Annotated in this window: 67 protein-coding genes, 1 tRNA gene, 1 rRNA gene and 1 pseudogene (2 of these 70 running past the window's edge); 46 read left to right on the top strand and 24 right to left on the bottom strand. The window is 64.6% G+C overall.

The annotated features are described in order from the left end of the window. A protein-coding gene (locus IPL79_05620; GenBank protein MBK9070465.1) for an ISL3 family transposase crosses the window boundary here: on the bottom strand, positions 1 to 359 show its 5' end (the start). Its footprint begins 373 nt before the window's first position; only the first 359 of its 732 coding nucleotides appear in the window; the start codon lies at positions 357 to 359; its stop codon lies off the left edge, out of view. A 556-nt stretch (positions 360 to 915) separates the two neighbouring features. Here IPL79_05620 and IPL79_05615 point away from each other — a divergent pair. After that, positions 916 to 1,527 carry a glutaredoxin gene (locus IPL79_05615; protein MBK9070464.1) on the top strand — a complete coding sequence of 204 codons (612 nt, stop codon included), beginning with the start codon at positions 916 to 918 and terminating at the stop codon, positions 1,525 to 1,527. Between the two features lie 366 nt (positions 1,528 to 1,893). Here IPL79_05615 and IPL79_05610 read toward each other — a convergent pair whose 3' ends face one another. The 3 genes from IPL79_05610 to IPL79_05600 are packed head-to-tail and all read right to left on the bottom strand — an operon-like array spanning position 1,894 to position 5,291. Next, on the bottom strand, positions 1,894 to 2,865 hold the full coding sequence (locus IPL79_05610; GenBank protein ID MBK9070463.1) for a tetratricopeptide repeat protein: 972 nt from the start codon (positions 2,863 to 2,865) through the stop codon (positions 1,894 to 1,896). A gap of 6 nt (positions 2,866 to 2,871) precedes the next feature. Beyond that, positions 2,872 to 4,191, bottom strand: coding sequence for a hypothetical protein (locus tag IPL79_05605; GenBank protein ID MBK9070462.1), 1,320 nt, complete (start codon positions 4,189 to 4,191; stop codon positions 2,872 to 2,874). Next, positions 4,188 to 5,291 carry a hypothetical protein gene (locus IPL79_05600; protein ID MBK9070461.1) on the bottom strand — a complete coding sequence of 368 codons (1,104 nt, stop codon included), beginning with the start codon at positions 5,289 to 5,291 and terminating at the stop codon, positions 4,188 to 4,190. The genes IPL79_05605 and IPL79_05600 overlap by 4 nt, the downstream gene beginning before the upstream one ends. Positions 5,292 to 5,437: 146 nt before the next feature. Here IPL79_05600 and IPL79_05595 point away from each other — a divergent pair, with 146 nt between their 5' ends. Next, positions 5,438 to 6,364 (top strand): FHA domain-containing protein, encoded by a 927-nt coding sequence (locus tag IPL79_05595; GenBank protein ID MBK9070460.1) that lies wholly within the window; start codon positions 5,438 to 5,440, stop codon positions 6,362 to 6,364. 316 nt (positions 6,365 to 6,680) lie between these two features. Continuing rightward, entirely contained in the window at positions 6,681 to 7,805 is a 1,125-nt protein-coding gene (locus IPL79_05590; protein ID MBK9070459.1) for a serine/threonine protein kinase, read from the top strand. Positions 7,806 to 7,839: 34 nt separating this feature from the next. Here the strand turns inward: IPL79_05590 and IPL79_05585 are convergent, their stop codons facing one another. Then, entirely contained in the window at positions 7,840 to 9,519 is a 1,680-nt protein-coding gene (locus IPL79_05585) for a hypothetical protein (protein ID MBK9070458.1), read from the bottom strand. Between the two features lie 139 nt (positions 9,520 to 9,658). Between IPL79_05585 and IPL79_05580 the strand changes: the two genes are divergently transcribed. Next, a complete protein-coding gene (locus IPL79_05580) occupies positions 9,659 to 10,282 on the top strand; it encodes a hypothetical protein (GenBank protein ID MBK9070457.1) in 624 nt (207 codons plus the stop codon). Here IPL79_05580 and IPL79_05575 read toward each other — a convergent pair. After that, complete coding sequence (locus tag IPL79_05575) at positions 10,269 to 11,633, bottom strand: thioredoxin family protein (protein ID MBK9070456.1); 1,365 nt, start codon at positions 11,631 to 11,633, stop codon at positions 10,269 to 10,271. The two genes, IPL79_05580 and IPL79_05575, sit on opposite strands and share 14 nt — an antisense overlap. 111 nt (positions 11,634 to 11,744) lie before the next feature. Between IPL79_05575 and IPL79_05570 the strand changes: the two genes are divergently transcribed. The 6 genes from IPL79_05570 (at position 11,745) to IPL79_05545 (ending at position 16,152) form a co-directional block, all read left to right on the top strand. After that, the gene (locus IPL79_05570) at positions 11,745 to 12,212 is read left to right on the top strand and encodes a hypothetical protein (GenBank protein ID MBK9070455.1); all 468 of its coding nucleotides are present in this window, start codon (positions 11,745 to 11,747) and stop codon (positions 12,210 to 12,212) included. Continuing rightward, on the top strand, positions 12,134 to 12,874 hold the full coding sequence (locus IPL79_05565; GenBank protein ID MBK9070454.1) for an aminotransferase class I/II-fold pyridoxal phosphate-dependent enzyme: 741 nt from the start codon (positions 12,134 to 12,136) through the stop codon (positions 12,872 to 12,874). The genes IPL79_05570 and IPL79_05565 overlap by 79 nt, the downstream gene beginning before the upstream one ends. Positions 12,875 to 12,905: 31 nt before the next feature. After that, complete coding sequence (locus tag IPL79_05560; protein MBK9070453.1) at positions 12,906 to 13,904, top strand: hypothetical protein; 999 nt, start codon at positions 12,906 to 12,908, stop codon at positions 13,902 to 13,904. Between the two features lie 18 nt (positions 13,905 to 13,922). Next, the gene (gene aroA / locus IPL79_05555) at positions 13,923 to 15,317 is read left to right on the top strand and encodes a 3-phosphoshikimate 1-carboxyvinyltransferase (protein MBK9070452.1); all 1,395 of its coding nucleotides are present in this window, start codon (positions 13,923 to 13,925) and stop codon (positions 15,315 to 15,317) included. A gap of 4 nt (positions 15,318 to 15,321) precedes the next feature. Further along, positions 15,322 to 16,014, top strand: coding sequence for a 4'-phosphopantetheinyl transferase superfamily protein (locus tag IPL79_05550; protein ID MBK9070451.1), 693 nt, complete (start codon positions 15,322 to 15,324; stop codon positions 16,012 to 16,014). Between the two features lie 65 nt (positions 16,015 to 16,079). Beyond that, a tRNA-Cys gene (locus tag IPL79_05545) sits at positions 16,080 to 16,152 on the top strand. Between the two features lie 17 nt (positions 16,153 to 16,169). Here IPL79_05545 and IPL79_05540 read toward each other — a convergent pair. Then, complete coding sequence (locus IPL79_05540) at positions 16,170 to 16,562, bottom strand: hypothetical protein (protein MBK9070450.1); 393 nt, start codon at positions 16,560 to 16,562, stop codon at positions 16,170 to 16,172. Positions 16,563 to 16,634: 72 nt separating this feature from the next. On the opposite strand from IPL79_05540, the gene IPL79_05535 reads away from it, so the two are divergent. The 3 genes from IPL79_05535 to IPL79_05525 are packed head-to-tail and all read left to right on the top strand — an operon-like array spanning position 16,635 to position 19,277. Next, complete coding sequence (locus tag IPL79_05535; GenBank protein ID MBK9070449.1) at positions 16,635 to 17,813, top strand: aspartate kinase; 1,179 nt, start codon at positions 16,635 to 16,637, stop codon at positions 17,811 to 17,813. Between the two features lie 7 nt (positions 17,814 to 17,820). After that, positions 17,821 to 18,597, top strand: coding sequence for a hypothetical protein (locus IPL79_05530; GenBank protein ID MBK9070448.1), 777 nt, complete (start codon positions 17,821 to 17,823; stop codon positions 18,595 to 18,597). Positions 18,598 to 18,644: 47 nt separating this feature from the next. Further along, the gene (locus tag IPL79_05525) at positions 18,645 to 19,277 is read left to right on the top strand and encodes a hypothetical protein (protein MBK9070447.1); all 633 of its coding nucleotides are present in this window, start codon (positions 18,645 to 18,647) and stop codon (positions 19,275 to 19,277) included. Here the strand turns inward: IPL79_05525 and tmk are convergent. Both tmk and IPL79_05515 read right to left on the bottom strand, forming a co-directional pair. After that, positions 19,222 to 20,160, bottom strand: a complete 939-nt coding sequence (gene tmk, locus IPL79_05520; protein MBK9070446.1) for a dTMP kinase — start codon at positions 20,158 to 20,160, stop codon at positions 19,222 to 19,224. The two genes, IPL79_05525 and tmk, sit on opposite strands and share 56 nt — an antisense overlap. Positions 20,161 to 21,312: 1,152 nt before the next feature. Beyond that, complete coding sequence (locus IPL79_05515; GenBank protein ID MBK9070445.1) at positions 21,313 to 21,702, bottom strand: PilZ domain-containing protein; 390 nt, start codon at positions 21,700 to 21,702, stop codon at positions 21,313 to 21,315. 118 nt (positions 21,703 to 21,820) lie between these two features. Here IPL79_05515 and IPL79_05510 point away from each other — a divergent pair, with 118 nt between their 5' ends. The 6 genes from IPL79_05510 to IPL79_05485 all read left to right on the top strand — a co-directional run bounded on the left by IPL79_05510 (position 21,821) and on the right by IPL79_05485 (position 27,176). Further along, positions 21,821 to 22,333 carry a gamma carbonic anhydrase family protein gene (locus IPL79_05510; GenBank protein ID MBK9070444.1) on the top strand — a complete coding sequence of 171 codons (513 nt, stop codon included), beginning with the start codon at positions 21,821 to 21,823 and terminating at the stop codon, positions 22,331 to 22,333. A gap of 143 nt (positions 22,334 to 22,476) precedes the next feature. Beyond that, positions 22,477 to 23,247, top strand: coding sequence for a HEAT repeat domain-containing protein (locus IPL79_05505; protein MBK9070443.1), 771 nt, complete (start codon positions 22,477 to 22,479; stop codon positions 23,245 to 23,247). Beyond that, the gene (locus tag IPL79_05500) at positions 23,247 to 24,071 is read left to right on the top strand and encodes a hypothetical protein (protein MBK9070442.1); all 825 of its coding nucleotides are present in this window, start codon (positions 23,247 to 23,249) and stop codon (positions 24,069 to 24,071) included. Before IPL79_05505 ends, IPL79_05500 begins: the two co-directional genes overlap by 1 nt. After that, positions 24,064 to 24,702, top strand: a complete 639-nt coding sequence (locus IPL79_05495) for a hypothetical protein (GenBank protein ID MBK9070441.1) — start codon at positions 24,064 to 24,066, stop codon at positions 24,700 to 24,702. Before IPL79_05500 ends, IPL79_05495 begins: the two co-directional genes overlap by 8 nt. A 109-nt stretch (positions 24,703 to 24,811) precedes the next feature. Further along, on the top strand, positions 24,812 to 26,020 hold the full coding sequence (locus IPL79_05490; GenBank protein ID MBK9070440.1) for a hypothetical protein: 1,209 nt from the start codon (positions 24,812 to 24,814) through the stop codon (positions 26,018 to 26,020). Positions 26,021 to 26,108: 88 nt separating this feature from the next. Next, positions 26,109 to 27,176, top strand: a complete 1,068-nt coding sequence (locus tag IPL79_05485; protein MBK9070439.1) for a MaoC family dehydratase — start codon at positions 26,109 to 26,111, stop codon at positions 27,174 to 27,176. Here IPL79_05485 and IPL79_05480 read toward each other — a convergent pair. Then, positions 27,151 to 27,654: a hypothetical protein gene (locus IPL79_05480; protein MBK9070438.1), complete on the bottom strand. Its 504-nt coding sequence runs from the start codon at positions 27,652 to 27,654 to the stop codon at positions 27,151 to 27,153. The two genes, IPL79_05485 and IPL79_05480, sit on opposite strands and share 26 nt — an antisense overlap. Before the next feature lie 58 nt (positions 27,655 to 27,712). Here IPL79_05480 and IPL79_05475 point away from each other — a divergent pair, with 58 nt between their 5' ends. The 5 genes and pseudogenes from IPL79_05475 (at position 27,713) to IPL79_05455 (ending at position 35,363) form a co-directional block, all read left to right on the top strand. After that, positions 27,713 to 28,666, top strand: coding sequence for a hypothetical protein (locus IPL79_05475; GenBank protein MBK9070437.1), 954 nt, complete (start codon positions 27,713 to 27,715; stop codon positions 28,664 to 28,666). Between the two features lie 5 nt (positions 28,667 to 28,671). After that, positions 28,672 to 29,811 (top strand): hypothetical protein, encoded by a 1,140-nt coding sequence (locus IPL79_05470; GenBank protein ID MBK9070436.1) that lies wholly within the window; start codon positions 28,672 to 28,674, stop codon positions 29,809 to 29,811. A gap of 155 nt (positions 29,812 to 29,966) precedes the next feature. After that, positions 29,967 to 31,532 (top strand): hypothetical protein, encoded by a 1,566-nt coding sequence (locus tag IPL79_05465; protein MBK9070435.1) that lies wholly within the window; start codon positions 29,967 to 29,969, stop codon positions 31,530 to 31,532. Between the two features lie 46 nt (positions 31,533 to 31,578). Continuing rightward, positions 31,579 to 34,433, top strand: a pseudogene (gcvP, locus tag IPL79_05460) (aminomethyl-transferring glycine dehydrogenase). Positions 34,434 to 34,475: 42 nt separating this feature from the next. Next, the gene (locus IPL79_05455; GenBank protein ID MBK9070434.1) at positions 34,476 to 35,363 is read left to right on the top strand and encodes a cyclic nucleotide-binding domain-containing protein; all 888 of its coding nucleotides are present in this window, start codon (positions 34,476 to 34,478) and stop codon (positions 35,361 to 35,363) included. Between the two features lie 394 nt (positions 35,364 to 35,757). Here the strand turns inward: IPL79_05455 and IPL79_05450 are convergent, their stop codons facing one another. Then, positions 35,758 to 36,927 (bottom strand): TraB/GumN family protein, encoded by a 1,170-nt coding sequence (locus IPL79_05450; protein MBK9070433.1) that lies wholly within the window; start codon positions 36,925 to 36,927, stop codon positions 35,758 to 35,760. A gap of 69 nt (positions 36,928 to 36,996) precedes the next feature. Between IPL79_05450 and IPL79_05445 the strand changes: the two genes are divergently transcribed. Next, positions 36,997 to 37,977 (top strand): GNAT family N-acetyltransferase, encoded by a 981-nt coding sequence (locus IPL79_05445; protein MBK9070432.1) that lies wholly within the window; start codon positions 36,997 to 36,999, stop codon positions 37,975 to 37,977. On the opposite strand, the gene IPL79_05440 is transcribed toward IPL79_05445, so the two are convergent. Beyond that, on the bottom strand, positions 37,951 to 38,934 hold the full coding sequence (locus tag IPL79_05440; GenBank protein ID MBK9070431.1) for a TerC/Alx family metal homeostasis membrane protein: 984 nt from the start codon (positions 38,932 to 38,934) through the stop codon (positions 37,951 to 37,953). The genes IPL79_05445 and IPL79_05440 overlap by 27 nt on opposite strands. Positions 38,935 to 39,030: 96 nt before the next feature. Beyond that, positions 39,031 to 39,762 carry a hypothetical protein gene (locus IPL79_05435; protein MBK9070430.1) on the bottom strand — a complete coding sequence of 244 codons (732 nt, stop codon included), beginning with the start codon at positions 39,760 to 39,762 and terminating at the stop codon, positions 39,031 to 39,033. A gap of 130 nt (positions 39,763 to 39,892) precedes the next feature. Between IPL79_05435 and lepA the strand changes: the two genes are divergently transcribed. The 3 genes from lepA (at position 39,893) to tadA (ending at position 45,055) form a co-directional block, all read left to right on the top strand. Beyond that, the gene (gene lepA / locus IPL79_05430; GenBank protein MBK9070429.1) at positions 39,893 to 41,695 is read left to right on the top strand and encodes an elongation factor 4; all 1,803 of its coding nucleotides are present in this window, start codon (positions 39,893 to 39,895) and stop codon (positions 41,693 to 41,695) included. Positions 41,696 to 42,225: 530 nt separating this feature from the next. Further along, complete coding sequence (gene lepB / locus IPL79_05425) at positions 42,226 to 42,813, top strand: signal peptidase I (protein ID MBK9070428.1); 588 nt, start codon at positions 42,226 to 42,228, stop codon at positions 42,811 to 42,813. A 178-nt stretch (positions 42,814 to 42,991) separates the two neighbouring features. Next, positions 42,992 to 45,055, top strand: coding sequence for a Flp pilus assembly complex ATPase component TadA (gene tadA, locus IPL79_05420; GenBank protein ID MBK9070427.1), 2,064 nt, complete (start codon positions 42,992 to 42,994; stop codon positions 45,053 to 45,055). 78 nt (positions 45,056 to 45,133) lie between these two features. Here tadA and IPL79_05415 read toward each other — a convergent pair whose 3' ends face one another. From IPL79_05415 to IPL79_05405, 3 genes are read right to left on the bottom strand one after another with little or no spacing between them, the layout of a single operon-like run. Beyond that, positions 45,134 to 46,444, bottom strand: coding sequence for an insulinase family protein (locus tag IPL79_05415; protein ID MBK9070426.1), 1,311 nt, complete (start codon positions 46,442 to 46,444; stop codon positions 45,134 to 45,136). Beyond that, positions 46,441 to 47,781 (bottom strand): insulinase family protein, encoded by a 1,341-nt coding sequence (locus IPL79_05410; protein ID MBK9070425.1) that lies wholly within the window; start codon positions 47,779 to 47,781, stop codon positions 46,441 to 46,443. Before IPL79_05410 ends, IPL79_05415 begins: the two co-directional genes overlap by 4 nt. Before the next feature lie 17 nt (positions 47,782 to 47,798). Then, positions 47,799 to 49,235, bottom strand: coding sequence for a hypothetical protein (locus IPL79_05405; GenBank protein ID MBK9070424.1), 1,437 nt, complete (start codon positions 49,233 to 49,235; stop codon positions 47,799 to 47,801). A gap of 69 nt (positions 49,236 to 49,304) precedes the next feature. On the opposite strand from IPL79_05405, the gene IPL79_05400 reads away from it, so the two are divergent. The 5 genes from IPL79_05400 (at position 49,305) to IPL79_05380 (ending at position 53,511) form a co-directional block, all read left to right on the top strand. Next, positions 49,305 to 49,634 carry a hypothetical protein gene (locus IPL79_05400; GenBank protein MBK9070423.1) on the top strand — a complete coding sequence of 110 codons (330 nt, stop codon included), beginning with the start codon at positions 49,305 to 49,307 and terminating at the stop codon, positions 49,632 to 49,634. Continuing rightward, on the top strand, positions 49,576 to 50,568 hold the full coding sequence (locus IPL79_05395; protein MBK9070422.1) for a hypothetical protein: 993 nt from the start codon (positions 49,576 to 49,578) through the stop codon (positions 50,566 to 50,568). Before IPL79_05400 ends, IPL79_05395 begins: the two co-directional genes overlap by 59 nt. Before the next feature lie 136 nt (positions 50,569 to 50,704). Next, entirely contained in the window at positions 50,705 to 51,331 is a 627-nt protein-coding gene (locus IPL79_05390) for an FHA domain-containing protein (GenBank protein MBK9070421.1), read from the top strand. Between the two features lie 42 nt (positions 51,332 to 51,373). Beyond that, entirely contained in the window at positions 51,374 to 52,825 is a 1,452-nt protein-coding gene (locus tag IPL79_05385) for a DEAD/DEAH box helicase (GenBank protein ID MBK9070420.1), read from the top strand. Further along, positions 52,816 to 53,511 (top strand): hypothetical protein, encoded by a 696-nt coding sequence (locus tag IPL79_05380; protein MBK9070419.1) that lies wholly within the window; start codon positions 52,816 to 52,818, stop codon positions 53,509 to 53,511. Before IPL79_05385 ends, IPL79_05380 begins: the two co-directional genes overlap by 10 nt. Here IPL79_05380 and IPL79_05375 read toward each other — a convergent pair. The 5 genes from IPL79_05375 to IPL79_05355 all read right to left on the bottom strand — a co-directional run bounded on the left by IPL79_05375 (position 53,508) and on the right by IPL79_05355 (position 61,328). Beyond that, complete coding sequence (locus tag IPL79_05375) at positions 53,508 to 55,112, bottom strand: acyl--CoA ligase (protein ID MBK9070418.1); 1,605 nt, start codon at positions 55,110 to 55,112, stop codon at positions 53,508 to 53,510. The genes IPL79_05380 and IPL79_05375 overlap by 4 nt on opposite strands. Positions 55,113 to 56,380: 1,268 nt before the next feature. Next, on the bottom strand, positions 56,381 to 58,786 hold the full coding sequence (locus tag IPL79_05370; protein MBK9070417.1) for a HEAT repeat domain-containing protein: 2,406 nt from the start codon (positions 58,784 to 58,786) through the stop codon (positions 56,381 to 56,383). 64 nt (positions 58,787 to 58,850) lie between these two features. Beyond that, positions 58,851 to 59,708 (bottom strand): zinc metalloprotease HtpX, encoded by an 858-nt coding sequence (locus tag IPL79_05365; GenBank protein ID MBK9070416.1) that lies wholly within the window; start codon positions 59,706 to 59,708, stop codon positions 58,851 to 58,853. A gap of 78 nt (positions 59,709 to 59,786) precedes the next feature. Further along, positions 59,787 to 60,770, bottom strand: coding sequence for a CoA ester lyase (locus IPL79_05360; GenBank protein ID MBK9070415.1), 984 nt, complete (start codon positions 60,768 to 60,770; stop codon positions 59,787 to 59,789). 42 nt (positions 60,771 to 60,812) lie between these two features. Continuing rightward, complete coding sequence (locus tag IPL79_05355) at positions 60,813 to 61,328, bottom strand: DUF507 family protein (GenBank protein ID MBK9070414.1); 516 nt, start codon at positions 61,326 to 61,328, stop codon at positions 60,813 to 60,815. A gap of 158 nt (positions 61,329 to 61,486) precedes the next feature. On the opposite strand from IPL79_05355, the gene IPL79_05350 reads away from it, so the two are divergent. The 6 genes from IPL79_05350 to IPL79_05325 are packed head-to-tail and all read left to right on the top strand — an operon-like array spanning position 61,487 to position 68,102. After that, complete coding sequence (locus IPL79_05350) at positions 61,487 to 61,948, top strand: (deoxy)nucleoside triphosphate pyrophosphohydrolase (GenBank protein MBK9070413.1); 462 nt, start codon at positions 61,487 to 61,489, stop codon at positions 61,946 to 61,948. Positions 61,949 to 61,980: 32 nt separating this feature from the next. Beyond that, a complete protein-coding gene (locus IPL79_05345; protein ID MBK9070412.1) occupies positions 61,981 to 63,327 on the top strand; it encodes a serine/threonine protein kinase in 1,347 nt (448 codons plus the stop codon). A gap of 20 nt (positions 63,328 to 63,347) precedes the next feature. Continuing rightward, the gene (locus IPL79_05340) at positions 63,348 to 64,853 is read left to right on the top strand and encodes a DUF4011 domain-containing protein (protein ID MBK9070411.1); all 1,506 of its coding nucleotides are present in this window, start codon (positions 63,348 to 63,350) and stop codon (positions 64,851 to 64,853) included. Beyond that, positions 64,805 to 65,476 carry a hypothetical protein gene (locus IPL79_05335; protein ID MBK9070410.1) on the top strand — a complete coding sequence of 224 codons (672 nt, stop codon included), beginning with the start codon at positions 64,805 to 64,807 and terminating at the stop codon, positions 65,474 to 65,476. The genes IPL79_05340 and IPL79_05335 overlap by 49 nt, the downstream gene beginning before the upstream one ends. Continuing rightward, the gene (locus IPL79_05330) at positions 65,476 to 66,462 is read left to right on the top strand and encodes a hypothetical protein (GenBank protein ID MBK9070409.1); all 987 of its coding nucleotides are present in this window, start codon (positions 65,476 to 65,478) and stop codon (positions 66,460 to 66,462) included. Before IPL79_05335 ends, IPL79_05330 begins: the two co-directional genes overlap by 1 nt. 35 nt (positions 66,463 to 66,497) lie before the next feature. After that, a complete protein-coding gene (locus IPL79_05325) occupies positions 66,498 to 68,102 on the top strand; it encodes a DUF3320 domain-containing protein (protein MBK9070408.1) in 1,605 nt (534 codons plus the stop codon). Positions 68,103 to 68,112: 10 nt separating this feature from the next. On the opposite strand, the gene IPL79_05320 is transcribed toward IPL79_05325, so the two are convergent. Next, positions 68,113 to 68,727, bottom strand: coding sequence for a response regulator (locus tag IPL79_05320; protein MBK9070407.1), 615 nt, complete (start codon positions 68,725 to 68,727; stop codon positions 68,113 to 68,115). A 92-nt stretch (positions 68,728 to 68,819) separates the two neighbouring features. Then, complete coding sequence (locus IPL79_05315) at positions 68,820 to 69,302, bottom strand: hypothetical protein (GenBank protein MBK9070406.1); 483 nt, start codon at positions 69,300 to 69,302, stop codon at positions 68,820 to 68,822. A gap of 100 nt (positions 69,303 to 69,402) precedes the next feature. Between IPL79_05315 and IPL79_05310 the strand changes: the two genes are divergently transcribed. The 6 genes from IPL79_05310 (at position 69,403) to IPL79_05285 (ending at position 78,991) form a co-directional block, all read left to right on the top strand. Continuing rightward, positions 69,403 to 71,544 (top strand): 4Fe-4S dicluster domain-containing protein, encoded by a 2,142-nt coding sequence (locus tag IPL79_05310; GenBank protein ID MBK9070405.1) that lies wholly within the window; start codon positions 69,403 to 69,405, stop codon positions 71,542 to 71,544. A 56-nt stretch (positions 71,545 to 71,600) separates the two neighbouring features. Further along, complete coding sequence (locus IPL79_05305) at positions 71,601 to 73,904, top strand: hypothetical protein (protein MBK9070404.1); 2,304 nt, start codon at positions 71,601 to 71,603, stop codon at positions 73,902 to 73,904. Between the two features lie 35 nt (positions 73,905 to 73,939). Then, positions 73,940 to 75,520 (top strand): hypothetical protein, encoded by a 1,581-nt coding sequence (locus IPL79_05300; protein MBK9070403.1) that lies wholly within the window; start codon positions 73,940 to 73,942, stop codon positions 75,518 to 75,520. Positions 75,521 to 75,660: 140 nt separating this feature from the next. Beyond that, positions 75,661 to 76,359, top strand: coding sequence for a hypothetical protein (locus tag IPL79_05295; GenBank protein MBK9070402.1), 699 nt, complete (start codon positions 75,661 to 75,663; stop codon positions 76,357 to 76,359). A gap of 65 nt (positions 76,360 to 76,424) precedes the next feature. Then, entirely contained in the window at positions 76,425 to 78,236 is a 1,812-nt protein-coding gene (locus tag IPL79_05290; protein ID MBK9070401.1) for a peptide MFS transporter, read from the top strand. 56 nt (positions 78,237 to 78,292) lie between these two features. After that, positions 78,293 to 78,991, top strand: a complete 699-nt coding sequence (locus IPL79_05285) for an extensin family protein (GenBank protein MBK9070400.1) — start codon at positions 78,293 to 78,295, stop codon at positions 78,989 to 78,991. A gap of 10 nt (positions 78,992 to 79,001) precedes the next feature. On the opposite strand, the gene IPL79_05280 is transcribed toward IPL79_05285, so the two are convergent. Then, positions 79,002 to 80,588 carry a hypothetical protein gene (locus IPL79_05280; protein ID MBK9070399.1) on the bottom strand — a complete coding sequence of 529 codons (1,587 nt, stop codon included), beginning with the start codon at positions 80,586 to 80,588 and terminating at the stop codon, positions 79,002 to 79,004. Positions 80,589 to 81,365: 777 nt separating this feature from the next. Between IPL79_05280 and IPL79_05275 the strand changes: the two genes are divergently transcribed. Then, a 23S ribosomal RNA gene (locus tag IPL79_05275) occupies positions 81,366 to 82,500 on the top strand (it continues 1,847 nt past the right edge of the window).

Here is an 82,500-nt window from a genome sequence, read left to right as displayed (position 1 = left end):
CGCAGGTTTTCGGGATGACGGCGCAAGAGCGACACCAGGCCGCGATGGCGACGCCCGACCGGATCGAGCTGGCGCCAGCTGTCGAGCATAGCGTGATTCACCAGGCGGATGACATGGAAGCGGTCCGCGACAATGAGCGCGCGAGGGAAGTGCTGGCGCACCAGCGAGCGATACGATTCGGCCAAATCCATTAGCACCACCGCCGTGCGCTCTTTGCCCGCCAACCGCGTCAAATACGGCCGTAGCGCTGCTTCTGAGCGACCCTGCACCACGTCGAAGACCCGGTGGGTCTGCAGGTCCACCAGGGTCGTGGCAAACCCATGCTTGCGCGAGAAGAAATGCTCGTCGATGCCCAGCACCGCGGCCGGTCGGCCCTGCTGGTGAGACCTTCTTGGCCAGCACGCGATGCACCCAGCGCTCCATCGTCGACCAGCTCCGCCGATAGCGCTCGCGCAGGTGCGACAGCGAGATGCCATGTTCGTGCTTATCGGTCACCTCGGTGCGAAACGCTTCCGTGATGCGCTGGTGCGGCAAGATGCCAGGCAGCCGCGTATGAAAATAGCGGCCGCACGCGCAGCGCCACTTATGTACCGTCACCACCAGCCACATGTGGCGATGCCCCGTCGACGTGCTGGCAACCGGCGCTGTCGGCGTTCTTTCTGCGGTGCGCGCCGCATTGCCCGCACGCCGGGCACCGCGGCGGCGCGGTACACCGCACATACAGCACCAGCGGCGTACCGCCTTCCGCGCGCTCAATTTCCAAATCAGGCACATCTAAGATAACGTCGCTCTTGGGCACGGGCGCCCCCTTTCTTTCACACCACCAGGGAGAATTCTCTCCCGGGAGGCGCCCGTGCCCCTACTTATGGGGAAGAGCCCTTGTGTCTGGCGGCGGCCGCCACTAGTTTGGCGCGCATGAGACCAAGGCTTGAGGCACTAAAACAGCGCGCCATCGCCGCCTTTGAGCTGGCCGATGAGAAGGGCGGCGATCTGCGAGATGAGTTGCTGCGGCGGGGCGGACGTGTGGCCGAGGCCTTGGCGAAGTGGCGGGCGCAGCGCAGGCGCTCTGAGGCGGCAGCGCCCGTCGAGGCGGCCTTCGTTGAACCACAGCGGTCCGCCGTCGCCACCAACGCGCTGCCACCGCTAGGTGAGCCGCAGCAGGCCGCCCAAGTCTTTGGCCGCACGACGTGCCCGTGGACGCAGCGCGCGCTCGATTTGCTTAAGAATCAGCAAGTCGACACAGCGTATGTCGATCTAACCGACGATGCCCAGGCGCTGCTTAAGGCGAGGCTCGAGGCCGACACCAAGCAATACACAGTGCCATACGTGTACCTGCGGGGGCAGTTTATCGGCGGCTACAACGCGCTGGCCGAGATCGAGCGCCTGGGCCAATTGCAGTGGCGCATCATGACCGAGGCGGAGCAGGCCGCGGCCCCGGCGCACTACAAGCGGGTCGAGGTCGTCGCGCGCCAAGGCGTGGACGAAATCGCGCCGGCCGAAAATGCCGAGCCCGCGATCCTCGAGTAAGTCTCATCGGGGCGGTGGTCAGCGGCGCGCGACCACATGCTTCGTCTCAGAGCTACAGCTGTTCGCTCTGCTCACGACGCCTTGCGCTCAGGAGGAACCGCGTGTCTACGTTTGGCGCCCGTGTGCCTTCGCGAAACGCTCTGATCCGAACATGTGTCGCGCACCGCTTCTGCGCTGTACTTCCCCGGCGCAAAGACCTACCGGCAGGTGGCGCACGTTTCTTCCGCGAGCATAGATTGCAGGGTGGTGGTCGTGCCGCGGAGGGGGGTGGATACCACAGCCGTCTCGCTGCGCCCCGGAGGGTCGCTATCTGCGAGCAGGAAGACACGTGCGCCCACCTGCCGGTCAGCGCAGACACGCCACCCACTAGTTTTCGGATGCCACGGCGCTTGCGACGGCACGCGCAAACGCGACTACCTCGGGCGCATCTGGCGCCACGGCGAGGGCCATCTCAAGTTGGTACTGCGCCGTTGGGATTTCGGCCGCGGTCAGGGCGTGGTGGCCGGTGTCGATGATTTCGGCGAGCGTGCTTCCCCCTTGCGGAGTCAGTGCGAACCGCTCTGCTGCGGTCTGATGATCGGCGTCGCGGCCGGCGGCAAGCGCAAGCCGTGCGGCGACGGCCCACGCGTGGGCGCATTGCGGCGAGTTCGGCGACACGGTGGCCGCGGTGACGGCCTCCTCATAGGCGCCCGCGACGTCGCCAAGCAGTTCGCTGGTGTGCGCGAGATCGAGCCACGCATCGATGTTTTCGGGCAACGCGGCCAGCACGTCTTCAAATTCATCGCGAGCCTTTTCGGCGTCGCCGGCCGCAAGCAAGGCGCGCGCGAGCCGCAGCCGCGGGCCCGGCGCCTTGGGGTCGCGCTTTAGTTGGGCGCGCGCCATCGGGGCATCGGGCGCCTGGTCGAGCCAGTCGACGTACTCGCCCTTGACGTCAAAGAGCAGCGCAAGCGCGTCGATGATGCCGTGGAGCCAGCGGTCGAGGCGTGTGCCGTCGAGCATCGGGGTGCCGCCGCCGTCGTCGCTTGCCTCGCCGCGCAAGATGGTGTTCTTGCCCGTTACCCATATGGTGTCGTCGCCGATGCTGGCAAAGCGCCAGCCCGGCGCATCGCGCGTAACCGCGCTCGGCGGTAAGATGATGAGTTCGGCCAAAAAGAGCTCGCCGCCGCCAAACACCAGGTAGAGTTCGACGAGGCTGCTCGGCCAGTCAAGCGGCACGTCGACGGTTGGCTCGGCAAGCTGATGCAGGCCACCGGGAGCTCGGTCTAGCTTGTCGGCGATGTTATCCCAGGCGCTGGCGCGCGCCTCGGCAAGCGGATGGCTGCCAGATGATTTGGCCATGCAACTCTATGGCGCCGCGACCGCGCCCGTGGCCGTTACGGGTTGGCCGTTTGCGTCGACGCCGACAAAGATCGCCGCATACGCCGTGCCGCTGGCAGCTAGCGGCATCTCAAGTTCGGCCTCGGCGTCCAGGGCCTTGATCGTAACGCTGCCCATGCGTGCACGCACGCCCGCGCTCGATTGGCTATAGACCTCGATCGTGCCCGCACCGAGGGCGACGCCCTGATTGCCGATGAGCGCGCCGTTGCTCATGGCCGTCACGTGGAGGCGGCCGCGAAATAGAAATTGTAGCGCACCGCGCGCGTAGGTTGAAACCAGCGGCAGGATGGCGCGCACCTGTTCAAGCCTGCATGCATCGTCGAGCCAGAAGGTGACGCGACCGACGGCGAGGCGATAATGTGCGAGGCAGACGCCATCGCTGTTGCGCAGGGTCGTGCCGGTTTCTTGGCTCGCGGCCATGAGTGACAACTGCGAAGGCAACCGTGGCGTGGCCAACGTGTCGTGCTGGTTGCGTGGCAGCGTATTTTCGGAATACCAAGTGCGGGCGGTGATCGCCGCGATCCCCGTCCCGGTGCTTTGTTGCTCAATCAGGCGGCGTAGCGAAAAGACTTCGACGCTCCCCGCGGGCGAGGGCACGCCCAAACGGCCAAACGCAAGCGTCGCGACGCGTTCGAGCCGGTTGGTGCGATCGCCAGGAGCCGCGAGCGCCTCGGTATGGGACTCGGCATCGCCCTTGGCGTGCGATGGCGAACCCATGTCAGCGATCAGATGAGTGATTGCTCCGGCAGCCAGTAACGCCGCCGCGAGATGCTGGCCTCGTTGCGCCGGACTGCTGGCGGTGACCGACGCGCCGAGCTGCGCATAAAAGGCCTGCTCCCCAAGCACGCTATCTTGTGAGATCCAGTCAATCGCGCTGATGCCATGCGAAGGCATGCCCGAGAGGCGCGCAGCGAAGCGGCTTAGCGACCAACCTGGGCCATGGAAATGATGCTGGGCGCTGCCGATGTCGGCGATAATAGCTCCCGCGACGAGCCAGCTGAGGGCAGGGGCTGCGCCTTTAGCGTCGAGAAAAACGCCAAGCGACGGCGAGATGCGGCGAATCATCGCGATCAGCGCGGGCTGAGCCGAATCGGCAATGGCGAGCGTCGTGTAGAGGCCCGCGTCCCACCCGGTGGCGACGAGCTGGCTGTGCAGCTCGCTATGCAGCGCGGCCTCTTCGGCAATGCCCGCGTGCGTCGCAGCTTCCCAGGCCGAGGCCTTGTCGGCAAGCGACATGGCGAGGCCCAGGGCCGCGAGGCCTGCGATCGAGCGTGCGGTGCGTTTCATGGCAGAACTCCCTGGCCCGATGCCGCGATTGGCAAGGCCTTGACGATGCGTTGGTGAGCGAGTTCCGCCAGCGCTGCGACCGCCGAGCCGTCGACACAAAGTGCATTGCCGCAGGTGAGCAGCACGACCAGGCCGCGGCTTGCGTCGAGAAAGCCCGCGCCTGCGATATCGCCTTCAGTGGCAGAGAAGGCTTGCGACGCTAGCCCGGTCAATTCCGTGCCCTTGAGGCGAGTCTTGAGTTCGAGGTAAAAAGCGGCGGCTTCAGGTCCGGCAAAGCGCCATTGGCGGATCGCAAGGTCGTAGCGATCGGGCCTGCCGACGGCTTGGAAATGCTGCGAGGAATAAATCTCGGTGTCAGGCTCGTCTTCAAGCGGGCCGGTTTCGAAGGTGCCGTCAAAGCCGGTTGCCGTCTTGATGTCGGCTTCTGCGATCAGCTGCGCGGCGATGACCAGCGTGCCGGCGAACGCGCGTGCACCCGCGGCGAGCGCCGTGCCATCGACGACGCGCTTCCCCGAAAGTTCCATCGCGGCGGCCTCAAATTCCCAGCGCGACAACGCCGTGAGCGCCTCGCCGCCGCCGAGGTAGCGAACATGGCGCGCATGCGAGTACCGATCGTTCCATCGCGTCAACGCGACCGCTAAGCCCGTCTGCACAAAATCGCGGCGAGATCCAAAATCTTCAAAGCGGCGGTCGCTGCGATAGGCGACATAGCCACGCTTATAAACGACCAACACGGCGTCAACTAGGCGCTTGCCGCGAGGTACGTTGATCGCGGCGATTTGATAGTCACCCGCCGCATCGCTCGAAACGACGCTGGTTTGACTCCCCGCCGGTTCGCTAAACCCGCCGGAGGCAAATTCCCACGTTACCTGGACGAGCGCTCCAGAAATGGGTTCGTCGGTGCTGGCATCCAGGACCTTGCCGGTAAAGGGGCCCGCCAGGCTGCCTGCGACGGTCTGCCCCGGCGAAAGCCGAAACGGTGCTGGCAGGCTCACACCGCGGTGCTGGCAGCCGCCAAGGGTGCCTATTACGAGGGCGAGCCCTGCGGCCATCCAAGGGCGCGGCACGCCGCGGGTGAACCAAGCAAGAAAGGGAGCCATACGCGTGCAGGGTCTTAACATGTAGGGGTCGCGCGTTGGATGGTGCGTGCGGTATATTTGGGCGGATGGATTGTCAGGCGTGCGGCGCGGCGGCCGTGGTAGGTGCGGTCAATTGCTGGCGTTGTGGGCGTGCGATAGGCGTGGCCGTGGGGCCCATAAATCACGAGACGCCAAACGCCGAAAAAGGGTTGCCTTGCGCAGGCTGCAACGCGCTAAACCCACGTGGCGCCCGATTTTGCAGCACGTGCGGCTATGCGTTGACCGCGCGGCTGGCCGAGCCTCCGCCGGCGATTGCATCGGCTTGCCCGAAGTGCCATGCGCTTGCCTTGGCGACGACCATGTTTTGTCAGCAATGTGGCTTCAAGATCCCGCGGGCTGCCGCCGCCCAACGCGTGCAGGAGCCGCTGGGTGCGCGTGCGGGTGCCGCCGCGTGGGGACGCATTGTGCTCGTTCACCGCGATGGCAGCGATGGCGACGTGACGATGCTTGCGGCTGACGTCGTGACGATCGGTCGCGTGGACGCCGATCTCCGCTTTGCAGACGACAAGTTTTTGGCGCCGCAGCACGCGCGTCTTGAACGCCGAAGGGAGGGCGTCTTTTTGCTGCCGCTGGATGCCGTCAATGGGGTGTATCGCCGCGTGCAAGGCGTTGAACGCTTGCTTCCCGGCGCGATGCTGCTGCTCGGTCGCGAGGTCATGCGCTTTGAAGAGGTCGATGGTGACCTCTTGCAAGCGCCCGCGCTCGTGCAGCAGGTGCTGCTGTTTGGGTCGCCGCCTCGCAGGCCATGGGGCCGCCTGCAGCAGGTGACGATGGCGGGGCCGGTAGGAGATGTGAGGTATCTCCATGGCGCGGAGGTGGTCATCGGCCGCGAGGAAGGCGCCATCGTCTTCCCTGACGATCCCTTTATGTCGCGTCGCCACGCGATGTTGCGGCCATGGGAGCGCGGCGGTGAGCTCGTCGATCTCGGGAGCTCAAACGGCAGCTACGTGCGCATTCAATCGCCGTGGCTTATTCCAGCCGTCGCACACTTGCGCTTGGGCGATCAGCTTTTGCGTGTGGAACTGCTCGCATAAGCACCTATATTGACGCAAAAAAGCCTGCGGCCGTGCTGCACACGGGCCCCGCATCAGTAACAATGTTGGCATGGCGTGTTGGAAATGCCGGCTTGTGCTGGAGCCGGGAGCAAGGTTTTGCCCCAATTGCGGCACAGACCAACGCCCCGAGGTTGGCCCGCCAGTGGCGGCCGCTTCACCCATGGGCGCCGCGAGATCGGCGCCTAGCCCAGCCGCGCCGGCGCGGTCGCCCATTCCGCTTGCGCACGCTCAGCCCGCCCGCCCGCCGAGCCTAAGCGGTCCACCCGCTGGGTCGCTGCCACCGCAGCTTCGGCAGATGAGCGGACGCTCAGCGCCGCCCGCGGATCCATTTTTGGGTGTGACGCTTAACGGTCGGTTTCGTATTGACGCCAAGCTCGGCGAAGGCGGTTTTGGCGCGGTGTATCGCGGCGTTCAATTGGCCAGTGGCCGCCAGGTCGCGATCAAGGTGCTGCAACCGGGCCTCTCGCACGACGAAAATCTGGTGGCTCGCTTCGAACGCGAAGGCCAGGTGCTTTGCAACTTGCGCGACGCGCACACGATCACCACGTACGATTTTGACCGCACCAGCGACGGCACGATGTACATCGCCATGGAGCTGCTTAGCGGCCGCAATCTGCAAGATGTGTTCGAGAAAGATGCGCCCGTGCCGTGGCGCCGCATGCTGACAATTTTGCGCCAGATCTGCAGCTCGCTGAGCGAGGCGCACGCGCTAGGCGTCGTGCACCGCGACCTCAAGCCTGAAAATATTCAACTTGAACAACGGCCGGGCCAGCCCGAATTCGTCAAGGTGCTCGACTTTGGCATCGCCAAGGTGCTGCGCGGCGAAAACAATCAGATCGGCTCGCCGCAATTGACCGCGACCGGGCAGACGCTGGGGACGCTCGAATACATGTCACCCGAACAGCTCATGGGCAAGCAACTGGACGGGCGCAGCGACGTTTACGCGCTGGGCGTCGTCTCCTTTGAGCTGATGACAGGCCGCTTGCCGTTTCCCAACGCCAAAGGGCCAGCGCAACTGATTACGGCGCAGCTTAAAGAAACGCCGGTCGCGCCGTCGGTGGCCAATCCAAGCGCCGGCATCCCCGCCGCAGTCGATCGCCTGGTGCTGACGATGATCGCCAAGGATCGCGACGGACGCTTTGCCGACGTCGATGCGCTCGCGGCGGCGATCGATGCCTTGCTCGCGCAGGCCCATGCCCCAGCGCCCGTAGCGCCCCCGGTTGCGGCGGCGCCAACTGCCGCGGCGTTTGGTTCGGCGCCTGCCCCAGCGCCAAGGGCAGCCGCGCCCAACATCGCGCCGCGCGCGTATCTCCCACCAACTGAGGCCATTGTGCTGGCGCCCAAGCGATCGTGGGGGCTGGCGGTATTTTTGCTCGTGCTGGTCTCGGCCGCCATAGCCGCCGCCGTCCTATTTAAATAACAAGTAGGCCGCGTCTGAGCGTTTCCTGCGGCCGCTACGGGTGTGCCACTAGCGCGCGCGTTTGTTCCAGCGCTTCCAGATTGTCAGGACGCGACAACTCCCAGCGCAGCAGCAACGCGTCGGCGACGTCGCGTTGGGCGCGATCCGCGACGGCGAGGCAGGTCTCGAGCACGGCCGGCACCTTGGGTGCCAAGCGCAACGCTTGATCGGCCACGAGCCGCGCCGCCGCTGGGTGCCGGGGATACATCGCGCGCGCGCGCCTAACCGCGGCCAACGCGACGCGCACCAGCCGTGCCTCCGCAACCGGTGGTAACTCAAAGCCGTGCGCGGCCGCGGGCATCGCGGCTGCCGCGACCACCGCGTCGCGCATCGTCGGCACCTCAATGCCATGCCATCGCCCGCGCGATGCGTCCTCGGCAACCCACAGCATCATGCTGCCCGGGTCGAAAACCACGCTAAGCCAGGCCTCGGGGTCATAGACCGCGGCGCGGTGACCCGCGGGCAGGGGTTGCTTGTCGACGCCCGCGCGGTCTGACAGCCGCTGCGCGAATGCTTTGGCATCTTCAAAATTGTCGGCAAGCAGCGCGGCCATGCGTTGCTGGCGCGCGGCAACGGGAAACACGCGAAAGCCGCGGTCATTGTCGCTATCATCGCGCAGCGAGCCAATCAGGCCATCGCCGTAGACGGGGCCTTCGGCGCGCTTGACCCATTCGCTGCGGCCGCGGGCGCGTTCAAATAGTCCAATGCGGGCACTGCGCGTATCGTAGACCACGAGCGCCAAGGCCGTTGTGCCCTCGGCCCCCGAGACGATGCGCCAGGCATCATCGATGGAACCCGCCGTTTGCAAGACCTGGCGAAGCAAGGTCGTCGAGGGCCGGCCCACCTCGCGGCCGCGAGCGCGGATACGCGCGACGTGCAGCACGACAAAGAGGCCCTCGCGATTAGCGCCGGCGACGCCGCCCACGAGCCCAGGCGTGGCAAGCTCGACATAGGGATACCCGATCGAGGGCCTCACCAAGCGGACCAGCGGACGCCACGCGTGGCCACCATCCGGCAGGCCGGGATATGCCAATTGCGTAGCCAGCAGCGTAGATGAACTCGTCTTCTTGATCGCGGTGAGCGAACGCGCGATCCATTTGCTAGGCGCCTGGAGGCTTTCAGCGGTCACCGTCCCGTGGTCAAGCGCGAACTGGCTGCGCACTAGATCGCCATAGATATCATCGCGATCGTCGTTCGTCCGCTGTGCGATCGCTGTTGCGATCGACGCCAGGAAGAGCCGTTCGTTGCCGGCGAGCTGCTCGTCGAGATTGCGCATCGCCCAAGGGATCGACCGCCGCGCGCTAAGCCATGCCAACCACGAACGCGCGAGCTCGCTGCGCGCCGCCACGTCGGCGAGCCCGCGCGCGCGCGTGGCGAGCATGTCGTCGACGATGTAGCCTTCGAGGCTGCCGCTGGCCACGGGCTCGCCGTCACCGTCAATAATCGGCAGCGTACCCGCATAATAGAGGCGACTGTTGCCGAGCACGGTCTCGAGGCCACCGGTGCCATCGATGTGGGTGCGTGGCGCCGGCGTGCGCACGGCGGGTACCTTGTAACGCGTCGCCTCGGTGAACAAGACGGCGATGAGCGCGCCGATCGCTACCACGACGGCCAGCGGCGCAATCGCACGCGCCACCACCGAGCGAGTTCGGCTACCAATGGTGATCGCTGCCACCTGCCGCTTATACGGGTGCGAGTTATTTAAGGTCAAGGTGCCTGGCAAGGGTGGGTGTAAGTGGGCCCAAATTATTCGCGAACGCGTGCTCGCAGCGGGTCTTTGCGGTCTGCTAGCCTAGTGAGTGGGGGACTAGGATATGAGGCAGGTTAGTCGCAAGATTTTAATGTTCGCGTGCGGCCTGGTTGCGGTGCTGGCCACGTTGCCTGCGCGCGAGGCCTGGGCCGATCTGGTGAGCGTGCGGCTCGAGTTGCACGGTGGGGTTGCGCGAGGCAAAGGGCTCTCAGGCGAACGCAAGACCGAGGCGTTTGCCGAGAACGCGCCGCGCAACACCGCCGGCGTCGTCGTCGGCGCTGAGGTCGCGTTTCTCGATGTCTGGATCTCGCACGATCAATTTCGCGGCGACAATCGCACGGCGACATGGACCGCGGCGGGACTTGGGTTTGATATTGAGCTGCCGCTCGGTGACAAGTTGTACGCGTCGGCGGGGATTGCCGGTGGCCTTGGCCTGGGCACCGGACAGCAAGTCAATCCGCCGCTCGATGCCGCCCAGGTCAGTGACAAGGGGGCCTTTGGCGAGGCCAAGGCCGAGCTCGGCATTAAGCTGGGCGCAGGGTTTCGCCTTGGCATCGCGGTGCCATTTACCTATGGCTATTATCTCAAGACGGGCGATGGCGACGTCGCCAACGACATGACGACGCATTACACGGCGTCGCAGCTGCAGGGGCTGGTTACGCTAGGCTGGAAGTTTAAGGCGATTTAGCCGCGCCCGCGGTTGGCGGCGCGATGTGCGCGGCGCGCTGCACGATGGGCAAGATGTTTGCCGGCGACATCGCGGCGGAAATACGCGCGAGTTCAACACCATTCGTGCTGACGAATACCACCGCCGGCAGCTCCTTAGCGCCATAGCGCGTCTGGCGCTCTTGGTCGGCTTCGGTGTCGTTGGTCACGTCGAACTTGAGCGTAATAAAATTGTCGGTGATCGCGGCGTAGACCTCTGGCGCCGCAAACGCCAATTCGAGCTCGGTGCAGGGTAGGCACCACGTCGCAGAGAAGTCGACCATCACGCCCTTGCCCTGCGCGCGCGCCGCCGCGAACGCAGCCGCCTCGTCGTATTGCCAGGGCAGCTTTTGCTTGGGCGTCAAGGTCCATTGCATGGCGATGGTGGCGCCAAGCGTTACAAGCAAGATGCCGGCCGCCTTGCGCAGCCGGATCAGCGGCGCTTCGGCAAAGCTTTTGTGGACGGCGCCGAGCAGCAGGCCAAGCGCGATCATGATGGCGGCGGCGATCAACCATGACATATCCGCGTTGATCCACTGATCCAGCGGCACCAGCGTGCGCGCAAAATAGATCGCCGCAACCAGCAACATGATGCCGCCCAGCGACTTCACGTATTCCATCCAGCGGCCGCTCTTGGGCAGCGCGATCGAAAACACGGCGATGAACCAAAACAGGACGCCCATGCCCAGCGCATAGACAAATAGCAAGGAACCGCCGGCAAACACGTTCTTGGTCGTCGAGACAAAGCCCAAGATGCCCGCCAAAAAAGGGCCCGTGCACGGCGCGGCGGTGAGGCCGCCCACCAGGCCCATGAGGAACGCGCCCAGCGGGCCAGCGCCCCCCACGTTATTGAGCTTTGCTTGCAACCCCGCGGGGAGATTGAGCTCAAAGGCGCCAAACAGCGAGAGCGCAAGCGCGACGTAGAGCAGGGCGATGGGTATGACGACCCAGGGGCTAGCAAGGAGGCTACCCTGGCTGATGCTGATCAGCGCGACGACGATGCCGAGCACGCTGTAGGTGGCACAAATGCCAAGGACATAACATGTGGCAACGAACATGGCGCGGCGGCGGCTGACGTTGGCGCCGCGCGCGCCAAAAATGCCTACGATGATTGGGATCATCGGATAGACGCAAGGCGTAAGCGAGGTCAGCACGCCGAACACGAAGGCCATCAGGTACGCCCAGTGCCAGCCTTGCGCGAGGTAGGTGCCAAAGGCATCCGCGTGTGCCGCCTGCGGGATCCATGAGGCGATCACTAAGGCGAGGGCGAGCGTGCGCAAAAAGTGCGCGCCGGGGGGGCGGGTGCGTTGCGGTGAAGGTAAGCCCTGTGCCATCTCGTCGCCTCTTCTCGTTATGGTCGAGCCCTCTCGGGTTGGCAAGGCGCGGCACGGATTTTGCGCGACCGCGGCACTGCCCGGACGCTGGCGCAATGCTACGGTGGCCGGATGACGACGTCAGCATGGTCTGGGGCCCACGGCATCGTGGCGCCCGTGCATGTGCGGCATTTGGAGGCCTACCAGCCTGGCAAGCCCATTGAAGAGCTGGAGCGCGAACTCGGCATTTCGGGGGTGCTCAAGGTCGCGTCGAATGAAAATCCCCTCGGCCCCTCGCCGCGCGCCACGGCGGCACTGCTCGACCATGTTAGCCGCTTGCATTTGTATCCAGACGCGGGTGGGTGGGAATTGCGCCGCGGCCTAGCGCGCATGCTCGGGGTGGATTTGACGTGGCTGGCGCTGGGCAACGGTTCAAATGATTTGCTCTATCAGCTGGTGCTCGCGACGTGCGAGCCCGACCATGAAGTGCTGTCGCATGCCGCGGCATTTTGTCATATCGCTTGTCGGCGCAGGTTGCCGGGAGAAAGTTTGTCGCCGCAAAAACGACCGTTGATCTCGCGCTCGACACCGATGCGCTGATCGCCGCGATCACGCCGCGCACGCGGCTCATCTTGCTCGGCTCGCCGAACAATCCCACCGGCTCGGTGGTGAGCGATGCGGAGGCCCGGCGCGTGCTCGCCGCCATGCCAGCCGATTGCCTGCTCGTGCTCGACGAGGCGTATTTTGAATACGCCCAGGCGTGGCCGGAATTCTCACGCGCGGATGGCCTTGCCCTCCTGCGCAGCGATCCCCGCGTCGTCGTGTTGCGTACGTTCTCTAAGATCTATGGGCTGGCGGGACTTCGGGTCGGTTATGCCATCGCCGCGCCTGGCGTGATCGAACTGCTCGGCCGCGTCACGCGCACGTTCCACGTCGGCACGTTGGCGCAGGCCGCGGCCTTGGCGGCGCTGGGCGACACAGAATTCGTCGCGCGCTCACAAGCCGTCGCGCGGCAGGCGGTCGAGGCCTACCGCGATCAGCTGCAGCTCGCAGGCAGCACGGTCTATCGTTCGGCCGCAAATTTCGTGTTGGTGAATCTCGGCAGGCCCGCCGAGCCGATCTATCAGGCGTTGCTTAAAAAAGGCGTGATTGTTAGGCCGATGGCGGCGTGGGGGCTCCCAACGTGCATTCGAATTTCTGCCGCGCTTCCCTCAGACGTTTTACGAGTCATCGCGGCGGTGCATGATGTGGTCGGGTCGTAAGGTGCTTTGGCCGTGGGCGATACGGGTGGGGATGGCCGCGCTATGCGGCGTCGTCGCCCTCGCGTCGGCGTGCCACGCACGCAAGTCACCGGCCGCGGCGCGGCGCGAGGCGGCCGCAGCGCCGCTGACGGCTGATGAACGCGTGGTTGCGCTCTTGCCGGCCGGCGCGCAACTTGTGATTGAGTTCGACATGAAGCGGCTGCGCGCGCATCCGTTGCTTGGCGATTTGTGGGGCACGGTCGCCGAGGTGCTCAAAAGCGTGGGCACCTCGAAGGCCTTGACGGCGCCAGGGCTTGGCGCGGCCTTTGACCCCGTGCTTGACGCCGATCTGCTCGTGGTGGGCGCCTACGACATTGGCTCGCCTGCCGCACGCACGGTGACGTTGTCGCGAGGCTCGGTGGCGCCACCAGGCGGCATCTTGGTCGCAGAAGGCATCTATGCGGTCGGGCCCGACGGCATGGTCGGCGAGATGATCGCGCGCGCCACGGCGCCAGGCACCTTGCCCGCGGCGTTTCGCGCGTTGCGACAAGCGCCGATGCCCGCCGGCGCGACCGGCGCGATCATGCGCGCCACGGGCCGTTGGCCCAAGACGTCGGCGATCGACTTGCAAGGATTTCTCGGCACCTCGGTCGTGCCAACCGACGTCGCGCTTTGGTTTGACGCCGTCGACGATGCGGCCTTGGTGGTGCATGCGCATATCGACGATGAACTCGCGCGGTCGACGTTCGTCAGCTCGTTGCAAGCCGCCGCGGCTGCCATGGCCACCGCGCCATGGGCGCGCGGCCTGATGTTGTCTAAGGCCCTGGCCTCGGCAAAAGTGGGGCAACGCGATGCGGACGTGATCATGGTGATCCTGGTGGGCCCGAGGCGGCTCACCCAGGTCGCGATCGCGATGCGCAAGCAATTGGCGCTATGGCAGCTCGCCGTAAAAACAAGTGCCCAGGCGCCAACGACCGCGCCCGCGGCGATGCCAACGCCACCGGCGGCGCCAAGTGTTCCCGCCGCCACGCCGGTACCGAGCACGCCATAACTTTGCTACAGTCTGCCGATGCAAACGTATGTCGTGACGCCGCTGACGGCGCGCCCTGGCCCCGCGTTGGCTGGCAACGTGCTGGTGCCGGGTGATAAGTCGATTGGGCACCGCGCCCTGATGTTTGCGGCCTTGTGTGAAGCGCCGGTTACCGTGACCGGGCTTGGCCAAGGCGCCGACAATGGCCGCACCGCCAAAGCCATGATTCAACTCGGCGCCACCATCGAGCGCGTCGGCGAAGATATGGTGGTGTCGCCGGTTGGCCTGGCGCGCTTGACGGCTCCTGGCACGATCGACTGTGGCAATTCGGGCACGACGATGCGCCTGCTCGCAGGCTTGCTCGGCGGCTTGCCATTTGCGACGACGCTCATCGGCGATGCGTCGCTGAGCAATCGCCCCATGGCACGTGTGGCGACGCCGGTGCGCGCGCTGGGTGGTGTGGTGAATGGCGAGGTTCGCAACGGCGACCTCTTTGCACCACTGGTCGTGGGCGGCCCCGAGGCGGCTCCGCGCGCGGCGCAGCTTGACCTTACGGTCGCCTCAGCACAGGTCAAGAGCGCGGCGGTGCTGGCGGCCTTGTTCGCCGAGGGCGTCACAACGATCGTGGAGCACGCGCCCACGCGCGATCACACCGAGCGCATGCTTGCCGCCATGGGGGCCCCGATTGCCGTCCGCGACGGCGTAATTACCGTGGACACACGCGGTTGGTCGCGTGCGCTGACGCAGGCGCGCATCGACGTCCCGCGCGATCCTTCCGCGTCGGCATTTTTTGTCGTCGCCGCGCTAATCGCTCGGGCCGCGGACGTGACGTGTGCCGATATTTGCGTCAATCCGACGCGCATCGGCTTTCTCGACGCGATCGCCGCGATGGGCGGCCAGGTGGAACGTCACGGCCTGCGCCATGTCAGCGGCGAACCCGTGGCGGATCTGCGCGTCGGGCACGGCGAATCGGCAAGCCTTCATGGCGCGACGCTGCGCGGGGAGCTCGTCGTGCGCGCGATCGACGAAATTCCGGTGTTGGCGGTGCTCGCGGCGCGTGCGGCCGGCACCACCGTGATCGCTGACGCCGAAGAGTTGCGCGTCAAGGAATCTGATCGCATCGCCACCACCTGCGCCATGCTGCGCGCGTTTGGCGTGCACGTTGAAGAGCGGCCTGACGGCATGGTGATCACGGGCCAGCCAGACACGCCGCTGCGCGCCGCACAAATCCATGCCCACGGCGATCATCGCATCGCGATGGCGGCAGCGATTGGCGCGCTGGTCGCCGATGGCCCAACGACAATCGACGATTGCGATAACGTGGCGACGTCGTTTCCCTCCTTTGTGGCGGTACTTCGCCAGCTAGGCGCGGCCTTGGAGGTTCGGCATTCAGACGCGGTGGCCACGGCGCCATCGCGCGCGCAGGACGACTAGCGTCATGCTGGCGCCGCCGGAGGAAATTGGCGGCGTCATAGCGATCGCTTGCGGGCCAAGCGCTGATGACCTCATGGCCGCGCTGACGCCCGCCGAGCTCGCGGTGGCCGCGGCGATGTCACCGCGGCGCGCGCGCGAATGGGCGCTAGGGCGCAGTTGCCTGCGCCAGGCCGTCCGTGGTCTGGATGCGAGCTTCACCGGCGACCTGTTGATAAATAAGCGCGGGGCGCCACATGTTGCGGACGAGCTTCGGGTCTCGCTCTCACACAAGCACGACGTTGCGGTTGCGTGGGCTCAACGCGCCAACCTTGGGCCAGTCCCGCGTTGGCACCTCGGCATCGATATCGAATTGCTCGCGCCGCCGCGGCAACCAATTGAGGCGCGCGTGCTAACCCCGCGCGAGCGCGCGGCGTTGCCGGTAGAGCCTTGCCAGCGCCTAGTCGCGCTGAAAACGATTTTTGCGCTAAAAGAGGCCGCCTATAAGGCGATCGATCCCTTTGTCGGACGGTATGTCGGCTTCGCAGAGGCCGAGGCGGAGATGATGCCCGATGGCCTATGGCGCGTCACCGTGGCGGCGCACGCGGAGATCAATATTGCCGGCCGGGTGCAGCATCTGCCTGATCACGTCGTCGCGACGGCGTGGGCGTTTATGTCGCTTAGGGTCCAAGCTCCTCAGGCCATCCGGGGCACTTCTTGATTTGGCGCGCTTTCGCAGAGCGCGACATTGCAATTGAGCCGTGCGCGGGTTAAAAAAACGCCTTCGGTGGCATAGCCAAGCTGGTAAGGCAGAAGTCTGCAAAACTTCCACTCCCCGGTTCAAATCCGGGTGCCACCTCTAATTTTGCGCTTACGTTACGTCGGCAGCGGCCACAGGTTCCACCAGAAGTAGGAACCTGCGAGCGCCACCGAGGTAAGGGCCCAGGCGCCCCACAGGCGCTGCGCGGCCGGCGAGGGCGCACCGCGCCGCGCCGAGAACCACACCCACGTTGCGGCAAGGCCCGCGATAAATCCGAGCGTCGCCCACAGCATCATGCCGACGTACAACATCGGCGCAGCGTTGGGCGCTTGGCGGCGCCACGCCCACTGATTTTCATAGGGGAAATAGGTTAGGCGTGGCCATTTGTAGGCGTCACACAGCACATAGCACAACGAAGCGAGGGTTAGCCCAACGCACAGCGCGACGAAGAGGCGCGCGCTCGCGTGCGGTCGCGATGCGTCGGCGGACGGGAGCAGCGAGCCGGACACGCCGTGCAATCTAGCGCATCGGCGACGTCCACGGTAGCGGTGCTACGCGAATGCCGATAAGATTGCGCCGCTATGTTGCCAACCGGAATCGTCGTTCAAAAGTATGGGGGTTCGTCGGTGGCGGACGCCGAGAAAATCAAGCAGGTGGCGCGGCGCATCGCGGCGACCAAGGCCGAGGGCAAGAAAGTCGTGGTCGTGGTGTCGGCGATGGGCAAGACGACCAACCAGCTCATCGAGAAGGCCCGGCAAATCAGCGCCTCGCCGTCGCGTCGCGAGCTCGACATGCTGCTGACGTGCGGCGAACGCGAATCGATGGCGCTGCTCTCGATGGCGGTGGCGGAGCTCGGCCTCGAATGCATCTCGTTTACAGGGTCACAGGCCGGCATCATGACCAACGATCGCCATTCGGGCGCGCGCATCGTTGAGGTGCGGCCGTTTCGCATCGAGGATGAGCTCGATCGCGGCAAGGTGGTGATCGTCGCCGGTTTTCAAGGGGTATCGTACAAGCGCGAGATCACCACGCTGGGACGCGGCGGCTCGGACACGAGCGCGGTCGCATTGGCGGGCGCCTTGCGCGCCGATTATTGCGAAATTTGCTCGGACGTTGACGGCGTCTATTCGGCCGATCCGCGCGTGGTCGACGCCGCAACCTTGCTTGCGGCCATCAGCCATGACGAGATGCTCGAGCTCGCGGCGCAAGGCGCCAAGGTGTTGCATGCCGAAAGCGTCGAGTTTGCGCGGCAATCGGGCATCGCGCTCTACGCGCGCGCCACCAATAAAGTGGGCGGTGGCACGCGCATCGATTTTGCGCCTGACCGCGAGCGCCAGGTTGCGGGCGTGACGGGTCAACGCGCCTTGTTGTCCGTGCGCGCCTCGGGCGGTGCCGCCGTCGAGCACTGTCTACAAATCCTTGAGGCCTCATCCATTCCCTTAACTCACCTCGATCTCGAGGGCAGCGAGCTGCGCTGCTGGTTTACCATCGACGACGTGCCGGATTGGGCGATGGTGCAGACGCGGTTGGCCAACGTGCTCGGCGACAGCGTCGCCTTTGGCGAAGAAGGCGCCGTGACCATGGTTGGTCAGGGCATAGGCAACAGCCCCGCGATCATCAACAAGGCGCGGCAGACGGCGGTCGGGGGCGGCGTGCCGCTCAATGCCGTGAGCGTGTCGCCGTTGCGCATCACGCTGTGGTGCGATCGCGCGCATGTCGATGATCTGGTGCGCGCGCTGCACGCCGCCTTTTGCGAATAAGTGGCACATGGCCGGGACGACTAAGCAAATCACGTGGCGCTCGCCCTCGCGCGTCGCCATCTGGGCCCATCGCGGCGCTTCGAACGCGGCCACCGAAAATACCATCGCCGCCTTTGACCTCGCCCTTGCCGAGGGCGCAGATGGCGTCGAGCTCGACGTTCGCCTCGCGAAGAGCGGCGAGGTTATGGTCTTTCACGACGCGTCCTTGCAGCGCCTAGCGCTTCGCACCGGCGCGATCGAGCACATGCCGTATCGAGAGATCGCGCGGGTCTCGCTGGTGGGCGATCATCGAATTCCTACGCTGGACCAGGCGCTTGAGGCTTGTCGTCATATCGCCGTCAACGTGGAACTCAAGCCGGCGCACAATGTTGCGGCGCTCGCGGCCGCGGTCGTCGGCATCATCGCGCGGCACCCGCGGCTGCGGATCATCGTGTCGAGTTTTTCGTCCCCTGCCTTAGCAGCCGTCGCTAAGCGTGCGCCTCAACTCGCGCTAGCCGTGCTCACCGATCGCGCGGTTTCCTCGGTCACGCTGGCGACGGCGCGTCGGCTCGGCGCGGTGGCAATTCATCCCAACATCGCGACGCTCAGCGAGGGGGCTATCAAGGCGATCCAGCGCGCTGGCCTGGCGGCCAACGTATTTACAGTTGATCATGCCGCAGCGCTGCACCGGCTGGGCGCCTGGCGGCCTGACGGCGTATTTACAAATTGCCCAGGCTCGGCGAGGGCTGTCCTAGGCGGCAGGGCCTCAGCTACGTCCGCCGTGGTCCGAACTGCCCGTGCGTAAAAGCCGGCAAAACTTGCCAGGGCGCCAGGATTTTGTACGCTAGCGCGATGCTGCCACAATCTGGTCAGGTGCTTGCCCCTTGCGCGATGTTGCTGGCAATGGCGGCGGTGGGGGCCTGTGCTGCGCGGCCCACGTCCCCACAGGGACCAGCGATCGACGTGGCGCCGGCTAGGGAACGCGTCTTGCCCACCGAACTTGGCTCGGGGCGAGTTTCATTGCGCGGTGGATCCGTGCCGCGCGAGGCGGTCGTGCGCGTGCTGAGCGCAGGGCCCGCGCTGTTTTTGCGGGCGCATGATGTGTCACCCGTGGCAGACGGCCCGACGCTTGTCGGCTGGCGCTTGATGCGCTTTTTCCCAAGTCGCGAGGCGTCGCCGCTTAGCGATCTCGACATCTTGCCAGGCGACGTCTTGCTGTCGGTCAATGGCACGTTTGTCGAGCGGCCTGAGCACCTCATGGCGATCTGGCAGTCGCTCTATACGGCGCCCGAAATTCGCGCCGTGCTCGCGCGCAATCTCGAGCGCATCGAACTGCACTACCAAATCGTAGACGCGGCGGCTCCCGTGATTTCTCCGGCGCCTGTCGCCCCGTTGGTGCCTACAACGACAACCACCACTACAACGACAACTACTTCCGCGGCGCCGGGAGCAGCGGCGCAACCGCCTGCCAAACCGCGGCCGTAACCTCGTCAAGCGGACGCTCACCATCGAGCATGGCTACGCTTACGCCAGCGTCTTGCGCCCGCGCCATGACCGTTTCGTAATGCCGCTCGACCTCGCGTTGCATGGCGAGGTCATCAAAGAGCTCGTGGCTGCGGCCGGCGGCCAGCCGCCTCGCCGCGGCGACGTCGGCACCGACGCGAACAAAAATCACCAAGTCTGGCGTGGCAGCATGGACGTTGGCCTGCGCAATCCAAGGCTCGTCGACCGTGGTGGCCTGATAGGCGAGCGACGAATAGGTCCATCGATCTGAGACCACGATGGCGCCTTGCGCCAGGGCCGGTGCCACGGTACGCGACCAATGGTCGAGCCTGTCAGCGGCAAACAGCAAGGTAAAGCAGCGCTGATCAATGTCGCCGTGTGGCTGCGCGTGTTCGCCGGCGAGCATGGCGCGCAGCAACGTGCCAATGGGGCCGCGACTGGGCTGGCAGGTAAAGACGCCGTGATGCCCTGCGGCGGTCAGGGCTTCGACGAGGCGATGGGCCTGCGTCGTGGTACCAGCGCCATCAAGGCCTTCGAGCACGATGAGGCGCCCCGTCGCCACCGTGCTCACTTGCGCACTCGCCAACCGAGGACAAAAATGACAAGGCCGACGCCCAGCACGCCGATGCCCGCTAGCAGCATCGCCAAGTTTGGTTTGCCGGTGGCCTTGGCGTACGCCCGCTTGGCAGGCGCAAAGCTTGGATCGAGCTTGATGGCGAGCGCATACTCGTGCTCGCCCGAATTGCCGCTGGCTTCGAGTTCCTTGCCCAGCGCGACGTGATGCGCCGCTTGGTAGCGCGCCACCTTGCTGGCATCCGTCGTGAACGCGGCCGCCTTGGCAAAATAGGTGGCGGCCTGCGGCCATTTCGCCGCCTCCATTTGCCCCTGCGCCGTCGCCGCATAAATGTTCGCCAGCTCCGGTGGCGCCTGCAAGCCGCTGTCTTGGCCCAGCAACGCTTCTAGCTGTTCGGCGGCCTGCAGCGCACCATCTGGCGCCGCGGCTTTTGCTAGCCACGCGTCGACCTCGACCTGAAGCCGAGCGGTACGGGCGGCGTCGAAATGTGCGAACAACCGCTGCGTTAGCGCTTCGGGCGACGCCTTGCTCGGCGTCTCCTCCGCAAACGTTTCTTGGATTGCGCGATGTAGCTCGATCGTCGCCAATTCGCGGTAGGTGAGCCACAGCGGCTGCTTTTGCTTGGTCAGCTTGCCTCCGGGCAGCTTGAGAAATTGCTTGGGCGCGGGGCGCGGCGGGGGGCCAGCGACATAGGCCATCCACGCCTCGCGCGCGGCCTCGCGTACCATCGGGTCGTTGCTATTGGTGAGCTCCCAAATAACTGGTACGGCGTCGCGACTGCCAGAGGTGCCCAGCGCGCGGATTACCGAGGCGCGCAAGGTGGGATCGACCGCCGCCGCCGCGATGGCCTTCTTGGGATCTTGGCGATCGAGGCGCTCGAGCTGATAGCTGGCGTAGCGCGCCATGTCCGCGTTAGCGGCGCTCGTGCCCGCGATCAGCCCGACGAGGCTATAGGGCGCCATGCCGCGCAGCTCGCGGCCAATCTGATCGCGGTAGATCATCGTCTCGGCGGCAAAGCCCATTTCCAGCAGCACCTGCGCCGCGGCCTGTTGTTTGCTTGCGGCGAGCTCACTCATTAACGTGAGGTCGGCGATGATTTCTGGCGCGGCCGGGTCGCTTGAGGTGGCGAGGGCGGCGCGCCAATCGAGCTTGTCGGCGTCTTTGTTTGGCTTGGCGGGAAAGCGGCCCTTTTCGTCGGGCACGATCGCGCCGACGGCGGCGAGCGCGGCGCGGCGCTGGGCTACCGAGAATTGCCGGGCGCGTGCCGGCGAAGGCAGCGACGCGACGTTGCTAGCGGCACTCGCCAACATGCCGGCGAACCCGACCGCGAACATCACTACCCATGCCACCACGCGAGACGCCATGGCTATGCGTGTAGCGGAAGTCGCGCGCCCGTTCAAGTGGCAGCCCCTTGCGCGTGGTCTTTCGCGCTGCCTTTCCCGCCTAGTGAATCGCCGCGTGGCGCGCGCCAAAGCGCAGGGATAGCGAAAAATCGGTAAAGCGAAGGCCCATGGCGCGCACGGCACGCTCGGCGCCAATGTTGATGCAATAGTGGTGCTTGACCTCGGCCAACGCAACCATGTCGCGGTCGTCGTCGCCACCAAAAACGTCGGCGCCTGGATCGCGAAAATGCACCGACATGATGGTGCCAAGCGGAAGCGGCGTTGGCACTTCGACGAGAATGCCCCCGCTGGACACGTTGCGGGCAACGGCCGGCATGTCGCCAAACAGCTCGCTGCTGAGCAAGACCGGAAACAGCTTGTCAAAGCGGATATGCACCCGGCGGTCACTGGCGAGGGCGGGGACCGGCAAAGCGGTGCGATTTGATTTCACGTAAAAATCGTCCCATGGGTGAGGCAATGAAGTCAAAAAACTCACTTTTGCTTACATGTAGGATATCCCCTGGTCTGACCCTCGTCGCTTGACCAATTGTGTTATATAACATGATGACATGATTAAAATATTTGACGGGCGCGCGCCGCAAATCGCGAGCGATGTCTATATCGCCGAAACCGCCGCGGTCATCGGGCAGGTAAGAATTGGTCGCGGTTCGTCGATTTGGTTTGGGGCGGTGCTGCGCGGCGACGTCATGGCGATCGAGATCGGCGAGGAAACGTCGATTCAGGACAACGCGGTGCTACATGTAACCGGCGGCGTGAGCGGCACGATCGTGGGCAACCGCGTTACCGTTGGCCATGGCGCCATCGTGCACGCGTGCACCGTTGGCGACGATTGCATCATCGGCATGGGCAGCGTCTTGCTCGACCGCGCGGTAATAGGCGCACATTGCATCATTGGTGCAGGTGCCGTCGTAACCCCAGGCACGGTGATCCCGCCCGGCAGCTTGGTGGTTGGCTCGCCGGCCCGCGTAAAGCGCGAGGTGACGGCTACGGAGCGGGTGTGGATCCGCGAGAGCGCCGCGCACTACGTCGCGCTTGCCGCGAAATACCGCGAGGCGCCGTGAGGCCGACATGTGGGTCGTAGTACCGTTAAAGTCGCGTGCAAACACAGATGAAGATCGGGAGGCGCCGCGCGTCAGACGTGTTGATGGGTTGGCTTTTTTCGCGTCGTATGTGCCTGCTAGCGGGGTTTTGCGCGATGTGCCTCGTGATGGTGCAGCCCCTCATCGCGCGCGCCGATGTCATCGCTGATCTCGCAGGGCAGCTCGAACATTCGGATTACAAAGTTAGGTTGGCGGCCGTGCTGTCGTTGTCAAAGCTAAATGATTTGCGCGCTTCAACGGCGCTCGTCACCGCGCTGGGCGATCGCGATAAGAGCGTGCGCAGCGCCGCCGCGACCGGCCTTGGCAAGTTGTTGCGGCTGGGCCTCGCCGACGCCGCGAAGGTCGGGGCGATCGCGGCCTTGACCGAGCGCAAGAGCGATCCCGATGCGGGCGTGCGCAAGCAGGTCGAGCGTGCGCTCGCCGCGGTGCCGGTGGCGCAAGGGGCCGGTGGCGGCAGCGTGTTTATCGATATTGGCGAGATGACCACAGGCCCCGAACACAAGGCGATGCGCCCCGCGATGGACAAGTCCGTGCGCGCGGCGTTCGGCAAGACGGCGAGCACATGGGAGCTGGGGGCGGTGGGGGCCAAGCCTGTCAAGCTCAGCAAATCGCAGCGCGGCTTTCACGTCGGCGGCTCGGTCGTCGAGCTCAAATCGCAGCAAAGTGGCAAAACCGCCACGGTCACGTGTAAGGTAAGCATGTTCATCGCCACGTACCCGGAGAAGAGCATGTTTGGTTTTCTCAATGGCAGCGCCAGCGTGCAAGCAGATGCGGGAGACACGGCGGCGGCGAGTGCGGACTGCGTGGTGGCGGTGATGGAGGATCTGGTGACGCGCAAAGTAATACCCACGATAAAAACCAGGAGCGGCCAATAATGGCGGCGCGCACGCATAAGCGGAGCTGGAAGAATTATCTGATTTACCGCGGGTACCAGATTCGCCTCACGGCCTTCATGGTGACGCTCGTAGGGCTGGTTCTTGGCGGGCTCGGCTACTGGGTAAACAAATCGACGCGCCAATCGACGACGGTGGCGATCTTGTCTGCGCAAGGTATGTGTCCGACGCCGACGCCGACGCCGACGCCGACGCCGACGCCCACGCCCACGCCCACCGCGCCGCCTGCGCCGCCTGCGCCGGCCGCGCCATTAGTGCCCGACGCCCCAACGTTGGAGGCACCCCGAGCAGCAGCCCCGGACGCCCGCTCCCAGGTGGTACTGACAGAAAGCTCGATCGAGGTGCTGGAGGCGACCCCAACGGCAGGGTCGGTGCCGGCCGCGATCATTACCCCCGAGCAACATCGCGCCTGCCTTGGCCGGCAAACCGCGCTGATCACCGACCTCAAGACTGGTCAGCGCAACATCTTGCTCGCGCTCGTAGGCGCCTGCGCGTTGCTGCTGGTGCTAATGGCAGGCTATTCGATTGTGATGACGCACAAGGTGGCGGGCCCACTATTTAAGTTGACCGGCCACTTGCGACATTGGTCGGCGGGGACCTACGAAAAGATTTGGGGCCTGCGCAAGGGCGACCAACTCGTCGCGTTGTTCGAGCATTTTCGTGCGGCGCACCGACGCGTCATCGAAGATCAAAAACAGGATCTTGTATTAGCGCGCGAGCTCGCTACGATCACCAGTGATCCGACCGTGCGCCACGAAGTCGACGCGTTGATCGCGGCGCAAGAGGGAGCGCTAAAAGATGTCTGAACCCACGGGTGCTCAGCCCCCGGCGATGCATGCGAGCAAGCCGGTTCGCCGGATGAATTCGCTGCTCATCGATCGAGGCCTGCAATTGCGCTATATCGCGTTTGTCGTCGTGATCGCGGTCGCGGTCGCCACCCTGCTTGGGGGCCTGATCTATCAGCAGGAGCGCCGTGCCAGCGAAGTGATCGACCGCGACATCGCCGAGATGGCGCTCACCGATGCGAGCTACTCGGCGCTTGGTGAACAAAACGCGCCCTTGATGGCCTCGCGAGATCGCGCCCTAGTAATCAAGATGGTCGCCGCCGGCCTTGGGTTGGCGGTCGCGCTTGCGCTGTACGTCTTATTTATCACCCATCGCTTCGCCGGCCCCTTGCACAAAATGGGGGCGTATTTCGAGCAAATCGAGGGGGGCCAGCTGCCACATCTGGCACCGCTGCGGCGTGGTGATTGGTTGCAGGAATTCTATGACGAGCTAAGTCGCGCCATAGAGGCCGAACGTGCGCGCCGGCAGGCATCCCACGCGATGCTGCAGCGCGCCGTCGCTGCCTTGCCAGTTGAGGTCGCGCAGTCGCCGCAAGGCCTTGCGATTGCCGCGCGCGTAGCGGCCGCGGCGCGGCGCGACGAGCCAATTTAGCGCACGCCCGCCGCACGCCCTGGCAACTCCAAACGCCAGGGAACACTGAAAATTTGTCTTGTACTCCCCTAGGTGTAGGCGTTAGATTTCGTGCCGCCGAGGATAAGCTATGCAAACTGACACAACGCCGAATTCGACGCCACCATCGACCACCGACGCCGCCGACGACGACGAGTTTTCGGGGCTCCATGATCTAAAGGAATTGGCCAACTCCGCGCGCGCGCGTTCGCGCCGTGCGACGAGCCAAGGTGATTCCGAAATCGCCTCGCTGGCGTCCACCTCGGCCTCGTTCAAAGCCGTTGCGCTGCCCAACAGCAAGACCGATCTTGGCGTGCAGGTCGTGACGCCAAATACGGTGGCGCTTGCGCCCAAAGGCAGCGTGCCCGCCAAGCCTCCGCTGCGTGCACAAGGCACCAAGGTTGATCAAGTTTTTGTCGCCTCAGCGCCAGTGAGCGACGCAAGCGCCGCCTCGGCCTCGTTCGAATCAATTACGCGGCCCGCCGCCCCGGCACCGGCAACGGCCGAGATGGCGGTGTCGCCTGCGATTAGCTCGTTTGGATCATCGGTGGCGTCAAACCCGCCGACGCGTGCTGCTTCCGGTGGCAACAACAAAAAGTTATGGCTCACGGTTGCTGGCGTTTTCGCCGCGGCAGCGCTCGGTGGCCTCTTGTGGGCTACCATCGGGACCGGCAAAGCGCCCATCGCTGCGACGACCAAGGAAACAACCGTGGCCCAAGCGGTCGCGATCGCAGCGCCTTCCGCGCTTGAGCCTGCCGTGATTCCCGCCGCGGACCCTACAACGGTTGTTCAAGCGCCAGAGCAGCTCATCGATGTTGGGGCCTCGGTGCCAAAGGACAAAGTGGGCAAGCTCGCCGCCAAGACGGCGGCCGCGGAGGTCGTTGCCGCGCCGGCAGCGGTACCAGCGATCGCCCCGAAGGCGGCGACGTCGACGGGTGACAAGTCAATTGATGATCTGCTCAGCGATGCCTCCAGCCGCACCGGCATCGTCGACCGCGAAGCCGAGGCAGAGCAGCGCAAGATCGAGCGCACCGAGCTTTCGCGCTCCGATATTAAGAAGGCGTTTGGCGCCGTCTCGCCCGCCGCGAGCGGTTGCTACAAGAAACACAAGGAAGCTGGCACCGTCGCGGTTCGCGTGACCGTGATGCCATCGGGCAAGGTGACCAAGGTGACCGCGTCGGGTGCCTTTGCGGGCACGCCAACCGGCGATTGCGTGGTTGCGGCGACGCAAGGCGCGAGCTTCCCAGAGTGGGATGGCAGCCAAACCACGTTGAGCTATTCGTTTTTGCTCGGCGAATAAGTCGGCGCCCACTCCGTCGGGCGTGATCTGCGCGCCACAAGTTGCCGCTTCAAACCGCGCGGGCCGCTCTGGTGCGGTATGAAGTGGCATGCAGGCAGGTCGTTTTTTCGAAGATTTTGCCATCGGGCAGGTGTTGCGCCACGCGGTGCCGCGCACCGTGCATGGTGGCGATCTCGCGCTCTATATCGCGCTGACCGGCGATCGGCGCGCGCTGAGCTCTTCGACGGAATTTGCGCAGGGGCTGGGGCTGGTGCGCGAGATGGCGCCCGAGCTGCTGACGTTTCATTTGGTGTTTGGCAAGACGGTCGCCGACATCTCGTATAATGCCGTTGCCAACCTAGGCTATGCGGATGTGCGGTTTCTCGAGCCGGTCTATCCGGGTGATACGCTACAGGCCCAGAGCGAAGTTATCGGCATCAAAGAAACCTCAAGCGGCGCGACGGGCATCGTCTATGTGCGCACGACCGGCAGCAACCAGCGCGGTCAGGTGGTCTTGCAGTTTGTGCGTTGGGTGCTGGTACCCAAACGCGACCCCGCAAGCCCCGCCGCGGTAGCCGTCGTACCTAGTTTGCCCACTGAGGTGGCCGCCGCGCGGATGCCAACGCCAACGTTTAAGCTCGATCGCCTCGGCGATCTCCAGTGGGCGCTTGGTGGCACGCGTTGGTTTGACGACTACGCCGAGGGCGAGGTGATCCGCCACGCCGGCGGGATGACGCTCGATGAGTCCGACCACACCTTCGCAACGCGGCTTTATCAAAACAACGCGCGCGTTCACTTCGATGCGCAGCAGATGGCGACGAGCAAGTTTGGGCGACGGCTGGTGTATGGCGGGCATGTCATTTCCGTGGCGCATGCGTTGTCATGTAGCGGCCTCGAGAACGTGCTCTACATGGCGGCGTGGAACAGCGGCACGCACGTCAATCCGACGTTCGCGGGCGACACGTTGTCGGCGTGGACCGAGGTCCTGCAGGCAACGCCGGTGGCGACGCACGCGGGCGTTGGCGCCTTGCGGTTGCGTCTGTGCGCCGCCAAAAATTGCGCCGACAGCGCCGCCGTACCGGTGGCGCCCCCGCTGGGCAGCGCAACGCCCTACGATCCGCGCATCGTCCTCTCGCTCGACTATTGGGCGATCATGCCGCGACGACCCGGCGCATAAAAAAGAGCAGGGCGCCCAGGGCGATGAGCATTGCCGCCAGCGTGAGTTGCAGCGGGCGTTTGCTCGCCGCGGCGACGCGAAACGGCCCTACGCTGGCCAAGGCGCCTCGGTCACGAGCTGAGGCGGCGATCGGCGAAATCGTGATGGTCGCTGGGCACGCATGCGGCAGCAACGCGCCGAGCTGCGCCCGCACCGCGGCCGTAATGGCCTCGCTCGCCGACGCATCGTTGACCGACAGCATCACCGCAACACGCGCCGAGCACGCAGGCACGGCCCCGGGGAGCCAGGTGAGGTCGGCCTCGTCGCTGGTGATCGCGAGCGAGATGGTTGTGATGCCGGCCATGGTGCCGAGGTGGGTGGTGAGGCGTCGTGCAAGCTCGTCGTCGCGGCGGGCCTGCCCTTGGCCCTGCGATTCCATCGCCTGGCACGCACTCAGCGTTGCCAACACGATCAGGCTCCATCGCAAACCGCGCGCCATTGGCATCAGTGTATGGCAAGTGCGGGGCGCACGGCAGCAATTGTGGCATGATGTGCCGATGACGGCGGTGGAGGCCCTGGCGGCGGCATTGCCGGGCGACGGGGTGTGGCGCCTGCTGCGGTGGCGCCGGGGCCAGCGGCGATCGGCTAGTCACGTCCTGATCGACGTGGCGTGCTCGCCAACGTTGGGCTTGCGACAAGCCCAGCGCGCCTTGGCAACCCGATGGGCGCGCGATCTTCCTGCGATGCTTAGCGAGTGCAACGCGGATGAGCTTGCCTTTGCCGCGCAGCGCATCTTGCCGACCACTCAAATGCACGGCACATCAATTGGCGCCCTGCGATGGGCGCTTTGGTGCGAGCTAACGCGCGCCGATGCAGTGAGCTACCGCGCCGTGCTCGTAGGGCCGCGCGTCGTTGCGCTGCATCCCATGTTGGGCATGGGCTCGCATGATGGCAAGACGGTGGTTACCACGTTGCCTCTCGCGGCTGATCCTGGTTGGACGACGCTCGCCGAGCCCGAGTCGATTGACGAGCTGCGGGCGCGGGCACACGGTCTCATCGGCGTTCGGCTTGGCGGGCGCGGGCGCGATAAGGGCGCATGGGGCGCGCGCGTCGCGGCCATGTTAGGCGTGGTGGAGCGGGGGCACGATGAGCCCGACTGGCGTGGGGACGTCGAAATCAAGACGGTACCCGTGGCGGAAGTCGCCGCGGGCCGCTGGCGTATTGTCGAAGACCCCGCCATCTGCATGGAGGACGGCGCGCCGATGCGCAAGCTCGCGCGCGTGTTGTGGCTTTGTCGCGCAGACCTGCCTGATGGCGATGCCACCATCGTCGCTTGGTATTATCTCGAGGCGACGCCCGACGTTGGGGCGCTTTGCGCGCGCTATCTCCATCTGCGCCCCAAAGGGCCCGCAGGCACGACGCAGCAGGCCCATTACCTCCACAAACAGTTTTTCATCGCGACCGGGCTGCTGACGATGCTGTGTGGCGGCGCGGCGCCACCGGCACCCTGAAGACTGTGCTACAAGGCGGCGTGCGCGTCGACGTCTTGCGTCTCGTTGGCTCGGCCCAGACTAACAAGGTCATGGAGGGTGAGCTGTCGCGGCTCGCCACCAAGGCGCTGGCGCGCCGACCACCAGCGGCAAAGCGCGCGGGCGTCGGCACGCTGCTCTATCCCTTTGCCGACGACCTCGCCCAACTCGCCCTCGGCTATCACCGGACGAGCGCGCGCGTGCTGCGCGATCTATTTCGTCTCGACGCGAAGCGACTTGAGCCGCTTTATGACGAATTGCGCGCCGAGGTCGAGGCCGATGACCGCGCGTGGTGGGGCAGCGCCCGCACCCTCTCGGTTGGGGCGACGCGTACGACGTCGTTTGCGGCGGGCGAACGGCAAATCGTCGGCACGGTAAAGAATGCCATTGTCGATGGCTTGCAAGCGCGCGGCCATAAGCTCGCGATCGATGCCGAGCGCCCCGACCTCTTGCTTTCGGCCCGCGTCGATGACGATGAGCGCCTGGTTGTTTCGCTCGATCTTGGCGGACGTTCGCTGTCTCAGCGCGGCTATCGCGCGCAGGCGGGTGAGGCGCCGTTGCGCGAGCATCTCGCGGCCTCGTTGGTCATGCTCAGTCGCTATGATGCACGCCGCGAGATCTTTTTTGATCCGATGTGCGGCGCCGGTACGATTTGTATCGAGGCGGCGTTAATGGCGACCGCGGCGGCGCGCATGAGCGGCCTACCGCCGCTTTTTCCCGATACCGTGCCGCATATCGTTGGCAATGAGCTCGATGTCGGCGTGCTCGCGAGCGCGCGCAACAACGCCGAGCAGGCGAGGGCGCGTGGCATCGCGTGGCGATGCGGCGATTTTCGCGCGCTGGCGCCGGCCGACGTGATCGCGTTAACTGGCGCCGCCAGCGGTGAGGTTGGCAACACGGGCGTCATCGTCGTCAACCCACCTTATGACGACCGCATGCGCGATGCCGACATCTTCGGGCTATATCAAGATCTTGGCGATTGGGCGGCGCAGTTTGTCGGGTGGCGCATGGCCGTGATCGTCGATCATCCCGACTTTGAACAGGCGTTCGGGCACCCATGGCAGCAGAAAAAGCCACTGGCCAATGGCAATCTCCGCAGCTACTTCTATCTCTACGCGATGGCCTAGGCGAAGCGATCAGGCTGGCCTACATGTAGGGCGGGCGGTATGGCACGCCACGCGCCAGCGCCGCGACGGGCTTACATATGCATGCGGCGAAAATTGACGGATCGTGCGGTGCTCACACACCTTTGAGCCACGTTGGTGCGTATGATCAATTGGCTATGATGGCATTTCGCTTTTTCATCGTAGGAGGGCGGGGGCCGCGGCCGGTGCGCTCGCGGGCCGCCAGTGCCGTCGTCCTGTTGGCCAGCTTGTTGATGGTCACCTCGGCGTGGGCCGAGACCAAGCTGGCGGTGTTGCCCGTCGAGGGCGACAAGCAAGATGAGCTGGTGGTCGAGCTGCGCGACATGCTCGTCGATCACTATACGCTGGCGTCGCAGCGCGAGGTCAGCAAGATCTATGATCTGCTCAAGGGCGATGGGCTCTCCATCGAAGACATGGAAAACATCGCCGCGCGCACGCGCGTGGACTACGTGCTCGATGGCAAGCTCGTGCAGTCGCGTGGCGGGGCCGAGCTGACGCTGTGGGTGCGCGATACCAGCGGGCGGGCGGTGAAAAAGCTATTTGTCACCTACAAGGGCGGGCTCGATGACGCGGCCAAGAAAGAACTAGGTGAGGCGCTACGCGATGCCATTGACAATGTGGGCAAGCCAAGCGGGACGCGCCCGGCGCGCGATCGCGATGAGCCGACGCGCGATCGCGAGCCCGACCCCGATCGCGATGATCGCGATTCTGGGTGGAGCAAAGGCCGCGATCGCGACACCGAGCGCGACCGCCGGTCCGCAGATGATGAAGATGCCGACCGCGAACCGCGGCGCGCGCGCGATCGCGACGACGACAGGGGCGATGACGATAAGCCTCGACGTTCGCGTCGGGACGAGGACGATGATCGGGACGACGATGATAGGGATGACGATCGCGATGACCGCGATGCAAAGGGCCCGTCCAAGCCCCGCACCCCCCGCCAGCTCGAATCGTTCTGGGCCGCCGCGGAATTCTCGGTGCTAAGTCGCTCGCTGAAGTTCACCGGGTTTCGCGATGGGTTTGCCGAACAACCTGGCGGCTATAAGGGCAGCATCGTGCCGGGCGCCAAGGTCGAGTTCGAGGCGTTCCCGCTCGCGTCCCGCGGCGGCGTGGTTGGCGCGCTTGGCGTGTATGGCAACTTCGAGCGCGCGCTCGTGCTCAACGTGCGAAGCAGCCAGGCCGCGGGCACCGATCTTCCGACGACGTTGCAGCAATGGGGCGGCGGCATCGCCCTACGCTTTCGCCTTGGCCGGACGGCCACGGTCCAGCCCAGCGTTGGTTATGCCGCGCGCGATTTTATTGTCGATCGCAGCCCGCTGGGCGACGGCCTTGCCCTCGATTTGCCAGACGTCACGTATCGCTATGTGGACCCCGGGCTCGCCTTTAGCTTTGGCCTCGGCGAGAAGGTCGCCCTTTCGGTAGGTGGACGCTTCTTTTTGGTACTCAAGGCCGGCGACATTCAGACGCCGCAAGAATACGGGCGATCAAAGATCACGGGCGGCCAGGGCGACCTTGCGGTCAACATCGCCGTGACCAAGCGCGTGCTGATTCGGCTGGCCGCCAACGCCGCCTTGCTCGGGTTTGATTTCGAGGCGGGCGCGGAGCAGACCAGCGGCCGTGATGGAGATCTCGCGACCCAAGATGTCGCGGGCGCACGCGATGTTTTTATTTCCGTCGGCGCCGGCGTTGGCCTTCGATTTTAGCGTTCGGGCCCCTGCCAAGTCTGGGCAAACGCAGTAAACCTTGGGGGTGACCACCTCCGAGCGTTTCTCAGCGTTTGTCTCCCGCCATATTGGTCCACGCGTCGCCGATATTGACGCCATGCTCACGACGCTGGGGTATGCCTCGCTGCCGCAGCTCATCGCCGACACGGTGCCACAATCGATTCGCATGGCGCAGCCGCTGGCGACCGGCGATGCGATTTCTGAGAGCGACTTGGTGCATGTGCTGCAGAGCTATGCCGCCGAGAACGAACTCTATCGCTCGTATATCGGGCAGGGCTACTATGCCTGCCACACGCCGGCGGTGATCTTGCGCAACGTCTTGGAAAATCCAGGCTGGTATACGGCCTATACGCCGTATCAGGCCGAGATTTCGCAAGGCCGGCTCGAGGCGCTGGTGAATTATCAGACGCTGGTCGCGGACCTAACCGGGCTGCCGCTGGCCAATGCATCGCTGCTCGATGAGGCCACGGCGGCCGCCGAGGCGCTCAACATGTGCATCGAGGCGCATGATCGCAAGCGGACGCACGTGCTGGTTAGCGATGGCTGCCATCCACAAGTGATCGAGGTAATCAAGACGCGTGCCGAGCCGCTTGCCGTAAAGGTGACGGTGGTGCCGCAGTCCGACCTCGGCGCGGCGGTAACCGATGACGTGGCCGGCGTTTTGTTGGCGTATCCAACCACCACCGGGCGCGTCGATGATTTGCGCGCCATGATTGCGCAGTGCAAGTCGCGCGGCGCGCACGTCGCCGTCGCCACCGATCTGTTGGCCCTCTGCCTGCTCGAGGCCCCGGGCGAAATGGGCGCGGATATCGCGATTGGATCGGCGCAGCGCTTTGGCGTGCCGATGGGGTTTGGCGGGCCACACGCCGCCTTCATGGCGACGCGAGAAGAATTTCGCCGCCAAATGCCGGGGCGCATAATTGGCGTTTCGCGCGACGCGAGCGGTCAACCCGCCTACCGCTTGGCGCTACAAACCCGCGAGCAACACATTCGCCGCGAAAAGGCCACGTCCAACATCTGCACCGCGCAGGTGCTGCTCGCGGTGATGGCCTCTATGTATGCGGTCTATCACGGGCCCGACGGGCTCACCGCCATCGCGCGGCGTACGCATCATTTCGCCGTGGTGCTGGCGGGTGCCCTCAAAGGCGCGGGCTTGCCGGTGGATGGCGGCACGTTTTTTGACACGATCAAGGTTGGCCTTGCGGCGAGCGCGCGTGAGCAAGTTGTCGCGCGGGCGCGCGAGGCAGGGATCAATCTTCGCATCTACCCCGATGGCCTCGGCGTGGCCCTCGATGAGACCACGGTGCTCTCGGACGTTGAGGATGTTGTCGCCGCGTTTACCGGCCGCGAGGCGCCTGACTTGCAACCCATGCTCGCCGCGACCCGCGATCAGCTCGCGCCCGCCGTCGCGCGCCGCAGCGCATTTTTGACCCACCCGACGTTTCATCGCTATCGCAGCGAACACGACATGCTGCGCTACATCAGCCGTCTCGAACGCAAGGACCTCTCGCTCACCACCTCGATGATCGCGCTGGGCTCCTGCACCATGAAACTCAACGCCACCTCAGAAATGTTGCCGGTTACCTGGCCGGAGTTTTCGATGCTGCATCCGTACGCGCCGGCGGGGCAGGCGGCCGGCTATACCGCGCTCTGCACCCAACTCGCGACGTGGCTCAAAGAGATCACCGGGTTTGCGGCAGTGTCGCTTCAGCCAAATTCCGGCGCGCAGGGCGAATACGCGGGCCTCTTGGCTATCCGCGGCTTCCACCTCGCGGCGGGGCAGGGGGACCGCAACGTCTGCCTAATTCCCAACTCGGCGCACGGCACCAATCCCGCCAGCGCCGTCATGGCCGGGATGCATGTGGTGCCCGTCGCGGTCGCAAGTGATGGCACCATCGACATGGCAGACTTCGCCGCCAAAGCCGCCACGCATAGCGCGCGCCTCGCCGCGGTCATGGTGACCTACCCGTCGACGCACGGGGTCTTCGAAGAAAACATCAAAGAGCTATGTGAGCTCGTGCACGGGCATGGCGGCCTGGTCTACATGGACGGTGCCAACATGAACGCGCAGGTCGGGCTGTGTCGGCCCGCCGATATTGGCGCGGACGTGTGCCATCTCAATCTGCACAAGACGTTTTGCATTCCGCATGGGGGCGGCGGCCCAGGCATGGGCCCCATCGGCGTCACCGCGGCGTTGGCGCCCTTCTGCCGCGGCACCCAACCGCGGGCGATGGCGCCGTGGGGCCGGTTTCGGCGGCGCCGCTTGGCTCGGCGTCGATCTTGCCGATTTCATTTTCGTACATCGCGATGATGGGCGGCGATGGCTTGCGCCTCGCCACCGAGGTTGCGATCCTAAACGCCAACTACATGGCGCAGCGGCTGGGCGCGCACTATCCCGTGCTCTATCGCGGCGCCAAGGGCCGCGTCGCGCATGAGTTTATTCTCGATTGTCGCGGCTTAAAAAAATCAGCGGGCATCGAAGCCGAGGACATCGCCAAGCGCCTGATGGATTACGGCTTCCACGCCCCGACCATGTCCTTCCCGGTGCCCGGCACGCTGATGATCGAGCCAACCGAAAGCGAATCCAAGCAAGAGCTCGATCGCTTTTGCGACGCGCTCATCGCGATACGCGGGGAGGTCGCGGCCATCGAAAGTGGACAGGCCGACAAGGCCAATAATCCCCTTAAAATGGCGCCTCACACCGCCGCGGCCGTGACCGCGACGGCGTGGGATCACCCCTACACGCGCGAACAGGCGGCGTATCCTTTGCCCTACTTGCGCGAGCAAAAATACTGGCCAGCGGTCGCGCGAGTCGATAATGCCTACGGCGATCGCAACTTGATGTGCACCTGCCCGCCCATGGCTGACTACGCCGGGTGACCGCGGGCTGCACGGCCGGTGGAATTCGTGTATCGTCCGGTCATGTCGGCGCGCCCCAGCATCAGCGATATCAAGACCATCCCCCTGTTTTCGGGGTTTGGTGACAGCGAGCTCGAAGCCGTGGCCGCCTTGTTTGTGCCTGCCGGGCTGTGGCAAAAGGAAAACACTGCCGACCTCATTTTTGACGTTGGCGAGCCGGCCATGTCGTTTTATCTTTTGACCTCAGGCGAGGTTTTACTCGACCGGCCGGGCGACGACATCTACCGCCTGCGCCCCCCGGCGCTCATTGGCGAGCTTGGCGCGCTGACCAACCTTGGGCGAACGTGTCGGGCCTCGGTCGATGGCGAGGCGACGGTGTGGGCCATGGACGCCGCCAAGCTGCAGGCCTTTTTTCGCGAGCAGCAGGAGATGGGGCTGCGCTTCCTGGTTAATTTGCTTGGGGTGGTCGCCGACAAGGTTCAGCGCGATCAGCGCCGCATGGCCGACATGCGGACCAACCTGGTGCGTACCCAAAAACAGCTCAAAAAACTGCGCGAACTCGTGCTTGATGCGCCAGAAACGCCGCTCTCCGCGCCGGTGCACGACGCGCTCGACGTGCTGATTTCCAACAATCGGCGCATCAACTACCGCGTCGAGCCGCCGCCCGCGCTCGCGGCCAGCTTGCGCACCGAATCGGGCGCGCTTACCGTGCTCGAACTCTCGCGCACACACTTCTCGGTGCAGTGGCCCAAGACGGCGCCGGTGCCGTCGGTCGACGATTGGCTGACGGGTGTGCTCGATCTCGCCGGTGCCGAGATTCCGGTAAGCGGCCGCGTGATCCGTGCCCTATCGCAGCGGGTCACCATCGAGCTCGATTTGCTCATTGAAGAATTTGGCGCCGCCTTCGAAGGCTATCTCACGCGCCTGCAGCTGCTCGACATCCTTGTCTAAGGGTAGTTAGCCAACAGGTCCGCGGCGTGCGAGCACATGCTTCGTCTCAGAGCTACGGCTACTCGCGCTGCTCGTAACGCCTTGCGCTCAGGAGGAAGTGCGAGCCCGCGCCAGGTGCCATCGTGCCTTCGCGAAACGCTCTGATCCGAACATGTCTCGCACACCGCTTCTGCGCGCTACCTTACCGGCAGGTGGCGCACGTTTCTTCCGCGAGCATAGATTGCAGGGCGGTGTGTGTAGCACCGAGGGATGTGGATACCACAGTGGTCACGCGGCGCTCCGGAGGGCCGCTATCTGCGAGCAGGAAGATACGTGCGCCACCTGCCGGTCCACCATCTATCTGCGAGCAGGAAGACACGTGCGCCCACCTGACGGTCAATGCGGACCACCCGCGTTAAAAAACGCCTGCGAGGTAGGACACCATGCCAGGCCAAAATCCAATCGCGGTGCCAAGGCCCGAGGCGACGGCGACGATGAGGATGTGGGTGACGGTATTGCGCCAGAAACCAGCAAACGTAAGAGTATCGTCCGGGATGCGTTCGCAATCGCGGACGGTCGGCTTGCGCACGTACGCTTCCACCAGCCCGACGACCATGGCGGTGCCGAGCAAGGGGTGAATGGCGGCGATGGGGGCCACGACAAAGGCGGTCAGCACCGACAACAGGCGGCCGCCGGCCAACGCCGTGAGCGCGGCGGCGGCGATGGACGTTGGCAGCACCCAGTCCAGGATAGAGCGCGCGGCGGTACCGGCATCCATCATGAAAAACGTTGCGATCATGACCGCCACCAAGAGCCCAGGCACCGCCCACTGCGCGATGCGCCACCACAGCGCGGCCGGGGGAATAATCTCGAGCGCCTCACGGTCGACGGTTTCGTTCATCGCGCGCGTCATGCCCGGCACATGCGCCGCGCCCACCACGGCGACGACTTGCTTATGGCCGACGCTGGCTTCTTTGATCTTGCTGACCATATAGCGATCGCGCTCATCGATGAGCGGGGCCTTGACCTCGGGGAGCGCCTTGGAGAATTCCTCGAGCAGCTCGGAGAGCGCCTTGGTTTCCTTGAGCCGCTCGATCTCCGCGGCGTTGACCTGCCCCTTTTCATCGCCGCCAAAGGTTAGCTCGGCAAGCAGCCGGGACTTGGTCCAAAAGCTGAGGTTGCCCCACGTGCGGCGCAAGGTCGTGTTGACGTCGCGATCGACCAGCGCAACCGTGGCGCCCGCGGCATGCGCGGCCTCCATCGCGCCGATCATCTCGGCGCCTGGCCGCACGCCCAGCTCGGCGCCCATGCGCCGCTGATAGGCCGACAGCGCGAGATGGGACAACAAGAATAACGTCTTGCCATCTTTGATCACCCTAAAGACGTCGAGGTCGCGAAAGGCATTTTCTTTGGCGAGCGCGTCGGCGCGGCCCTGGCAAAGCTCGACGCACACCACGTCGGGGCGGACGGCCTCGATGAGGTCCTTGGCCTCTTGGACGCTTTGCGCTGAGACGTGGGCGGTTCCCAGCAGGTGGATGGTCGTCTCACCAAAGGTTAGCTTGGTGACCGCTGCGGGGTTGCTCATCGCGGCGCAGTCTACGCAATTGCGCCTTAGATGTCACGCCAGCGGCAAGTCTGCTACATAGGTGCTCCCATGCAACGCGCTGATGTCAGCGAGCCCTGGCCGCCTTTTGCGGACCAGGGCCAGGCCTTTGACGCCTTGGTGCGCCAGACGCCTGACATCGATGTGATGTGCTCATCCGCGTCGTGGGGCCTCGCGGCGCGCCACGCCTTTGATCCAACCGGCGTGGTGGCGGCGTATGCCGAGGGCGACGCCCAGTTCGTCGTGGCGCGCTCAGAGGGGCGCGGCCTGACGACGCTTGAGCCAATGGAGCTGGCGTGGGGCTTTGCGAGCCCGATCGTAGGGTCCAACGTCGCCTTGGCCTGCGAGCTGGCGGCTAGCACGCTGCGATCGCGCGCAGATTGGAACGTCTGCTTGCTTGGCGGTATGCCGCAGACAGGCGTGTGGCAGCAGGCAGTGGCCACGGCGTTCGCGCCCTTTCGCCGCGAGCTCATCGGGACGACGCTGCGCCATGTCGCCTCACTCGCCGGCGGCATCGATGGGTATCTTGCGCGGCGGTCACGCGGCCTGCGCAAGCAATGGCGGCGCTGGGATGCCGCGCGTGGCGATGGCAGTCTTGCCATGGTGCATCTCACGCCAACGCCGGCGCAGGCCGACGCGCTGTACGACCGCATGCTGGCGATTGAGGCCACGAGTTGGAAGGGGCAGGCCGGGAGCGGGCTGACCGAGTCGCCCATGCGCGAGATGTATCGCGACTTGCTCTGGCGGTTGGCCTGCCGTGGCCAGGCGCGGCTTGGATTTTTGCGCCGCGACGCACGCGATATCGCCTATATTTTTGGCGGCCTTTTGGGCGGCACCTACCGCGGGTTTCAGTTTAGTTTTGATCCCGCGTTTGCCGCGCTCTCGCCAGGTGGCCTATGTCAACGCCTTACCATCGAAGCGGTGATCGCGGAAGGTGCGACCCGCTACGACCTAGGCGGCGAGATGGCCTATAAGCGGCACTGGGCCGAAACCGAGCAAACGACGCTAGTGTGGCTGTTGGCGGCGCGTTGAGATGATTGAGGTCACGACGCCAGCCGCGAGGATGACGACGATCGCGGTCAACGACCACACGTGGGGCAGCTTGTAGTGATGGTGCATGATCAGCTTGGCGCCAATGAGAATGAGCAAAACTGCGAGCGCGTATTTGAGATAGTGGAACTTGCTCATCGCGCCCGCGAGCACGAAGTAGAGCGAGCGCAGGCCCATGATGGCAAAGATGTTGCTCGTCACCATGATGAAGGTCTCGTTGCTGATCGCCAGCACCGCCGGGATTGAATCGAGCGCAAACACCAAGTCGGTGAGCTCTACCGCGATCAGGCAAATCGCGAGCGAGGTGAGGGCACGGGTGCCATCGCCCACGTCGATGCGGAATTTGCCGTCATGCGGCTTGTCGGTGATGTTGACCACCTTGCGCAGCACCCGCACGACGAGGCTCTTGTCCATGGGGCTCTCGGGGGCGTCCCCGGCCTCCTCGTCCTTGAACAGCTTAAGGCCCGCGTAGGCGAGGTAGGCGCCAAAAAAGTAGAAGACCCAATCAAACGACTTAACCAGCCACGCGCCGCCGGTGAGCATCAGCACGCGAAAGACGACCGCGCCGATGATGCCCCAAAAAAGCACGCGGTGTTGGTACTTGGGTTCGACGCGATACTGGGAGAACAGCAGCGAGATGACGAAGATGTTGTCGACGCTGAGCGCCTCTTCGAGCAGGTAGGCCGAGATATACGTGATCGCCGCGTCGCCACCGGTCAGCTTGACCGTGCCGTCCGCGGCGAGGCCCGCGCCCATCCAGTGGTTGTCATACATGGCGTAGACAAACACCGCGAAGCCAAGGCCCAGCGAGACCCAGCCCGCGGTCCACGCCGTGGCGCTTTGTAAGGTAGGCTCCTTGTTGCCCTTGTTGAGCACGCCGAGGTCGAGCGCCAGCAGGCATGCGACGAAGACAAAATAGCCAATCCAAAACCACATCATGGTGACCGTGCAATTTGCAGGCAAAAGTGACACATGGCAAGTTCCCGGGCTCGCGGATCGTCCGCGGCGTGCACGAATTGCGCGGGCTGCGCCGGGCTAGGGCGTCGCGGGCACGACGGACTCGGCCGTGCTGGTGTCGATATCGGGCATGTCTATTTTCTTGCGCGACCCCGGCGCTTCCTCGCGGCGGTCGACCTTGGTGTCGTTGTCGTCATCATACAAAATCGCGACGAGCAGGCCGCCCTCATACTGCTCCCACATGTCAGGCTCGCCGTTGCCATCGCGATCGCGGCGGACGCTTTCGAGGGCGCCCGACGCGTCGTAGAGCTCCTTTAGATCGTATTTGCCATCGAAGTTGGTGTCGCGTTCGACCTCAGCATACTTGCCGGTTTTTGGATCGTAGATCGCGCTGACGTCAAACTTGCCGTCCCAGTCGAAATCAATTTTCTCGTAGAGCGGCTGGCCGTTGCGCGCAAAGGCGATCACCATGTCTTTACGCCCGTCGTGGTCTAGATCGACCTGGCGGCAGGTCAGCACCTCAGCGGTGGTATCCCCGGCCTTCTCCGACTTGTAGAGGCGCCACACGTCGGGCTTGCCATCGCGATTTAGGTCGTAGCTGACCACGTTTTTACCTTCAACTTCGCACAACGTCGGGTCGACCTTGGACGCCGACGTCGAGGTCGCATCAGAGGGCGTCGTGCCTTTGCCCTTTTTCTTGCAGCCGGCAGCGGTCGTCGTAAGCGCGACCAGCGCGGCGCAGGCCAGCAGGGCGTGGCGCCACCCGCATGGCGCGGGCCGGCGGGCGGCAGCCGCATCGGGGGTTATCATGCCTCCGAGCATACGCACCGCGGGCCATCGTAGCAAGCCTTGCGCCCGCCATGGGCATAGGGAAGTGTGCGGCATTATTGCCGATCTGGCCGGTCGTGGGCGGGGAATTGTGCTACACGTCGCTTCCCTTATGTCCTTTCCCAAGGAACGGATCCGCAATTTCTCGATCATTGCCCATATTGACCATGGCAAGACGACGTTGGCTGATCGCGTCCTCGACACGTGTGGCGCGGTCACCGATCGCGAAAAGCAGGCGCAGATGCTCGATAACATGGACCTCGAGCGCGAGCGCGGGATCACGATCAAGGCGCAATCGGTACAGCTGCATTACGAGGCCAAGGACGGCCTCGTCTACCAATTTCATCTCATCGACACGCCAGGTCACGTCGACTTTCACTATGAGGTCTCGCGCAGCCTGGCCGCGTGCGAAGGCGCGCTGCTGGTCGTCGACGCGGCGCAGGGCGTCGAGGCGCAGACCCTGGCCAACGTCTATGTCGCGCTCGACAACAACCTCGAAATCATCCCGGTGCTCAACAAGATCGATCTGCCGGTCGCGCGCCCGGATTTCGTCAAGCAGCAAATCGAAGAGACCATCGGCATCGATTCGAGCAACGCGCTCCTCGTGTCGGCTAAATCGGGCATCGGCATCGTCGACATGCTGGAGGCGGTCGTCGCGCGGATTCCGCCCCCCAAGGGGCGCGATGAAGATCCGCTACAGGCCCTTATTTTCGATAGCTGGTACGATTCGTTCCGTGGCGTCGTGGTCTTAATTCGGGTCATCTCGGGCACCATCAAGCGCGGCCAAAAGCTGAGGTTTTGGGCCACCAATCAGGTTTATGACTGCACCATGATCGCGGTGCGGCGGCCGCAAACCACCGAAATCGACGAGCTGGGCGCCGGGCAGGTCGGCATCATCGCGGCGCAGATCAAAGACATCAGCCACGCCCGCGTCGGCGATACCGTCACCGATCACGAACGACCATGCGCGGCGCCGCTGCCTGGGTTTAAGCAAGTTCAGCCCATGGTGCATGCGGGGCTTTTTCCGGTTGAGGCGGGCGACTATCAGCCCCTCAAAGACGCGCTGGGCAAGTTGGTGCTCAACGACGGCGTGGTAACGTACGAACCTGAATCGTCGGCGGCGCTTGGCTTTGGCTTTCGCTGCGGCTTTTTGGGCCTGCTCCACATGGAAATCATCCAGGAACGTCTGGAACGCGAATTCAATATCAACCTCATCACCACCGCGCCCTCGGTGAAATACGAAGTGCTCCTGCCAAACGGCGAGACCATCAAGATCGACAACCCGGCGCACTTGCCCGACAACGGCAAATACCAATCTATTACCGAGCCAGTGGTGACCGCGACGGTGCACGTGCCGCAGGAGTATGTCGGGCCGATCGTGCAGCTGTGTCAGTCGCGACGCGGCATGCAAAAAGATATTCATTATGATTCAAACGGCCGCGTCCGCGTGGTCTATGAGCTGCCGCTGGGAGAAATCGTGTTTGGCTTCTACGACAAGCTCAAGACGATTTCTCGCGGCTATGCGTCGCTCGACTACGAACCGCTCGGCATGCACGAAGCCGACTTGGTGCGGCTCGACGTCTTGGTCAATGGCGAGCGCGTCGATGCGCTGAGCGTGATTTCGCACCGCGACACCGCGTATCACCGGGGTGTCGAGCTGTGCAACAAAATGAAGGAAGTCGTGCCGCGGCAAATGTTTGACGTCGCGATTCAGGCGGCCATCGGCAGCCGCATCATCAGCCGGGTGACCGTCAAGGCCATCCGCAAGGACGTCACGGCCAAGTGCTATGGCGGCGACATTTCGCGCAAGCGCAAGCTGCTGGATAAGCAGAAGGAAGGCAAGAAGCGCATGAAGTCGGTCGGCTCGGTGGAGCTGCCGCAAGAGGCGTTTCTCGTCGTCTTAAAGGTGGATTAGGAGCCATGAGACCCGCCCAGCTCGACAAGCACGTGGTGCGCGAGGCAACGGCCTTGTTGCGCAAGACGGGGCGTCTGCTCGGGCGCTCCGGCAAGCTCGCCGATCGCGCCTCGCTCGTCGCCGCGCGCGACGAGCTCGAGACGGCGCTCGCGGCCGGGGACCTGGCCCTAACCCGGCGGCTGTTGCCCTTGCTCGATGGCCTGCTCGATGCTGAGCATGCGGCGATGCCCGTATCATTTGCGCGCGAGCTGTTTGAGGCGGTAGGCACCGCGCTCACGGTGGCCATTTTGCTTCGGCTCTTTGTCGTCGAGGCGTTTAAGATTCCCTCGAGCTCGATGATCCCAACCCGTGAGATTGGCGATTACCTTTTCGTCAATAAATTCGTCTATGGGCCACGCGTGCCGTTTACCGACACGCGGCTATTTGACCTCCGCGCGCCCGCGCGAGGCGAGGTGGTGGTGTTTAATTACCCATGCGACGGTCGCAATTTTATCAAGCGGGTCGTGGCGCTACCGGGCGATACGGTCGAGATGCGCTGCAGCAAGCTGTATGTCAACGGCGAGGCCATCCCGCAGCTGCGGCAGGACGGCGTCTGCGAATTCTATGACACCAGCGAGTTCGGACGCGATGATTGCATGCGCGTGTCGGATTCGTGGTCTCGGTGTCCATGCACGCGTTATCGCGAAAAGCTCGGCGACGTCGTGTATGACACCAACTACGACGCCGGGCGCCTCGACGCGCCCACCGAGCCATATATCAGCCTCAGTTCTGACTTTCCAGCGTTGCCGCACGCCGCGCCTGCCGCCAGCACGCCCGCGCGTTTTCAATGCACCGAACAACGCAAGGGGGTCGACGTCGTCACCAAAGATCGCGGCGTCATCGGCACCTATGAGCCCGCCGCACAGGTGAGCGAAGATCCATGCGGGCCGCGCTATCACTACAAAGTTCCGCCCGGGCACGTGTTCGCGATGGGCGACAATCGCGATCACTCCAACGACTCGCGCTTTTGGGGGCCGGTGCCGTTTGCGGCGATCAAGGGCAAGGCCATTTTTGTGTTTTGGTCTCGCGGCGAACCGAGCGGCCTGCGGCTCGAACGCTTTGGCCAATTCATTCACTAGCGAGTAACGCGGCGAGCGCCGCGCGAGCGAATCAATAAGTAGACATGTAGGCGCATGTCCGTGGGCCGGCGCGGGTCGATGTCGCTCGGATGCGCGCCAAACTTGACCCGTGCTCAGGTGGCCCCGTACCATTTCAATTGGCCCCGCATGGACGTCCAGGCGGGCTGTTAGGGGACCGATGATCGCGATCGTATTGCAAGAAAAAGGCGGCGAGGCGCGCAGGCTCGTGTTTGACAAGTCCGAGGTCATCGTTGGCCGCGTGCAGGGCAATGACATCGTGTTGCCCAAAGGCAATGTCTCCAAGCGGCACGCGCGCATTCAGCTAGGCAATGGCAAGATCGTGGTCAGCGACCACAAGAGCACCAACGGCACCTACGTCAACGGTCGCAAAATCACCAGCCCACTCGTCGTCCGCAGCGCCGACAAGATCTATATTGGCGACTACATCCTTACGGTCGAAGAAGTTCCCGACGAGCCCAAAGAGTCGCTCGGCTGGGAGCAGGCGGATAATCCATCGCAGGTCACGCCGCCGGTCGACGAGGTCGGTGACGAAATTGATTTGGGCATGAACGCCAGCGGTCTGCTCGAGATCGAGCCGGTCTCGCAAGACGCCCCCGCACCCATGCGGGCGCTCCCCAGCGCGCCGCGTCCAGTTGAGCCTGCGCCACCAAGGTTCGAATCCGCGCCGCCCCCCCCCGGGGCATCTGGCTTGCCGCCACCTCCGGGGTTTGCGTCAGGCGCGCGCTCGCCGAGTGTTAGCAGCCCGGCTGCCGTCGCCGCACCTTTTCCAAGGGCAGATTCCTTGGCGCAACCGGGACCAATGCCTGGTGTTGAGCCGGGCCGTGCGGCGTTGCCACGCGTCGAGCCCCGCGGCGCGATTCCAGGATTCCCCGGCGGCTCGCCGGCGCCAGCCGCGGCGCCGTACGATCCGTTTGTGCCGCCAACCTCGGGCCCCGTGGCCAGCGCGCCCGCACCGCGCCTGAGCGTGCCGACGCCGGCGGTGCCCTTGGCGTCCATCGGCAATGAGGGGCTAGCGCTTGGCGCGCCGCCCGTATTGGCTCCACGCCCGCGGCGTTCGACCGCGCAGCGCGAATTGATGCCGCGCGGATTTTTCGTGCCGCCCATCAGCCACGAAGCGCAAGCAGTGCTCGCGGTGCAGCAGCAAATCGTTGAGCAGATCTGCGTCGCGCTCGGCATCGATGGCTTGTCGCCGGCGCAGCTCGCGGAAGAAGCACTTTGGCAGCGAGCCGAGCGCGCCGTAGGCGAGGCGGTTGGTGCCGCCAGCCGCGCGGGGTCGTTTGGGGCGGCGAACGTCGATACCGATCAGCTCGGGCGCGATGCGCTCAATGAGGTGATGGGGTGGGGCCTGCTCGAAGAGTATCTTAGCGATGAGACGGTCGATGCCGTGACCTTTGATCGCTACGATAGCCTCGCGATTCGCCGCGCCGACAAATGGCTGGCGCCGGGGCGCGCCTTTTCGAGCGAAGATGCCCTGCGGCGCATTCTCGAACGCATCGCCACGGCGTTTGGCATCCCCTGGCAGCTGGGCATGATCGACGTCCCGCTGCGCAGCGGGGTGCGGCTCACGGCCGTCATGCCGCCGGCATCGCCGCATGTCGCGGGGGCCGTCCGCAAGACGCGGCAGGGCGTGCGTCGCCTAGACGAACTCACCGCCCACGGTGCCTTGTCCGCAACCGCTGCACAATTTCTTCGCGTCGCCATATCCGAAAGACGGACAATTGGCGTCGTCGGCCCGGTCGCCTCGGCGCGCATCTCCGTGGTCGGCGCGCTGCTGGCGGAGACCACTAGCGGCGAGCGGTTGGTCAGCATCGAAGATGCCGGCGATCTCAGCATCACGCGCGCCAATCACATCGCGCTGGAACGCCGTGGGCAGGAGAGCGCCGCGATCTTGGGTGCCGCGCTGGCGTTGCGGCCCGATAGGCTGGTCGTCGTCGACCCCGGGCTTGAGACCATGGCGGTGTTGGCCGCAATGACCACGGCGGTAGACGGCGGCGTGCTCGCGTGGACGGCGGTGAACGCCGTCGAAGGGCTCGACCGCCTTACCGCGTTGGCCGCGGTAGGGCGCAGCGTTGACGCCGCGAGCGTGCGCCAGCTTGTTGCGGCGGCGGTCGCGGTCGTGATTACCTGCTCCGTAGACGCGGCGGGTGATGTGAAAATTTCCGACGTCTCGGAGGTCGGCCTAGCCGGCCACCAATGGCGCTTGGCGCCCGCGCACGACTAGAGCGTGATCGGCAGGTGGCGCACGTGTCTTCCTGCTCGCAGATAGATGGATGACCGGCAAGTGGGCGCGCCGCGGAACTTAGTACGCGTCGAACTCGACCACCTCGGGTGGGGTCTGTGTCTGTGCCGCGAGGTCAGCGGCGACCGTAGGCGCCGAGGCGACCATGAGCGTGAGCGCGGCGGCGGGATAGAACCACGTCAGCGCGCGCGCGATGTCGTCGGCCGTCACGGCGCGAATCTGCTCGCGCAGTTGATAGCCAAAGCCCCGAGGCAGCCCAAACATGAGATCGCGCACGCCAAGCTGGACGCGCTGGCGCGCGGTCGCGAAATGGAATGGGATCGAGCCGTCGAGGTAGTCTTTGGTAAACGCTAGCTCGCTCGCCGTCAGCCCCTCGGCGCGCAATTGGGCAAACATTTCCTGCACCAACGTCGTCGCCTGCACCGCCATCTCGATATCGCAGGCCATGCCGATCTCAAACCAGTGAGGCCCTGCCGAGCGCCGAATAGAGCAACCCGCGCCATAGCTCCACCCGCGCTTGACGCGAATCTCTTGCATTAGGCGCGAGCTAAACATGCCGCCAAAGGCTGCCTCGATCACGGCCAAGGCGGGCGAGTCGCCATGGGCCTCATCGCCCCAACGAGGCATCATGTGGCCGATGCGCAGCTGCGCTTGCGTGCGTTGCGGCTTGTTGACGAGCACGACGCGCGGCGAGGTGGGGGCCAGATATGGCAAAGCCGGTGACGCCGGTGCAGGGCCGGCGGGCATCGCAGCGGTGAGGCGCTGCGCTAACGCCACCGCCTGCGAAGCGCTTGGCGCACCCGAAATGCCGATGACTACGTTGCCGCGCACGCACTCGGCACGCCACAACTCGCGCGCCGCCTCGGCGGTAAATGTCTGGAGCGACGCTTCGGTCCCCAGCGAGGTACGTGCATACGGGTGGCCCGGCGCGACGAGCGCGTCAAACCACCGGCTCGAGAGCGACGCATCGTCGTCGCGGACCTCACCGAGCACTTGCGGCGTTTCGCGAAGCAGACGCCCGTGCTCGTCCTGCGCAAATAAGGGCTGCGCGATAAAGTCGGCTAGTATATCGGCAAGCGGCTCCATTTGGCGCGCCAGCACGACGGCCGAAATCGAGGTCATGTCGCGCCCGACGCCGATATCGACGCTGGCGCCGAGTTGGTCAATCGCCGCATCAAGCGCTTGGCGGTCGCGTGACCCCGCGCCTCGTCGCGCCAAGAGGGCGGCGTGGCGATGCAGGCCATCACTGCCCGCCGGGTCCCTCGCCGCGCCCCCGCGCATCGCGATATCAATCCACACCAGCTGGGTATCGTGTTGCTCTTCGAACACAAGCTCACAATCGCCGACGCGGTCATACGTTGGCGTATTCATGGCAGGGGCTCCTGGGTGGTAGTCACCGCCTCGTCGGCTTCCTCATCTGGTTCATCGCCGCTGGGCAAGGCCAGCACGCTCACGGCGTTGTCGTGGCGAAGGTATGTCGACGCGACGCGGATCAGATCGGCGGGCGTCACCGCGGCTAGGCGTTCAGACATGCCCATGAGCTCGCGGAAATCGCCCATGGAGGTTTCGAAATGCCCCAACGCCTCGGCCTTGCCGTCAAGGTCGGCCAGCGAATTCCAAAAGGCCGTCTCGGTGAGATTCTTGGCGCGTTCGACGTCGGCCGCCACGAGGTCACCGGCGGCCAGGCTCGCCAGCTTTGCCTCGATGGCCTCGCACAGCGCCTGCGGCGTTGTCTGTTCCATGCACGTCGCCGAGATCCGAAACGCGCCGGGATGGCGAAACGGCAGCATCTGCGTGTCGACGGACGAGGCGAGTTCGCGCGTAATAACGAGGTCGCGATACAGCAGCGACGAGGGACCGCCTGCGAGCAGCGTCGACATAATCTCTAGCGCGGCCCAGTCGGCATGGCGCTGCGGACACGCGCGATAGCCAAGCAAGACGCGCGCATTTGTCACCGGCTTGTGCGCGACGTGCTGGCCATGGCCCGCAAGCGGCGCCTCGGCGGCATCGACAAGGGGCGGCAGCGGGCGCGCCGGCAAATGCCCGTAGGCAGTCTCAAGCAGGTTGCCAAGGTGGTCAATATCAAAATCGCCGGCGACGACGATGGTCGCGTTGTTGGGCACGTACCACGTGCGATAGAACTCGCGAATGGTGCCCAGCGGGACGTCTTTAATGTCACGCATCCAGCCGATGGTGGGCCAGTGGTAAGGGTGCCGCGTGAAGAGCTGCGCCATCATGGTCTCATCCATCCAGCCATCGACGTCGTCCTCGACGCGTTCGCGGCGTTCGTTCATGACCACGCTGCGCTCGGTCTCTACGGTCTCGGCGTCGAGCACAAGCCGCGACATGCGCTCAGATTCGAGGCGCACCGCGAGCGGCAATTGGGCCGCCGGCAGGGTCAGGCGATAATAGGTCCAATCGACCCACGTGGCGGCATTGGAGTCGCCGCCGATGCCTTCGACGAGGCGGTCGAATTCACCGGCCTGCGTCGCCTCGGTGCGGGAAAACATGAGGTGTTCGAAGAGATGGGCAAGGCCCGTCGCACCGGGCACCTCGTTGCTTGAGCCAACGCCAAACCACGTCTGATAGGCGACGATGGGCGCGCCGCGGTCGATCAGGGCTATGAGCTTAAGGCCGTTGTCGAGCTTATAGCGGCGAACCGTCGCGCTGCCGAGCAAGGAGGTGGTGTCGAGCGCAAGGCCGGCCATGTGGCGTTATATCACGACTACCGCAGGGTGAGGCGCAGGCTGGCGCGCAGCAGATGGGTATAGCGCTCATAGTCGCCCGCGCCGGCGCCGATCGCAAAGCCGTCTCTAAACTTGCCGCAGGCCGCGCGCGTGTAATCGTAACCGCTGTCTTGGCAGGCGATGGCATCGCTTGGGTCGTAGTTGCTGCGCGTGACGTTCGTCGGGCGATAGGCACGCAGGCCGTAGTCGAGCTCGAAGACGACATACGGCGTGATGCGCAAGCGCGCGGCCGCGGCCAGCGTGAGGCTAGGGGGCTCTAATCTCGTCGGAGCGAGGTTGGCCTTGCTCGTGGCGCCGGAATCAAACGTGAGGCGGCCGCCCGCGATAAGGCGTTGCCCCGTATCGGCGCGCTCAACGCCAAACGAGAGCCGCATGGCGTCGCGCAGGCCGCTATAGCGATTGAGCCAACCGCGGTCTTCGGGGTAGCCATTGCCAAACAAACGGATATCATAGTCGCCAGCGCGTTCGTTATACGAGAGCCTTAGGTCGACCAGGCCGGTAAGGGTCGGGCGCAGTTGGGTGCTGTACGACAACGTCAGCCAGTGCGGCATGTAGAGCTTAACGCGGGCGCTGGTCGCCGTCGAGATATCGCCATCACGCGGCGCGGAGGCGATGGTGGCGTCGCCTGATAGCACGACGTCCGAGCTGAAGCCGCCCGGTGGGATGCGATAGGAAAGGCCGAGCCACGACGCGTTGCCGAGGCGCAGTTGGGTGCCAAGCGTAAAGGCCCAATTGACGTCGCGGCTGCTCACATCGATATCGATCGCCGACATCGCCTGCGGATGCTCCAGCCCGCACCGCTCGCCACCACACTGGCTACCCAGGCCGGTCAGCGGGTCGCGGCCGGCCATCAGGGCGGTGTCGGTCGCAAACCGCAGCCTGGCGCGGGTTTGGGTGAGTTCGACTAGCACACCAATTAGCAGCCGCGAAATGGGCGCAATGCTCACCGCGCCGCCCGCCCAAGAAATCGTCTGCAGCTGGCTGTTGTTGGCAAAGGGATCGAGCGCCGCGCCGGTCGGTGATCGCTGCGCGGGTGCGACGTGCGGGCCGCGAAACGCCACCGATGCGCGTCGCGAGGCAATGACAAATGAGATCGACGTGCCCCACGACAACGGCGTGTCGTTGTGTGACCTCGTCGACGTGCTGCCATCCAGCGGATCGGTAAGCTCGCGACGAATCTGGTATTGGTCAGCGCGCCCCAGGCCTTCGATGTGCAGATACCAGCCCCACGGCAAGCGCATCAAGCCCGCGGGATTCGTCGACACCATTGACGGGCCGTCACCGCCGGGGCCCGAAAAGGGCAACACCGTGTTCATGTCGTCGCCGAGCGGGGAGGCGAGCGCAGGCGTCGCCGCGGCGAACCACCCCAGCAGCCCCGCGACGCACGCGAGCGCGATCCCATCGGTTCGTCGCATCGCGATGACGCTACCACATGGACCCGCGCGGCGGCGCCGTCGGCCTCCGATTTGGGGTATCGTAGCGACGTGGTGCCGCGATGCGCTTGGGTGGTGTGGCTCGCGTTGGCGATCGCGGCGTGTGGCGACGTTACGCACGAGCGCCTCGATGAGTGGAAACAGACCGAGCAAGGTCCCAGCAAGCTCGCCGAGGTGATCTCATCACCGCAAGCCGGCGCCGCGATGCGCGCGCATGCGGCCGAGAATCTGCTCGTGATTGGCGGGGCCGCGCGCGTCTTGCCAACGCTTGCCGCGCTGCCGCCGGCGCAGCGCTTTGGCGTGATCGCGCCGCTGGTTGAACGTGTGTGGCAGCGCGCGCGTCGCAGGCGCCGACGATGTGCCGGGCGCGGCGCAAGTTGAGGCCAAAGATTGGCTGATCGAACTGCGGGGCATGGCGTCGATGCAAACGGCCGCGACGATCGACCAATATCTACTTGACTGGTACGCGACGCCAAGCCTTGAGGCCAGGGCGCGGCTCGGCACGCATGACGCGGTGGAGGTCATGACGCTGCTCGGTGAGCCGGCGGGCCCCCGCATGCGCCTCGCCGTTGAACAACTGCTCGCGCGCCCAACGGCAAAGAATGCCTACGTCCGCCTGGGTGACGAGCTCATGGCTGCCGTCGCCGCGACGCGTGAACCGGAGGCGTTGCGCGCGATTTGGAAGGTGGCAACCTCGCCACGCGGTGACGCCACGCTGCCTGGTCGATGGATCGCGGCGCTGCATCGCGCGTCGCTTGCGGCGTCGGCGCGCGGCGCGTCGTTTGCGGGGGCGGTGGCGACCTTGCAATCCCAACTCGCGCAAGTCGCGATCGCGGGGTCGTGGTCGGCCACATCGGCGACCCAGGCGATCTCGTTGTTGGCGCAATTACCGGAGCCTCAATGTGTCGACGTCATGTCGGAACTTGTCATACATCATGACGCGGGCGAGCTGACATGGGTCGCGGCGGGCCATCTTGTTCAGTGCGGAGGGCAAACCTCTGCCGCGACGCGTAGCTTGCTCGCCGCCGCGTCTCGCCTCGCAGCTGCCGGCACTCAGCCGCCCGCAAACGGCGGTCGCTTCGTGCCGGGTGTCGCGGCATTGCAGCGCTTGGCCTCGCAGCCACAAGCGACCACGCGGTGGATGGCAATTTCATGGCTCGGCCTTTGCGCGGCGCGCATGGCGGTGGCCTCCGAGGCGGCGGCTTGCCAGCAAGTCTTGCGCGGCATGCAAACCGATCAAGCCATGGTCAAAGTCAATGGCAAGGCCGTCGCCCTGGGCACGTTCGCGAAGGCGCGCCTCGCTGAGGCACCCTGACCACGCAGTGCGCGGTAAGTGGCAGAACACCCCCCGGGCTGCTTTCGCGCCCCTGATTTTTATGTACTATAATAATGTGGCGTGAGTGGCGGGGAGTGGCGCAAGTCGCCTCTGATGAGACGCGAACGAGGAACGGATGGACCAAAGCAAGAAAACGATGCGCCATTTCTACTGCCGGGATGTCCTGTGGGAGACGTTCGAGCAGATGGCGGCCGATTTTGATTGCTCGGTCGACTATTTAGTTAACGAATCAATGCGCTACTACGCGCGCTCAAAAAATTACCAATCGGGCTCCTCGGTGAGCCTGCCGCAGCAAGGTGGCCGCGTGGCCTCGCCGCGCAGCGCCGCGCTCACCAACCCGCCCGCGATCGCGCGGCGAACCGGTGCTCAGCCGGTGCCCCGCACCGACACCGAGGGTACGGCGGAGGCCGCGCCCAGCATGGCGCAGGCCGCGGCGGCCAGCGGCGTCGGCGAGGTTGGCACGTTGTTTTTGTCCTACGACGGGCAACGCTATCCCATCACCAAAGATCAATTTATCATCGGGCGCGGTAGCAAGACGTCGGACCTCGCGATCAAAGACGGCAACATCTCGCGCAAGCACGCCGCCATCATCCGCCGCAATGGTGCCTTTTATATCAAAGACCTCGGCTCGACCAATGGCATCGACTACAAGGGCATGCGGATCGACAACAAGCGCATCGATGACGGCGACATCTTTCACATCTGCGACTACGAGCTGCGCTTTAGCTATCAGGACGAATAGCCACGCGGCTCGCGCGCCGCGCAAGGGCTTGACGGGTACGTGATGGCCACCACCACGGACGTGCGCACCGTGCCAACGTTGGCGGTGCGCGGCATTGGCGAGGTCTTTGCCGCGCAGCTGGCCGCGACGGGCATCACCACGGCCTATGATCTGCTGTGGTTCATTCCACGCGCGTACCGCGACTTTCGCATCGTGTGGTCGCTTGGCGAGCTGTACGCTGCCGAAAGCGCGCCGTCGCACCTCGCCGTCGGCGCTGAGATCCATAAATCAAAGGTCGTGCGCGGGCGCGGCCACGGGCGCACGTGGATCGAGGCGGAGCTACGCGATGAGGCTGCGGCGGGGCATCGCGTGATTGCGCGGTGGTTTGGCATGCCGGCGGGGTTTGCCCAGCAGCTCAGGCCTGGGCAACGCGTCGTGCTAGCGGGTGCCGTGCAACGCGGCGCTGGCAGCGGCACTGTTAGTGGCGGTAGCGCCAAGCCCGCGTACGCCTTCGCCAACCCGCGACTTTGCAAGGCCGACGTGGTGCCAGGCCTGGTCCCCGTGTACGGCCACGTTGAGGGCATCGCGGCGGGGCGGCTGCGTCTGGCGGTGCAGGCGTGCGTCAGACAATTTGCCCACGCCGTCGCCGATGAGACGCCAGGTGACGTGCTCGCCGAGGTCGGCTTGCCCGCGCTGCGCGACGCCTTTGCGGCCTTGCATGATCCAAATACGATAGCGGGACTGTCCGACGCCGAGGTTGCGGAGCTTGGGCTGCGTCAGAGCCGTTGGCATCGTCGCTTGCTGTGGAGCGAATGCTTTGCGCTGGGCGTGCGGTTTGCGGTGGAGCGCGAGCGCCTGGCTGCGCAGCGCGCGCCGATGATCGCCGTGCCCGAGGCGTTAGCTGCCGAGCTCGGCGCGGCCTTGCCATTCGCGCTGACCGAGGGGCAGGCCATGGCGGTCGCCGACATCGGTCGCGATCTGGCGCTACCCACGCCGATGCGGCGGCTCCTCGTTGGCGACGTCGGCAGCGGCAAGACCGCGGTGGCGTTTGCGGCGATGTTGCAAACGGTCCGCGCGGGCTATCAGGCGGCCTTGATCGCGCCCACCGAGGTGCTCGCCGCGCAACATGCGGCGACGCTCGGCGCTTGGGCCACACGCCTAGGTCTGGGCGTCGAGGTCTTCACCGGCACGATGAGCACGGCGCAGCAGACGGCGGCGCGGACGCGCCTGCGCGAGGGCGCGGTGTCGCTCGTGGTTGGCACGCACGCATTGCTCGGCAACGACGTCGCGTTTGCAAGGCTTGGGCTGTACATCGTCGACGAGCAGCATCGGTTCGGGGTCGCGCAACGGGGCGTGCTGGCGGCCAAAGGCGCGGGTGGCTGCGCCCACGGGCTCATCATGAGCGCGACGCCCATCCCGCGCAGCCTTGCGCTTACGCTGTATGGCGAGCTTGACCCAACGTGGCTTCGCGATCGCCCGCCAGGCGCGTGCCACCATCGACGCACGTGTTCGTAGGGCAACCGGCGTGTCTGCCCGCGTGGGAGGCCTTGGCGCGGCGGATCGAGGCGGGCGAACGCGGTTTCGTCGTCTGCCCAACGATCGAGGGCAAGGGGCGCGCCTCCATCGTTGCGATGCAAACGCTGTTGGCGCGGCGCATGCCACGCGCGCGCGTTGCCATCTGCCATGGGCAGCAAGGGCCTGGCGAGCGCCAGCAGGCGATCGCAAGGCTGGCCGCCCACGAGGTCGACGTCGTGCTGGCGACCACGGTGATCGAAGTGGGCGTCGACGTGCCACAGGCGTCATTTATTGTCATCGTCGACGCCGAGGCGTTTGGGCTCGCGACGCTGCACCAACTGCGTGGCCGCGTCGGCCGCGGCGGGCAGGCCTCGAGCTGTTGGCTCATGGCGCGCCTGGATGCAACGGCGGAGGCCGTGGCGCGCATGCAGCAGCTTGTCGCTAGCGACGACGGCTTTGCGCTGGCCGAGGCGGACCTCGCCGCCCGTGGCCCTGGCGCGGTGCTTGGGCAAAATCAGTCCGGACTTTGGCGCCTGCAGTTTACCGATTGGCTGCGTGATGCGGCGTGGATCTCGCGGGCGCAGGTTGCCGCGCGGGACCTGGTGGCGACGCCCGGCATCGACCTCGCGCCGCTGCTCGCTCACGCCCACAGGTGGTTTGGCGACGACGGCTTGCAGCCGCTCTAGAGCGCGTCGAGGAATTCGATCCGGCGTGGCACTTTGTAAGGCGCTAAGTTGCGCGCGCAGTGGTCGATCAGCTCGTCGGCCGTGCACTTGCCCTGCAACACGATGCGCGCGATGACGGTTGGGCCGCCGAGTGGATCGCTGACCACGCTGACCTTGGCCTGCTTGACCTTGGCAAACGCCTCGAGGCAGCCCTCGATTTCGCCGAGCGCGACGCGCTTGCCCTCGATCTTGACGATGTCGTCTTCGCGACCGGTTAGGGTGAGCCGGCCGTGCTTGTCGACATGGCCCAGATCGCCGGTACGCAGCCACCCCTCTTTGTCGAGTTCGCCAATGCCAACGGGGCCCTTGGGTTTGCCCGTGATTTCAAACGGCCCGACGGCCGTGGTCGCCAATGACTTGCTGCGCAGCCAAATCGCGCCATCTTTGCCGACGACTTGCGGTTTTAGCGCGCTGGCCTTCGCTGGCTTAGCTACTTTGGCGGCAGGTGCCTTGGTTTTACGCGCGGCGGCAGGGGGGGCCGCCGCCGGCGCTGGTTCGGGGGCCTCGGCTACGGTGATCCGGACCTCCATGCCTTCAACCAGCGCGCCAACCGAGCCTGGCGTCTTGCCGTCGCGATCGACGGCGACGATGCCGCTCTCCGTCGCGTGATAACAAGACAGCACGGGAACGCCCCACGCGGCGGCGAATTCATCGGCAACGCTCGCCTCAAGTTTTGATCCCGACGACAAGAAACGCGTATTGGGGGTCTCTAGCTTTTTAGCCGTCGGGAGTCGCGCCAGCTCGCCAAACATGACGGGCGTGCCGGGGAACACCGTCGTCTCGTGATCGCGGAGAATCTTGCCGATGCGTCGGCCAGAGGTCTCTTCTTCGAGCAGGATGGTCGCACCCAGCCGCAGCGCGGGCAGAAAACCAAGGTCCCAGCCGTACGCATGAAATAGCGGCGACGCCACCAAGAAGGTATCGCCGCTAGTCAGCCCCAGCGCGGTTTGGGCATTGGCAAACGCGGCGTTCGTCGTCGCCGGCGTGCGCACGACCCCCTTGGGGTCGCCAAGCGAATCGGCGGTAAAGAGCACGGCGATGGGATCGCCTGGCACCTTGCGGACCTCGCGCTTGTAAATTGAACAGGTCAGCAACGTGCCTTGTAGCCGGCGACGGACCTCAGCGGCGTCGGTGGGATTGGCAACAGGTGGTGGCGGCGCCCCTTTGAGCGGCTTGCTGCGCGTCGCGGTGGCGATGGGCACTGAGGTACCGCTGGCGCTGATGCTGCCTTCGCTGCCGCGCGGGCGCGTCACCAGCGCGCGCAGCGGCGCGGCCTGCAACATGAGTTCAAGCTCGCGGCTGCCGGTGGTTGGGTCGATGGGCACGACCACCGTCCCCAATTTCGAAAACGCGAGGGCCAAGATGACAAAGTCTGGGACGTTGCCGAGCATCAGGCCTACCCAGGCATCCTTGGTGATGCCGATGCTCTTAAGCTCCTGGGCGCGCCGATCCACCCGATGCAGCAGGCCGCGCCACGACAAGTAGTTGTCGCGATACACCACCGCCTTGTTGTTGCCTTGGTCTTTCGCGGCCTTTTCGAGCCATTGATACAGAAGCGTCATGTCGGTGGGCCGGAGGAATGTTGGTCAGGCGAGGTGCCTACATGTAGGCATCCGAGTGGTTGCGGCACCTTATCAGAAATGCCACCGGAGGCGCAAGCTGCAATGTCGGGTGGGCCCGCCGCGCTGCATATGGTGCTTGACCCCTATCCAACCTAGCGGTACCCGTGTGGCCATGAGTAAACGCGACGCAGGGTTGCTGCCAGGCGCGGGCGAGAGCGGCGTTGAGGACGGCCTCCCCGTTCATGGCGGCGTCTCCGACGCGGCCCCCGGCGACGCCGCCTGGCTACGGCGCCGCCTCGATGATCAAGAACAACTGCTGCGACGTTCGACGCAGCAGGTGCGCGACATGGGCGAGGCCATCGTGCAGCTCGCAGGGGCGCAGACCCGGCGTCACGCGTGGGCCAATCTCAATTCGTTCGTCGCCTATTTGCTGTTTACCGTGTTGCTTGGCTTTGGCGCCTACGTGCTGTTTCACGCCCGCATGGCCGGCGTGCTCGCGGAGCGCGATCAGCTGCGCATCGATCGCGATGAGTCGCGCGCGCGCGGTGAAGGCTTGCAGGAACAGCTGGCGGCGCGCCAGGCCGCAGGCGAGCGGGCGTTGGCGTTTTATGGCTTGGTGAAGGCGGCCAAGCGAGCCGACATCGTCGCCCAATATCGCGAGCTGCCTCACGACGCCTTGTCACCGACCGAGCAGGCGTTATTCGATGCGGCGTATCGCGAGTCGCAGGCCGCGATCATCGACAGCGGCATGTCGTCGGCGATCGCGGCCTTTCGCGCAGGCAACGTCGCCGGGGCCATTTCGGACCTAACGCGCTTGCTCGACGCCAACCCCGATCCGGTTCGGCTAGCGCAGATGCGCTATTATCTCGGCATGGCGCGCATGCGCAGCGGCCAGCACGCCGATGCCATCGCCGAATTCGGCAAGGCGATCGAGGCCGGTGCGCAAGGCGCGGGCCTGGTCGATGTCTTGTATCAATACGCTACGGCGCTCGAAGGCGCCGGCCAACTCGCCGACGCCAAAGCGCAATACGAGGCGTTTGTCGCGGCGGCGCCGACCCATGCGTTGTCGTGGCCCGCACGTCGCAAGGTGCGTGCGCTTGAGCGAGGCATGGTGGTTTCAGACGCGGTGCCTACGCGGGCCGCGGGCACCGCGCCCACGGGCGCCGCCTCGCCCGCAAAGCCCACGGCGGGCGCAGCGGCGACAAAACCGTGGATGCCGCGCTTGCCAGTTAAAACCGACCGCCGGCCAACCGTAACTAGGTGGTCATTCACGGCGCCGGTTGCAGCTGACCTGCAACCGGAAGTTGCGACGCCAACTGTGCTTCGCCGAACTGTTCGCGCAGGTCGCTTTCAATCAGCGAAGCGCGCGGCAGCCAACCTTGGCCGTCGGTATAGCCCGCCCAACCTAGCCGTTGGTCGCGGCACAACCTGGTCGCCACAAACCCAGCGCCCGCCATGCCTCGCGGGTCATCGTCGGGGTGGTGAACACGACTAAATATCTCGGTTGACGCGGGCACTACTGCCTTGGACGTTGGCAGCCTCGTCGCGCCGGACGCAATCCGCGCATGGTAGGCCACAAGTGGCGAGCCGAGTTGGCTGGCAGAGGCAAGGCGGCGCGCAACCATGTCGCTGAGCGTGTGGCCGGCGAGGCGTGCACACGCGAGCGCGGCGCTGCTGTTGATCGCGGTCGCCCAGCGCGTATCGAGTGCCTTGCCCAGTGCCTCAAGCGCCAACGCGAGCTGCTCGCTCATCGGTGCGTCCCAGACAAGGCGCGCAATCCCTTCGGCGGCGCACGCGCCGATGGCATCTGAGGGGTGCCCAAGCAACTCGATCCAACTACGTACCTCGGTCGGTATGGCTTGGACAAGCAAGGCGCATGCGGCTTGCGCCGCGAACTCGTGCGCGCCCGTGCGCGCAATCGTCAGCAGCGATTGCTGTGCGGCGGAGGTAGGCAAGCGCGCCAAGCCCGCGATCGCCGCATGTGCCAGCACGGGCTCGGGGCTGCTCGCCCAGCTGCGCCATTGCGCGGGTGAAAATGGCAATGCCTTGGCGCCGGGCGCGCCGGCGAGGAGGACAAGCGTTTGCAGCGCAAGCCCGCGCCGGCTGTGATTTTGCTCGATGAGCGGCGTGAGGTCGCGGGCCGCACGAGGATCGCCGATCGTCGCAATCGCGCGCGCCGCGCGCATGGCGGTGACCGCGTCACCTCGCGTTAGTAATTCGATAAGGGCGGGTAGGGCGTCGGGCTGGCGCAAGGCCGCGAGCGCATCAATGGCGGCCCGTTGCACGGCAAGCGGCCGCGCCGGCGTTTGGTTCGGCGCGAGCACGGCTAGCAGCGGGCCGATCGCGGCGGCGTCGCCGGTTTTGCCAAGACCTTCAAGCGCGGCGCTTGCAAGTTCGATGGATGGTTGGTCGACCATTGGCAACAGCAAGTCGATAATGCGTGGGTCAAGGCCCGCGTGGGGCGCCACCATGATCAGCGCAATGCGCGCGATATCTGGATCGGGGTCAGCAATGTAGGCCGCGAGGTCGGCGATGGCCGCAGGGGTCGCGATGCGCGCAAGCGCGGTAAACAGGGGGCGCACCGGTGAGCGGTTGCGGCCCAACTCGCGCACGACGCAGTCGCGGGATTTTTCAGCTGGCGCGCGCGCAAGCGCCTCGAGGGCGAGCGCGCGGTCGCCGCGCACGGTGCCATCGAGAATCGCGCAGGCGGTGGTGGCAAAGGCTGCGCCCATAGTCGCCACCGCCATCGCCGCGCCCGGTTCGCCGCGCGCCGTCGCAAGCGCCAGGGCATGCGCGATCGAGCCTGGTTGATGCCCTTGGCGCGCAAGCCGCGCGAGCGCGACTAGAATTTCACCTCGCTCGGCCGTCGCGGCGCCCGCGAGGACGCCGAGCAGTGGGGCGACGGCATCTTGATCACCAAGCACGCCGAGGGCGCGCGCCGCGAGGGCTCGAACCTCAGCGCTTGGGTCGCGCAGCAGGGGCACCATGCTCTGCGCCAGCGATCGCTCGGCCACCTCAATGGCCGCGGTCAGCGCGGCGCGCCGAACGTCGACGTTGGCGTCGCTCATCGCCGCAGCGATCGCGAGCCGCGCGCGCGGGTCTTGCAGCTTGGCGAGCGCACCGATTGTCGCGAGCCGCACTGCGACCGCCTTATCTTGCAAGCGGCCCACCAAGGGAGAAACGACATCCACGCGGTGTTGCGTTGGCACGGCCAGGACGCCAAGCGCTTCGGCCGCGATCGCGCGCACGGTTGGTTCTGGATCTCCAAGCGACCGAATCACATCTTTTAAATGCTCGACCGCATGCATCGATGCCAGCGCGCGCACGGCGGCGCCACGCAGCAGGGGTTCCGGCGAGGCGAGGAGCGAGGCGAGGGTCGAGACCGCAGGCGCATAACCAACCATAGCGAGCGCGGCGATGGCTTCTTGTGCTGAGCGAACATCGAGCGGCTCGGCGGCGAGCACGGTCAGCAAGAGCGGTCCCGCGGTCGCGGCGGATTGGGTCGCCAGCGCCGCGATCGCGCGATAGCGTGTTTCGGGGACTGGTGAGGCCAAATGTGCCGCCTGAGCATCAGCGGTGGCTTGCCACGAAAACGTCGCCGGGGCGGCGAGCGCTACCGAGGGCGTCACGGTGGCGATGCAGATCAACAGCCCCGCGTTTACCAGACAGCGCATGCGAGGCAACGTACTACCGACACAGCAACCGCGCAACCCGTGGCCCGCGGCCATAGCGCCGCTGCTAGGTGGCCAGGTCGCGCAAGCGCTCGATGCGCCTGGCGATGGGCGGATGCGTTGAAAACAGGCCGCTGATCGCGTTGGCGGAAAACGGCGCACAGATGTAGAGGCTAGCCGTTGCGGGCGATTGCGCGACGGTGTGCATAGGCACGCGCGCATTGCCGCGCTCGAGCTTGGCCAGCGCGCTGGCGAGCGCCTCGGGATCCCCCGCGATGGCGGCGCCGGTCTCATCGGCGAGATACTCGCGCGACCGCGAAATGGCGAGCTGGATGATCGTAGCGGCAATGGGCGCGACGATGGCGACGGCGAGCGCGCCAATTGCGCCTAGCCCGCTTCGACCCTCGCCATCGCGCGTGCCGCCGCCAAGCAGCGCGCCCCACTGCAACATCGACGCCACGAGCGAGATGGCGGTCGCAAACATCGCGGCGATGGTTGCAATCAAGACGTCGCGGTTTTTGATGTGCGCCAGCTCATGCGCGATCACGCCGCGAAGTTCACGCTCGCTGAGCAACCGCCGAATGCCGGTGGTCACCGCGATGACGCCCTTGCGTGGGTTGCGTCCGGTGGCAAAGGCATTGGGTGCATCATCGTGCATGACGTAGACGCGAGGCATCGGCAGCTCGGCCGCGTGCGCCAGCTCGCCTACCATTGCAAACAGTTGCGGGTCGTCGGCCTGGGAAATCTCCTTGGCGCGATTCATCCGCAGCACGATGCGGTCGGAGAAGAAATACGAAAAGAAGTTCATGACGACCGCGATGCCGCCAAACAGCCATAGGTTGCCCGGCGCCAGATAGTTGCCCAGGAGCACGATCATGGCCGAGAGCCCGCCCAGCAAGGCCACGGTCTTGAGCTGATTTGCGATTCGATGCAGGCTCATAGCCCTCGCAATATAGGGCGCCCCGGCGGCCGCGCAAGGGGCGAAATATCGCCGGGCGCGTGGCTACCTAAACCACGGCTGCACCGCTGGTGGCAAGGCGTGCCCCGCGAGCTTGGCGCGTCCGAGCAGCTCCCAAAAATAACGATACGTCGCGCGATCGTGGAGCTCGCCAGCGTGTTGAATTGGCCCCCACGCGGCGGCCTGCGCCGCGAGCAAGATTTCCGAGGCCGCGATGACTTCGGCGAAGTCGGGCGCCATGGCCTCGACGATTGCTTGGATCTGGGTCGGGTAGATCGACCACATCCTGAGAAAGCCAAACTCCGTCTTGGCGCGGCGCGCGTCGTTGTAGGTCTGGTGTGGGTTTTTAAGATCAAGCGTGACGTTGTGCGAGGGCACCAGGCCCGCGCCGAGCGCCGAGGCGACGACCTGTGACTTCGCGCGCGCCAGCAGCGCGTGCTCGAACTGCCCCGGCGACTTCATGCAGCTCGCGGCGATCGCGCCGTGATGGCCGGAGATAAAATCCATCAGCCCAAAATCAAGCACGGCCAACCACGGCACCGCCGCGATCTCGAACACCTCGCGCAGCGCGCCGTGGGTTTCGATGAGCACGTGCACCGGAATCTCACGCAAGCTGCCGGCCGCTTGTACCGCCGCCTTGAGATACGTCACCACGCTCGCTACCTGCGCCGCCGACGTCGCCTTGGGAATGGTGATGTACGCGATCTTGTCGACCGCCGCCCCAATCACCACGTCGAGGTCCTCGCGCCACGCAGGATGCGTTGGGTCGTGGATCCGCACGCCTGCCATGCCATGCACGTTGCGGCTGGATTTCAACATCTCGGCGACCATCGTCGCATGGCGCTTTTCATGGCCGGTGGCGGCGCCGTCCTCGAGATCCATTGTGATATCAAAGATCGGTCCCAGCGTTTGCTGCAACTCAAAGGCCTTGCCGATCAGCTTTTCGCTGCCGGCAAAGTGCTCACACGCGGCTACGAGCGGGAAGGGCCGCTCGCCGCCAAACAATGCTTCTCGCGGATGCAACGTCATGACGCGATGATAGCGCCACGGGCCCGCGAAGGGTGGGCCGAGCTACTCTTTAACGCCGTGCTTGGTTTTGATTTGGTCAAGGACCTTGCCGTATTCCGCATCCCAGGCCGAGGTGCCTTCTTGCAGATTCTTGATCCGGTCGCGCACTTCGCGGTCCATCTCGTCTTCGAGTTCCATGTGCTTTTTGACGATGTCCTTGACCTTGCGGCGCAGGGTGGCGTCGTCAGCGAACACCTCGTCGATATGCGACGATTGCATAAAGGCCTCGAGGAGCTGGTTGCAAATCCACGACAGGCCTTCTTCGCCCAGGCCAAAATCTCGCTGCTCGGCCAGCTGGCGCTTGGTGCGCGCGAGCTGTGATTGCGGCAAGCCGCGAATTTCTAGGATGTCTTTGGCGCGGTCGGTCAGCTCTTTGTCGACGCGGATGTATTCCTTCAGCACCGCGCTCGCGTCGAGTTCGGCCTCGCGCGCTTCGCTCACTTCAAGGTCGCCATCTTCCGCGAGCTTGGCGATGATCTCGGCGGCTATGGCGTCGATCTTGGAGGCATAGAGCTTCATAGCTGGACAATATGGGCCCGGTTGCGGGGAAATCAAGCTAACGGGCCCAATTATCAAGGGAAAAGTAGTTTTTCACCGTTCGCGAGAATGATCTCGAATTGCGCTCTCGCGTGTTGCCTCGCGTTTCGCTGCGCGTCGCGGCGCGCTACACTTTGCGCATGCGGGACCGTAAAATTGTTGTCGCCGGTCTCATCACGCAAGCGACGCCGTCGGGGCCGCAACGCGATGGCGCGACGGTGCTCTTGACGAAGCGACGCAGCGATCAACTGCTGCCCGATCAGTGGGAGCTGCCAGGTGGCAAAGTTGAGGCCGGGGAGCATCCCGAGGACGCGCTGGCGCGCGAGCTGCGCGAGGAGCTTGGCGTCGAGGCGCACATTGGCGCGATATGGGACGCGGTGTTTCACGCCTATCCAGCCTTTGACGTCCTGATGTTGATATATAAATGCGCGCTGCCAGCTGAGGCACAGCCGCGCGCCGTCGAGGTCGCCGACCTCGCCTGGGTCCCCGCAACCGAGCTTGCGGCCTACGACGTGCTCGCCGCCGACATTCCGCTGGTGCGTCGCATGGTGCGCGACGGAATTCCGTTGTGGGAGCCGTCATCCCGTGCCGCTGGCGTTTGACGGCTTCGGGCAATGCCCCGTACACTTACGACATGGAAGGTCGCACCAAAATTACCAAAGAGGTGCTTACCGAAGAAGCACGCTTCATTCTCGCCAACGTGATGGCTGAGGCGAAGTATGGGCGACAAAATCGCTACGACGAAATCCAGCGCGTTTGTGAAGGCGCCGTCTCGATTCCATTTGATGAATATGTCGTGTTTCTCAAGAACGCGTCGTATCTCAAGCAAGAGCGCAACAGCGACGAGCTCGTGGTAACCAGCGAAGGCGAGCAGGTGGTTAATGGCGGGAACCTGGCGGAGTTTACTGAACGCGCGGTGGCCCACTTCAAGAAGCTAAAGGCGAGCCGCACCCAAGGCGGGGCAGGGCAGCTCTCGGGGGGCGGCGCCATCATGGCCAGCGGCACCGCGCGCCAGGAGCCGCAACGCGCGGGGGTCGGCGGCGGCGAGGTCGTCGATGCGCGCTATGAGAAGCTGGCCTCGATTGGCACCGGCGGCATCGGCGCGGTTTACCGTGCGCGGCAGGTCCCGCTTTCACGTGAGGTCGCGCTCAAGGAAATTCGCGAGCTGTTCGGATTTTTCGGCGAAGATCAGCGCGGCGAAATTGTGCGGCGGTTTACCGATGTCGTGCGCGCCGCGGCGGCCTTAGCGCACCCAAACATCGTCGCCATCCACGACGTCAACCTTGAGCGCGATTTTCCGTACGTGGTCACCGAGCTCGCGCCCAACGGCTCGTGCCGCCGACTGATCACCGATGCCGAAGACATTCCGCTTGATGTGACGATGCGCTATTTGCTGCAGACGCTGCACGCCTTGCGCGCGGCGCACGCCCAGCGGGTCTATCATCGCGGCCTCAAGCCCGAGCAGCTCTTGCTCGACGGCTACGGCAATATCAAGGTGTCGGACTTTGGTTTTTCGCGGATCGTCGAGCGCGATCACGCCTTGATTCGCCAGGTGTACGTGGGCATGGGCAACGTCGCGTACATGGCGCCCGAGCTATATTCCGACCCCATGGCCGCGGGTGCGCAAGCCGATATCTATGCCCTCGGCATTATTTTTTACGAGCTGCTAACGCGCAAGCTGCCGGGGCGCCGCTCGCCGATGCCGTCGCAAGTCAATGGCTCCATGCCACGCGAGATGGACGATATTTTTGACCGCATGACTCGCGACGCGCGTGGCGAGCGGTACGGCAGCGTCGACGATGTCCTTGATGACATCGCCAAGATCGAGGGCTACGGCGCGATGGTCGAGCTCACGGGGGTGGGGCTGGGCGGCGATCCGCTGGCGTCGATTAAGTTTCGCGACGCCCGCGAGGGCGCGGTAGATCTCGCCGGCGGGCGCGGCAATGCAACCGTGCCTAAGCGCCCGGCCAAGAAGCCGTGAAGTAGGCTACGCTCTGCAGCGTGAGTGAACTTGCGCCCGCATCACCCCCTCGCGACGCTAGCTTACCGCAGGCCGCGATCGCACGCCTTGAGGTGTGGCAGCGATCGTTGCTAGACCTCTCGCTGCGCAATCGCATGCTCGACATGCGCGCCAGCAAGCAAATCCTGCCCTTCGTTGGCGCCGACCCGGTGGCGGTGGCGGCGGCGGTAGGGGCAGAGCAGGCGCTAACGGTCGTTGCGGCCCCCGGCGTGGCCGCACTCGCCGCGGGCGCGTCGCCACACGCGCTTTGCGCAGCCTTGTCCGATGACGAAATCGACGCACGTCTCATTCACATGGCGCGGCTCGCGCGCACCCAGCGCGACGATGGCGGGGTCGAAGTGCTTTGGCTCGCGGTTGGAACCCTGGTGTGGCGCGAGCGCGACGACGCGACGTCACGGCGCGCGCCGGTGCTGCTCGTGCCCGTCGCGTTGACGCGGCGCCATGCGCGTGAGCGATATGCGGTGGTCGCGCGCGCAGATGAGGCGCGGCTTAATCTAACGTTACTTGAAAAGCTACGCGCCGAGTGGGGGCTTACGCCCGAGCTGCCGGCGGTCAAGGAAGATGGCGAGCATGACGTCGAGGCGGTTTTCGCGGCCATGCGCGCCGCCTTGCCGAGCGAGCCGGGCTGGCAGCTTGTGCCCGAGGTTACCCTTGGCGTTTTCTCGTTCGCGAAGTTCGTCATGTGGACGGACCTCGCGCAGCGCGCGGCGGCGATCGCGGAGGCGCCCGTCGCCGGGCGGCTTTTGTCGCCAGGGCACGCCGGCGGCCACGCCGGGCCTGTTTTCATGGAACCGGCGGATCTCGATGCGGCGCCAGTGGCGACGACCTACACGCCGCTGGATGCCGATAGCACGCAGCTCGCGGCGGTGATGGCGGCGAGCGCCGGCGCGACGTTCGTGCTGCAAGGCCCGCCCGGCACCGGCAAGTCGCAAACGATTACCAACCTCATCGCGCACGCGATGGCGCAAGGCAAGCGCGTGCTCTTCGTGTCGGAAAAGATGGCGGCACTTGAGGTGGTGCAGCGGCGGCTGACGCAGGCAGGCCTCGGCGATTTTTGTCTGGAGCTGCATTCCAACAAAGCACAAAAACGCGACGTCATCGCGGACTTGGGCCGCGTGCTCGAGCGAGCCTGGCGCCCGGTCGGGGCCGCCGCCGGCGACGACGACAGCTTGGCCCGCCTGCGCGAAGAGCTCAATGCGTATGTCGTGGCGATTGGCACGCCGCTGCCGCTTGGGTTTTCGTTTCAACGGGCGGTCGCTGAAATCGAGGCGCTTGCGGCCGTGGCCGTCGTGCCTAGCGGGATAACCGTCGACCCCGCGCACGTCGCCAGCGCGGAGGCGTTCGCCGCCGCGCAGGCCCACGTGTCGCAATTTTCGCAAGCGCTGGAGATGGTTTCGCCAGTCGCGACGCATCCGTGGCGAGATTCTTCGCTGGCGACATGGCTACCGACTCGGGGCGAACGCTGGCGGAGGCCTTGCAGGCCTTGACGACCGCGCAGGCGACGTTTGATGAGATCGACAAGCTTGCGGGCGCCATGGTGCCCGGCGTGTGCGCGACCAGCAGCGCCGAGCTCGCGGAGCTCGCCGAGGTGGCATCATTGGCGGCGCAAGCGCCCGCCGTGCGGCTTGAGTGCTTGCTCGAGCTTGGCGCCCCCCCGCCAACCTCGGCACTGGCAACCGTGGCCAACGCCGGCGCTTTGGCATCGCGGCCGCAAACCGCAAGCGCTTATGTCGCGCTGGCGACGCGCGAGGCGCAGCTGCGAACCGCGCTGGCCACGCGCTACGATGAGGCATTGTGGGAGCTGGATATCCGCGGCCTCAAAGAGGCGTTTGCCCACTACGTCCCGCGTAATCGCTTATTCCGCTGGTTTGGCTTGCGCGGCGCCCGTCGTCAACTAGCGCGCGCCACGCGCGGGGAGGTCGGCAGCTACGACACGCAGTTGGCGGATCTGCAAGAGGCGCATGCCGTGGTGCGAGTGCAGCGCACGCTTGGCGATGCCACGCCCGATGCGATTCGGTGGTTTGGCGGCGCACCGCAAGGGCACCCTTGGCGACGGCCGCGGCGCATGTTGCGTGGGGACACCAGCTGCGTGCTGCCTTTGATCGCTTGATGCTGCGTAGTGGCACCGAGCGTGAGGGTTCGTGGCGCGCGCTATGCGCCGCCGTGGCCGGCGATGCGGCGGCATGGTCGCGCCTGCGCGAGCTGGCGGCGGCGGCGTGCCGCGCGTTGGCGCAGTTTGAAGAGGTTAGCGGCGTGTCGCTGGCGACGCGGCAGGGCGCACCCTTGGGTGAGGTCTTGGCGCAACGCCTCGAGGCCTGGCGCCAGCAGCCAGGCGCCTTGCGCGAATGGGCGGCGTATCAGCATGCCGCGGCGCAGCTGACAACAGCCGGGCTCGGCGGCCTGGTGGCGCTATGCGCCGGTCGCGCGGAGCTGACGGGGCCAGTGCTGGTCGCGAGTTGGCACCGCGCCGCGTTGCTGGTTGCCGCCGAAGCCCATTTGGAGGCCACGCCCGTCTTGGCCCAGTTTCACGGCCAGCTGCACCACAATCGCGTCGCTCAATTTGCTGGGTTTGATCAAGCTGCGCTGGGCGTGGCGCGCGCTCGCATGATCGCCAAGGTCACCGAGCGCGTGCCGCGGCTTGATGGCAGCGTAAGCGACGACGGCGAGGTGGGCGTCTTGCTGCGTGAAACCAAGAAGCAACGCCGGCACAAGCCGCTGCGCACGCTATTTCGCGAGATGCCAAATCTGCTCGGACGGCTCAAGCCATGCCTGTTGATGTCGCCGCTTTCGGTCGCGCAGTATCTCGATCCAGAGGCGCCGAAATTTGATCTCGTGGTGTTCGACGAGGCGTCACAGATTCCTGCCAGCGATGCGATCGGCGCGCTCGCGCGAGGCAACGCCGCGATTGTGGTGGGCGACTCCAAGCAATTGCCGCCGACGCGATTTTTTGCCGACCAGACGACCGCCGGCGATGATGACGCCGCGAGCGAAGATGAGCCGGCGCAGGAGCTTGAGAGCATCCTCGATGAATGCGTCGCGGCGCAGCTACCACAACGCTACCTCGGCTGGCACTATCGTAGCCGCCACGAATCCTGATCGATTTTTCTAATCGCGCGTACTACGACAGCCGCTTGCAGATTTTTCCTGCCGCGGCCAACCTCGCCGCGCATCTTGGCGTGCGGTTGGAGCGCGTGGCAGGCGTCTACGATCGATCGGCCACGAGGACCAACCCGATCGAGGCGGCCGCCGTCGTGCGGGCGGTCGTCGAGCACCTTGCCGATCCGCAGCGCAATCATAAATCGATCGCGGTGGTGACGTTTAGCCGGGCGCAGCAACAGCTGGTCGAAGACCTGCTCGATGCCGCGCGCCGGGAGCGGCCCGCGATCGAGGCCTTTTTTGCCGACACCAGGCCAGAGCCGGTCATCGTCAAAAATCTCGAGACCATCCAAGGCGACGAGCGCGACGTCGTGCTTTTTTCCGTGGGCTACGGCCCGGACGCCGCGGGCAAGGTGGCGATGAACTTTGGGCCGCTGAATCGCCAGGGCGGCGAACGTCGCCTTAACGTCGCCATTACCCGTGCCCGCGAGCAACTCTTGGTCTTTACCAGCCTCGATCCGGCGCAACTTCGGGTCGGCGACGCCGGGCGTGGCGTGGCAGATCTTGCGGCCTTTCTGCAATTCGCCGAGGCCCGCACCACGGCCAAGCAAGCGGTAGCACCGCCGCCCAATGCCGTCGCCCTAGCCATTGGCGAGGGCTTGGTTGAACGTGGGTTTGCCGTGCGCTACGGCGTTGGCTGCTCGGCCTACAAGGTTGATGTGGCCGTCATCGATCCCGATGACCCAGCCAACTTGGTGTTTGGCATCGAGACCGACGGCCCGGCCTATCAATTGGCGCCGACGGCGCGCGATCGCGATCGTCTGCGCGCCTCGGTGCTCGGCGCCATGGGCTGGCGGTTAGCGCGCGTGTGGAGCCCCGACTGGCTAGCCGATCCGAAGCGCGAGCTGACGCGGTTGCACACCGGCCTGGTCAATGCGATTGCGGCGTCGCGGGCGAGCAAAAAGGTCGGGCCTTCCGCGACGGCCACTGCAGTCGTTACGGCGGCGCCACCTGCGGCCACGCCGCCACCATCGCCGACAACCGCGACCACGGATACCCCAGCGCCGTCCGCGCGTGAGCTCGCGCCGTATCGCATGGCCACGCTTGCCAAGCGCAAACGCGAGTCGACGTGGGTGTATTCCGGAGAGTCGTCGATGGCGCTCATGCAATTGATGACCGAGGTCATCGAGCGCGAGGCGCCGGTTCACCTCGACGTGCTGGTCGCGCGCGTCGCCGACGCGGTCGATATGCCGCGCGTAACCAGCAAGCTCACCGAACGGGTGCGCGGCCTGATCGCGGGCGTCGGCCAGCTAGGACGCGGCGACGACGCCGAGTTTGTTTGGCCCAAAACCGCTGATGCGAGCCAACTGCACGTGCCGCCCCGCCCGCCAGGGGAGAGCGAGGCGGAGGCGCGTCGCGCGCTGGAGGAAATCAGCGTCGCCGAACTCGCCGGCGCTGCGTTGCATATCTTGCATGCCAATGTGGCAATGGAGCGGCCGGCGCTCGCCAAGGAGATTGCGCGCCTCTTTGGCTATCCACGGCCAAATGAACGCATCTTGGTTCGCCTCGATCAGGCGGTCCAGCGCGCGGTGGCGACGGGTGCGGCGGCCGCCGACGGCGCGCGCATCGTCGCCAAATAGGCACGCGTTGCTAGTACGACGTAAACAGCTCGGACATTGGCATGCCGAGCGCGCGCGCGAGGCGATATAAGCTCGCAATGGACGCCGCGGTCTCGGCGCGTTCGATCTGCGACAGCAATGAGACCGACAGCCCCGTTCGCCGCGCGAGTTGCTTAAGGGTCAGGCCGCGCGCCTTGCGGGTTTCGCGCACCGTGACGCCGAGCCGTGATAGCAGCTGCGCCTCGCCGCTGGTCGCCAGGCCCTTGCGATTGGCAATGAGCTGCAGCACCCGCGCAAGCTCCGCAATATCGAAGGGTTTCTGTAGATACGCCGACACTTCATGCTCGATCGAGCGCATGGCAGTCTCAAGGCTGGGGTGCCCGGTTAGCATCACGACGGCGATGTCGCTATCGTGGGCGCGAATCTCCGCGAGCAGATCCATCCCCGAGACCACGGGCATCATGACGTCGAGCACGACGATGTGAAACTCGCCGCGCCGAATCTCGTCCATGGCCTGCGTCGGATCGGTGACGATCGTCGGCTCACACCCGTTGGACTCTAAGACATCCCGAAGCAACCCCGCCACATCCGCGTCGTCATCGACGACCAAGACCCGAAGCGCATTGCGATCTTCAAGCTTTGCGATACCAACCACACGCCACCTCACACGGGTGTTAACCAACCGCCATCGCCGAGTCAACCCGACGGCGCGGGCAATTGCAGGCCCAAAGCGGTGCCTTAGCGCGACGCGAGCGTAAGTGTGGGGAGGGCCACCACCAGCGTTAGCTCGACACCGACGTCGAGGTGGTTTTGCAGCGCGCCGGGCTGCTGTAACAGGATCGCGCGCACGCCAACTACGGGGCCGGACATCGCCCAAATGCCCGCGCTGGCGCCGTAGGCGGTGCGGTGCAGGGGGTTGGTTCGCACCATCGGGCCGGCTAATAGGCCAAGCGTGACGCCACGCCACGGCCGGCCGATGACGGCGTCGGCGCCGAGGCGCAGGTCATCGCTCGAGGTCGATGGCATCACCCAGACGCCGCCACCTAAGACGCCGCCGGTGGGTGCGCGCCGAATTGCGAAGGCGCCGACGCCCCACGACGAATCCCACCAATCGGTCGTGGCCACGGCGGGCGTCGCAACGCCGCCGATCCCCGCGATCCACAGCCGTGTGGTTGTAGGTGTTACCGCCACATACTCTTCGGCAAGCGAGGTCTTGGGCACGGCGCAACACGCGGCTACGACCGCGAAAACAACACAACCATTTCGGCGCTTTCGCAGGCTCATCATCGCGTTTGTCGTTACACTTAGCCCCAGCATCTTCATGACGGTTCGAGTTTCACCGGCAAGGCCTGGCGGCGGCAGCGTACCACCACCCGGCAGCGCAAGCGATGCGTTGCGCCTGCAGCAGTACGCGTGGTTTGCGTCCGTGCCGACCGCGTTGCTCCAGCGCGCGCTGGCCAGCGGCGCGCTCGCGGTCCGCCAAGTGGCGCGCGACGTGGTCTTGCAGGGCATCGATGCGCCACCGCCAAACTGCGTGGTCGTCGTGCTGTCAGGCCAGCTTGCGGCGGGGCTGTTTGAAGGCAAAGCGCTGGCGGGGCGGGTCGCCGAGCGCGCGCGGCTGGCGGCGCTTTCGCCTGAAGCGGCCGCGGGCGAGTCGCTCATTAAGCCAGAGCCCTTGGCTCGCCTTGCGCGCAAGAACCTCGCGCTGTTTGCCGCCGGTGAGGTCTTTGTCCCGGCTAGCCTAGCGGCGCTAGGCGACGCCGCGGCCGCCTTCTTTAGCGCCGAGCCCACGATTTACGCCACCATCGGCAACGGCGCCCTGTCCGAATTTGCCGCCGCCGCGCCGCCGTTTGCCGCCTTCGTGCAGCAGCGCTTGGTTGCCAGCCGCGATCGGCTGGAGCAAGTGGTGGGGTCGCGCCAGGAGCTCCTAGATTTTTTCGTGCGGCACGGAATTTCTGTGGGCGGACCCTCGGTGCGCGTGCGCCAGCTCGATCTATGCATCGACTGCAAGCAGTGCGAGGACGCCTGCGAAGAGCGGTACGGCGCGCGCCGGCTTACCTTGGGCGGCTATCAAATCGGCATGGTCGATGTCGTGTTTACCTGCCGCACCTGCACCGATCAGCGCTGCATCGACCCGTGCGAATACGACTCGATTTCCTACGACACCCAGGCGCGCGAGGTGGTGATCAATGAGGCGACATGCGTCGGCTGTACCGCTTGCGCTGTGGCATGTCCGTACCACGCGATCGACATGGTCGACGTCGCCGATGCCGCCAGCCCCTTGTTTAGCGAAGGCTTCGTCGCGCGCCTAAACGCCGACAAGGCGCTTGGGTTTGGCCCGGGGACGCCTCGCATTGCCATGCCCCGGCGCATCGCCAATAAGTGCGATCATTGCAGCGACTACCACGACCAGGCGTGTGTTTCCGCGTGTCCAACCGGGTCGCTCATCGAAATCTCGCCGGCGGCGCTGTTCGCTGAGCGCGGCGATGCGCGCTCGGGCGAGGTGTTGCCGCCAGAGCCTTTCGAAACCGGGCTGGGCGTGCGCGATGCCGGCGAGGCGCGCGTGCGCCGCGGGAGGTGGCTGCCACTTCTGTTTTGGGTGCTCGGCGTGGCCGCGCTCTTGGTCGCGTTTGGCGAGGTCATGCTGCGACTCTATGCGCCGCAGTGGTCGTATCAGTTTTTTCAGCTCAAGGCAGACCCGGCCAACATCGAGGTGGCGGCCTCGGCCCTCGCAGAAAAAATTACCTTTCGCGCGGGCGATCCGCTTTCGGTTTGGCTAGGCGTCATTGGCACGGCGTTCATGGCCGTGGCCGCCATCTATCCCATGTTCCGCCGCGTCCGCATGTTCCGCTGGCTCGCCGCCAATACCATGTGGTTTGATTTTCACCTCATGGCTGGCATCATTGGGCCGCTGTTTATCATGCTTCATTCGGCGCTGCGCCTTGGTAGCTGGGTGTCGATGGCCTTTTGGAGCATGGTCATCGTCGTGCTCTCGGGCGTGCTCGGGCGGTATCTCTATACCGTCGTGCCTAAGCTCGCCGGTGGCTCCGATTTGGAAGAGCTCGGCCTTGGCGGCCAACTCGCCGCGCTGCGCACCAAGAGCGCCGGCGCATCGCACGTCGTGGACCGCGAGCTTGCCGTTGGGCGCCGGGTCGCCGACGCGATGGCGGCCAGCACGAGCGTGTTTGTGGCGGTTTGTTGGCTGATGTGGGAGGACGCGCGGCGGCCATTTGACTCGATCGTTCGAACCTTTCGCTTGCGCCGTGTTGGCGCAGCGCGCGACGTGGCGCAGGATGCCCACCATATCGCCTCGCGCATGCGCTACCTTGAGCGGCGTCGCGTCATCGCGCCCAAGGCGCAGCAATTCCTCAATTCGTGGAAAAAAGTTCACGTCCCGTTCACAATCTTGTTAACTGGCTTCTCGGCGGTTCACATTTGGTTGTCATGGTCGCGCGCATGGTAGGCACACAGGGTTGTAGGTCGCGGTCGCCGCGCGTCTGCGCATGGGCGCGCTGCCTTTTGGTCGCGAGCGCCACCTCTTTCGTGGTGTTGCTGCTCGCGCTATGGCGTGCGCCCGACGCCTCCGCCCAGGGCTTCTTTGCCACCTCGCCAGGGGCACTTTCGCAGAGCCACGCGTCGATTGACACCGAGGCCAATTGCAACGACTGCCATGACGGCGGGCGTGCCGTGGTGAACAGCAAGTGCCTTGGCTGTCACGACCACAAGCAGCTCAAGGCACGGGTCGATGCCGGCAAGGGGCTCCACGCCTCCGGTCAGGTCCGCGGCAAGTCGTGCGGCTCGTGCCACCTTGAGCATAAGGGTCGCAGCTACGACATCATGGGGTGGAAGTTTTTGCCCGGTGGCGAGCAAGGGTTTGATCATGCCTTGGCCGGGTGGCGCCTTGAAGGCAAGCATGGCGTTGCGAAGTGCGCGGACTGTCACAAAGATCGCAATCGCCAGGGGCTGCGCACCTATGTCGGCGTCGATCGCCTCTGCGGTTCCTGCCACAAGGAAGACCAGCCGCATGGTTTTGACCGCCGCGAGATGCTCGCCTGCGAGCGCTGCCATAGCCAGAGCGTGTGGAAGCCGCCGCGCTCGAGCATGGAGTTTGATCACAACGATAAGAAAGATGCGGCCGTCTCCTTGGTGGGTTCGCACGAGGACGTGTCGTGCGCGAAATGCCACCCCAAGGCGTTATTTAACCTGCCCAAGGGCGATAGCTGCGAAAATTGCCATCAGAGCCCGCACGACGGCCACTTATTTGGCAAGCGCAGCTGCGAGTGGTGTCACTCGCCGGCGTTTCGCTCGCTCGACAAGTTCAAGTTCGACCACGATCGCCGCACCAAGTTTGATCTTGGGTCGACCCACGGCAAGCTCGATTGCTATGGCTGTCACACCAAGCCCATGGGCACCAAGACGCCGCCGCGCGCGTGCGAGGCGTGCCATGCCGACGACAACAAGCACGGCGATCGCTTCAAGGCATTTGGCTCGCCGCCAAGCTGCGGCACCTGCCATCCCTCATCGAGCTGGCGGCCGACGATGTTTAATCACGACCGCCAAACCAGCTTTAAGCTGACCGGCGCGCACGCCACGGCGTCGTGTCGCGATTGCCACCGCGGCAAGAACCCGTCGCAATTTGAGCGGTTTGACGCCAAGAAGGTCGGCTGCATGGGTTGTCACCAACACAAGGCGGCGCACAACAACGAATATCCCGACAGCAAGTGCCTCAGCTGCCACAAGACCGCGGGCAAGATCAACTTCGACCCGTCGACGGTCGACAAGTACCACGGGCCTAAGGCGCGCTTTCCGCTCACCAAGGGGCATAACGGCGTGCAATGCTCGCAATGCCACACCGGCGGCAAGTTCAAAGATACGCCCATGGAGTGCGGCACGCGCTGCCACCAAGACTCTTTGCATAAAGGCTCGCTGGGGCAGGTGTGCTCGACCTGCCACACGCCAGGCGTGTGGGCCGCCAGCAAGTTCGATCACACCGAGCACACCGACTGGCCGTTGCGCGGCCTGCACGCCAAGGTGCCCGAATGCGCTGATTGCCATCCGACGCGGCAGTATACCGACACCCCGACCAACTGCTCGGCCGAGGGTTGCCACGCCAAGGATGACGCGCATGCGGGACGTCTTGGCCAGGGTTGTGAGCGCTGCCACACCGAGACCGGCGACAACTTGTTCGCGCACAACACGATGTCGAGCTTTAAGCTCACTGGTGAGCACCTCGACGTGGCTTGTGTTGACTGCCACCCGTCCGTGAAGTTTAAGCCGCGGCCAAATAATTGCTATGGCTGCCACGATGAGCCCGAGGTGCACGCCGGCCAATACGGCACCACCTGCGAGCGCTGCCACACGACCAAGGGTTTCTTTGATATTCGGCCGCTGCACGACGTTGGCGACTTCTCGCTCAATGGCGCGCATGCGCTGCAGGCCTGCGAGCGTTGCCACAAAGATAATCGCCCGATGGCGGGCACCGGAAATCTTTGTATCAATTGCCATCGCCAAGACGACATCCATGCCAACTCCTTGTCGCCCAAGTGCGGCGACTGCCATACCCAGTGGTCGTTCACGCCGGCGCGCTTTGATCACAGCACGGTGGGTTGCAACCTCACCGGTCTGCATCGCACGCTTACCTGCAATGATTGTCACACCACGGGCGGCTACGGCAACATTAGCCCGACCTGCGTTGCATGCCATCGCAATGACGCCGCCATCAAGGGCGGCCCTCATGCTGGTTATGCGACGTGCGCCAATTGCCACAATCCAAGCGCGTGGCTGCCAACGACGGCGTCGGGGCGGGAGTCGGTGTGCCGCTGATGCGACGGGCGGCGCGTTGCCTTGCGGTGGGGGCCGTGCTTCTTGTCGCATCGCAGGCACGGGCGGCGCCGACCGTTTTTTTTACGGACAAGCCGGAGCCCGAGGCCCCCGACTGCGATGAGAGCCGCGACGACGATGGCGACGGCGGCGGTGACCAACGCGATGATGACTGCCCCGAGGCCCCGGCCAAAACGTTGTGGCAGGGGTCGCTTACGCTCTCCACCTTCATTCACTCAGAGGTCAGCACGCAAGGCCCGCCGATTAGCGGTGCCGCCACGGGCCTAAATCCTGCGAGCCCCTATCAGCGGGTGTTTGCCGAGGCGCGGCTGCAGCTCGATGGGCGACATCTTGGGGGTGGCGCCTGGGACACGCGCATCGACGTGCGCCTACGCACCGCGCGGGACGGCCTGCAGTCCGGCTCCTTTGGCGGCAACGAATACGACGCGCGCGAGCTCTACGCCGTGCGCGGCGGCCGCCGGGCCGATATTTTTGTTGGCCGCGTCTTGGTGCCAGATATCGGCGGTTTAAAAATCGACGGGCTGCGCGTCGATTACGGCGTCAGCGCTAAATGGACCGCCTTGGCGTTTGCGGGGCTCTATCCGCGCAAGGGGTCGCGGTCGGTGAGCGACGACTATCCCGGCGTCTATCCGATCGCGCTCGGTGGCGGCGCGGCCTATCGCACCAGCTCGGCCTATGGCGCCTTGGGCGCGGGCGGCGTCTTGCCGATGGGGACTGACGAGGCTACGGGTAGCACAGAGAAGCCGCGCGTGTTTTTGTCGTCCAACGGTTTTTACCGCGGCGGAAAAAACCTCGTCATTTACCATTACGGCATCGTCGACGTCGCGGGAGCCGGCGGATTCGCGCTGACCAATGGCAGCGTCGGCCTCAATTATCGCCCCACGCCCAAGTATACGCTGACCGCCGCCATTCATCGCATGAACACCGAAACACTCAACGTGCATGCGCAGGCGCAATTGGAAGACGCCGCGCCGCTTGCCGGCGTCATCCAAAACAACATCGAGGTTTCCCGCATCGCCTCAACCGCGCTTCGCGGCGGCGCCAGTGCTTCACTTGGCAAAGACGACCGCTTTGAGGTGTCAACGAGCGCGGGCTTGCGGACGCGGCCACTCATTACCCAAACTGCCGAGGGCGTGACGGCCACTATTACCGCAAACCAGGAAGCCGAGTTGTTTGTGCAATTTCTCGATCGCCGCCTATTTGGCACGCGGGTGAGCCTTAGCTTCATGCGCGCCTTCGGCCTTGATAACGGCAACGCGCCGCAAACCGACTCACAGGCCATCCGGCTACTCGCCTCGCGCGATTTCGCCAGCGAAAAAGGGCAGTGGGAGGCCGAACTGGGGCAGGTCACCGCAAATGACAACAATGCCGGCGTCACCTGCGACCCGACGGATTTTCCAACTTGCTACGGCAGCGCCGGTGCGAGCACGCTTGGCGCCACGGGCCGCGTCTACTATCGCTTCAAGCGCGATTGGTTCGTCCTCGGCTCGCTCGAGCTTGCGCGCGAGCGACTCGACGTCGCCAACGGCGGTACCGTGCTGCGGCAGCCGGGCATGACGCTGGTCACCGCGTTTGCGCGCCTCGCGTATCGATTTTAGCAAATGACGGTCTCTAGGCCCCACCCAGCGGCCATCCGCTAGCAACTTGTGTCGCCATCCGTGTCGTGCCCATGGCGGGCGCCTGGCTGCGGCAGCCGTGACGGACTGGCATTTCGCTTGCACTACAGAGCTGACGTCCTATGAGAACCGACGACTTATTTCACCCCATAGCCACGGCGCGGCGCAATTCAACGTCGCGTCGACACAGTCGGATGTCGTGTCGGTGGCTGGTGTTGTGCCTGTTGCTTGCAAGCCTTGCGCTTCCAACCGCCTATGCTTCCACTGGCGCCAAGTCCAAAGCCACCGGCTCGGCAGCGGCGTTGACTAAGCGCGGCTATTCGCGCTCAGTCGCCGGTCGCATCGCCGTCGCTCGCCCAAAGATGGCGGCGAGCTTGGCCGCCGACAAGAAGCGCGGCGCGCCGTTGACCTTGTATCGCGGCGTGGTCATCGCGCCCCATCGCTTCAGCTTCACCGGCGTGCCTGGCCATCGCAATTTTGAATCGACGGGGGGCAAGATTTGGTTTTCCAAGGATCTTGAAACCGCCTTCACCTTTGCGACAATCAGCGATCGCGGCTCGAGTGAGGTGCGCATGCTTGTGGAGGCCGAGCTTCCCGCACGATTTTGGAAGCCTAGGGCAAGGGTTGGCAATTGGTCGACGCCCGAGGGCGTGATCTATAAGAAGGAGGTGCCAGACCTCTCGCCATTTATCAAGCGAATAGGCCTCGTCACCAAAGACACCGCCTATCGCAGCCATATCGCCTGGTTCTCCTACGATCGCGCGCTGAGCCTAGGTATGTTTGACGGCCCAGTCGACTACGCGGCGTTAATGTCCAAGTAGGGCGAGATCACTTCGACCTCGTGCCCCCTAGCGCCCAGAGATGCGTCGGCATACGTTCGCTCACCATGGCAACCAGCACGTCCCCGGCTCAGCCGCCGCCCACCGGTCATCCGCGTGGCCTCTCAACACTCTTCTTCACCGAAATGTGGGAGCGCTTCAGCTTCTACGGCATGCGCGCCATATTTGTGCCGTTCATGGGCCTGGCGGTCGCCGAAGGGGGCCTCGGGTTTAATAAGCAAGAATCCGGCGCCATCTTGGCGCTCTATATGTCGGCCGTGTACCTGATGGCGTTGCCGGGTGGCTGGATCGCCGACAAGTTTTTAGGTCAGCGTAAGGCGGTCACGGTTGGGGGCCTCATCATTATTGTAGGCCACGTACTGCTGGCGCTTCCGATGTTGCTGAGCTTTTACGCCGGTCTAGCCTGTCTGGTGATCGGGACCGGGTTTCTTAAGCCCAACGTCAGCACCATGGTTGGGCAGCTCTACAGCAAGGGCGATGCGCGCCGCGACGGCGGCTTTTCCATCTTTTACATGGGCATTAACATCGGCGCCTTTGCAGCCCCTGTCATCTGCGGCTGGCTGGCGCGCTCCGAGGTATTTCAGAAATTCCTCGTCGATAATGGCATCTCGGCACACTACTCGTGGCACGTGGCCTTCGGCGCGGCGGCCGTCGGCATGGCCTTTGGCCTCTTGCAATACTGGAAGGGCAGCGGGGACTTAGAAGGCGTTGGCGATGCGCCGGTCATTACGGACCCGGTTGCGCGTGCCAACAACAAGAAGATTCTTGCCGGCATTATCGGCGCCCTCGTAATCATTCCCGTTATCTTGATGCTGGTCCATAAGGGCGGCTATGAGCTTACCAAGGAGCGCATTTCCAACATCTTTGGCGTCCTGTTGCTCTCGGTCTTTGTCACCACCTTCGTTGGGCTTTACCTAAAGGCCGCGAGCGAAACCGAAAAGAAAGGCGTCGCCGCGATGGCCGCGTTGGCCATCGGGTGCGTGGCGTTCTTTGCGCTTTTTGAGCAAGCCGCCGGGACCATGAATGCTTTTGCCGACGAGCGCACCCGCACGGTCGCCTTTGGCCGCGCCTTCCCCGCCGAGTGGTTTCAGTCGGTAAACTCAGTGTTTATCATTTTGCTGTCGCCGATCTTCGCGTGGTTTTTTGTGTGGGTCATCGCGCGCAAGATTGCGTTCAACGACATCCGCAAGTTCGGCGTCGCCTTGGTGTTTATGTCGATGGCGTTTTTTGTCATGCTGCCGGCGGCTGGCGGCACGGACGTCAGCCCACTGTACTTGGTAGGCTTCTACTTCTTTGCGACAGTCGCCGAGCTGTTTTTGTCACCCGTTGGCCTCTCGAGCATGACCAAGCTCGCGCCAGCAGGGGCGGGCGGCATGGTGATGGGGGTGTGGTTTCTATCGACGGCCAACGGCGATTACATCGCGGGGCGCGTTCATGGGTTTGTCGATACCTATTCCGAGACAACGCTATTTGAGATCATTATCGCGGGCGGCCTCGCGGTCGCGGCGCTCATGTTTGCGTTTGGCTGGTACTTTACCAAGCGCGTGCCGCTGGAATCCCTGATGAAGGATCCCGACGCCACGGGCAGCGAGACCGGCACCAAGGTGCTTGGCAGCGGTCGCGCAATCACCGGCAACGGCATCGCCGGCTTTGCGACCGCCGCGGCCTTGTGGCCGGTTGTACTTACCGACGCTGGGCTCGGCCTCGCAATCTGCGCCATCCCCGGACCCGCCGCGGTGCTGATGGCCCTCCGCGGCCTAGCGGAAACCAAGGATCCCAATGTAGGTGGACGCAAGATGTCGCTGGCGGTGTTCCCGCTTGCCGCCGTGGCCGCCGGGTTCGCGCTGGTTAATTTCTAGGGCGGCAAGCCGATTCCCTAGATCGTTTTCGCGGGCGAGGCGTTCGCACGGAGAGCATGTCACAAAACCTTGCGCGAGCCGTTGTGTGCCTCTGCGCCCTAGTCAGCGCGCCTCAGCGCGCGGTGAAGGCGGACTCGTTACCGATCAGCTTCGAGGCGCCCGCCGCGGCGGTAGAGCCCGCGCCGCTCGATGCGATACCCCGACAGCTTGCAGACGGCGCGCGCTTTGCGTGCCCGGCGGTCGACAAGGCGCGCTACGCCGGCACGCTCATGAAAATTTCGCCCGCGGCGCTCGTAAACGACGAGTTTGCCAAGCGCCTCGCGCTTTTTGAGGCCGTAGTGCGTGACGTCGCCGTAGAAGTGTATGGCCGCGCGCCGCGCAAGATCAGAAGCCTTGGTACCTATAACTGCCGGCCGATTCGCCTCTATCCCGGGTGGATCAGTGAGCACGGCCTCGCCAACGCGATCGACGTTGCTGCCTTCGACTTTCCCGCCGCGACCAAGGCGCAGCGCAAGGCGCTGCCGGCTGGTGCACCGCGTGGCTTAGCCGGAGCCTTTTCAGTAAGCGTCCTCAAACACTGGCAGGGCGGTCGCGGGCTTGTCGCGCTTCACCGCGAGTTCTTGCTCCGCCTAACCGACGCGCTGGTAAAGCGTCCGGATATTTTCCGCGTCATCCTTGGCCCAGGCTATCCCGGCCACGCCAATCACTTCCACTTCGACCTCTCGCCGTACCGCATGGTCGAGGTCGAGCCGTAGGCCCGCGATCCTATGGCCACAAGCGTTCGCCGCGCGCGAGGCGCCGCGCAAGCTGGTCCTCGTAGAGCGACGGCGGCGACACCTCGCTGCCGGCCAGTTCGACGAAATCTTCCGGCTCGCTGCGCAGCCCCCACGACGGCCACGGGCTAGGCAGCGCGGTGGTGAGGCCGGTGAGCACATTGCCAATTAAGTAGCCAACGCCGGCCTGATAGCTGCGAATGATGCCTTCGCCGCGGTTGTTCCAAAATACGGTTTGTGTGGCGGTGAGCCCCGCGCCGCTGCTGTAGTCGCCGCGATTCTCCGCGTGCCAGCCGTCGTCGATGATCGATTGGTCGATCGCGTTGGCCATCGCGAGGCTGTGGTGAAATTCAGAGGCGGCGCCGAGCTCAAAGCCGCTATTGATCGCCGTTGACTCGCGCGAATGCACCCGCAGAAATACCAGGCCCGTGGCGCCAAAGCCCCAGTTCTGGATAAAGTTGTGCCGCCCGCGCCGCGCCGTGCAATCGACGATGAGCACCTCGTTCGACGCGGTGATCTCGAACAAGTAGCCGTTGCCACCGTCACCGCGATGCTGCGCAAACGCGAGGTGTGTGTCCGAAATCGTCACGCGCTTGCTGTTAGCAACGACAATGCCGCGGCTCCATACCTCCGCCTCGGCCTCGCCGATGGCGCCTGGTGCATACGAGCTCACGCCGTCAATCCACGCGTCCTGCACCCCGTAGAAGCTAATCAGCATCGGGCGATTGGTGTCATCGGCGACATTCTTGGGCACCGCATTAGTAAGCGAGAGCTGCTCGATGCCGACCTGCGAAATCGCGCCAACTTCGCGCCGCACGCTTGCGCTATCGCGCAACAGCGCGTCGTAACGCAGCGGCACATCGAGCGTCAGCCGCACGCCACCCGCCACCGGCGCCATCGCGACAATGCGCCGCCGAAAGAATGGCTGCCATGTGCCATTGAACGCCTTCCACACCCCCGTCATGCCATGCGTTTCGATAAAGGCCGGCGTAATGGTCCACCCCACCAAGATGTCGTCGTCAACCGCAAAGCCTTCGCCGCTGGCGACGTCGATGGTGTGTGCGCCGGCGACGCCCGAAGCAATAAGGTTAGTTTCTAGCGTCGTCGCCGTGCCGACGCCAACCGCGAGATGACTCTGGTCGCTCATGCCCGAGGTCTTGGTGAATCGCAGCCGCGTCGCTGCGCCTGCACCGCGCAGCACAAGCTTAGAGCGCCGCACCGCGATGGTGCCTTCCATTCGAATCTCGCCTGCGGGCAACATGATGACAGCGCCGGCAAGCGGCGCGTTATCGATGGCGGCCTGGAGAACCGACGTGTTGTCGGTCACACCGTCCGCAACAATGGGGGGCGTAACCACGGCATAGCTCGACGTGTTAGGTTGCGCTTCGCCGTTGCGATAACCCGCGTAGCTAACGTCCGGCAACGCGTGACCGTTCGCGTCGGCAAACCCCGGCGTCCAGTCCTCGGGATACAAGGTGCTGCGCGGCGCCGAATCTGGGCTAGCGTCGGGCGGCTCTGCCGGTTGGGAGCCATCGCGATGGTCGGTAGCGCCGCACGCGGAGGGGGCAAGTAGCGCCATCCTCAGCACCCAACAACATATAGTAGACGCGGATGGCGAGGTGCGCGTTGTCACGGCTGGGAGCGTAATGCGGCCACCCCCCGCGTGCCAATCTTCACTGCCGTTTAGTCGTCAAATTAGCCCAATCCGATCGCCTTTTCGCGTGAGATTCCAAGTGGATAGTGCGGCACTTGGACGTTCGCCAAAAAAAAGCCGCACCAACGTTGACGTTGCCAAGTGATTCCACTAGAAACCACTTTCTCGCAAAGCGCGAGGCTTTGAAAACTGAATAGCGAAACGAGAGAGAGCACGATAATTTGTTTATTGTACATTGCCTGATTTTGTAAACAAAATCAGGCGGATACATGAAGTAGATGAAATGTGCGAAACGCAAAAGTCCATGAAAGAGACAACAGTTTCAGCCTGCCGCAAGGCCAGCTGAACCCGGTGTTCTCATCATGTGTCTGGAATATTTGAAACGACTAAGGATTACGGTGAAAGTAAGTACGCTTAGCATGTTCCGAAACGTCACGAGCAACGGCGCAAGCCGAAGGTTGTGAGTAAAAGTTAGCGAGAAAGTTTGAGTGATTTGATTCGAAAGACGTGAAGTTGCCTTCCCGGCAGTGACGCGTTTACGGACCGCAGCCTCAACCTAAGACGTCTCCGCGCGAGCGAAGGCAGATTGGGTGAGGTCAAGGAAGCAAGGTGAGGATGCGAGGAGTTACCGTCTGGTAATGACGAGCAGCCGAGCCGCAGCTGACGCGGAGATCGCCCAATCTGCCGAGCGACCGTTTTGGTGGCTAAGCTAGTAAGAGCATTCGGTGGATGCCTTGGCACCAAGAAGCGAAGAAGGACGTGGCAAAACTGCGAAAAGCGACGGGAATTGTAAGCAAGTATCGAGCCGTCGATATCCGAGATCGGGAAACCGACACAGGTAATATCTGTGTGGCGTGAGGCTGAATCCATAGGCCACACGTAGCGAACGAGGGGAACTGAAACATCTTAGTACCCTCAGGAAAAGAAATCAAAAATGAGACTCCGCTAGTAGTGGCGAGCGAACGCGGAAGAGGCCAAACCAGTTGATTATTCAGCTGGGGTTGTAGGGCTGGTTCGGTTTTAGAGCCGATGGATTGCGTATAGGTAGTTGAGCGGCATGGAAAGGCCGGCCAAGAGGGTGAGAGCCCCGTAAGCGAAACCTAGACGGACCATAATCAGTACCTGAGTACAGCGGGACACGGGAAACCCTGCTGGAATCTGGGAGGACCATCTTCCAAGCCTAAGTATTACTTGGTGACCGATAGTGAACCAGTACCGTGAGGGAAAGGTGAAAAGAACCCCGGCGAGGGGAGTGAAAAGAATCTGAAACCGAATGTTTACAAGCCGTGGAAGCACTATGCCGCAAGGAATGTGCGACCGCGTGCCTTTTGCATAATGAGCCTGCGAGTTGTGGTGACCGGCAAGGTTAAGCCGATAGGTGAAGCCGAAGCGAAAGCGAGTCTGATAAGGGCGTCTAGTCGGTTGCTGCAGACCCGAAACCCTGTGATCTATCCATGGCCAGGCTGAAGGGGAGGTAACACTCTCTGGAGGGCCGAACTCACAACAGTTGAAAATGTTGGGGATGAGCTGTGGATCGGAGTGAAAGGCTAATCAAACTGGGTTATAGCTGGTTCTCGCCGAAACATATTTAGGTATGGCCTTTGAGGTTCTGCCGCGGAGGTAAAGCACTGGATGGGCTAGGGGTCCTACCAGATTACCAAACCCAACCAAACTCTGAATGCCGTCGACAACGACACTGGGAGACAGGCCGCGAGAGCTAAGTTCCGCGGCCAAAAGGGAAAGAGCCCAGATCGCCATCTAAGGTCCCCAAATCTAGACTAAGTGGAGAAGGATGTGGAGGCACACAGACAGCCAGGAGGTTGGCTTAGAAGCAGCC

The organism is Myxococcales bacterium (genome assembly GCA_016716835.1).
In the GTDB taxonomy this organism is placed as follows: domain Bacteria; phylum Myxococcota_A; class Polyangia; order Haliangiales; family Haliangiaceae; genus JADJUW01.
This window is presented reverse-complemented; position numbering and strand designations above follow the sequence as displayed.

Excerpts from the sequence above, each read along its gene's own strand:
- IPL79_05410 (MBK9070425.1), bottom strand. The coding sequence starts at position 47,781 with ATGGCCGGCCTTGCGCTCGACACCACCTCCTTGCTCGGCAGCGCGACG.
- IPL79_05290 (MBK9070401.1), top strand. The coding sequence starts at position 76,425 with ATGGCAACCAGCACGTCCCCGGCTCAGCCGCCGCCCACCGGTCATCCG.
- IPL79_05530 (MBK9070448.1), top strand. The coding sequence starts at position 17,821 with ATGGCCGGGACGACTAAGCAAATCACGTGGCGCTCGCCCTCGCGCGTC.
- IPL79_05390 (MBK9070421.1), top strand. The coding sequence starts at position 50,705 with ATGGACCAAAGCAAGAAAACGATGCGCCATTTCTACTGCCGGGATGTC.
- IPL79_05330 (MBK9070409.1), top strand. The coding sequence starts at position 65,476 with ATGCTGCGTAGTGGCACCGAGCGTGAGGGTTCGTGGCGCGCGCTATGC.
- IPL79_05465 (MBK9070435.1), top strand. The coding sequence starts at position 29,967 with ATGATGGCATTTCGCTTTTTCATCGTAGGAGGGCGGGGGCCGCGGCCG.
- IPL79_05485 (MBK9070439.1), top strand. The coding sequence starts at position 26,109 with ATGCAGGCAGGTCGTTTTTTCGAAGATTTTGCCATCGGGCAGGTGTTG.
- IPL79_05455 (MBK9070434.1), top strand. The coding sequence starts at position 34,476 with ATGTCGGCGCGCCCCAGCATCAGCGATATCAAGACCATCCCCCTGTTT.
- IPL79_05495 (MBK9070441.1), top strand. The coding sequence starts at position 24,064 with ATGTCTGAACCCACGGGTGCTCAGCCCCCGGCGATGCATGCGAGCAAG.
- IPL79_05490 (MBK9070440.1), top strand. The coding sequence starts at position 24,812 with ATGCAAACTGACACAACGCCGAATTCGACGCCACCATCGACCACCGAC.
- IPL79_05560 (MBK9070453.1), top strand. The coding sequence starts at position 12,906 with ATGGCCGCGCTATGCGGCGTCGTCGCCCTCGCGTCGGCGTGCCACGCA.
- aroA (MBK9070452.1), top strand. The coding sequence starts at position 13,923 with ATGCAAACGTATGTCGTGACGCCGCTGACGGCGCGCCCTGGCCCCGCG.
- IPL79_05345 (MBK9070412.1), top strand. The coding sequence starts at position 61,981 with ATGGAAGGTCGCACCAAAATTACCAAAGAGGTGCTTACCGAAGAAGCA.
- IPL79_05435 (MBK9070430.1), bottom strand. The coding sequence starts at position 39,762 with ATGATAACCCCCGATGCGGCTGCCGCCCGCCGGCCCGCGCCATGCGGG.
- IPL79_05360 (MBK9070415.1), bottom strand. The coding sequence starts at position 60,770 with ATGACGTTGCATCCGCGAGAAGCATTGTTTGGCGGCGAGCGGCCCTTC.
- IPL79_05355 (MBK9070414.1), bottom strand. The coding sequence starts at position 61,328 with ATGAAGCTCTATGCCTCCAAGATCGACGCCATAGCCGCCGAGATCATC.
- IPL79_05295 (MBK9070402.1), top strand. The coding sequence starts at position 75,661 with ATGAGAACCGACGACTTATTTCACCCCATAGCCACGGCGCGGCGCAAT.
- lepB (MBK9070428.1), top strand. The coding sequence starts at position 42,226 with ATGCGCTGCAGCAAGCTGTATGTCAACGGCGAGGCCATCCCGCAGCTG.
- IPL79_05475 (MBK9070437.1), top strand. The coding sequence starts at position 27,713 with ATGACGGCGGTGGAGGCCCTGGCGGCGGCATTGCCGGGCGACGGGGTG.
- IPL79_05615 (MBK9070464.1), top strand. The coding sequence starts at position 916 with ATGAGACCAAGGCTTGAGGCACTAAAACAGCGCGCCATCGCCGCCTTT.
- IPL79_05535 (MBK9070449.1), top strand. The coding sequence starts at position 16,635 with ATGTTGCCAACCGGAATCGTCGTTCAAAAGTATGGGGGTTCGTCGGTG.
- IPL79_05405 (MBK9070424.1), bottom strand. The coding sequence starts at position 49,235 with ATGCGACGAACCGATGGGATCGCGCTCGCGTGCGTCGCGGGGCTGCTG.
- IPL79_05445 (MBK9070432.1), top strand. The coding sequence starts at position 36,997 with ATGCAACGCGCTGATGTCAGCGAGCCCTGGCCGCCTTTTGCGGACCAG.
- IPL79_05570 (MBK9070455.1), top strand. The coding sequence starts at position 11,745 with ATGACGACGTCAGCATGGTCTGGGGCCCACGGCATCGTGGCGCCCGTG.
- IPL79_05510 (MBK9070444.1), top strand. The coding sequence starts at position 21,821 with ATGATTAAAATATTTGACGGGCGCGCGCCGCAAATCGCGAGCGATGTC.
- tadA (MBK9070427.1), top strand. The coding sequence starts at position 42,992 with ATGATCGCGATCGTATTGCAAGAAAAAGGCGGCGAGGCGCGCAGGCTC.
- tmk (MBK9070446.1), bottom strand. The coding sequence starts at position 20,160 with ATGGCCGCAGGCCGCCACCTATTTTGCCAAGGCGGCCGCGTTCACGAC.
- IPL79_05525 (MBK9070447.1), top strand. The coding sequence starts at position 18,645 with ATGCTGCCACAATCTGGTCAGGTGCTTGCCCCTTGCGCGATGTTGCTG.
- IPL79_05375 (MBK9070418.1), bottom strand. The coding sequence starts at position 55,112 with ATGACGCTTCTGTATCAATGGCTCGAAAAGGCCGCGAAAGACCAAGGC.
- IPL79_05550 (MBK9070451.1), top strand. The coding sequence starts at position 15,322 with ATGCTGGCGCCGCCGGAGGAAATTGGCGGCGTCATAGCGATCGCTTGC.
- IPL79_05310 (MBK9070405.1), top strand. The coding sequence starts at position 69,403 with ATGACGGTTCGAGTTTCACCGGCAAGGCCTGGCGGCGGCAGCGTACCA.
- lepA (MBK9070429.1), top strand. The coding sequence starts at position 39,893 with ATGTCCTTTCCCAAGGAACGGATCCGCAATTTCTCGATCATTGCCCAT.
- IPL79_05385 (MBK9070420.1), top strand. The coding sequence starts at position 51,374 with ATGGCCACCACCACGGACGTGCGCACCGTGCCAACGTTGGCGGTGCGC.
- IPL79_05575 (MBK9070456.1), bottom strand. The coding sequence starts at position 11,633 with ATGGCACAGGGCTTACCTTCACCGCAACGCACCCGCCCCCCCGGCGCG.
- IPL79_05335 (MBK9070410.1), top strand. The coding sequence starts at position 64,805 with ATGGCTACCGACTCGGGGCGAACGCTGGCGGAGGCCTTGCAGGCCTTG.
- IPL79_05580 (MBK9070457.1), top strand. The coding sequence starts at position 9,659 with ATGAGGCAGGTTAGTCGCAAGATTTTAATGTTCGCGTGCGGCCTGGTT.
- IPL79_05415 (MBK9070426.1), bottom strand. The coding sequence starts at position 46,444 with ATGAATACGCCAACGTATGACCGCGTCGGCGATTGTGAGCTTGTGTTC.
- IPL79_05450 (MBK9070433.1), bottom strand. The coding sequence starts at position 36,927 with ATGAGCAACCCCGCAGCGGTCACCAAGCTAACCTTTGGTGAGACGACC.
- IPL79_05440 (MBK9070431.1), bottom strand. The coding sequence starts at position 38,934 with ATGATGTGGTTTTGGATTGGCTATTTTGTCTTCGTCGCATGCCTGCTG.
- IPL79_05280 (MBK9070399.1), bottom strand. The coding sequence starts at position 80,588 with ATGGCGCTACTTGCCCCCTCCGCGTGCGGCGCTACCGACCATCGCGAT.
- IPL79_05590 (MBK9070459.1), top strand. The coding sequence starts at position 6,681 with ATGAGCGGACGCTCAGCGCCGCCCGCGGATCCATTTTTGGGTGTGACG.
- IPL79_05605 (MBK9070462.1), bottom strand. The coding sequence starts at position 4,191 with ATGAAACGCACCGCACGCTCGATCGCAGGCCTCGCGGCCCTGGGCCTC.
- IPL79_05350 (MBK9070413.1), top strand. The coding sequence starts at position 61,487 with ATGCGGGACCGTAAAATTGTTGTCGCCGGTCTCATCACGCAAGCGACG.
- IPL79_05500 (MBK9070442.1), top strand. The coding sequence starts at position 23,247 with ATGGCGGCGCGCACGCATAAGCGGAGCTGGAAGAATTATCTGATTTAC.
- IPL79_05370 (MBK9070417.1), bottom strand. The coding sequence starts at position 58,786 with ATGCGCTGTCTGGTAAACGCGGGGCTGTTGATCTGCATCGCCACCGTG.
- IPL79_05610 (MBK9070463.1), bottom strand. The coding sequence starts at position 2,865 with ATGGCCAAATCATCTGGCAGCCATCCGCTTGCCGAGGCGCGCGCCAGC.
- IPL79_05285 (MBK9070400.1), top strand. The coding sequence starts at position 78,293 with ATGTCACAAAACCTTGCGCGAGCCGTTGTGTGCCTCTGCGCCCTAGTC.
- IPL79_05600 (MBK9070461.1), bottom strand. The coding sequence starts at position 5,291 with ATGGCTCCCTTTCTTGCTTGGTTCACCCGCGGCGTGCCGCGCCCTTGG.
- IPL79_05480 (MBK9070438.1), bottom strand. The coding sequence starts at position 27,654 with ATGGCGCGCGGTTTGCGATGGAGCCTGATCGTGTTGGCAACGCTGAGT.